A 115343-nucleotide genomic window follows, 5' to 3' on the forward strand; every position below is an offset into this window, starting at 1 on the left:
AATCTGCCCAGACCCACCAATTTTGTGTGGGAAACGCCTGTAGAAATACGGGGCCATAGCTCAGCTGGGAGAGCGCCTGCCTTGCACGCAGGAGGTCAACGGTTCGATCCCGTTTGGCTCCACCACTACTGCTTCTGAAAGTTTTGAAAGCTTAGAAATGAGCATTCCATCGAGGTGATGGTGAATGTTGATTTCTAGTCTTTGATTAGATCGTTCTTTAAAAATTTGGGTATGTGATAGAAAGATAGACTGAACGTTACTTTCACTGGTAACGGATCAGGCTAAGGTAAAATTTGTGAGTTACTCGTAATTGAGTATTATCGAATTTTCGGCGAATGTTGTCTTCACAGTATAACCAGATTGCTTGGGGTTATATGGTCAAGTGAAGAAGCGCATACGGTGGATGCCTTGGCAGTCAGAGGCGATGAAAGACGTGGTAGCCTGCGAAAAGCTTCGGGGAGTCGGCAAACAGACTTTGATCCGGAGATGTCTGAATGGGGGAACCCAGCCATCATAAGATGGTTACCTTACACTGAATACATAGGTGTAAGGGGCGAACCAGGGGAACTGAAACATCTAAGTACCCTGAGGAAAAGAAATCAACCGAGATTCCCTTAGTAGTGGCGAGCGAACGGGGACTAGCCCTTAAGTGGCTTTGAGATTAGCGGAACGCTCTGGAAAGTGCGGCCATAGTGGGTGATAGCCCTGTACGCGAAAATCTCTTAGTCATGAAATCGAGTAGGACGGAGCACGAGAAACTTTGTCTGAATATGGGGGGACCATCCTCCAAGGCTAAATACTACTGACTGACCGATAGTGAACTAGTACCGTGAGGGAAAGGCGAAAAGAACCCCGGAGAGGGGAGTGAAATAGATCCTGAAACCGTATGCGTACAAGCAGTGGGAGCCCACTTTGTTGGGTGACTGCGTACCTTTTGTATAATGGGTCAGCGACTTATTTTCAGTGGCGAGCTTAACCGAATAGGGGAGGCGTAGCGAAAGCGAGTCTTAATAGGGCGTCTAGTCGCTGGGAATAGACCCGAAACCGGGCGATCTATCCATGGGCAGGTTGAAGGTTGGGTAACACTAACTGGAGGACCGAACCGACTACCGTTGAAAAGTTAGCGGATGACCTGTGGATCGGAGTGAAAGGCTAATCAAGCTCGGAGATAGCTGGTTCTCCTCGAAAGCTATTTAGGTAGCGCCTCATGTATCACTGTAGGGGGTAGAGCACTGTTTCGGCTAGGGGGTCATCCCGACTTACCAAACCGATGCAAACTCCGAATACCTACAAGTGCCGAGCATGGGAGACACACGGCGGGTGCTAACGTCCGTCGTGAAAAGGGAAACAACCCAGACCGTCAGCTAAGGTCCCAAAGTTATGGTTAAGTGGGAAACGATGTGGGAAGGCTTAGACAGCTAGGAGGTTGGCTTAGAAGCAGCCACCCTTTAAAGAAAGCGTAATAGCTCACTAGTCGAGTCGGCCTGCGCGGAAGATGTAACGGGGCTCAAACCATACACCGAAGCTACGGGTATCACTTAGGTGATGCGGTAGAGGAGCGTTCTGTAAGCCTGTGAAGGTGAGTTGAGAAGCTTGCTGGAGGTATCAGAAGTGCGAATGCTGACATGAGTAACGACAATGGGTGTGAAAAACACCCACGCCGAAAGACCAAGGTTTCCTGCGCAACGTTAATCGACGCAGGGTTAGTCGGTCCCTAAGGCGAGGCTGAAAAGCGTAGTCGATGGAAAACAGGTTAATATTCCTGTACTTCTGGTTATTGCGATGGAGGGACGGAGAAGGCTAGGCCAGCTTGGCGTTGGTTGTCCAAGTTTAAGGTGGTAGGCTGGAATCTTAGGTAAATCCGGGATTCTAAGGCCGAGAGCTGATGACGAGTTAACTTTTAGTTAACGAAGTGGTTGATGCCATGCTTCCAAGAAAAGCTTCTAAGCTTCAGGTAACCAGGAACCGTACCCCAAACCGACACAGGTGGTTGGGTAGAGAATACCAAGGCGCTTGAGAGAACTCGGGTGAAGGAACTAGGCAAAATGGCACCGTAACTTCGGGAGAAGGTGCGCCGGTGAGGGTGAAGGACTTGCTCCGTAAGCTCATGCCGGTCGAAGATACCAGGCCGCTGCGACTGTTTATTAAAAACACAGCACTCTGCAAACACGAAAGTGGACGTATAGGGTGTGACGCCTGCCCGGTGCCGGAAGGTTAATTGATGGGGTTAGCTAACGCGAAGCTCTTGATCGAAGCCCCGGTAAACGGCGGCCGTAACTATAACGGTCCTAAGGTAGCGAAATTCCTTGTCGGGTAAGTTCCGACCTGCACGAATGGCGTAACGATGGCGGCGCTGTCTCCACCCGAGACTCAGTGAAATTGAAATCGCTGTGAAGATGCAGTGTATCCGCGGCTAGACGGAAAGACCCCGTGAACCTTTACTATAGCTTTGCACTGGACTTTGAATTTGCTTGTGTAGGATAGGTGGGAGGCTTTGAAGCGTGGACGCCAGTTCGCGTGGAGCCAACCTTGAAATACCACCCTGGCAACTTTGAGGTTCTAACTCAGGTCCGTTATCCGGATCGAGGACAGTGTATGGTGGGTAGTTTGACTGGGGCGGTCTCCTCCTAAAGAGTAACGGAGGAGTACGAAGGTGCGCTCAGACCGGTCGGAAATCGGTCGTAGAGTATAAAGGCAAAAGCGCGCTTGACTGCGAGACAGACACGTCGAGCAGGTACGAAAGTAGGTCTTAGTGATCCGGTGGTTCTGTATGGAAGGGCCATCGCTCAACGGATAAAAGGTACTCCGGGGATAACAGGCTGATACCGCCCAAGAGTTCATATCGACGGCGGTGTTTGGCACCTCGATGTCGGCTCATCACATCCTGGGGCTGAAGCCGGTCCCAAGGGTATGGCTGTTCGCCATTTAAAGTGGTACGCGAGCTGGGTTTAGAACGTCGTGAGACAGTTCGGTCCCTATCTGCCGTGGACGTTTGAGATTTGAGAGGGGCTGCTCCTAGTACGAGAGGACCGGAGTGGACGAACCTCTGGTGTTCCGGTTGTCACGCCAGTGGCATTGCCGGGTAGCTATGTTCGGAATAGATAACCGCTGAAAGCATCTAAGCGGGAAACTAGCCTCAAGATGAGATCTCACTGGGACCTTGAGTCCCCTGAAGGGCCGTCGAAGACTACGACGTTGATAGGTTGGGTGTGTAAGCGCTGTGAGGCGTTGAGCTAACCAATACTAATTGCCCGTGAGGCTTGACCATATAACACCCAAGCAATTTGACTACTTCGGACTTGGAAACAAGTAGAGGCATCAGATTGCGGTGTGTGAAGACGATAGAACCGAAAGTTCGATCTCACAAAACACCGAAAGCTATCACATACCCAATTTGCTGAAGCGAGGCCATAAGGTCACGACTCAGTACCCGAATTTCTTGACGACCATAGAGCATTGGAACCACCTGATCCCATCCCGAACTCAGCAGTGAAACGATGCATCGCCGATGGTAGTGTGGGGTTTCCCCATGTGAGAGTAGGTCATCGTCAAGATTAAATTCCAGAACCCCTGTCTGCTAACGCAAACAGGGGTTTTGTTTATGTAGAAGTCCATGAATTTCACCAGCACGTTGCTCACGCAACGGTCTGGTACACAGAATTTCTTGACGACCATAGAGCATTGGAACCACCTGATCCCATCCCGAACTCAGCAGTGAAACGATGCATCGCCGATGGTAGTGTGGGGTTTCCCCATGTGAGAGTAGGTCATCGTCAAGATTGAATTCCGAAACCCCTGTCTGCTAACGCAGACAGGGGTTTTGTCGTTTAGAGGTTTAATAACTAGGAACCCTCGCGGCTGGAAACTTCCCGGCAAGTGAGCAGAATTGCACACTGCGCCGCTCGCTGGTGCCGGTCGCGAGGTCAGACGTCCAGCACTGCCAGCCGGTCAGGCGGGTGATGTCCTCCAGAAGCTCCAGTACCAACGCACGGGCTTCGGCGCTGTGTGCCAGCGCTTGCGGCAGATGGGCGATGGACTCGAGGTAAGCGCGCTCGATTTCTTCATGGCGCCAATGATCAACCACCAAGCCGCGAGCGATCGTGCGCAAAAAAGCCCGAGGCGCCTTGAGTTCAAAGCGTTCAGTCTTTTGCAGTAGCTGCACACAGGTGTCTTGCGCCAGGTCCGCCGCATCGGCGGCACTGCCCAGTGCGACTGTACCGCCTGTCGGTTTCCTACTCAAAATAAGGATGTATCTCACAAATTTCTAAGATTTTTCCTGAATTGGCCGAAAGACTGATGAGCCATGCGTGCACCGAAATAGAGCGGTCGCAGAGTTCGCCTATCCCGTTAGATGAAATGTTCCACTCGGCACGCTCATCCCCCTTTGGCAAAAAGAAGTCGATGAAATGAATCTCAAGTTCAGTCATAAAATTCTGTTGGCCGCGTCAGGCGTCGTGGTTCTCGCTTTCGCGTTATTCACGTTCTACAACGACTACCTGCAGCGCAGCACCATCAAGCAAAACCTGGAGTCGTCTATCCAGCAATCGGGTGAACTCACCGCCAGCAGTGTGCAGAACTGGCTGAGTGGCCGGATTCTGGTCCTCGAAAACCTGGCGCAAAACGTTGCGCATCAGGGCAGTGCTGCCGACCTTCCAGGCCTGGTCGACCAGCCTGCATTCACCTCGAATTTCCAGTTCACTTATGTCGGTCAAACCAACGGCGTGTTCACCCAACGCCCTGACGCCAAGATGTCCGACGATTACGACCCTCGTCAGCGTCCCTGGTACAAACAAGCGGTGGCCGCCGATAAAACCATGCTCACCCCGCCCTACATGGCAGCTGTGGGCGGGCAGATCGTGACCATCGCTCTGCCGGTCAAAAAGAACGGCGAACTGCTGGGTGTGGTCGGCGGCGACCTGAGCTTGCAAACCCTGGTGAAGATCATCAATTCGGTAGACTTCGGCGGCATGGGCCATGCGTTTCTGGTCAGCGCCGATGGCCAGGTCATCGTCAGTCCTGACCAGGCCCAGGTGATGAAAAACCTCAAGGACATCTACCCTGGCGCTAATCTGCGCATCGAGAAGGTCAGCCAGGACGTTGTCCTCAATGGCAAGGACCGTATCCTTTCGTTCACCCCGATCAGTGGTTTGCCCGGTGCAGACTGGTACATCGGTCTGTCGATCGATAAAGACAAAGCCTACGCACCACTGGGCAAGTTCCGTACTTCTGCGCTGATCGCCATGTTAATCGCGGTCGTCGCCATTGCGGTGCTCTTGAGCCTGTTGATTCAAGTGCTGCTACGCCCCCTGACCACCATGGGTGTTGCCATGCAGGACATCGCCCAGGGTGAGGGCGATTTGACTCGCCGCCTGGACGTGACCACTAAGGACGAGTTTGGCGAGGTTGGCAGTGCTTTCAACCAGTTCGTCGAGCGTATTCACGCGTCCATCTCGGAAGTGTCTTCGGCAACGCGTCAGGTACACGACCTGTCCCAGCGCGTGATGGCTTCGTCCAACGCTTCGATCATCGGTTCGGACGAGCAAAGTGCGCGGACCAATAGCGTGGCCGCGGCGATCAACGAATTGGGCGCCGCCACCCAGGAAATCGCGCGTAACGCCGCCGATGCTTCGCAGCACGCCAGTGGTGCCAGTGAACAGGCAGACGACGGTCGCAAGGTGGTAGAGAAAACCATCCTGGCGATGTCGGAGCTGTCGCAAAAAATTAGCCTGTCCTGCACCCAGATCGAAACCCTGAACGCCAGCACCGACAACATCGGCCACATCCTTGATGTGATCAAAGGCATCTCCCAGCAAACCAACCTGTTGGCGCTCAATGCCGCGATCGAGGCCGCGCGTGCCGGGGAAGCCGGGCGCGGGTTTGCCGTGGTTGCCGATGAAGTGCGTAACTTGGCGCACCGTACCCAGGAATCCGCCGAAGAGATCCATAAGATGATCACTTCGCTGCAAGTGGGTTCGCGTGAAGCGGTGACCACCATGAACGCCAGCCAGACCTCCAGCGAAGAAAGCGTGGAAGTGGCCAACCAGGCCGGTGAGCGCCTGGTCAGCGTGACTCAGCGAATCGTCGAGATCGATGGCATGAACCAATCGGTTGCTGCCGCCACCGAAGAGCAGACCGCTGTGGTTGAAACCCTCAACGTCGACATCAACCAGATCAACCTGCTGAACCAGCAGGGCGTGGCTAACCTCAACGAAACGCTCAAGGACTGCGATGCACTGTCCCAGCAGGCCAGCCGTCTGAAGCAATTGGTCGACAGCTTCAAAATCTGACCCTGTTTATGCAGGAGCGAGGCCTCTCGCTCCTGCTGATCAGCCGAGCATCTGGCGCACGTTCTGCAGTGCGCTGTCGGCGAACGCCTGCACAAACTGTTCAAACTCTGCCTGCGCAGTTTCCAGTGGCTCGCCCACCAGGGTCCAGGTCGCCCTGGAGCACCCCTCGCCAAGCCCTTCCACGCGCATTGCAGCCCACAACCGCGCGACGCCCAACGTGTTGTAGATTGTGGTCCATGTCATGCACATGGCCTCGTCGTCCCTGCTGTTGAGTTGCTCTACAACGCAATGGCCATCGTGGAAAAATTTCGTGCGCAATGCGCCTACACCTGTCCCCGTCATGTCGATGTGCGAAAGGGCGGGAATGAAGGCATCAAAGCCTGCAAAGTTGCCTACCACGTTCCACAGGCGAGCGGCTTCGCACGGGACTTCGACAGACGCCACCAACGGTGCGGCATTCGGGTTGCGGATCAATGTATCCGGTTGCAGCGGTTTCATAAGCGTGTCCTTTAGCGGTCAGAGAAAGCCAATGGCCCTGAGGTGGTCGCAGCCCTTACGCAACAGCGCCGGGTCCTTTTGTGGGTAGTGCTCGCCCATGGCTTCAACACCCTGGCGTGCGTTGTCGTGACAGATCATCGAGATGTCGCTGATGTCTTCTGAAAGGTCATCCAGGTAGAAACCCAGCACGCCAAACAGCGCGTTCTCGCAGCCCACCGTACGCAACGCTCTTTGCCAATGCGCAACACTCACCCGTTCGAAAGGGTGGCCCGCCTGGCTGAATGCATCAAGGTAGTGATCCCAGCTCAAGGGCTGTGGGTTGTGCAGGTTGAAGACGTTGCGCCTGGCAGAAAATTGGCTGCAATGGAACGCAACGAAACGGGCAAAGAAGTCCACCGGCATCAGGTCGAAATTCACCTCAAGGCGGGGCGCCAGGCCCAGCTGCAACGACCCCTTGAGCATCAGCATCAAGCGGTTGTTTTGCGGCTGGCAAACACCGCTGCGGCTGTTGAAGGCGATATTGCCCGGGCGATAGATATTGACCCAGGCACCTTGCTCGGCCGCTCGTCCCAACAGCCGTTCGGCCACCCACTTGGAGAGGTTGTAGCCGTTCTTCAGATAGAGCGGCAACGTCGCCACTGCAAGTGTTTCAAGGATGTTCCCCTGAGCGTCGACGCTGCTGCAGGCCGACAGTGTGGAGATGAAATTGAAGACCTTCTTGCACTGGGTTTCACACAGGCGCAGGCACTCCAGCACCGGTTCGACGTTGTCCCTGGCGAGTGAGGCGTAGTCCATCACATGATTGACCCTTGCTGCGTTGTGCACCAACACGCCATAAGTACTGGCGAGGTGTTCATACACGTCGCTGGCCAGGCCCAGCCGGGGCAGGCTGATATCGGCGGCATGGACCTGCACGCGGCTCAGGTCCAGATGGTCCAGGCGATACTCGCGCAATGCCTCGGCAAACCGCGCCGCCGCCGAGCGCCCCGGCTGTTCTCGCACCAGGCAGGCCACCTCTTGCGCACCGCCCGCCAACAACGCTTCGACTAGGTGCACCCCGACAAAACTGTTGGCGCCTGTGACGATCACCTTGCGCGGATCACCGGCGCGGTCCTCATGCAGCATGTGTAGATTCAGCGCTTGCGATGCGTCTTTGTGCACTTGGCCTGACGGTGCATTGGGCAGTTCACCGTCCTCCATCAGCACGGCGAGCGTACGAATCGTCGGCGCCTCAAAGAAACGGCTCAATGACAGGCTGCGGCCAAACTCATCGCGCAGACGCAGCAACAACGTCGACAGCAGGATGGAATGGCCGCCCAAGTTGAAAAAGCTGTCATCGATGCCAAGAGCATCGCCAGGTACCGACAGCAACTCGCTCCACAGCGCCGTCAGACGCGTTTGCAGAGGCGTTTGTGCTGCGTGACGGGCAGTGTGGGGCGTGGGGTGCATTGGCATCGCCAGCAGTGCCTGGCGGTCGATCTTGTCGTGGCAGGTGCGCGGCATTATTGGCACCTCAGTCCACACTTCGGGGTGCATATAAGCCGGTAGCCATTGCTGCGCATGTCGCTTCAAGCCTGCGAGCGTGGCGCCGGGCTCGGGCTGGGCGGCAAAACTGAAAATCCGGCGATCACCATCAATCACCACGGCCACTTGGCGAAACAACCGGCTGCTGCGCAGGCACTCTTCGATTTCTTGAGGCTCGACCCGAAAACCACGGATCTTCACTTGGTCATCCCGTCGACCGCCCAGCTCTATACCGTCTTGCGTCCATTTCGCCAGGTCGCCGCTGCGGTAAGCCTGCAGCATCTGGCCATCCGGCAGTGTCAGCTCAACGAACGGGTTGTCCACCCGTTGCGGTGCGCTCACATACCCCAGGCTCACTCCAGGGCCGACGATGTATAGGTCGCCCATCACCTGCTCATCCACCGGTTGCAGGTGGTCGTCGAGGATCAGCACCCGGCTGTTGGCAATCGGATGGCCTACGTTGCGATGGCTGTCGCCGGCCTGAAACATGCGGTGGGTGGCTAACACCGTCGTCTCGGTAGGGCCGTAGAGGTTGTGCAATCGGCACTGGCCCGCCAACCTTTCGATCACGTGCGGCTCGCAGGTATCACCGCCGGTCAACAGGTGGGTCAGGCCCAACGGCTGATCCAGTGGCAGGATGCTCAAAAGTGCCGGTGGCAAAAACGCGTGGCTGATGTTCTTTTGGCGAATCAGCTCGACCAACTGCTGAGGGTCGTGCCTCTGGCCCTCGCTGGGCACGATCAACTCGGCACCGGCGATCAGGGCAGGGAAGATATCGATCAGCGATGAGTCGAAACTGAGCGGCGAAAATTGCAGCACACGGCTCTGCTCATTCAGCGCCACACAGGCCCCAAGCCAGGCGGTGAAATGCGCAAGGTTGCCTTGGCTGAGCAGCACGCCTTTAGGCTGGCCGGTGGTGCCGGAGGTGAAAAGCACGATGCAGGGTGCTTCGCCGCTGGCGCGATGGTGCGCCAAAGGCTGCGTGGTGTCAGTGTGCGTCGGGTCGAGTTGGCACACATTCAGGCTAACGAACTGGTCGCGCAAAGGGTGCTGGCCATCATCCAACAGCACGCTCGCCCGAGTACTTTGCAGCATCGTTTGCTGGCGCTGTGGCGGATGCTCCGGTGCCAGTGGCAGGTACACCGCGCCGCAACCCAACACCGCGAGAATGCTGGCGTACAACTCGGTGGACTTGCCCAGGCAAACGCCGACCACTGCTGGCGCCTCAATGCCTTCCAGCAGGGGGCGCAGGCGTTGCTGGATCGATAGGGCCCGTATCCGTAATTGCTGGTAGGTCACCACACTGCCGGCGATGTTCAGCGCCGGGCGTTCGGCGAATGTGTGCAGGCTTGCCTGTAGCCGTTCGATGATGGGCGCCTGGGCTGCTTGCAATAATGCCGGCTGCGCTGTGCGATTGAATCGATGCACAAACGCCAGCGCGTCCAGCGTTTGCAGGCCTTGCTCGGGCCAGGCGTTAACGGTGGTGGTTGCGGCGAAGAAGCCCACGTCCCTCGAGAAACCGCTGACCAGCGAGGCCACCCATTCCACCAGCGCGTTCGTCGCGTGCCGGCGTAGTTGCTGGCCGTTGCCGCTGGGTTCGTCGGCAAGGTCCTGTACCGCCAATACGCGTTGGTCATGGTCATAGCAGCGCAACTGCAGCGCGGGAAGCCCATGTTCGAACACCGGGCCGACACCCAGGCGCAGGCTTATCCATTGGGCGTTGTCGGAATGAGTCAGCGGTGGTTGGCTGCCATCTTCAATAACGATGTCGAGGGATTCTGTTGCGCTGACGTGCCCGTATTGCTCCAGCGTCTGCCTGAGCGCTTGCAAGGCATTGCTGCTGCCGTTCCAACCAATCTTCAAGCGCCTCATGCCGGCCTCCCCGGTTCGGGCAGGTAGTCGCTCAGGGCCAGGGCGACGCTCGGTGTGTGCAGCACGCCGCTCTGATGCAGGAACCCCATGATGTTGCCGAGCAGTGGGTGCTGGCGGGTGATGGGAAAGTCCAGCGCTGCGACTTCGCCCTGTAGCGCGTGGCGAACATCGGCGCTGACGTCCAGGTGTTCGATCAGGTGTAAATCAAAGCCTTTTTGCAGATCGTTGGTCAGGTAATGCGCCAAAAAGGTCGGCAGGGTAACAGCGATACTGTCGCGGTCGGCCGTGCTTGCCGCTTGCCAGTAGAGACGCACCAGTTGCGTCCAGAATTGCGCATGGCGCCCTTCATCAAACAAGTGATCGGCCATCAAGCCACGGATGGAAGGCTTGACGCTGTCGTCCTTGGAAAACGCCGCTACGTCATGGGTGACGGTGTTTTCGGCGATGGCCACGCCAATCAATTCCACGGCATCGCGCAGGTGTGCCGGTGCCATCGCCTGCGCTGCCGGCAGGGCATGGCTCAGTTCGATTTGCCCAGGCAGGTCGAGGGGCTGTATGCCGGTCATTTCCACGGTCTGTTGCAGGAAGTCCAGCGCGACCAGCGCGTGGTAGTCCTCATCCACCACGACGGTCATCGCGTCCACGCGACAGGCGAGGGGGAAGGGCAGCGAAAAGTGGCTCTTGGCAATGTTGCGGGCGGTCTTGCCGACGATCTCGGTTTCGAAGATCACCACATCGTTGATGAATTTGTAGAAGCTTTGCGCCAACACAAAGTCGCGGTACTGCGGGCAGTGCTCCAGAAAGGTTGCACTCAGCACCAGTGGTTGGCGGCACAGCGGATAGATCAACCTGTCATCGTTTTCCAGCAGGCGCCGAGGGCGTGTGCGGATCGTTGCACGGCGTTCCCAGTCTTCGGCAAAGGAGCGGTAGTCGACGGCGGTCATGGTTGCACCTCTTGAAGCGAGGCGCGCACGGCGTCCCAGAAGCTGAGGCGGTTTTGCACGGCGGCGAGGGCGGTGTCATCGGCCTGGCGTTGTCGGGCAGTGTCTGTCCCGATCAGGCGTTGGAGTAATTGCTGCGCCGCTGGCCCATGGTCTTGAGCGTCCAGCTCGATGTGGCGGCTGAGGTAATAGTTCAGGGTGGGTGCTTGACGAACAATGCATGGATTACTGTGCAGAATACGTTCGAACATCAACGGGATGACACTCTCGCGGCCGTGCAGGAAGGCCGCCGCCACGCAGTGGGTAGGTGCGTTTAACGCGATGTCCAGCGTGCTGTCGACAAAGCCGGCCACGCCGGGAAGCACCTCAAGCATGTGTAAGGCTGCACTTGCTTCCACGCCCTGGCGCTGCAATTCAATGAAGCGCTGGATGCTAGTGGTGTCGGCCCCTACCTCCACCATGGCTTCCAGATACAGTTCGAAGTGGCTGCAATGGCCATGTGTTGGGTGTTCGTCCGACTCCTCTCCAAGCACGATTTCATTGATCAGGCGGGCGGCTTTCGGGTCGGCGGGCGGAAGCCAGGGTAAATGCGTGCAGGTCAAGTCCTGCTGCAGGCGTTTGGTCAAGGTCATGAAGTCCCAAACGGCAAATACATGGTGCTCCATAAAAACGTGTAACTTGTTGACTGAAGTTATTTCTATAAATAACGGATGGCTGCATAACTGCAGTTTTTTTTGTTTAAGTAAGTGTTGGTGCATGGTTGACGCCTAATAAGTTGTTGCGACTGCTCTGAAAACAGTAATGGGTTTTTAATTAACAACGTAAAGATGGCATTTAGCCGTGCCACGCGCGCAGCGCTAACCGCACATAGGGTTGTGCTGCCGAGCGAAATGTTTGTTTTATTGGCGAGAGATAATAGTCTGGTTAAACGTTTTGAGGATCTTATGAATGTGTTAGATGTTTTTTCGAGAAATATCTTGTTGTGGGTAAGTTGCCTGGATAGTTGTTTGAAGTTTCCTCGAAGTGAGCCGTCTTATTTAAATCGAATCGTTCTGGCGCTGGCGTATCAGTGCGGGCCCCTCGCCGAGAGGTAGGGAGCCCCACACCGTAGAGGCGTCAAGGAACAGAGCCGTAAACCTTACTGCGCGCCTTTCTTTGCGCAGGCTTCAAGACCATTGAGGTAGGTGGTGATTACCTCCATCCCTCGCATCAAGTGGTTGCGTAGCGTCAGGATGCTCTCGTCGACTTTCTTCTGCGCCACCAGGCTCAGCAGTTCTCGGTGATCTTCCTGGGACGTCTCGCCCAGGCCCATCGCCTCAAGGTTGAAGCGCAGAAAGCGTTCCTCCTCATTCAAACCGTGTTCAACCAGTTTGAGCAGCCGCTGGTTAGGTGCCTTGCCATACAACACCATGTGGAACAGGCGGTTGAGACGGCCAATCTCGGTGTAGTCTTTCTCCTGCTCCAACGCATTGATGTAGGCATCGGCTTCAGCGATGTCGGCGTCGGTGAGAAACGGAGTCGAGAGGCGCAACGCTTCGGATTCAAGCAGCATGCGCAGTTCATAGGTCTCAGCCGAATTGTCTTCGATCAACGGTGCAACCACGGCGCCCTTATGGGTCACCACATGCAGCAAGGATTGAGCTTCCAGTTGGCGTAAAGCCTCGCGCACGGGCATACGGCTAACGCCGAACAGGCTAGCCAGCTCTTGCTGACGCATCGCGGTGCCACACGGCAATCGACCATCGAGAATGGCATTACGCAGTGTTTCTTCAATAACGGCGCGAGCAAGATGGGCGGGAATAGGCCCGCTGATTTTGATGCTGCTTAAAGGGTTCGGCTTCTGCGTCACGGTTACGCTATCCTCCTTTCTTGAGTGGAGTGTGTTTAATTGGATCCAATGCACACTAGAGACGGGCCGCGCGCTTGTCAAACAACCAAAGTTTCCGTTTGTAAGGGCTTACGGGGCGTACTTTGTGCATCCCACAGGGGGCGGTTATAAACTCGCCCGACCGATGGATGATTGCACTGTGCCATTGTTTTTTGCCAGTCGAAGCATCACCATCCTTTGAAATTCCGTCTCTCTTCATGGACTGAACGCCTTGGCGGTAAGTTTTATTCCCTCTCGAATCTTTAGCTGGCTGTTTTCAGCGATTGTGTTGGCCGGCCTTATGCTCGGCGGGCTGCATGCTGATTGGGATTTTTCCCAGATCAGCCGCAAGGCCACGGCCTTGTACGGGCCGCTGGGGGAGGGCCAGCAGCGTATCGACGCCTGGCAGCGGTTGCTGGCGACCCAAAAGCAGGTCGACGAGCAGGAGCAGCTCAAGGTGGTCAACCTGTTCTTCAACAAGCAAATGTCTTACGTGGAAGACACCGACCTCTGGCACGTGGTCGACTACTGGGAGACGTCCATCGAAGCACTCTGGAAGGGGGCTGGCGACTGCGAGGACTACGCGATCGCCAAGTATTTCAGTTTGCGTCATTTGGGCGTCTCCAGCGACAAATTGCGCATTACCTACGTCAAGGCCTTGCGTCAGAATCGCGCTCACATGGTCCTGACGTATTATTCGACCCCAGACGCGATCCCGCTGGTGCTCGACAGCCTGATGGACGAAATCTTGCCGGCCACCCGCCGTACCGACCTGATTCCGGTGTACTCATTCAACGCCGAAGGTTTGTACTTGCCCGGCGCCAAGGGCAACAAGAAAGTCGGTGACACTAAACGCTTGTCGCGCTGGCAGGATGTGTTGAAAAAAATGCGTGCGGAAGGCTTCCCAGCCGAGCCTGCCAACTAGGAGTAACTGATCGGATGTCTCTGTTCAAACAACTATTGATCGCAATCTGTCTGTTCCTGGTGATCGCCTTCAGCGGCAGCTTCATGGTCAGCCTGGAAAGCTCGCGCACGCAATACGTCAACCAGCTGCGCTCGCATGCACAGGACGCGGCGACGGCGCTGGCATTGTCGCTGACGCCCAATATCGACGACCCGGCGATGGTCGAGTTACTGGTCAGCTCGATCTTCGACAGCGGCTATTACGCCAGCATTCGCGTGGTGGATCTGGCCACTGACAAAACCATCGTCGAGCGCAGCGGTATCCCCGACAACAACGGTGTGCCCAACTGGTTCGTGAAATTGATCGGCCTGGAGCCGGCCGGTGGTGATGCGCTGGTCAACCGCGGCTGGGAACAGGCGGCACGTGTAGAAGTGGTCAGCCACCCGATGTTCGCCCTGGCCAAGCTTTGGCAAAGCGCCTTGGGCAGCCTCGGCTGGCTGTTGCTGTGCGGTGCGGTGAGTGCGGTGCTGGGCGCGTTGCTGCTGCGTCGGCAACTGAAACCGTTGGACTACATGGTCAAGCAATCCCACGCCATTGCGCGCCGCGAGTTCCTCAGCGTGCCCGACCTGCCACGTACGCCGGAGCTGCGCCGTGTGGTGCAGGCCATGAACCAGATGGTAGAGAAGCTCAAGGCGCTGTTCCAGGAGCAGGCCGAGCGCAGTGAAAAACTGCGCAACGAATCCTATCAGGACAACCTCACGGGCCTCGCCAACCGCCGTTATTTCGAGATGCAGCTCAACGCCCGGGTGAGTAACCCGGAAGACACCAACTCCGGCTACCTGCTGCTATTGCGGGTCAAGGACCTGGCCGGTCTTAACCAGCGCCTGGGTGGTCAGCGCACCGACCAGTTGCTGCAAGCGGTCGGTGAACAACTGCTGCGCGAGTGCGAGCCGTACCCCGAAACCCACAACCTCGTCACCCGTATCCGCGGCGGTGAATTCGCGGTGCTGGCGCCCGGGCTGGTGCGCGATGAAGCGCTGCAATTGGCGCAGAACCTTGAAAGCACCTTACTCAGCCTGCAAGCCACCGGTGCCAGTGATGTGACGCCGGTCGCCTATATCGGCCTGGCGCCGTTCAGCCATGGCGATTCCCCCCAGGCGCTGTTGACCTTGGCTGACCAAGCCCTGGCCCAGGCCGAAGGGCAGGGCGACACCAGTTGGGTGTGCCTCGACCACAGTGCCGCCGCCAGCGTCGGTGATGATCACCATGCCTGGCACACCCTGCTTGACCAGGCCCTGACTCAGCAACGTTTCAAGCTGTACTTCCAGCCGGTCGTCGCCAGCCAGGACCCGCAGCTGGTCCTGCACTACAAAGTGCTGTCGCGTTTGCAGGATGAAGACGGCCAGACCATACCCGCCGGGCGTTTCCTGCCGTGGCTTGAGCGCTTCGGCTGGACCGCGCGCCTGGACCGCCTGATGCTGGAGCAAGTGCTCAAGCAGATGGCCGGCCACAGCCATAGCCTGGCGCTGAACCTCTCGGCGGCGACCTTGCAGGACGCCCAGGCGTTGAATCGGATTTTTGAGCTGCTACGCCAGCACAGCAACCTGGGCTCGCGCCTGACCCTGGAAATTGGCGAAGAACAATTGCCTGAGCAGGCGCTGCTGGAACAGTTAACCAAGCGCCTACGCGAGCTGGGCTTCTCCCTAAGCCTGCAGCGTTTTGGTGGGCGCTTCAGCATGATCGGCAACCTGGCGCGCCTGGGCCTGGCTTACTTGAAGATCGACGGCAGCTACATCCGCGCCATCGACCAGGAAAGCGACAAGCGCCTGTTTATCGAAGCGATCCAACGCGCGGCCCACAGTATCGACTTGCCATTGATTGCCGAGCGCGTGGAAACCGAGGGTGAGCTGAAGGTGATTCGCGAGATGGGGATTTTCGGCGTGCAGGGCCAGTTGTTTGGTGAACCCGCGCCCTGGAAATAATGCCAATCCAATGTGGGAGCGGGCTTATGTGGGCGCTGGCTTGCCTGCGATAGCATCACCTCGGGCTGCCTGATACACCGAGGTGCCTGCATCGCAGGCAAGCCAGCTCCCACAAAAGCCTGCCCACATTTAGATTCGGTTTGCCTGCCGAAATCAGATCAGCCCGGTCTCTTCATCATTGATCAAATGGCTCAACCCGCCCAACGCTTCCCGCGCGTGGTTACGGTCCATCAGCTTGGCCTGCGCCGCCGGCGGCAGGTCCGTCACGTTGATCACGCCCTTTTGGGTCAGTACCTGAATCAAGTCGTCCAGCACCCGGATCATCTCCAGGTCACTTTGCTTGAGCTGTGCCAGGCTGGTTTCCACCGCTTCGTTGGCGTACCAAGCCTGAATCTCAAGGTGATCGGCCGGCAGGGTTTCGGTTGACTCGGCAAAGGCGGCGGCCTCCACGCGACTCAGTGCACCCTGTGCATCACGTTGCACGTAAAACATAAGAAACCCTCGAAAATGAGCCACACGTTTTCACCCGCATAGGCCAGCGGTGTGTTTATTGAACCGAGTATGCGATGCAACCGCCCGCCAGGGCCAGCAACGTATCACCTAAGCAAATCGGCCGCCCCTGGGGGCGGCCGATAAACTGAAGCTTAGGCGGTGTGGTCGATCTTGATGGTTGGGTCGGCACCACTGATCAGCGAGTTGATGCTGGTGTGGGACCAATCGTTGCCTTCCAGCTTGATCGTCACATCGGCATTGGCCAGGCCGCCAGCGGCGTTGAGCTTGCCTTCAGTGCTGACTTGCAAGGTCGACACGCCGTCTACCGTGGTGATCTTGAGGTAGTTGTCGATGGTGCTGTCGGTCTCACCTCTCAACAGATCCTTCAGATCGATCCGGTCACCTTCCGATGCCTTGAAGTCCTTGATCACATCGTTGCCGATGTCACCCGCCTTCCACACGAAGGTGTCGGCACCCGAACCGCCGATCAGGATGTCGTTGCCCTGGCCACCGATCAAGGTGTCGTTGCCGGTGCCGCCCAGCAGGATGTCATTGCCTTTGCCGCCGTCCAGGGTGTCGTTACCGCCCTGGCCGAACAGGATGTCATCGCCTGCACCGCCCAACAGCGTGTCGTTACCGTCCTTGGCGCCGGACACGTCGAAGTCCGCGTAGTGCTCGGTGACGTACTGGTGCACGTTCGAGGCGGTCACGGCTGTGACGGCTACACCGGTTTTCTGTGCAACAAAGGCCTGCAGCGCGTTGTAACCCTCACCGGTAATCCCGCTGAAGCTCACCAGGTCGCCGAAGATGATGTCGTTGCCGTCGCCACCGCTGATGGTGTCGGCGCCGGGCAGCGTTGCTTCAGTGTGGCCGAGGATCGCGTTGGCCAGGTCCTTCGGATCGATGTTGCTTTGCGGCTTGCCATCGCTGTCGTACGGCTTGAGGTCGTTGAGGCTGACGTCGCCGTTGATACCGATGGCTTCCACTTGCGACAACCCACCCAGCAGTGCAAAGGCGCTTTTCGAGTTGCTCAGCGTCGACGAATCGGTGTCGCTGCCCAAGCCTGAACGGTCGGACAGCTCGTAGGTACCATCACCTTGGGCATGGAGGGTGCCCAGGTTGTTAATGACCCAGCGCGAGCCGTTCCAGGTTTGCAATTGAGCTGCGCCCGAGGCGTCGATGGTGAAGGCGTGGCTGTTATCTAGGTACTTGCTGAACGTTGTCCCCAGTGTGTAGTTGGCCGTCGTCACCAAGTCGTCGAGTTTTGTGTTGTAAATCGTCGGGTTGGTCTGCTCGCCGCTCTGGTAGTAGGTCGGCTTGCCGTCGGTGATGAAGTAAGTCAAGTTGGTGGCACCGGTGTTGCCGGTAGCCAGGCCGCTCTGGAAGAAGTTGGCCGTGGTCTTGAACACGTCTTCATAGTTGGTACCGCCGCCCGACGCCATCGAGTCCAGCACGGCCTTGAGCAAGGTCAATGCGTTTGGATCGTTGAGGTTGATCGCGACTGACTTGTTCACCTGGGTATCGAAGTCCGCCAGGAAGATGTTCACGGTGCCCGACGTGTTGGCGCCCAGGCTGTCTTTCAGCGAATTGAACACCGAAGTCAGCGAAGCCTTCGCCGCGTTGACAGAGTCGGTGCTCATGCTGCCGGAACTGTCCACCATGAACGCGATGTTGTAGTTCTTGCCCTGCACCACGTTCAGGCCGCCGATATCGGCCACGACGATGTCGTTGCCGTCGCTGCCGGTGATCGTGTCGCTGCCCGAGGTGCCCGTTATCGAGCTGTAGGTGGCCGGGTAGACCGTGACTGGCAATTGCGCGGTAGTAGTCGCCGAACCGCCGATGCTTTCGGTGGAGGTCGAGGTAACCGTCAGGTTGAACTGGCCGCTGTAGTAGGTCGGCGGCTTAATGGTGAGGGTGCTCAGGTCCCAGCCGTTCACGTTGACTTCGCCTACGGTTTTGGTCGCGGTGAAGGTGTGCCCGGAAGCGTCCGTGAGTACCGAGCCCGCTGGTATGCCGCTGATCTTCACGCTCAGGGTTTCCGAGCCGTCGGTATCGGTCAGCGCAGTGGTGACCTTGGACAGCTTCACGGTGCCGTTTTCCTGGCCTTCGTTGAGCTTGTAGCCCACGTAGTAACCGTCACCGTTGCTGCCATGCAGGTCGGACACGGTTACGCCGGCGTTGGTCAGGTCGGTGATGCCGGTGTACAGCGGCACGCCGCTGGTGCTCAAGTCTGTGGCCGTGGCGCCGTTGACCGACAGGTTGACGTCATAGCTGCCTGGGCCGGCCTGGTTGGCGTGGTAGATTTCAAGGCTGTAGTAACCGCTCACCGTCGGGGTGATCGAGCCGCTGAACTTGCCGCTGTTGGTGCCCCACTGCGCGCTGGCCACGTCTTTGCCGCCGACGTTGATCACCAGGCTGTCATCGCCGGTACCGCTGAAGGTGTAGGTCTTGCCGGCTTCCATATACATCAGCCCGGAGATCTTCGAACCCGCGCCTGCGGCGACGTTTTCGGTGGACTCGACGTTGGTGACGACGCCGCTGCTGTTCGGCGTGCCGGCCTTATCAATAGCGTTTTTCAGGTCGGTCGCTGACGCGCCGTTACCGTTAGAGCCAATGCCTGCAATGCTGTTCCAGCTTTGCTTGAGCAAGCCGATCGAGTTGACGTTGTTGTCGGCCACATTCAGGGTCGGTGCGTCGGCCACTGGGGTGATATCGACTTTCACCGTGGCGCTGGTGCCAAAGTCCTTGCCATCTGTTGGCTGGAACTTGAACTGTGCGTAATCGGCTTGCTTGTTGCCGATACCGTTGCCGCCATAACCATCGGCGCCGGACTCGTTGGCGTTTGGCATGAAGCGCAACTGGCCGCCGTCGATCTGGGCTTTGGTGAAGGTCTGGCCGGCAGTCACGTTAGTCCAGGTGGTGCCGTCTGTCGCCAGGTATTGCAGCTTGCCGGCAATGGGCAGGTCGGTGATTTTCACCGCCAGGCTGGCTGGTGGTGAGTCCACGTCGGTCACGCCGAAGTTAGCCCAGGTCAGGGCCAGCGGGGTGTCTTCGGTGCCGGTCACAGCACTGCCGGTCGCCACAGGCGCATCGTTGACCGCCACTACGTTGACCGTGGTGGTGGCGACGTTGGAGTAGTTGCCGCCGTCAGTCACGGTCACGGTGATGGTCCGCGGCGTGGTGCTCGGGTCGTGGCTGCTGTTGGTGAACGTGATGTTCTTGATCTGCTGCATGTAGTCAGCCAGCGACGCCGTGCCAGTCAGGGTCAGAGTGATCTTGCCGGTGGCAGGGTCTGTCGCCGAGGCCACGGTGATGCCGGTGACGCTGCTGAAATTCAGCGCGTCGCCCTGCTGGGTGTTGGTCAAGACCACGGTGGCGCCGGTCAGTTGAGTGCTGTCCGGGTCAGTAATCTTGATGTCGGTGTCAGCAATCGACACGCCCGTGCCGCCTTCGGTGAATGAGGTCTTGTAGTCGGCACCGGTGGCGCCACTGGAGTTGTTGGCATCCAGGTCGATGACCGGTGGTGCATCGTTGTCGATGATATCGGTGCTGACGCTGCCATTGCCGACCACCAGGTTCTCGAAGTTGCCCCCGGTGGTCTTGTCGATGGTGATGACGATTTTTTCCGTCGGCTCGGTAATCTTGTCGTCGAGGGTGCGGATATCAAACGGCACGCTGCTGGAGCCGGCCGGGATCTTCACGGTGTACACGCCATTGAAGTCCGAACCGTCGGTAGCGGTGCCGCTGTACTTGAGCGTTACGGTCACGTCGGTTTGCGCCGGGTTGCTCAGCGTCAGGGTGTAGTGCGCCGTGCCGCCTTCCGTCACCGACGCGTCGCCGGTGATGCTGATGGTGGTGTTGGTGACCACATCGGTGACCTTGGTGGTCACGGTGCTGCCGTCGACAATCAAGTGCTCGTACTTGTCGCCGCCGCTGACCACGTTGGTGATCTTGGTGCTGACATCGTTGGCACCGACATACACGTCGTTAGGCGCGGTGGCAGTGGTGGTGCTGCTGGACTTGCCGTTGCCGATGGTGATGGTCGAGCCGTTATCCAGCTTCACCACCAGGTCGGAACCGACGTTGTTCACCGCTGCACCGTTCTTGTCGACCAGGGACGCGGTGTAGACGATCTGACCGCCTTCACTCACCGAACCGGTGGCCTTGAGCACCACGGTCACATCATCGATGGTGTCGTTGATGGTGGTGGTCGCGCCGCCTGGAGTGACAGTCACACCCTCGAAGTTACCGCCGGTAGTGCCGGTGATCTTGACGGTCTGGGTGCTCTTGTCGATGAACACGTCATCGCTAGGCGCTGGGACAGTCACTGTACCCACGGTCGCGCCTTGCTTGATGGTGATGCTCGAACCGTTATCGAGTTGGACCACCATGTCGCTGCCGGCCTTGTTGCTCAAGGTGGCGGTATAGGTGATCTGGCCACCTTCGTTGACGGCCGTTGGGGCAGTCAGCGTGACACTGGTGAGATCGGTGGTGCCCGGGGTGTCCGTGACCGTGGTGTTAACCGGCGTGGTACCTGGCACCAGGTTTTCGAAATGCGCGCCGCCCGTCACGTTAGTGATCGCGGTGGTGACGGTCTGGTCGCCTTTGTAGACGTCGTTCGGTGCTACGACGGTGACGGTACCGCTGTACTGGTTCACACCGATGGTGATGGTTTTGCCGTTATCCAGGGTGACGGTCAGCGGGCTGGTGATGTTGGTCACTAGGGCGCCGTTTTTATCCACAAGGCTGGCGGTGTAAACGATGTTGCCGCCTTCGCCGATAGTGGTGGTCGCGGTCAGTACGACATCGACCTTGTCGATGGTGTCATTGATCGTCGTGGTTGCGCCGTTGCCTGCAACTTCCAGTTTCTCGAAGTTGCCGCCAGCGGTGTCGGTGATCTTGACGGTCTGAGTGCTCTTATCGATGAACACGTCATCGCTTGGCGCCGGAACAGTCACGGTGCCGACGGTATCGCCTGCCTTGATGGTGATGGTCGAGCCATTATCCAATTTCAGGGTGACGTCGGTGCCGGCCTTGTTGCTCAAGGTCGCGGTGTAGGTGATCTGGCCACCCTCGTTCACTGCGCTCGGCGCGGTCAGCGTGACGGTAGTGGTATCAGCAGTACTCGGTGTATCGGTAACGGTAGTGTTAACCGGGGTAGTGCCTGGCACCAGGTTTTCAAAGTGCTCGCCGCCGGTCACGCCTTTGATGGCGGTAGTGACGGTTTGATCGCCTTTGTAGACATCGTTTGGCGCTACAGCTGTGACGGTACCGCTGGACTGGTTCACACCGATGGTGATGGTTTTGCCGTTATCCAGGGTGACGGTCAGCGGGTTGGTGATGTTAGTCACCAAGGCGCCGTTTTTATCCACAAGGCTGGCGGTGTAAACGATGTTGCCGCCTTCGCCGATAGTGGTGGTCGCGGTCAGTACGACATCGACCTTGTCGATGGTGTCATTGATCGTCGTGGTTGCGCCGTTGCCTGCAACTTCCAGTTTCTCGAAGTTGCCGCCAGCGGTGTCGGTGATCTTGACGGTCTGAGTGCTCTTATCGATGAACACGTCATCGCTTGGCGCCGGAACAGTCACGGTGCCGACGGTATCGCCTGCCTTGATGGTGATGGTCGAGCCATTATCCAATTTCAGGGTGACGTCGGTGCCGGCCTTGTTGCTCAAGGTCGCGGTGTAGGTGATCTGGCCACCCTCGTTCACTGCGCTCGGCGCGGTCAGCGTGACGGTAGTGGTATCAGCAGTACTCGGTGTATCGGTAACGGTAGTGTTAACCGGGGTAGTGCCTGGCACCAGGTTTTCAAAGTGCTCGCCGCCGGTCACGCCTTTGATGGCGGTAGTGACGGTTTGATCGCCTTTGTAGACATCGTTTGGCGCTACAGCTGTGACGGTACCGCTGGACTGGTTCACACCGATGGTGATGGTTTTGCCGTTATCCAGGGTGACGGTCAGCGGGTTGGTGATGTTAGTCACCAAGGCGCCGTTTTTATCCACAAGGCTGGCGGTGTAAACGATGTTGCCGCCTTCGCCGATAGTGGTGGTCGCGGTCAGTACGACATCGACCTTGTCGATGGTGTCATTGATCGTCGTGGTTGCGCCGTTGCCTGCAACTTCCAGTTTCTCGAAGTTGCCGCCAGCGGTGTCGGTGATCTTGACGGTCTGAGTGCTCTTATCGATGAACACGTCATCGCTTGGCGCCGGAACAGTCACGGTGCCGACGGTATCGCCTGCCTTGATGGTGATGGTCGAGCCATTATCCAATTTCAGGGTGACGTCGGTGCCGGCCTTGTTGCTCAAGGTCGCGGTGTAGGTGATCTGGCCACCCTCGTTCACTGCGCTCGGCGCGGTCAGCGTGACGGTAGTGGTATCAGCAGTACTCGGTGTATCGGTAACGGTAGTGTTAACCGGGGTAGTGCCTGGCACCAGGTTTTCAAAGTGATCGCCGCCAGTCACGCCTTTGATGGCCGTGGTAACGGTTTGATCACCTTTGTACACATCATCTGGAGCTACAACCGTGACGTTGCCGCTGGACTGGTTCACACCGATGGTGATGGTTTTACCGTTATCCAGAGTGACGGTCAGCGGGTTGGTGATGTTAGTCACCGGCGTGCCGTTTTTATCCACAAGGCTGGCGGTGTAAACGATGTTGCCGCCTTCGCCAACGGTGGTGGTCGCGGTCAGTACTACATCGACCTTGTCGATGGTGTCATTGATCGTGGTAGTTGCGCCGTTGCCTGCAACTTCCAGTTTCTCGAAGTTGCCGCCAGTAGTGTCAGTGATCTTGACCGTCTGAGTGCTCTTGTCGATGAACACGTCATCGCTAGGTGCTGGGATAGTCACAGTGCCGACGGTGTCGCCCGCCTTAATGGTGATGCTCGAGCCATTATCCAACTTGAGGGTGACGTCAGTGCCGGCCTTGTTGCTCAAGGTCGCGGTGTAGGTGATCTGGCCACCTTCGTTCACTGCGCTCGGCGCGGTCAGCGTGACGGTAGTGGTATCAGCAGTACTCGGTGTATCGGTAACGGTAGTGTTAACCGGGGTAGTGCCTGGCACCAGGTTTTCAAAGTGATCGCCGCCAGTCACGCCTTTGATGGCCGTGGTAACGGTTTGATCACCTTTGTACACATCATCTGGAGCTACAACCGTGACGTTGCCGCTGGACTGGTTCACACCGATGGTGATGGTTTTACCGTTATCCAGAGTGACGGTCAGCGGGTTGGTGATGTTAGTCACCGGCGTGCCGTTTTTATCCACAAGGCTGGCGGTGTAAACGATGTTGCCGCCTTCGCCGATAGTGGTGGTGGCGGTCAGAACCACATCAACTTTGTCGATGGTGTCGTTAATCGTCGTGGTTGCGCCGTTGCCTGCAACTTCCAGTTTCTCGAAGTTGCCGCCAGTAGTGTCAGTGATCTTGACCGTCTGAGTGCTCTTATCGATGAACACGTCATCGCTTGGCGCCGGAACAGTCACGGTGCCGACGGTATCGCCTGCCTTGATGGTGATGGTCGAGCCATTATCCAATTTCAGGGTGACGTCGGTGCCGGCCTTGTTGCTCAAGGTCGCGGTGTAGGTGATCTGGCCACCCTCGTTCACTGCGCTCGGCGCGGTCAGCGTGACGGTAGTGGTATCAGCAGTACTCGGTGTATCGGTAACGGTAGTGTTAACCGGGGTAGTGCCTGGCACCAGGTTTTCAAAGTGCTCGCCGCCAGTCACGCCTTTGATGGCCGTGGTAACGGTTTGATCACCTTTGTAGACATCATCTGGAGCTACAACCGTGACGTTGCCGCTGGACTGGTTCACACCGATGGTGATGGTTTTACCGTTATCCAGAGTGACGGTCAGCGGGTTGGTGATGTTAGTCACCGGCGTGCCGTTTTTATCCACAAGGCTGGCGGTGTAGACGATGTTGCCGCCTTCGCCAACGGTGGTGGTGGCGGTCAGGACGACATCGACCTTGTCGATAGTGTCGTTGATCGTCGTGGTGGCGCCGTTGCCTGCAACTTCCAGCTTCTCGAAGTTACCGCCAGCGGTGTCGGTGATCTTGACCGTCTGAGTGCTCTTATCGATGAACACGTCATCGCTAGGTGCTGGGACAGTCACAGTGCCGACGGTGTCGCCCGCCTTGATGGTGATGGTCGAGCCGTTGTCGAGTTTCAGCGTTACGTCAGTGCCCGCTTTGTTAGAAAGCGTAGCGGTATACGTAATCTCACCGCCCTCGTTGACTGCGCTTGGCGCGGTCAGCGTAACGGTGGTGGTGTTATCGGTGCCCGGAGTATCCGTGACGGTGGTGTTAACCGGCGTGGTGCCAGGTACTAAGTTTTCAAAGTGCTCGCCGCCGGTTACACCTTTGATGGCGGTAGTGACGGTTTGATCGCCTTTGTACACATCATCTGGAGCTACAACCGTGACGTTGCCGCTGGACTGGTTCACACCGATGGTGATGGTTTTACCGTTATCCAGAGTGACGGTCAGCGGGTTGGTGATGTTAGTCACCGGCGCGCCGTTTTTATCCACAAGGCTGGCGGTGTAGACGATGTTGCCGCCCTCACCAACAGTGGTGGTCGCGGTCAGTACGACATCGACCTTGTCGATGGTGTCATTGATCGTGGTAGTTGCGCCGTTGCCTGCAACTTCCAGTTTCTCGAAGTTACCGCCAGCGGTGTCGGTGATCTTGACCGTCTGAGTGCTCTTGTCGATGAACACGTCATCGCTAGGCGCCGGAACAGTCACAGTGCCGACGGTGTCGCCCGCCTTAATGGTGATGCTCGAGCCATTATCCAACTTGAGGGTGACGTCGGTGCCGGCCTTGTTGCTCAAGGTCGCGGTGTAGGTGATCTGGCCACCTTCGCTAACCTCAGTCGGAGCAGTCAGGGTAACGGTCGTGGTGTTATCAGTACCTGGTGTGTCAGTCACAGTCGTGGTGACTTTATCGGTCCCAGGAACCAGATTTTCGAAATGCTCGCCGCCGGTTACGCCTTTGATAGCGGTGGTAACGGTTTGATCTCCTTTGTACACATCATCTGGAGCTACAACCGTGACGTTGCCGCTGGACTGGTTCACACCGATGGTGATGGTTTTACCGTTATCCAGAGTGACGGTCAGCGGGTTGGTGATGTTAGTCACCGGCGTGCCGTTTTTATCCACAAGGCTGGCGGTGTAAACGATGTTGCCGCCTTCGTCGATAGTGGTGGTCGCGGTCAGTACGACATCGACCTTGTCGATGGTGTCATTGATCGTCGTGGTTGCGCCGTTGCCTGCAACTTCCAGTTTTTCGAAGTTGCCGCCAGTAGTGTCGGTGATCTTGACCGTCTGAGTGCTCTTGTCGATGAACACGTCATCGCTAGGCGCTGGGACAGTCACAGTGCCGACGGTGTCGCCCGCCTTGATGGTGATGGTCGAGCCGTTGTCGAGTTTCAGCGTTACGTCAGTGCCCGCCTTGTTGCTCAAGGTCGCGGTGTAGGTGATTTGACCACCCTCGCTAACTTCAGTCGGAGCGGTCAGGGTTACCGTCGTGGTGTTGTCAGTGCCTGGTGTGTCAGTCACAGTCGTGGTGACTTTATCGGTCCCAGGAACCAGATTTTCGAAATGCTCGCCGCCAGTCACGCCTTTGATGGTCGTGGTAACGGTTTGATCACCTTTGTAGACATCATCTGGAGCTACAACCGTGACGTTGCCGCTGGACTGGTTCACACCGATGGTGATGGTTTTACCGTTATCCAGAGTGACGGTCAGCGGGTTGGTGATGTTAGTCACCGGCGTGCCGTTTTTATCCACAAGGCTGGCGGTGTAGACGATGTTGCCGCCTTCGCCGACGGTGGTGGTGGCGGTCAGTACGACATCGACCTTGTCGATGGTGTCATTGATTGTGGTAGTGGCGCCGTTGCCTGCAACTTCCAACTTCTCGAAGTTGCCGCCAGCGGTGTCGGTGATCTTGACGGTCTGAGTGCTCTTATCGATGAACACGTCATCGCTTGGCGCTGGGACAGTCACAGTGCCGACGGTGTCGCCTGCCTTAATGGTGATGCTCGAGCCATTATCCAACTTGAGGGTGACGTCAGTGCCCGCCTTGTTGCTCAAGGTCGCGGTGTAGGTGATCTGGCCACCTTCGCTGACCTCAGTCGGAGCAGTCAGGGTAACGGTCGTGGTGTTATCAGTACCTGGTGTGTCAGTCACAGTCGTGGTGACTTTATCGGTCCCAGGAACCAGATTTTCGAAATGCTCGCCGCCGGTTACGCCTTTGATAGCGGTGGTAACGGTTTGATCTCCTTTGTACACATCATCTGGAGCTACAACCGTGACGTTGCCGCTGGACTGGTTCACACCGATGGTGATGGTTTTACCGTTATCCAGAGTGACGGTCAGCGGGTTGGTGATGTTAGTCACCGGCGCGCCGTTTTTATCCACAAGGCTGGCGGTGTAGACGATGTTGCCGCCCTCACCAACAGTGGTGGTCGCGGTCAGTACGACATCGACCTTGTCGATGGTGTCATTGATCGTGGTAGTTGCGCCGTTGCCTGCAACTTCCAGTTTCTCGAAGTTACCGCCAGCGGTGTCGGTGATCTTGACCGTCTGAGTGCTCTTGTCGATGAACACGTCATCGCTAGGCGCCGGAACAGTCACAGTGCCGACGGTGTCGCCCGCCTTAATGGTGATGCTCGAGCCATTATCCAACTTGAGGGTGACGTCGGTGCCGGCCTTGTTGCTCAAGGTCGCGGTGTAGGTGATCTGGCCACCTTCGCTAACCTCAGTCGGAGCAGTCAGGGTAACGGTCGTGGTGTTATCAGTACCTGGTGTGTCAGTCACAGTCGTGGTGACTTTATCGGTCCCAGGAACCAGATTTTCGAAATGCTCGCCGCCGGTTACGCCTTTGATAGCGGTGGTAACGGTTTGATCTCCTTTGTACACATCATCTGGAGCTACAACCGTGACGTTGCCGCTGGACTGGTTCACACCGATGGTGATGGTTTTACCGTTATCCAGAGTGACGGTCAGCGGGTTGGTGATGTTAGTCACCGGCGCGCCGTTTTTATCCACAAGGCTTGCGGTGTAAACGATGTTGCCGCCTTCACCAATAGTGGTGGTCGCGGTCAGGACGACATCGACTTTGTCGATGGTGTCGTTGATCGTGGTAGTCGCGCCATCGCCTGCAACTTCCAATTTCTCGAAGTTACCGCCAGCGGTGTCGGTGATCTTGACGGTCTGAGTGCTCTTATCGATGAACACGTCATCGCTAGGTGCTGGGACAGTCACAGTGCCGACGGTGTCACCGGCCTTGATGGTGATGGTCGAGCCATTATCCAATTTCAGGGTGACGTCGGTGCCGGCCTTGTTACTCAAGGTCGCGGTGTAGGTGATCTGGCCACCTTCGCTGACCTCAGTCGGAGCAGTCAGAGTTACCGTCGTGGTGTTGTCGGTGCCCGGAGTATCCGTGACGGTGGTGTTAACCGGCGTGGTGCCTGGCACCAGGTTTTCAAAGTGCTCGCCGCCAGTCACACCTTTGATGGCCGTAGTAACGGTTTGATCACCTTTGTACACATCATCTGGAGCTACAACCGTGACGTTGCCGCTGGACTGGTTCACACCGATGGTGATGGTTTTACCGTTATCCAGAGTGACGGTCAGCGGGTTGGTGATGTTAGTCACCGGCGCGCCGTTTTTATCCACAAGGCTTGCGGTGTAAACGATGTTGCCGCCTTCACCAATAGTGGTGGTCGCGGTCAGGACGACATCGACTTTGTCGATGGTGTCGTTGATCGTGGTAGTCGCGCCATCGCCTGCAACTTCCAATTTCTCGAAGTTGCCGCCAGTAGTGTCGGTGATCTTGACCGTCTGAGTGCTCTTATCGATGAACACGTCATCGCTAGGCGCCGGGACAGTCACAGTGCCGACGGTGTCGCCCGCCTTGATGGTGATGGTCGAGCCGTTGTCGAGTTTCAGAGTAACGTCAGTGCCCGCTTTGTTAGAAAGCGTAGCGGTGTACGTAATCTCACCGCCCTCGTTAACTGCGCCAGGGGCGGTCAGCGTAACGGTGGTGGTGTTATCGGTGCTCGGAGTATCAGTCACAGTTGTGGTGACTTTATCGGTCCCTGGAACCAGATTTTCAAAGTGCTCGCCGCCGGTTACACCTTTGATAGCGGTGGTAACGGTTTGATCGCCTTTATAGACATCATCAGGAGCTACGACCGTGACGTTGCCGCTCGACTGATTAACGCCGATGGTGATTGTTTGGCCGTTATCCAGTGTCACGGTCAACGGGTTGGTGATGTTGGTCACCGCGTTACCCGACTTGTCGACCAGCGAAGCGGTGTAAACGATGTTGCCGCCTTCGCCGATAGTGTTGGTCGCGGTCAGAACCACATCAACTTTGTCGATGGTGTCGTTAATCGTCGTGGTCGCACCATTGCCCGCAACTTCCAACTTCTCGAAGTTGCCGCCAGCGGTGTCGGTGATCTTGACCGTCTGAGTGCTCTTATCGATGAACACGTCATCGCTAGGCGCCGGGACAGTCACAGTGCCGACGGTGTCGCCCGCCTTGATGGTGATGGTCGAGCCGTTGTCGAGTTTCAGAGTAACGTCAGTGCCCGCTTTGTTAGAAAGCGTAGCGGTGTACGTAATCTCACCGCCCTCGTTAACTGCGCCAGGGGCGGTCAGCGTAACGGTGGTGGTGTTATCGGTGCTCGGAGTATCAGTCACAGTTGTGGTGACTTTATCGGTCCCTGGAACCAGATTTTCAAAGTGCTCGCCGCCGGTTACACCTTTGATAGCGGTGGTAACGGTTTGATCGCCTTTATAGACATCATCAGGAGCTACGACCGTGACGTTGCCGCTCGACTGATTAACGCCGATGGTGATTGTTTGGCCGTTATCCAGTGTCACGGTCAACGGGTTGGTGATGTTGGTCACCGCGTTACCCGACTTGTCGACCAGCGAAGCGGTGTAAACGATGTTGCCGCCTTCGCCGATAGTGTTGGTCGCGGTCAGAACCACATCAACTTTGTCGATGGTGTCGTTAATCGTCGTGGTCGCACCATTGCCCGCAACTTCCAACTTCTCGAAGTTGCCGCCAGCGGTGTCGGTGATCTTGACGGTCTGAGTGCTCTTATCGATGAACACGTCATCGCTTGGCGCTGGGACAGTCACGGTGCCGACGGTGTCGCCCGCCTTAATGGTGATGCTCGAGCCGTTGTCGAGTTTCAGCGTTACGTCAGTGCCCGCTTTGTTAGAAAGCGTAGCGGTGTACGTAATCTGACCACCTTCGTTCGCCTCGGTCGGCGCGGTCAGCGTCACGGTTGTGGTGTCGATCGAATCTGTGATGGTGGTGACCGCTGGTGTCGTGCTCGGCACCAGGTTTTCGAAGTTGCCGCCCGTCGCGCCCGTAATAGTGGTGCTGACAGTGCTGCCGTTGACGTATACATCGTTCGGCGGGGTGTCGACGACTACGGTGCCGACCGACTCACCCGCTTTGATCGTGATCACCGAGCCATTGCTCAAGGTGACAGTCACCGGCGTCTGCGCCGGGTTGGTCAACGTGGCGGTGTAGGTGATCTGGCCACCTTCGGTCACGGTCTCACCGGCCGTCAACGTGACGGTAGTGGTGTCGATCGAATCAACAATGGCGGTGACCGCAGGCGTGGTGCTCGGCACCAAGTTCTCAAAGTTACCGCCGGTTGCACCGGTAATTGTGGTGCTGACGGTAGAACCGTTGTTGTAAACATCGTTAGCCGGCGTCTCCACGACTACAGTGCCAACCGACTCGCCTGCCTTGATGGTGATCACCGAGCCATTGCTCAAAGTGACAGTCACTGGCGTCTGCGCCGGGTTGGTCAAGGTGGCGGTGTAGGTGATCTGGCCGCCTTCGGTCACGGTCTCGCCTGCGGTCAGCGTGACCGTGGTGGTGTCGATCGAGTCCGTAATCGTGGTGACCGCAGGCGTAGTGCTCGGTACCAGATTTTCAAAGTTACCGCCGGTCGCACCGGTAATGGTGGTCGTGACGGTCGAACCGTTGTTGTAGACGTCGTTAGCCGGCGTATCCACGACTACGGTGCCAACCGACTCACCGGCCTTGATGGTGATCACCGAGCCATTGCTCAAAGTGACAGTCACCGGGGTCTGCGCGGGGTTGGTTAAGGTCGCGGTGTAAGTAATCTGCCCGCCTTCAGTCACGGTCTGGCCAGCAGTCAGCGTGACAGTCGTGGTGTCGATCGAGTCCGTAATCGTAGTAACCGCAGGCGTAGTGCTCGGTACCAGATTTTCAAAGTTGCCGCCGGTCGCGCCAGTAATGGTGGTCGAGACGGTCGAACCATTGTTGTAAACGTCGTTAGCCGGGGTATCCACGACCACCGTGCCGACGGACTCGCCGGCCTTGATGGTAATCACCGAGCCATTGCTCAAGGTGACAGTCACCGGCGTTTGCGCCGGGTTGGTCAAGGTGGCGGTGTAGGTGATCTGGCCGCCTTCAGTCACCGTCTCACCCGCCGTCAGCGTGACGGTGGTGGTGTCGATGGTGTCGGTAATCTGCGTCACGGCCGGGTTAGGGTCGATGGTCAGCACCAGGTTGTTGCCGCCGGTGGTGCCGGTGACGGTGACGCTGATCTGGCTTGGGTCGATGTACGGGCTGTCATTTGGCGCCAGCGGTACATTGACGGTGCCGGTCGTCTGGCCGGCAGGGATAGTGATCACCGCACCGTTGGACAGGGTGATGCTCAGGTTGCTGGACGGCGCCTGGGTCACAGTGGCGGTGTAGGTCAGTACGCCGCCCGCCTCGGTGATGGTCGGGGTCGCGCTCAGGGTCAGGGTCGAGGGCTGCAACACCAGGTTGCCTGTTTCGCTGGAGCCTTGGGCGCCCGTGAGTTGAGTTTGCGTCGAGGTGCCCTGGCCAAGCGGGCCGGTCGGGAAGCCGATGGTTGGGTCGACGCGGCCGGCGGTCGCGTCCAGCACTACGACGCTGTGGCCGCCGCCCGCCGCGCCGGTACCCGTAGCGTTGGCGCCTGCGGCAGTGGCTTCCAGGTCGGTGGTCGGGTCGGCGCCGGCGGCGATGGCTTGCTGCAGCTCGGCAACCGAAGGCGCGGCTTGCTCGGTGGCGGCGGCCAAGTCGAGGCTGGAGTCCGGCAGATCGGCGCTCCACTGAGTATCCCGACCCAAGTCCAGCGTGCGGCCATCGGCCAGTTCAAGGCTGACCGCGCCGGACATGCCAGTGTCTATCTGGTCACCCGCAAACAGGCGGTCGCCTTCAACCAGAACGCGGCGCGCCCCCTCCGGAGAAATAACGAAAACTTGACCAACAATGCTTTTGACGATGGCAACAACACTGCTCATTAAAATTTTCTCCGGTGTTCCGTTCTGATGAAATCCATGTGGCAGCCCAAGTTAGGACGCCAGATAGGAGGGGCGTAGTCTATGATGTTAATGACGTCAAATAATTGGCTAGATTTTTTAGCAATCTAGTTTATGCCAAACTATTGACCTTCTGGTCGCCATCCTAAACAATCGCTTCCGTAATGTCACATTGATATTTATGCGGCGAACCGTCCTACATGTGTGAAGCAGTTCCGCTCTTTGAACTTTCCGACGTACGGTCATTACGGTAGCCATTATCCGACGCAGCGGTGCCAATCGCTGTGATTTAAGACAAGAAGTCCTGGGGAATTTTTTAAATGCGTCGTCACCTGTTCAAGGCAATACCGTTCGTTCTCGCCGCCAGTTTTGTACAAGCCCAAACATTGCCCCAGGCCATGCAACAGGCCCTGGATGTGCACCCGGAAATCCAAGCCGGGGTTAACAGCCGTATCGCTGCCGATTACCAATTGCGCGCCGCACAAGGTGGTTACCTGCCTCGCGTTGACCTGAACGCCGGTTACGGCCGTGAAGGCACCGACAACTCCACCACTCGCGCCGTCAACGGCCCAAACGGCAACCACTGGGACACGCTCAACCGCGGCGAGTCCAGCCTGCGCCTGCAGCAAATGATTTTTGACGGCTTCGCCACGTCCAGCGAAGTCGGCCGTCAACAAGCCAACGTCAATTCCCGTGCCTACTCATTACTCGGCACCTCCGAGCGCACCGGGTTGACCGTCGCCCAGGTGTACCTGGATGTACTGACCCGTCGTGAGTTCGTGCGCCTGGCTGAAGAAAACCTGCGCAACCACGAACGCATTTACGACCAGATCAAGTTGCGCACCCAGCGCGGCGTCGGCAACGGTGCCGACCAGGACCAGGCCGAAGCGCGTCTGGCCCAGGCCCGCAACAACCTGATCACCGAGCAGACCAACCTCTCCGACTCGCAGGTCAACTACCTCAGCGCCGTCGGCCAGATGCCCGACCAGCTCGAGCGCCCGGCGCCGTTCATGGCCATGCTGCCGGCTGACCTGAATGAAGCGCGTCGCCAGATGCTCGACAACAGCCCGATCCTGCGTTCGGCCGAGTCGGATATCTCCGCCGCCGAAAGCCAGTACGAAGCCGCCAAATCCAGCTTCTACCCGCGCTTTGATGCCGAGCTTGGTACCAACGCCGACAACAACGTTTCCGGCGATGCCAGCCACAACAACGGCTGGGAAGCCATGGTGCGCATGCGCTTCAACCTGTTTGCCGGTGGCAGCAACAAGGCTGACCTGCAATCCAAGTCGTACCAGGCAAGCCAGGCACTGGACATCCGCAACAACGCTTTGCGCCAGCTCAACGAAGAACTGGGCTTGGCCTGGAACGCCTTGAACAACGCGAATTCGCAGTTGCCGGTGGCCCAGCAGTACGTGGATCACAGCACCCGTGTGCGTACCTCCTATCAGCAGCAGTTTAGTCTGGGTCAGCGAACCCTGCTGGATTTGCTCGACAGCGAGAACGAATTGTTCACCGCTTCGCGTCGTTTGGAAGAGATCAAGAACATTCAGTTATTTACTCAATATCGAATCAAGGCGACCATGGGTGAATTGCTCAAGAGCCAGGGAGTGGTCGCACCGATGGCCTCCGTCGTGCAGAACGACGTGAAGCCTAAAGTCCAACTGCCCGGGATGAATTGAGCTACACCTATAGCCCAATTGTTAGTCGAGAGTGCAGCGCGTGGAATCCGAAGTCGGTCGAGTTCATCTCAGTCATGATCCACGCACGCTGCACGACGACCCGTTATTAGACGGGTTGTTGGCGCTCTGTGCCCTGCATCAAAAACCGGCCAGCGCGGCCATGCTCACCACGGGCCTGCCGTTGCCCTCGCAGCGCCTGAGTGCCGAGCTGCTGCCGCGTGCAGCCGCGCGCGCCGGGCTGCAAGGCCGTGTGCTGCAACGCAAGCTGGAACAGATCCCGACGATTGCACTGCCGGCGCTGCTGTTGCTCAAAGACGGTCGCAGTGCCGTATTGGTGGGTTGGCAAGGCGAAGATGAAGCACGGATCCTGCTCAGCGAAAGCGACGGCGGTGAAGTGCTGATCAAGCGCGAGGCGTTGGCCGATGACTACATCGGCAAAGTCTTCTTTGCCCAGCCGCAGCACAAATTCGACGTCAACCACGGCACCCTGATCCCTCGGGCGCGTTCGTGGTTCCGTGACACCCTCAAGCGTTCGCGCTGGCTCTACACCGACGCCATTGCCGCCAGCTTCCTGATCAACATCATCGCGATGGCCGCGCCGTTGTTCGTGATGAACGTGTACGACCGTGTGGTGCCCAACCAGGCTACGGCGACCTTGTGGGTGCTGGCCGTGGGTATCTGCGGCGCGTACCTGTTTGACCTGATCCTCAAAAGCCTGCGCAGCCTGTGCCTGGACCTGGCCGGTAAAAAGACCGACCTGATCATTTCGGCCACGCTGTTCGAGCGCATTGTCGGCATGTCCATGAAGTACCGGCCGGCACGGGTCGGCAGCTTCGCGCAGAACATCCATGAGTTTCAGAGCCTGCGCGATTTTCTCGCCTCGCTGACCCTCACCAGCCTGATCGACCTGCCGTTTACCCTGCTGATCTTCTTGGTGATCGCCATCCTCGGCGGCCACTTGGTATGGGTGCCGGTGCTGGCGTTCCCCATTGCCCTGGGCATCGGCTACGCCCTGCAAAAACCGCTGGTGGCGACTATGGAACGAACCATGGCCCTGGCCGCCGAGCGCCAGTCGAGCCTGATCGAAACCCTCGCCGGGTTGGACGCGGTCAAGGTCAACAACGCCGAGAGCGAACGTCAGTACGGTTGGGAACAGACCATCGGCACCTTGAGCCGCCTTGAGCTGCGCGTGAAATTGCTGTCGGGCCTGTCGATGAACATGACCCTGCTGATCCAGCAACTGGCCGGCGTGATCATGATCGTGTTCGGCGTGTACCAGATCATCGACGGCAACCTCAGCATGGGCGGCCTGATTGCCTGCTACATGCTCAGTGGCCGCGCCTTGAGCCCACTGGCCTCACTGTCGGGCCTGCTGACCCGTTACCAGCAAGCCAAGGTCACCATGACCTCGGTGGACCAGATGATGGAGCTGCCCCAAGAGCGCAATTTCGAAGAGCGCCCGATGAGCCGTCGCACCCTGCAAGGTGCCATCGAGTGCCGGGGCCTGAACTTCACTTACCCGAACCAACAGAACGCCGCGTTGAAAAACATCAACCTGATGATCAAACCGGGCGAAAAAATCGGCATTATCGGCCGCAGTGGCTCGGGTAAAAGCTCCCTCGCCAAACTGATCGTCGGCCTTTACCAGCCCGACTCCGGCGCCTTGCTGGTGGACGGCGTGGACGTACGCCAGATCGACGTGAGCGAACTGCGCCACAACATCGGCTACGTCGCCCAAGACATCCAATTGCTGGCCGGCACCCTGCGCGACAACCTGGTCTCGGGTGCGCGTTATGTAGAAGACGAAATGGTCCTGCAAGCTGCCGAACTGGCCGGTGTGCACGAATTCGCGCGCCTGCACCCCCAAGGTTATGAGCTGCAAGTTGGCGAGCGTGGGCAGAACCTGTCCGGCGGCCAGCGGCAAAACGTCGCACTGGCGCGCGCGCTATTGCTCAACCCGCCCATCCTGCTGTTGGACGAACCCACCAGCGCCATGGACAACACCGGTGAAGAACGCTTGAAACAACGCCTGCAAGCCGTGGTGCAAAACAAGACCGTGGTGCTGGTCACCCACCGTGCCTCACTGCTCTCCCTGGTGGACCGCCTGCTGGTGGTCGACCGTGGGCAGATCCTCGCGGACGGCCCGAAAGCCGTGGTTATGGAAGCGTTGAAAAAGGGGCAGATCAGTGTTGCTTAACTCCATCAAAAGCGCGGTTGGCCGCTACTTCAAAGGCACCGACTCGTTGCAGGGCCAGCCCCTGCCTGAGGTCAACAAAGCGCTGATCGAAGATGCACCGCGGGTAATCCGCCTGACCATCTGGGCGATCATCGCGTTCTTCGTATTCCTGGTGGTGTGGGCGGGTTTCTCCAGCATCGACGAAGTCACCCGAGGCGACGGCAAGGCGATTCCGTCGTCCAAGCTGCAGAAAATCCAGAACCTGGAAGGCGGTATCGTCTCCGAGTTGTACGTCAAGGAAGGCCAGATCGTAGAGGCTGGCGCGCCGTTGATTCGCCTCGACGACACGCGGTTTGTCTCCAACGCTGGTGAAACCGAAGCCTTGCGCCTGGCCATGCAACTGCGCGTTGAGCGCTTGAGTGCGCAGGTGGATGACCGCCCGCTGAACATCCCCGACGACGTGCTCAAGGCCGCGCCGAGCCAGGCCGCCAACGAGCGCTCCTTGTATGAAAGCCGCCGCCAGCAGTTGAAAGACGAAGTCGGTGGTTTGCAGGAGCAACTGGTGCAGCGCCAACAGGAACTGCGCGAGTTCAGCTCCAAGCAAGGCCAGTACCGCAGCCAGTTGTCCCTGCAACGCCAGGAAATCAACATGTCCGAGCCGCTGGTGGCCCAGGGCGCGGTATCGCCGGTGGAAGTGCTGCGCCTCAAGCGTGCCGAAATGGAAACCCGTGGCCAGTTGGACGCCACCACCCTGGCGATTCCCCGCGCCGAATCGGCGATCAAGGAAGTGCAGCGCAAGATCGACGAAACCCGTGGCAAATTCCGCAGCGAAGCGCTGACCCAGCTCAACGAAGCCCGCACCGAACTGAACAAGGCCGAATCCACCGGTCGCGCCCTGGAAGATCGCGTCAGCCGTACGCTGGTCACCTCGCCGGTACGCGGTATCGTCAAGCAATTGCTGGTCAACACCGTCGGCGGCGTGATCCAGCCGGGCAGCGACATGGTCGAAATCGTGCCGCTCAACGACACCCTGCTGGTGGAAGCCAAGATTCGCCCGCAAGACATCGCCTTCCTGCACCCGGGGCAAGAAGCGATCGTCAAATTCACGGCCTATGACTACACCATCTATGGAGGCCTCAAGGCCAAGCTCGAACGCATCGGCGCTGACACCATCACCGATGAAGACAAGAAAACCACCTACTACATGATCACCCTGCGCACCGACCGCAGCCACTTGGGCACCGATGAGAAGCCACTGCTGATCATCCCCGGCATGGTCGCCTCGGTGGATATCATTACCGGCAAGAAAAGCATCCTGAGCTACCTGCTCAAGCCGATCATCAAGGCGCGGGCCGAGGCGTTGCACGAGCGGTAATCTCTATCGCCTGCCAGGGCCTCATCGCAGGCAAGCCAGCTCCCACATTTGAATGTGTTCACAAATCAAAATGTGGGAGCTGGCTTGCCTGCGATTGCGCCATCAGCATCACCGCAGATCCCAACCCTAATGCATATCGATATTCACTAACGGTATTTAATCGCCCGTTCTTATATCTATAAAGTCACTCCCCTGTCCGACCGGGAGTGCCTTCATGTCCGCCACCTCTACTGTTCCAACAGCGACCTCTACCGCTCAGTCCTTCGACATCCGCCCATTTCCCGGCAGCGTCGGCGCCGAGATCATCGGCCTGGATTTATCCCACCCGGTCAACGACCAGGACTTCGCACGCATCCACCGCGCGCACCTGGACCACCACGTCGTGGTATTTCGCGACCAACGCATCACCCCCGAACAACAGATCGCCTTCAGCCGCCGCTTCGGCGTGTTGCAGATCCATGTGCTCAAACAGTTCCTGCTGGCCAACCACCCGGAAATCCTGATCGTCTCCAACATCATCGAAAACGGCCAATCCATCGGCCTGGGCGATGCGGGCAAGTTCTGGCATTCGGACCTGTCCTATAAGGAACTGCCAAGCTTGGGCTCGATGCTGCACGCCCAGGAACTGCCCTCTGAAGGCGGCGACACGCTGTTCGCTGACATGCACAAAGCCTGGGACCAACTGCCCAAGCACCTGCGCAACGCCGTGGAAGGCCGCAGCGCCGCGCATTCATATACCGCGCGCTACAGCGAAACTAAATTCGAAGGCAACTGGCGCCCAACGCTGACCCCCGAACAGCTCGCCCAAGTGGCCGAAGTGGTGCACCCAATTGTGCGCACCCACCCGGAAAACGGCCGCAAAGCGCTATTCGTCAGCGAAGGCTTTACCACCCGCATCGTCGACCTGCCGGAGGATGAAAGCCGCGACCTGCTGGCCCAGCTCTACGCCCACAGCGTGCTGGCGCACAACATCTACCGCCACCAGTGGCAGCCCCATGACCTGGTGTTCTGGGACAACCGCTCGCTGATCCACCTGGCGGCCGGTTGCCCGAGCCATCTGCGCCGCAAGCTGTTTCGCACCACCATCCAGGGCGATGCGCCTTTCTAACCCCCTGCAAGAGAGTTGAAATGAACGCGCCCCTGCAAGGCCACGCGGCCAGCAACCTGAACACCGCCGAACCGTTGCTGGCGGTGGACCATGTCAGCCTCGAATACCGCACGCCCGAGCGCGTGGTGCGGGCCACCCACCAGGTCAGTTTCGAAATCGACCCGGCCGATCGCTACGTGTTGCTCGGCCCTTCGGGCTGCGGCAAATCCACCTTGCTCAAGTCGATCGCCGGGTTTATCAAACCCTGCGAAGGCGAGATCCGCCTGCTCGGGCAAAAGGTCGAAGAGCCTGGCCCGGATCGCATCGTGGTGTTCCAGGAGTTCGACCAGCTGCCGCCGTGGAAAACCGTCAAACAGAACGTGATGTTCCCGCTGTTGGCGTCGAAAACCTTGAAGCGCCGCGAAGCCGAAGAACGCGCGCTGCACTACCTCGAAAAAGTCGGCCTCACGGCCTTCGCCGATGCCTACCCACACACCCTGTCCGGCGGCATGAAAGCCCGTGTAGCCATCGCGCGCGCGCTGGCCATGCAGCCGAAAATCCTGCTGATGGACGAACCCTTCGCCGCCCTCGACGCCCTGACCCGGCGCAAGATGCAGGAGGAATTGTTGCTGCTCTGGGAGGAGGTGCGCTTCACGCTGTTGTTCGTCACCCACTCCATCGAAGAAGCCCTGGTGGTGGGCAATCGCATCCTGTTGCTGTCGCCACACCCTGGGCGCGTGCGGGCGCAAATCCACAGCCATCAATACGACCTGCACAGCCTCGGCGGTGTGGAATTCCAGGCGTCGGCGCGGCGTATTCATCGCCTGTTGTTCGATGAAGCGCCCGAGGCCGAACGTGAGTTGGGTTTCGCCGATATCCGCATCGCTTACTGAAGGGGCCGCCCATGCGCCAGGAATTTGAAGTTAACCTCCAACCGCTGCTCAGCGTCCCCGTGGAGCGCGAACTGCCCTTGCGTCAACGTCTGTGGCAACAAGGCTGGCTGCGCAAGGGCCTGATCCTGATCGTGCTGGCGATCCTGTGGGAAGCGGTTGCCCGTTACCAGAACAACGATTTGCTGCTGCCGAGCTTTTTGCAGACGGCCCAGGCGCTGTTTGATGGCCTGCTCAGTGGCGAGCTGCTGAGCAAAGTGAGCATCTCGCTGGCGGTGCTGATCAAGGGCTACCTGATCGGCATTGTGCTGGCGTTTGCCCTGACCACGTTGGCGGTGTCGACCCAGTTGGGCCGTGACTTGCTCAGCACCCTGACCTCGATGTTCAACCCGTTGCCGGCGATTGCATTACTGCCACTGGCGCTGCTGTGGTTCGGCTTGGGGCAGAACAGCCTGATTTTCGTGCTGGTGCATTCGGTGCTGTGGGCCTTGGCGCTGAACACCTATTCCGGGTTTCTCGGCGTGTCCGAAACCCTGCGCATGGCCGGGCGCAACTACGGCCTCAAGGGTATGCGTTTTGTGCTGTTCATCCTGATCCCGGCGGCGCTGCCGTCGATCCTCGCCGGCCTCAAGATCGGCTGGGCTTTCGCCTGGCGTACGTTGATCGCCGCCGAGCTGGTGTTCGGCGCCACCAGCGGCAAGGGCGGGTTGGGTTGGTACATCTTCCAGAACCGCAACGAGCTGTACACCGACAAGGTGTTTGCCGGGTTGGCGGTGGTGATTCTGATCGGCTTGCTGGTGGAGAACCTGGTGTTCGACACCTTCGAACGGCTGACGGTGAAACGCTGGGGCATGCAGCGCTAAATAGGAATAATTGCCCTGCGGTGCTTATGAACCCGATAATGCCGACTGAGTTCGGCGCCTTGAGGGCGTCGCAATGGTCTGGTAAAGGGATTTACGAACATGCGATTTCTGGTGTTGGCGGCGGCATTATTCTGCTCATTTCAGGTGCTGGCGACCACCAGCCCTGAGGCGTTATACATGCCCAAGCCGGTGTACCCGGAGGGCATGAGCAACATTCGCGGCCACGCGCGAATCAGCCTCAACCTGCACAACGACGGCTCGGTCAGCGACGTGAAGGTGCTCAACGCCACCCATCCGGCTTTTGCCGATGCCGCTATCAACGCCGCCAAGTTGTGGCGCTTCAAACCGTGGACGCCCTCTGCCGATATGCCTGCGATCATCGACGCCAACAACGACATGATCTTTGCACCGCAGAACGACATCACCATCCCGTTTCAAAAACCGGTCACCGCCGTGGTATCGCAAACCTGCAATGCACTCAACGATGAGGTCGCGCAATGGCGCCGCGATCAGCCCAGCCGCCCGCTCAGTGCAATGCGCAGTTTCGCGCTGGTGCATGCCTACATGGTATTGCCGGTACTGAGCGGCAGCATTGAATACCCCGCCAGCTTGTCGGCCACGGACGATTTCGATAACGCTTTGCCGGAGATCGTGCGCAAGTGCCGCAGCCAACCTAAGGGGCGCTTCATCGATCACCTTCCCGAAACCGTGCGCGTACGCCTGTAACCCCGACGCTCAAGCCTGCTACGATTGCACGCAATACACTCCCCACTGACCACGAGTGCTTGGCATGCAACTTCCGGACATGAACCTGTTGGTCGCCCTCGACGCCTTGCTCGACGAGGGCAGCGTGGTCGGCGCCGCGCGGCGCATGAACCTCAGCCCGGCGGCCATGAGCCGCACCCTCACACGCATTCGCGAGGCGGTGGGCGATCCGATCCTGGTGCGCGCCGGTCGCGGCCTGGTGCCGACGCCCAAGGCCCTGCAGCTGCAAGGCCAGGTGCGCAGTGTGGTGGAGCAGGCGGCGTTGTTGTTTCGCTCGGCGGATCAGGTTGACCTGAGCACCTTGCGCCGGCGTTTCAGCGTGCGTGCCAATGACTTCTTTATCGGTGTGTATGGCGGTCGCCTGTTCGACACCATGGAACGCGTGGCACCGCTGTGCGAGCTGTGCTTCGTGCCCGAAGGCGACACCGACGACGAGGCGCTGCGCGAAGGGCGGCTGGACCTGCGAGTAAGCAACACCATGCCCTCCAGCCCCGAAGTGAAGGTGCAGAACCTGTTCTCCACCACCTTTGTCGGCCTGGCGCGGCAAGATCACCCGTTGTTCGACGAAGAAATCACCGCCGCACGTTTTGCCAGCTATTCCCACATCAGCATTTCGCGGCGCGGCATCGCTCGCGGGCCGATCGACACCGCGTTGAATGCCCAGGGCCTGGAGCGCCGCGTGGCGATGATCGCCCCAGGCTTCCATGGCGCGATGTTCATGCTGACCGACTCCGACCTGCTGCTGCCGGTGCCCAAGGAAGCCCTCTTGAGCGCCACCCGCCTGAACCTGCCACTGCGCTCATTCCCGCTGCCGATTTCCCTGCCGACCCTGGTGCTCGCGCAATCCTGGCACCCACGTTTCGACAAAGACCCGGCCCACAAATGGCTGCGCGAAACCATGCGCGAGAGCTGCCATGCCACCTGGCTGGAAGCCCAGCCCACCTGAATCTCAGGTGCACTCGATCAAAATGTGGGAGCTGGCTTGCCTGCGATAGCATCACCGCACTTTTGCAGGCAGACCGAATTGTTTGCATCGCTGGCAAGCCCGGCGCCCACAGGGTCAAGCTACGGCCAACAGTTGCGTCTGACGCACTTATAACCTGCCGACAAGTAACTTTTTTGTCATGTGTGTGCCTGATTAAACTGCTCGGGTATTTCTAATCCCGAGTTACTTGTTCATGACATCCCTCGCTGCCCCCGCTCTCCAGGCTGCAGCCAAACCCACTGCGCTCAACCCGCCCGTGTTCGGCCCACGCATCATCATCGGCCTGGTCGGCGTGCTGTTGGCGGTGCTGGTGTCCGGCCTCAATGAGATGGTCACCAAGGTGGCCCTCGCGGATATCCGTGGTGCGCTGTACATCGGCTTTGACGAAGGCACCTGGCTGGTCGCCGCCTACACCGCGACCTCGGTGGCGGCCATGGCGTTTGCGCCGTGGTGCTCGGTGACGTTTTCCCTGCGCCGCTTCACGCTGTGCGCCATCGGCCTGTTCACGGTGCTGGGCATCCTGTGCCCGTTTGCGCCGAACTACGAGACCCTGCTGCTGCTGCGCACCGTGCAAGGCCTGGCCGGTGGCGCGTTGCCGCCGATGTTGATGACCGTGGCGCTGCGCTTCCTGCCGGCCAACGTCAAACTGTACGGCCTGGCCGGCTACGCGCTCACCGCCACCTTCGGCCCAAGCCTGGGCACGCCGTTGGCTGCGCTGTGGACCGAATACGTCGGCTGGCAGTGGGCGTTCTGGCAAATCGTTGCGCCGTGCCTGCTGGCGATGGCTGCCGTGGCCTACGGCTTACCGCAGGATCCGCTGCGCCTGGAGCGCTTCAAGCAGTTCAACTGGCGCGGCCTGCTGCTGGGCTTCCCGGCGATCTGCATGCTGGTGATCGGCCTGTTGCAGGGCAATCGCCTGGACTGGTTCGAGTCCGGCCTGATCACCTTCCTGTTGAGCGCGGGCACGCTGTTGCTGGTGCTGTTTCTGGTGAATGAATGGTCGCAGCCGATTCCGTTCTTCAAGTTGCAGATGCTCGGCCTGCGCAACCTGGCCTTTGCCTTGATCGTGCTGGCGGGCGTGCTGATGGTGCTGACCTCAGTGATCATCATCCCCTCGAGCTTCCTCGCCCAGGTCCAGGGTTACCGGCCGCTGCAAACCGCGCCAGTGATGCTGCTGATGGCGTTGCCGCAGTTGATCGCGCTGCCGCTGGTGGCGGCGCTGTGCAACCTGCGCTGGGTCGATTGCCGGTGGGTACTGGGGATCGGGTTGAGCATGCTGGTGCTGTGTTGCATTGGCAGCGCGCACCTGACCTCGGAGTGGATTCGCGACGACTTCTATGGCCTGTACCTGCTGCAAATCTTCGGGCAACCCATGGCGGTGTTGCCGCTGCTGATGCTGTCCACCGGCAGCATCCAACCGATAGATGGGCCGTTCGCCTCGGCTTGGTTCAACACCGTCAAAGGCCTTGCGGCGGTGGTCGCCACCGCCGTGATTGATGTGCTGACCACCCAGCGCCTGCACTTTCACTCAACCATGCTGGTGGACCGACTGGGCAACTCGCCCCTGGCCGACGGCGACGCGCCGGGCCTGGCGCACCGGCTGCATGAGCAGGCCGTGGTGCTGACCTCTTCGGACCTTTATTACGTCATGGCGGGTGTCGCAGTGGCGTTGATCCTGCTGATTTTCTGGATGCCCACGCGGATTTTTCCGCCGCGCGCACCGACCTAGCACAAGGAATTTTCATGAAACGCAAAGACAAAATTGCCGTCTCCGTTATCGCCGTGTTTGCCGTCGGCGTGCTGGTGTACCTGGTCGCGCCCGGCCTGTTGGGCAGCAAGCGCCAGACCACCAACGACGCCTTCGTCGCCGCCGACTTCACCCTGGTGGCGCCGCGCGTAGCCGGTTTTATCAAGGAAGTGCTGGTAGAAGACAACCAGCGGGTCAAGGCTGGCCAACTGTTGGCGCTGATCGACGACCGCGACTTTCGCGCCGCCGCGCAGGCTGCCGACGCCGACACGCTTGTCGCCCAAGCCCAACTGAAAAACGCCACCGCGACCCTTGAGCGCCAGAGCTCAGTGATCGCCCAGGCCCAGGCCACCGTGGCGGCAGACCGCGCCGAAGTGGCCTTCGCCGAGCACGAACTGAACCGCTACAACCACCTCGCCGGTGTTGGCGCGGGCACCGTACAGAACGCCCAGCAGGCCAAGACCCGCATCGACCAGGCCACCGCACGCCTGGCCAATGCCACGGCGGTGCTGGCGGCCGAGCGCAAGCAGGTGGAGATCCTCACCGCCCAGCGCGATGCCGCCGAAGGTGGGCTCAAGCGCGCCCAGGCGGCGTTGGAAATGGCCAGCTATCAGCTGTCCTACACGCGCATTGTGGCGCCGGTGGATGGCATGGTCGGTGAACGCGCGGTGCGCGTCGGTGCGTATGTGACGCCGGGCAGCAAGATCCTCGCCGTGGTGCCGTTGGCCGAGGCTTATGTGGTGGCCAACTTTCAGGAAACCCAACTGTGGCATATGCACGCCGGCCAAGCCGTGCAGGTGCGCGTCGACAGCCTCGACGGCGAACTGCTCAAGGGCCACCTGGAAAGCCTCGCGCCGGCTACCGGGGTGACCTTTGCGTCGGTCAAACCCGACAACGCCACCGGTAACTTCACCAAGGTGGTGCAACGCATCCCAGTGAAAATCGTGCTCGAACCCAATCAGCCACTGACCGAGCGCCTGCGTGTCGGCATGTCGGTGGAAGCCAGCGTCGACACCCAATCAGTCGCGCAGCCGCGTGAGGTGGCCCAGCAATGAAGCCGTTTGCCTGGCTCACCTTGAGCCTGATCAGCCTGAGCGCCTGCACCGTCGGTCCGGATTTCCAGCGGCCACAAAGCCCGCAAGTCACCCAATGGAGCGAGCCCCAGGGCCGGCAGGCTGCCAGCCGCGCCGTCACCGATCCTTTGCAAGAGCGTTGGTGGGACGTGTTTCACGACGAACAGCTCTCGGCCCTCACACGCCGCGCCCTTACCGACAACCTTGACCTGAAACTGGCCAGCAGCCGCTTGCAACAAAGCCGTGCCGTGCGCCAGGTGACCACCGCCGAGCGCTATCCCAATGTCGATGCCACGGGGGCTTACCAGCGCAAACGCAATAGCGGCAAAGGCTTGAGCGACCCCTCCGGCGAGAACGGCCGTTCGGCGTTCAACCAGTGGGACATGGGCTTCTCCGCCGCCTGGGAGCTGGACCTCTGGGGCCGGGTCAAACGCGAAACCGAAGCCGCTGACGCCACCCTGCAAGTCGCCGAAAACGACCGCCGCGCCGTGCTGCTGTCGGTGCTTGCCGAGACCGCCCAGGACTACATCCAACTGCGCGGTGTGCAGAACACCCGCGCCGTCACCGAGCAAAACCTCGATGTTGCGCGCCACAGCCTCAAGCTCTCGCAACTGCGCCTGGCCGACGGCGTAGCGACTGACCTGGACGTGGCCGAAGCCGCCGCCCAAGTAGCCGCCATCGAAGCACGGCTGCCGGATTTGCAGCAGCGCCAGGACCAACTGATCAACGCCCTGAGCCTGTTGATGGGCGAGCCGCCGCAAGCGCTGCATGCGCAATTGTCCAAGGATGCTGCCGTGCCGCAAACCCAACGCCAGGTCGCCATTGGCCTGCCGTCGGAGCTTGCCGAACGCCGCCCAGACATCCGCCAGGCCGAGGCGCGCCTGCACGCCGCAACCGCCACTATCGGCGTGGCCAAGGGGGATTTCTACCCGCGTATCACCTTGTCCGGCAGCCTCGGTTCACAGGCCATGCAACTGTCGGATTTCGGCTCGTGGGGCTCGCGCGCGTTTGCCTTCGGCCCGCAATTCAGCTTGCCGCTGTTCAATGGCGGCCGGCTGCAAGGCGTGTTGAACCTGCGTGAAGCGCAGCAACAGGAAGCCGCGCTCGCCTACCAGCAAACCGTGCTGCGCGCCTGGCATGAGATCGACGACCAACTGACCCGCTACAACGCCAGCCAACTGCGCCGCGACAGCCTTGCCGAAGCGGTGCGCCAAAACCAGATCGCCTTGAGCACCGCGCAACAGCAGTACGTCGAAGGCGTGGTGGATTTTGTCAACGTGCTGACCGTGCAAAGTGCGCTATTGGCAACGCAGGAGCAGTGGGTGGAAAGCTCCACCGGTGTGTCGTTGGCCATGGTCGGGTTGTACAAGGCGTTGGGTGGCGGTTGGCAATCCGTCTACCCTGAAACAGCCTCCCTTCCTGCAGGCTGAATACAACGCCATGTGGGAGCGGGCTTGCCCGCGATGAGCATAGGTATCTACACATCTTTTTGTGGGTTGAGTTCTTTGGTTGCCGCGGGGGCGCTGGGTACATATCCGTTATTTGGGTAACGGCTGCTATGGGTTCCGCCCTTACGGCGGGTCACTTTTGGAAAAGAGCCCCAAAAGTAACCAAAAGGGCTCTTGCCCCACCACTCGGCACCTCGCCTAGGCTCGGTGTGCCCTCACTCCGGCTTTGGAGCGTGGGCCGCCGCCATGGGCCATCCTTGGCCCATCGCGGCTAAACCGGCGTCCTGCCGGTTTACCCACGCTCCAAAGCCTGCGTTCGGCCAGCGTGGTTTAACGGGGCGCCTAAGATCAAGATCAAAAGCAGATCAAGATCAAAAGCAAGAGCACGGCGGCCTAGTAGCCGACCTGAGTGGTTGAAGCAAATCAAAAGCACGGCCGAGGCGGCCTGACAGCCGACCTGATCTCTGAAACTGAACTCAATCTAATGTGGGAGCTGGCTTGCCTGCGATGGTATCAACTCGGTGTACTTGATGGACCGAGGTGTCTGCATCGCAGCGGTGCGGCGATCCGACAAGCCCGCTCCCACATTGGGATCTCGGTATATCAGGCAAAAGGTGTGCTGCTGTGCTTCTGCCCTGCTTTTGCTTCTACCACTCAGGTCGGCTACTAGGCCGCCGTGCTCTTGCTTTTGATCTTGATCTTAGGCGCCCCGTTAACCACGATGGCCGAACGCAGGCTTGAATCCGTGGGTAACCCGGCAGGACGCCGGGTTAGCCGCGATGGGCCAAGGATGGCCCATGGCGGCGGCCCACGGATTCAAGCCGGAGTGAGGGCATGCCGAGCCTAGGCGAGGCACCGAGTGGTGGGGCAAAGACCTTTTGCTTACTTTTGGGTCTTTCCAAAAGTGAGCCGCTGTAAGAGCGGAACCCTACGAAGCCGTTACCGCAGCAACGGATATGTACTCACATCTACCTAAAAACCCCGCCAAAAACTTAGCGCAACACAAAAAGTTGCGTAGATGCCCATGCCGCGATGAGGACGTATCATTCAACACCACGTTGACTGAACTGACGCTATCGCGGGCAAGCCCGCTCCCACAGGGGATATTGCGTGATTACGGGTTCTGCAAAAACACCACATACCCCCGAAACCACTCACTCCCCTTCAAATACCCCGGTTCCTCCCACACGCCACCCTGAATCAACCCGACCTTGAACGGCAGCCCCAGCCGGTTCATCCGTGGCAGATACGCCGCGTAATCTGGGATGCTGTGGCGCCCTTGGTACGTCTGCACCACCACTTCATCCACCACGCCTTTGAGCTGGGCGATGGCGGTTGGGTCGGCGTTGCTGCTCCAGTCCATCAGGCCGGTGATGCTCAGGCGCAGGTCAGTGGGCAAGCGTTGGCGCAGGTCGCGCAGGAAGTCGGCGTATTCGTGCAGGTACTGGGTGCGAGCGTCGAAGTCGATCTGGATGCCGACCACTGGGTTGCCGGCGTCGCGCCAGCGTTGTACTTGGCCGAGCAATTGGCTGTAGACCTGCTCCGGCCAGTGCAGGGTGTGGGCGCGGTAGACCACCCAAACTTCACCCTGGGTAATGCGCGGTACGCTGATGCCTTGGGCGATGAACTGCACGCCGCGCTGAGGGGCGCGGCGGGTGGAGTTGATCTGGCCCTGGAGGATGTACAGGGTTTTCGCCTGCTTGAGCACCGGCTGCGGTGTGACGCCACTCCACAGCCAGAAGGCGTCGTAGTCGCGGGCGTCAACCGCAGCAAAGGCCGGGCTTGCCAGCAACAGCAAGCCTAGCCACAGGTGTTTCACCAGTAGTACTTCAGTGACTCGGCCCACTCGGTGTCGGCAAACCCGGTTTTCAGCTGGCGGAACCAGCCTTTGCGTACGGATTTATCCACATCCTCACCGCCGCAGTTGTTATAGCCGGACCGCGCATAGCAGTTGATCGCGCGAAACAGTGCGTAGGCCTTGTCGTTATGCGCAGCCTTGGGGTTGGCGATGACCTGGCGGTAACCGTCGAGCCGCGAAAAGGCTTCGCCTTTGAACAGCGAGGCAGTGCTGCCCAGGCTGCCGGCGGCGCGCGCCTGGTCCAGCGGCATGCCGTCCAGATGGTTGCTGAGGATGAACTCACCCAGGCAGTTCAGGCCCTTGGGGTTTTTCGGATCGGCCTGCAGAGTGCTGGCGATTTGCGCAATGCTCGGGCAGGCGTAGCCGGATTCGGCTTTGTCGCCGTTCCATTGGAACAGCTTCAGCGAGTAGCCATCGCTGTAGACGTAACCCAGGCTGGTGCCGAGTTTGTCCTCTGGCGCCGAGGCTGGCAGTTGCTTGAGGTCTTCGGCGAAGGTGGCGTATTGGCCGCGCAGCAGGTCTTTGTAGAGCAGCACAAATTGGGCGGTTTCGCGTTCGGCCGGGTCGCTGGCCTGGGTGATCTGCTGACGCAGCAATTCCTGGCCTGCGATGTTGCGCAGCAAGATATAGCGCACCTGTTTAGCGCTGATCGGCGAGTCGCTCGCGAACACTTTGGCCAGTTGGCCGCTGCGCTCGTAATTCATCGCCAGGGCCAGCTCCAACTGGTCGCGCTGCAAGGGTTGCTTGGCCAGTGGCAAGAGTTTCAACCACAACGCTTCGGCGCTGTTCCAGTCTTGCTTGGCTTCCAGGGCGAGGCCGCGCAGGGTCTGCTGGCTGAAGGCGAAGTAGTTCAGGCTCGCAGGCACGTCCTGAGGTAGCAGTTTCAAGGCGTGGTCGGGTTGATGCTCGACGTACAGGGCAAAGGCGGCTTGCACGTAGTCGTACAGCGCCGGTTCCTGGGCGAACACCGCCTTCTGCTCGGTCAAGGCCTTGCGGGTCAGTTTGGGCGGGTTGCCGGCGCGCATCCACATCAAGTCATTGAGCGCCAGCATCAGTGGGTTGGCCGCAGGTGTTTGGGGAGCGCTCAGCAGTTTGTTGTCGGTTTCCTGCACCAGGTCATCCAACGACACGTTGCGCGGCTCAGCGCTCAATTGCGCAGCCAGCGCGTTCGCCAGCTTGTCGGTATCGCCCGCCAGCCAATGCACGCGGCGCAACAGGCCTTGGGCGGAGGCGGCGTATTCGCCCTGTGGGTAAGTTTTCAGGTACAGGTTGAAGCTGGTTTCGCTATTGGCCAACACCGACTTATCCACACGCTCCAGCTGCGGCATGCCGTATTCATCGAAGGCGTTTTCCTGGGCTTGGTTCAGCTCGGTACGGGCGATCATGTACAGCGCCGTTTCCTTGACCCACGGCAGGCTGCCGGCGGCGGCCGCGACAAAGCCGCGTTGCGCGTCGCCGAACCGGCCGCTGTAGAAGTCGCCGGCGGCTTGAAGGTAGGTGCGCAGCTCGCGGCCTGGGGCTGACTGGATTTGCTCCGGGTCGCCCAGGCTTGCGCCTTCCCAGGTACAGGCGCCAAGCAGGTGCAGGCGGCCCGCGATCAGTAAGCGCCGCTCCGGCTCGGGCAGGTCGGCCTTGATTACCTGGCTGACGAACGCCGTGGCGCTGCTGTCGTCGTTGCTGCGGCAGCGGCTGCCTTCGCCGCTCAGGAAGGTATCACCCGCAGCTTTGTCGCTTTCACGCGCGATACCCTGCGAGGCCAACAGCTCATCGAGCTTGTTGGGCGCAGGCGTCGCGTCGGGTTTTTCGGCGCTGGCATCGGTCATCGGTGTGAGGCGATACACCGGGAACGGCACCGGGCCGAAGCCTTCTTCCAGATCCGTTTCACCCAGCGCATTCGGCGTCAGGGGCGCCACCTGCTTGTCGGCCAGCAACAGGCGCAGGTTGACCCGGCTGTCATTGCCCGGGCTCAGAAAGGGCAGGTTGCTGCACCCTTCGAGGCTGTCGCGCGATACCCGCCAGTCGGGGTAGCACGAGTCATCGCCACTGGCTTGGGCCTGGAAGGAAAGGCCGGCGAGCAGCGCCAGGGCCAGGGGAGACAGAAAACCGATACGCATGACGTGTCCTTGATCCTTAGTCCTTTGAGGGGCCAATCATAGCGTGATCCGACAAGTGCATCGGTGAAGGCCTACACAAATCGCTGATTTGTCCGATTCCAGCAGCGAATAATGGGCTTTTGTCCTAGAGTGGCGGTCATTCACGCATGGGGCTTGTTTGCCGGCCTTAAAAGGCAAGGGTAGGGGAATTGAGGTGCGACGGTCTGTGGTAGAGCAAGATGAAAAGATTGCGGCAATGCCCGCATTCAATCGCCTCACCGGTGCCTGGGAAGGCACCGGTTGGGTCAGTCGCCTGTGGTGGGTGCCGATCCTGGCACTGGCCATGGCCCTGCGTTTTTACAGCCTGACGGCGGCGGCGATCTGGGGCGACGAAGGCTCCAGCCTGTTGCTCAGTGAATACGCCGTGGACGACCTGTGGTTTCACGCCGCCCATGATGTGCACCCACCGTTGTACTTTTTCATGCTGCGCGGCTGGATCGAGCTGTTCGGCGACAGCATCTGGTCGATTCGTGGCATGAGCGCGATCCCCGGTGTGGTCGCCGTGGGCCTGGGCACCTGGCTGACGCGCGCGCTGTCCACCCGGCGTGCGGCCGTGCTGGCGGGTGTGTTGCTGGCGCTGCTGCCGACAGCGGTGCGCTATAGCCAGGAAGTACGCATGTACTCACTGCTGGGTGTGTGGCTGCTGGCCGCCACGTTGGCGCTGGTGTACTGGGTGCGTCAGCCCGAGCGCACGCGTTATCTGGTGGCGTATGCCGTGCTGATGAGTGCCGGGTTTTACACCCATTACTTCACCGCCCTGTGTGTGCTGGTGCATTGGGCTTACCTGGGTGTGCTGTACCGCGCGCAACCACGAGGCCAGCGCCTGCTCGGGCGGCCTGCGTGGTGGGCGGCCAACGCCGCGATTGTGTTGGTGTACCTGCCTTGGTTGCCGAACTTGTGGGGCCTGGTGCAACACGTCGAACAGCTCAAGGTGGGCGGTGATATTGGCTGGGAGGAACCGGTTAATCTGCTCTCCATGCCGTCGATGATCTGGCAATTTGTGGCGCAGGACGAGGGTATTGGCTTCTGGCCGCCGCTGTTTTGGCTGTTCCCGCTGCTGCTCGTTGCGATCGTGCTGGTGACTGCCTGGCGAGACCGCGAGGGTTATCGGCCGGCCACCTTGCTGGCGCTGTTTTTCCTGCTGCCGTTGCTGTTGGTGTACGGGGTGTCCTTTATTTCCCCGGTGTTTATCGAACGTTACCTCACTGTCTACGCGTTGGGTTTGCCTATCCTTGTGGCACTCGCCATCGACCGCTTACCGGCGCGCCTGTCTTGGTTGGGCGCGGCCTTTCTTGTGTTGTTCGTGGGGGTGGAACTGGTGGGGTTGAAGAGCAATTTCACTGTCGATGAACATGACCAGTTCAACGTCCCCGTGGAGTTCGTCAATCGCAACTACCAGGAGGACGACCGCATCGTTCTGAGTGACATGCTGTGGTACCTCAGCTATGTGTATTACGACCAGACCGACGCCCAATTGCAGCTCTACACACCGCCCAAACCCGACGGCACGCCGACCCGGCCGAACGCCTACGGCTTCGGTACGCTGGTGGACCAGGATGGTGGGCGCATCTACCTCGACCGTTTGTCGGCATTGCCCGCCGATACCCGCCGCGTGTGGCTGATCAGCAGCAACGAAGCGCCGGATGATTTCGCACCACTGCCCGATGGCTGGCGCGAGCTGAGCCGTCAGGACGGCGGCGGTGCCAGGGCGCGGCTGTTCGTACTGTGCAACGTACCGCAGCCGCAACCCGAAGGTTGCCGCTAGACTCAGTTAACACTTCTTTATCTGGAGCTTGCCATGGAATCGCCTGTGCACAGCTTACCTTCACTGTTCAAACAGCTTGGGCTGCCGCATGACCCGGTGAGTATCGAGAAGTTTGTGACGGTTCATTCACCGCTAAAGCCTGAACTGCATTTGGCGGATGCGTTTTTCTGGACGCCCAGTCAGAGAGCGTTTTTGCGCGATGGGATTCGGGAAGATGCGGATTGGGCGGAAGTCGTGGATCAGTTGAGTGTGTTGTTGCGGGCAGGGCGAGAGGCGTAAAAAATCTTTTCAAAAAGGCATTGATCGTTCCTACGCTCCGCGTGGGAATGCCGCCTGTGACGCTCTGCGTCACGACTTTAAGAGCGGACGCGGATGCACTCCCACGCAGAGCGTGGGAACGATCAATACCGCTGAACATCCAACATCCCTTCCGAAACCCGCTTTACTTACCCCAACCCCGCACCACCCATCACAAATTTGTTTCAAAACTTGACTGCTTTGGATCCATCCACCATATTGATAGTTAGCAAACTAACTGTATGCGAACACTCCAGTGCCTCAAACCCTCGAACAACTCCACATGAACCTCAGCAGCAGCATGGTGGTGGGCGCCCGTCATTGGCGCAAAATCTGCCAGACCACGCTGGTGAGTTACGGTATTTCCGAAGCCTGCGCCGTGCCATTGTTGATGATCGGCCGCTTGGGCGACGGTGTGCATCAGGTAAAAGTCGCCCAGGCGTCCGGGATGGAAAGCCCGTCGCTGGTGCGTCTGCTCGACCAGCTGTGCAGCGGCGGCTACGTGTGCCGTACCGAAGACGTCCATGATCGCCGCGCCAAGGCCTTGAGCCTCACCGAGCGCGGCCGTGAGCTGGTGCAAGCGGTGGAAGTGCAACTGGTGCGCCTGCGCCGGGAAGTGTTGGCGGATATCGCCAACAGCGACCTTGAGGCCGCCCTGCGTGTGCTGCGGGCGTTTGAAGCGGCTGGGGTTGCATCGCCTTGAACGGATTTTTTGCCGGCTTCCCGCCCGCCCGCGACTGGTTCTATGGGGTGCGTACGTTCGCGGCGTCGATGATCGCGTTGTACATCGCCATGCTCATGCAAATGCCACGTCCTTACTGGGCGATGGCCACGGTGTACATCGTCTCCAGCCCGTTCGTCGGCCCTACCAGCTCCAAGGCTTTGTACCGCGCCATCGGCACCTTTATGGGCGCGGCGGCGGCGGTGATTTTTGTGCCCATGTTTGTGCAGGCGCCGTATGTGCTGGTGGTGGTGATTGCGTTGTGGACGGGCATTTTGCTGTTCCTGTCCATGCACCTGCGTACCGCCAATAACTACGCGCTGATGCTCGCCGGCTACACCTTGCCGTTGATCGCGCTGCCGGTGGTGGATAACCCGCTGGCGGTGTGGGACGTGGCCGAGGCACGTACGGAAGAAATCTTCCTCGGCATCGCGGTCGCCGCGGTGGTGGGCGCGATGTTCTGGCCACGGCGCCTGATGCCGGTGTTCGATGGCTCGGTGGCCAAGTGGTTTGCCGACGCCCAGGTCTACAGCCTGCGCTTTTTGACGCGCAACGTGGCGCCTGAAGAGGTCAGCACCTTGCGCGGCGGCATGGTCGCCACTTTCAACACCCTGGAATTGATGATCGGCCAGTTGCCCCACGAAGGCGCGCGGCCGCAGACGGTGCGCAACACCAAGGAGTTGCGTGGGCGCATGATTCACCTGCTGCCGGTGATCGACGCCTTGGACGACGCGGTCTACGCAATCGAACACCGAGCCCCGGAATTTCTCGATCAGCTCACGCCATTGCTGGAAGAGGCCAATGTTTGGCTGCAAAGCACCACCGAAGAGGCACCCCTCGAACGTTGGCGCGTGCTGCGCGACAAGGTCGACGCCCTGCAACCTCAAGGCGAAGCGCTGGACGACCGCCACACGTTGCTGTTCTCCAACGCCTTGTATCGCCTGGCCGAGTGGATCGACCTGTGGCAAGACTGCCGCAGCCTGCAGGCCGCCATCCAGTGCGAAAGCCAGGACACCTGGCGCGCCGTGTACCGCCACTGGCGCCTGGGCCGGCTGACGCCGTTCCTCGACCGTGGCCTGATGTTCTACTCGGCATTTTCCACCGTCACCGCGATCATCGTCGCCTCGGTGCTGTGGATCCTTCTGGGCTGGACCGACGGCGGCAGCGCGGTGATTCTCGCCGCCGTGGCCTGCAGCTTTTTCGCGTCGATGGACGACCCGGCGCCGCAGATCTATCGGTTTTTCTTCTGGACCGCGATGTCGGTGCTGTTCGCCAGCCTCTATCTGTTTTTGGTGCTACCCAACCTGCACGATTTCCCGATGCTGGTGCTGGCGTTCGCGGTGCCGTTTATCTGCATCGGCACGCTCACGGTGCAGCCGCGTTTCTACCTCGGCATGCTGCTGACGCTGGTCAACACCTCGTCGTTTATCAGCATCCAGGGCGCCTACGACGCGGACTTCCTGAACTTCGCTAACGTCAACCTGGCCGGGCCGGTGGGCTTACTGTTCGCCTTTGTATGGACCTTGATTGCACGGCCGTTCGGCGCCGAACTGGCGGCCAAGCGCCTGACCCGTTTCAGCTGGCGCGACATCGTCACCTTGACCGAGCCTGCGACCCTGGCCGAACACCGGCACATGGCCGCGCAAATGCTTGACCGCCTGATGCAGCACCTGCCGCGCCTGGGCCTCATCGGCCAGGACACCGGCACCGCCCTGCGCGATTTGCGCGTGGCGCTGAACCTGCTTGACCTGTTGGCCTACTCGCCGCGCATCTACGGCGTGCCCCGGGTGCTGCTCAACCAGGTGGTGGAAGGCGTCGGCGGTTACTTCAAAGCCTGCCTCAAGGCGGGTGAACGCTTGCCCGCGCCGAGCGGTCTGCTGATGACCCTCGACCGCACGCGCCGCGCCCTCAACGGGCAAGGCCTGCAAGACGAAGATGACACCCGCCTGCATCTGCTGCACGCGTTGGCCGGCTTGCGCCTGTCGTTGCTGCCCGGCGTGGAATTTATTGGCGGCACCGAAATGGAAGCGCCGCTGCCTGATGGAGCGCCTTTATGATCGGTGATCTGGATATCAGCGGGGTGTTCCTGCCCACGCTGCTGGTGCTGATGGGCATTACGTACGTGTTGTTTCTGGTGGTGCACGGGTTGTTGACGCGCATTCACTTCTATCGCCTGGTCTGGCACCGGGCATTGTTCAATGTGGGGCTCTACGCGCTGTTGCTGGGCGCGGTGGACTCACTCAGTCGATATCTGATGACATGAAAAAACCTTTTTTGACCATCGGCCGTGTTGTCCTGACGTTATTGATAGTGACCTTTGCTGTCGTCGTTGTGTGGCGCATGGTCATGTACTACATGTTTGCACCCTGGACGCGTGACGGGCATATCCGTGCCGACATCGTGCAGATCGCCCCGGACGTGTCTGGGTTGATCCAGCAAGTCGACGTGCGCGACAACCAGCTTGTGACCAAAGGTCAGGTGCTGTTTGCCGTGGACCAGGACCGCTTCAAGCTGGCCCTGCGCCAAGCCCAGGCTGCCGTGGCCGACCGCCAGGAAACCCTGGCCCAGGCCCAGCGCGAAAACAAACGTAACCGTGGCCTGGGCAACCTGGTGCCGAGCGAGCAACTGGAAGAAAGCCAGTCCCGCGTGGCCCGTGCCCAATCGGCCTTGGCCGAGGCGCAGGTGACGGTGGACGCCGCCCAGCTCAACCTCGACCGCTCGGTGATCCGCAGCCCCGTGGACGGCTACGTCAACGACCGTGCGCCGCGTAATCAGGAGTTCGTCACCGCCGGGCGCCCGGTGTTGTCGGTGGTGGACAGCAACTCGTTCCACATCGACGGTTACTTCGAAGAGACCAAACTCGACGGCATTCACGTCGGTATGGCCGTGGATATCCGCGTGATCGGCGACAACGCGCGTCTGCGTGGCCATGTGCAGAGCATCGTCGCCGGTATCGAAGACCGTGACCGCACCAGTGGCTCTAACTTGTTGCCCAACGTCAACCCGGCATTCAGCTGGGTGCGCCTGGCCCAGCGGATTCCGGTGCGCATTGCCTTTGATGACGTGCCGGCGGACTTTCGCATGATCGCCGGGCGTACGGCCACGGTGTCGATCATTGACGACAAGACCGCCGCCAAAGAAAAAGCGCAGCAGGGAGAAAAACCATGAAACCGGCGGCGTTGCTGGCCACGGCCGGCTTGGGTTTGCTGCTGTCGGCCTGCCAAGTGGTGGGGCCCGATTACAAACTGCCGGATAAGGCCGCCATCAATCGTGGCGACCTGCAAGGGCAGATCGCAGGCGAGGGTGGCAACGTGGTCTCGGCGCCGGTGCCAGCCGACTGGTGGAAGCTGTACAAAGACCCGCGCCTGGATGAGTTGGTACGCCAGGCCATGGCGTCCAACACCGACCTGCGTGTGGCCGCCGCCAACCTGCAACGTGCGCGTTTCCAGACCCAAGAGGCGCAATCCGCAGGCGGTTGGAACGCGGGCGCGAAGGCTGAGGCCCAGCGCCTGCAGGAATCGGGCGAAGCGTTTTTGCTGACAGAAAAAGTCCCGGTCGGCAACATCGGCAGCGCCAGCATTAGCACCTCCTACCAGTTCGACTTGTTCGGTACCTTGCAGCGCGGCATCGAAAGCGCCCAGGCCACCACCGACGCCGCCCAGGCTGCGGCTGACACTGCGCGCATTACGCTGGTAGCGGATGTGGTGCGCTCCTACACCCAGGTGTGCGCGGCCAACGAAGAACTGGCGATTGCCAACGAGTCCCTCGACCTGCAAGCCCAGAGCACCAAGCTGACCCAGCGCCTGCGCGACGCCGGGCGTGGTGACGAAACCCAGGTGACGCGTTCGCAAACCCAATACAAATCCTTGCGCGCCGACATGCCGCGCTACGAAGCGTTGCGCCAAGCGGGCTTGTTCCGTTTGTCGATGCTGCTGGCCAAGCCTGTAGACCAATTACCCTCGGGCACCGGCACCTGCGCCGAGTTGCCGCACATCGCCCAGTTGCTGCCTGTGGGCGACGGCGCGACCCTGCTCAAACGCCGCCCCGACGTACGCCAGGCTGAGCGCCAACTGGCCGCCGCCACCGCGCGTATCGGCGTGGCCACCGGCGCGCTGTACCCGGACATCAGTATCGGCGCCACCGTGGGCACGGTCGGTCTGCTCGATGACCTGGGTACGCCTGCGACCAACCGCTGGGGCTTTGGCCCGCTGATCAGTTGGTCGGTGCCGACCAACGGCGCCCGCGCACGCATCCACGAAGCCGAAGCCGCGACCCAGGGCGCCCTGGCCCACTTCGACGGCGTGGTGCTCAACGCCATCCGCGAGACCCAGACCGGCCTTGCGCAGTACACCGCGCAGTTGCAACGCCGTGACGCGCTGGCCGATGCCGGCGAGTCGGCCAAGGAAGCCTCGCAGCAGACGCACCGCTTCTTCCAGGCCGGCCGCGCCTCGTTCCTCGCCGACCTGCAAGCTACGCGCACCTACACCGATGTGCGTGCGCAGCTGGCAGCGGCAAACACCCAGGTTGCCATGAGCCAGATCGATCTGTTCCTGGCTTTGGGCGGCGGTTGGGAAAGCGGACGAACGCAAGCGTCACAGCCCGGCAAACCCTGAGCGAATAGCTATGCTTTGACCTGTGAGCCGCTGTGACGGCTCGCTCGTCACTGCTCGCGTTTGCTCATGGGGATTCCAATAATGAAAAACCCTTATGCTCCCGCTTTCTGGTGCGTGTGTTTCGCACTGGTGTTGTTATCGGCTGCCTATTTCTACGGCGTCATGCTTGCCCATCAAATCGACACGGCCATGGTCTTTCTCGACAGCGCGTGCCTGGTGATAGGCACCTTGTCTATCGGCGTGGTGGCGTGGGCGTCTTATCAAAACCAACGGGTGAAGAAAAAGCTCCTCGAACAAGGCAAGACCCGTGTGGCGATCTGGGACACCAAGGTCGCCCTGCGCCGTGTCGAAACCGTGTTCGACCGCTATTTCTGGGGCAGCTACTGGCAGCCCGGGCGCACGTTCCAGGAAGTCATGGGTGAACTCACCGGCACGCCCCTGGAAAAAAGCCTCGAAGCCCTGAAAAAGCAATGTGTGCTGCTCGACCAGCAGGTCGCCGAAGGTAGGCATTGGCTGAATAACGCTCGGGAATTGTCCGACGTGGCCAACGCCATGGCGCGCGAGCGCTACCAGCTGGACTTCTGCAACCCCAAGGCCGACACCCCCGGAAACGCCGTGATACACCGTGAATTTGAGGTGTTGGTGTACACCTGGACGGCACGTTTGAAGAGTTTTGATCACCAGCTCGACGAGATTGAATTGGAGTACACCTGAACCAACTGCAGACCTGACCCCTCTGAAAAGCTGGGCCGTTCTCGGCCGCCAGTGCTAATCTTCCCCCGTTTTCGGCGGGCTTGAGCCAACCCTTTCGGGGTTCAAGGAAGACAGCCCACTTCTCACAGGATTTGATCAGGTCACTTCATGAATAAGCCAGCAGTTGTTCTTTTGGGTTTCGTTGTCGCCGTTGGCGTCGTCAGTGCAGGCGGCGCCTGGTACACCGGTAAGCAACTGGAGCCGGTGCTGCAAACCGCGATCCAGAACGCCAACAAAGAACTACAGAGCTCCATGGCCGGCGTCGACGGCAGCGTGAACCTGGAGCTGGTGTCCCTGGACCGTGGCCTGTTCAGCAGCACCGCGCACTACCGTCTGAAGGGCCAAGGCAGCGTATTCGGTGAAGACAACCCGAACCCAGAGCTGCTGTTTGTCGACCACATCGAACACGGCCCGCTGCCGTTCTCGCGTCTGGTCTCGCTGAAATGGCTGCCGGTCATGGCCACCAGTCACTACGCGCTGGAAAAGAACGCCACCACTGAAAAATGGTTCGCCGCCAGCAAAGACGTGTCGCCTCTCAAAGGCGTGGTCAACATCGGCTACACCCGCTCGGTCAGCGGCAACGTTGAACTGCTGCCTCTGGAGCTCAAGGACGACAAGTCTTCGGTCAGCTTCTCGGGCGCTAACCTGGACTTCGACGGCACCGCCGAAGGTCAGAAGGTCAAGGCTGAAGGCTATATGAACAGCCTGAAAGTCGCGGTGATCGATGCCAACGGCGCACCGTTCGAAGCTGAACTGTCCGGCCTGACCGTGGCCAGCAACCTGGAGAAAACCTCGTTCGGTTTCTACACCGGGCAAAACACCGTTGAGCTGACCGACACCAAGGTCACCTTCGGCCCGCAGAAAGCCGTGCTGACCCTCAAAGGCTTCGAGCAAAAAGACACCAGCGAGGCCAAAGACAACAACCTGGCCGGCCGCGTCGACTACAAGATCGACGAGATTGGTTACCAGGGTAAGCCTGTCGGCTCGGCCGCCATGGCCCTGAGCATGAAGAACGTCGACATTCCGGCGATGCTGGTGCTGACCAAGCTCTACCAAGACAAGATGCAGCCGGTGCAAGCCGCCGCCGCTGCCGGCCAGCCGGTGCCTGAGCTGCAACTGACCGAAGCCGAGCAGACCCTGGCCGAGGCCAACGTCAACCAAGTGCTGGCTGCCAAGCCGCAAGTGGCGGTGGAAAACCTGTCGCTGAAAACCACCCATGGCGAAAGCAAATTCAACCTGGTGTTGGACCTGGCCAAACCTTCGACTATGGAGCTGCCGCCGGTTGAGCTGGGCAAGCAGGTCATCGCGCTGTTGGATGCCAACCTGACCCTGTCCAAGCCAATGATCGGCGACGTGGCTGCCCTGCAAGCGCAGGTAGGCGGCGTGACCGACCCTAAAGCCATCGAGCAGCAATCGCAGATGGCCGCCGAGATGGTCAGCGGCATGGCCGTCGGCACTCAACTGGCAACCCTGGTGGGCACTGACGTGGTCTCCAAGCTGCATTACGCCAACAATGAAGTGACCTTCAACGGCCAGAAGATGACCGTCGAGCAATTCATTGGTTTTGTGATGGCTAAAGCGGGTGCGGTCAGCGGCGCGCAGTAAGATTTCTTACACCAGTAAGAAATAAATAGTGGGGGAGCAGCGTTGCCTGAGGCAGCGGTCAAACAGTCGGCGTATAGGCCGACGCTGACCGATCAGCTCAGGCAAGTCTGCTCCCCCATTGGCTTTTCTGTTGCGCGCACAATTCTGAACAATTGTTCTGAATTAGGCATTTCCCTACGTCACTAGGGGATAGTTCCTACAGGAAAGCTTGGTCGGGTCATTAGACGCCGGCGCCCTGATGCAAACAGCTCAGGACCACCTATCGTTATAGCTTTCCGTGTGTAAGGAAGCTCACGATATGTTGCAAACCCTACCCATCAGTGCTTCAGGCCGGTTGCGACTGCTCATCGGGGCCGCCTTATGCAGTCAATTGTTGATGCCCGCCCTTGCCGTGGCCGATCCCGCCTACGATGTCCTGATCATTCAGGCGCGCAACGGCAACTTCACGCCGGCCCTCACTCAATTACGTCAACTGCCTGCCGAGCGCCAGACACCGGGCCAGATCAGCGATCACCTTGTGATTGCCGGGTGGGCCGGGCAAGACGCCGAAGTGCTGAAGGTGTATGAGGCCCAAGGCAAAAACCGCAACCTGACCACCCAGGCACTGGCCACCGTGGCCCGTACCTACCGCAATCAAAAGCAGTGGCCGCAGGCCTTGGCAGTGTATCAGCAGGCGCTGGTGCGTGAGCCGAACAATGTCGACCTGCAACTGGGCCAGGCCCTGACCCAGGCCGACGGCGGCCAAACCAATGAAGCGGTGCAACGCACCCGCGCACTGGTGGCGGCGCAACCGAATGACCCCAACCGCCGCATGGCCCTGGGCTATGCGCTGACCCGAGCGGGCCTGAACTACGACGCGCTGTTTGAGTTCGACCAGGCCTTTATTCGCGCTGGCGACAAACCTGACGTGATCCGCGAATACATCATCGCCCTGCAACGGGCCCGCCTGCCGGAACCGGCCTTGCGCCTGTCGGCCAAGCACCCGGGCGTGCTCGACGCCGTGACCCAGCGCCGGCTTGAAGGTGACCTCGCCGCCGAGCGTGTGCGCATGGCCGAGTTCGCGACGCGCACCGAGAAAGAACGTTACGTCATTGCCGATCGCGCGCTGCAGGACTACGACAAACTGCTCGCCCGCTGGACCCCGGATGCCAGCGCCCATGACGATGTGGTGCGCTGGCGCATCGACCGCCTGGGCGCCCTCAAGGCACGCACGCGCACGGCTGATGTGGTCCGTGATTACGAAACCCTCAAGGGCGAAGGCGTGCAATTGCCCACTTACGCCGTGCGTTGGGTGGCGGCGTCTTACCTCGACCAGCGCCAACCGGAAAAGGCTGAGCCGCTGTATCGCCAGGCGCTGAGTGCCGCCGATGCCGAGCCCGATGACCGGGTTGAAGACACCACGGCGTTGTTCTACGCCTTGCAGGAAAGCGATAAAGGCGCCGATGCGCGCGAAGTCGCCAATGGCCTCGCCAATAGCCAGAAGCCTCGGGTCGAACTCAAGGGCTTGCCCATCGGTAACCCCAACGATGCCTGGATGGATGCGCAACAACTGTCGGCCCAGGCCGGCGTCTATGGCGGCGACCTGCCTGGCAGCGAAGCCGGCCTGGAAGCGTTGGTGGCAAAAGCCCCAGGTAACGTCGGCCTACGCCTGGCCCAGGCTGATATGTACCGCGCCCGTGATTTGCCCCGGCGCGCCGAGGGCATACTCAAGGAAACCGAAGCCCAGACCCCGCGTGACATCGGCCTGGAAGTGAGCCAAGCCTACACCGCCATGGACCTGCAGGAGTGGCGGCAAATGGACGGGCTGACCGATGACGTGCTGGCCCGCAACCCGGACAGCCGGCAGGTGCAGCGCCTGAGCCGCCTGCGGGATGTGCACGACATGGCCGAACTGCGTGTCGAGGCCTACACCGGTAAAAGCTACGGCGGCGGCAATAACGGCGACGTCGGTGCGGTAGCGGGCAGCCGGGATTGGGGCATTGAAAGTCGGATCTACACCCCGCCCATCGACGAAGACTGGCGGGTGTTCGCCGGTGCCGGGTATGCCACGGCCGACTTCAGCGAAGGCAGCGGCCAGCATCGCTGGCAAGTCGTGGGCGTGGAGCGGCGTACCCGTGACATGACCCTCGAAGCCGCAGTCTCCAACCACTCCTATGGTTATGGCTCCAAACAAGGCGCGAGCGTTTCGATTGCCCGCGACATCAACGACAACTGGCAGTACGGCGGCAGCCTCGGCTACCTGCTGACCACCACACCGTTACGGGCACTGAACGCCGATGTCACGGCCAACGGTGGCAGTGGTTTTATCCGCTGGCGCGCGAATGAAAGCCGCGAGTGGAAGCTGTCCTTGAGCCCGTCGCACTTCAGCGACGGCAACAACCGGCTTGAAGCCTTGCTCACCGGCCGCGAGGGCATCTACAGCTCGCCGGGCGTGCAAGTGGACCTGGGCCTGGAAGTCGGCGCCAGCCGCAACACCAAGGAAGACACGGTGTACTTCAACCCCAAGTCTGACCTCAGCGTGTTGCCCACCGTCACGGTCAACCATGTGCTCTATCACCGCTACGAGACCCAGTGGAGTCAGCAGTTCCAACTCGGAGCGGGTACCTACAGCCAGCGGGATTACTCCACCGGTGGCGTCGGTTTGATCGGGTATGGCCAGCGCTTTCGCTGGAACGATGTGCTGGACGTGGGCGCCAACCTGAGCCTGATCAGCCGACCTTATGACGGTAATCGCGAACGCGATCTGCGCTTGCTCGTCGACCTCACTTACCGTTTCTAAAAGAGCCTGACCATGACCGTCCTTAGCCGTTGCTTGTTGGTCCTGGGTTTAGTGCTGGCCAGTGCCTGCGCCCAACAACCCGCGCCATTTACCCCACCTGCCGAGCGGCCGACACTGGCCAATGAAGCGCCGTGGCCGAAAAACCATTTCCTGGGCATTGCCTACCATGACGTCGAGGATCGCGACCCCGACCAGGCGGTGGTGGCAGTGCGTACCGAACGTTTGATCGAGCAGATGGCCTGGCTGCGCGAGAATGGCTACCAGGCCGTTAGCGTCGACCAGATACTGGCCGCGCGTCGTGGCGGCCCCGAGTTGCCGCCCAAAGCCATCATGCTCAGCTTCGATGACGGCTACTCCAGCTTCTACACCCGCGTCATGCCGATTCTGCGCGCCTATCACTGGCCGGCCTTGCTGGCGCCGGTGGGGTATTGGATCGATACGCCGCTCAATCAACCAGTGGACTTCGCCGGCTCGCCGCGCCCACGTGGGGAATTCCTCACCTGGCAACAGATTCGCGAGGTGTCCCAGTCCGGCCTGGTGGAAATCGCCGCGCATACCGACAACAACCACAAAGGGATCCTCGCCAACCCCCAGGGCAACCTAGAGCCTGCGGCGACCAGCCTGCGCTTTGACCCGGCCACCGGGCGTTATGAAGATCAGGCGAAATTCGATGCGCGCATGCGGGCTGATGTCGCGGCGATCTCCAACAAGATCCGCACCGTGACCGGTAAAGCACCACGCGTATGGGTGTGGCCATACGGCGCAGCCAAGGGCACGTCGCTGGCGATCGTCGGTGAGCAGGGCTACCAGATGGCCCTGACCCTGGAAGACGGCCTCGACAGCCTTGGCAACCTGATGAACAGCCCACGCTTCCTGGTGGCTTCCGACCCGGACGGCGAGCACTTCGCTAACAGCATGGTGGCGGTGCAAGCCCAGGCTCCGCTGCGCGTGCTGCACGTGGACCTGGACAACGTCTACGACCCGGACCCAGCCCAAGAAGCGCGTAACCTCGACCAACTGGTGCAACGGGTGGTGGACATGGGCGCAGGCACCGTGTTCCTGCAAGCGTTCGCCGACCCCAAGGGTGACGGCCTGGTGCATTCGCTGTACTTCCCCAACCGTCACTTGCCGGTGCGCGCCGACCTGTTCAACCGCGTTTCCTGGCAGTTGCACACTCGTGCCCATGCCAGTGTGTATGCGTGGATGCCCGTGCTCAGTTTCGCCCTCGATCCCAAGCTGCCACGTGTGACCCGCTGGGACCCGGAAACCGGCAAGGTTGGCATCGACCCGGATCAATACAAGCGCTTGTCGCCGTTTGATCCGCAGGTACGCAAGATCATTGGCGAGATCTACGAAGACCTGGTGCGCAACAGTGCCATCGACGGTGTGCTGTACCACGACGATGCGGTGCTCTCCGACTTCGAAGACGCCAGCCCCGCCGCGCTCAAGGCCTATGCCGCCAACGGCTTGCCGGACAGCATCGCTGCGCTGCGCGCTGACCCGGCGGTGATGCAACGCTGGACGCGCTTCAAGAGCCGCTACTTGATCGACTTCACCCATGAGCTGACCGCCAAGGTCCGCGCCATCGGTGGCCCGCAGATATTGACCGCGCGCAATATCTTCGCCGAGCCAATGCTCAACCCGGCCAGCGAAGCCTGGTTCGCACAGAACCTCGATGATTTCCTTCAGGCCTACGACTGGACCGCGCCGATGGCGATGCCGCTGATGGAAGGGCAGGAACTGAAAACGTCCAACGCCTGGTTGGAAAAGTTGGTCGCCACGGTCAAGGCGCGCCCCGGCGCATTGGACAAAACCGTTTTCGAGTTGCAAGCCAAGGACTGGCGTACCCCCGCCGCCCCGGACCTCAGCGGTGCGCAAATGGCCGAATGGATGGGTGTGCTCAAGCGCCAGGGAGTCAAGAGTTTTGGCTACTACCCGGACAACTTCCTGGAAAACTCGCCGGACTTGAAGACAGTCCGTCCGGCCCTGTCCAACCAATGGAACCCTTGACCATGTTCGACAGACTCCTGGCTTTATTCGTGCTGGCATTGGTGTTGGGTGTGCCCCTTGGCCTGATCTTTTTGGTCACCGGGCAGTTCCTGATGGACTTCGTGTTTTTCTACCCGCTCTTCATGTCGGCGCTGTGGATCGCCGGCGGGCTGTACTTCTGGTTGCACTGGGAGCGTCACTGGCCCTGGAAAGAAGACACCCCCGCGCCGACCCTGGCCGGTAACCCGCTGATCTCGATCATCATTCCTTGCTACAACGAGGGCGATAACGCCGCCGAAACGATTCACGCGGCGCTGGGCCAGTTGTACCCGAACATCGAAGTGATCGCCGTCAACGATGGCTCCAAAGACAACACCGCGGCGGTCCTCGATGCCCTGGCATTGGAACACCCACGCCTGCGCGTGCTGCACCTGGCGCAGAACCAGGGCAAAGCCGTGGCCTTGCGCATGGGCGCCGTGGCCGCGCGCAGTGAATACCTGGTGTGCATTGACGGCGATGCTTTGCTCGATAAAAACGCGGCGGCCTACTTGGTGGCGCCGATGCTGGATAACCCGCGCCTGGGCGCCGTGACCGGCAACCCACGCATTCGCACGCGTTCGACGCTGATCGGTCGGGTGCAGGTGGGCGAGTTCTCCTCGATCATCGGCTTGATCAAGCGGACCCAGCGGGTGTTCGGTCGGATCTTCACGGTGTCGGGTGTGGTGGTGGCGTTTCGCAAGAAGGCGCTGGACCGCATCGACTACTGGAGCACCGACATGATCACCGAGGACATCGATGTCAGTTGGAAGCTGCAACTCGATCACTGGGCGATCTTCTACGAACCCCGCGCCTTGTGTTGGATCCTCATGCCCGAAACCGTCGGCGGCCTGTGGAAACAACGCCTGCGCTGGGCCCAGGGCGGCGCCGAGGTGCTGTTCAAAAACATTCGTGGCATCTGGCAATGGCGCCACCGCTACCTGTGGCCGCTGCTGTTCGAATACTGCCTGTCCACCGGTTGGGCCTTCACCTTCCTGCTGTCGGTGATCTTCTGGGGCGTGGGTAAATTCGTGGTGCTGCCACAGGCGATTGCTGTGGATTCGCTGATGCCACCGGCGTTTACCGGGCTGGTGTTGGCGATGGTGTGCCTGCTGCAGTTTGCGGTGAGCATCCTGATCGACCGGCGCTACGAGAAAGGCCTGTGGAAAACCCTGTTCTGGACCGTGTGGTACCCAATGGTGTTCTGGCTGGTCAGCTTGTTCACCACCTTGGTCAGCTTTCCTAAGGTGCTCTTCAACCAGCACCAGAAACGCGCGCGCTGGGTCAGCCCGGACCGTGGTATTAAACCTAGTGAAGAGGAGGCGTGACCATGAAACTGGTCAGAACTCGCCAAAACTCAGTGATGTGGGTCATCGATGTGCTGCTGACCCTGCTGGCCTGGGCTGGGCTGATTTGGCTGTTGGCGCGTGGGATGACCGCGATGCTGGAAACCCACGGCGGCCCACGCATTGAAGCGCCAATTTTTGCGGCGCTCAACACCTTGCAGATCTACCTGTGGATTGCCCTGTTCAATGCGGTGATCCTCATCAGCTGGGCGCGTTATCAGCAACGCCGGGGCCGCAAGTTCGCCCAACGCCGCGCCGAGGCCAATGCCCTCAGCGACAAGCAAATGAGTGAGAGTTTCAACCTCGGCGACGGCCACCTGGAGCAGTTCCGCAAGCCGGGTGTACTGGTGATCCACAACGACGAAGACGGCGGTGTGGAAGACGTGAAGTCGCACGTGTCCCGAGACGTCGAGCGCCCGGCGCTGACGTTGGTGCCGGGGATGGAAAAAGACAAAGGCGCCGGCTGAGGGGGTGTTGTGGCGAGCGGGCTTGCCCCGCGTTGGGCTGCGCAGCAGCCCCAAACCTTATGACACGTTCTTGCCTGACACACCGCAGAGGTTCTGATAGGGGCGGCTTCGCCACCCAACGCGGGGCAAGCCCGCTCGCCACAACAAGCCCTGCGCCAGACTAATCCGATAAATGGGATCCAATTCACAAAACCACCGCGAACTTTTCTGTATTCCTCGGTACTAATCTATCTCGACAAGAACTTGATGGCTAACTAATGGCATTTCATCAGTACTTGTTCGAAACGCTATCAAAACAGTAGCCGCTTGTCGGAATAAAACTTCCAGCAACAGGCTGTAACTCTTTTTTGATAATTATTTATTGTTATCTATCAATGGTTTGCAGGTGTAACTAGTACGAATGTGCAACTAATCCAGTTTCTTGGATAAGCGCAAGTTCGATGTTAGTTTGCCGCCCCTTGATTTTCGATGGATCGAACATGTCTTCGTTATTGCCACGGACTCGGTACTTGCTGTGCACTTTTCTGCTCGCTTACTTGAGCCTGAACACTGCCATGGCCGCCCCCACACCTGGGGATCAAGACCTGATCCGTGACCGGCAAAACCGCTTGCTCGAAGAGCAACAACGGCGCCTGCAAGAACTGCAGGACCTGCCCGGCAAAGAAGCCAAGCCCCAGGCCCCGGCCTTGCCGGCGGACACGCGCTGCTTCCCGATCAAAGACATCGAACTCAAGGGCGCCGACAGCCTGGCAGCCGCAGACCGCGAGCGCCTGCTCAAGCCCTACATCGGCGAGTGCCTGGGCGTCTCGCAGCTCAATGAGTTGCTTAAGGTCATCACCGACTACTACATCACCAAAGGCCGCGTCACCAGCCGCGCCTACCTGCCGCAACAAGACCTCTCCAGCGGCCATCTGCAAGTGCTGGTGGTCGAAGGCAAACTCGAAGCCTTGAAAAGCGCCGAAGGCAGCACGGTGACCGACCGCGAACTGGCCATGGCCTTTCCCGGCAAGGTCGGCGAGGCGCTGAACCTGCGCGAAGTCGAGCAACTGGTGGACCAACTGAATCGCTTGCCCTCCAAGCAGGCGCAAATGGAACTGACCCCCGGCCGCCAGATCGGCGGCAGCGACGTGGTGGTCAAGAACACCGCGCAAAAGCCCTGGCGCGCCAGCCTGTCGCGTAACAACGACGGCCAGAAAAGCACCGGCGAGCAGCAGTGGGGCGCAGGCCTTGAGTGGGACAGCCCGCTCGGCCTGGCTGACCAACTGGTACTGCGCGGCGGCCACGATGCCGTCAGCGACCACCAGAAAACCTCGAAAAACACCATGCTCTACTACAACGTGCCGTGGGGCTGGTGGAACTTCAGTTACACCTACAGCGAGAGCGATTACCGCGCGCTGGGTTACACCGACACCTTCAAGTTCAAACAGTCGGGCGACAACCAGAACCACCAGTTTCGCGCCGAGCGGGTGATCCATCGTGACGACGTGAGCAAGACCTCGCTCAACGTTGGCCTGGCGCACCTGCGCACCAACAACTACATCAATGAGGCTCACCTCGAGACCAGCAGCAACCGCCTCAGCGAACTGCAACTGGGCATCAACCATGGCCGGCGTATCGGCAATGCGTTCGTCAACCTCGACTTGGGCATGCAAAACGGCATCGGTGCCTTCGATGCTCAAGCCAACGACGAGCGCGACGCGTACGGCAATCGCCAGCCCAGTGCGCGCTATCGCAAATACACGGCCACCGTCAGCTACCTGCAGCCGTTCACGTTGTGGGGCGAGTCGTTCAGCTTTTCCAGCCTGGCCACCGGCCAGCACAGCGAAGACATCTTGTTCAGCCCCCAGCGCATGAGCCTGGGTGGCTCAGCCTCGGTGCGCGGTTTCAAAGACCAGCAACTCAACGGCGACAGCGGCGGTTACTGGCGCAACGACGTGCGCTGGGCCCGCCCGGTGACCTGGGATTGGATGCGCCCAGCCTTTGCCGAGTACGGCGCCAGCGTCGGCTACGACCAAGGCGTGATCAGCAACGGCCGCTACAACGGCGAAGTGCACGGCCGGGTCTCCAGCAACTCGTTGGAGCTGTTCGCCCGTGGCAAATACGTCAGCACCAGCGTGACCTTTGCGCACTCTTTGGAACGCCCGGCAGTGATGAGCGAGCGCGAAGCGCCGATCTACTTCCGCATGGATTTCTTCCTGTAATTCAACGCCCCGTTACATCGAGACTATGACAATGGATGTTCGCCACTTTGCCTTCCTGGCCCGCCAACCTTCTGCTGCGCTGAAGCCGCGAGATTCGTTCTTCGGCTTGCCCAAGCGCGGCTTGGTGCTGATCCTGGCCAACGCGCTGTTCTGGCAGCCGCTGCTGGCCCAGGCCGAAGGCATTGTGGTCAGCGCGCCGGGCACCACTGTTGGCCAAGCCGGCAATGGCGTGCCCGTTGTGAACATCGCCACGCCCAATGGCAGTGGCTTGTCGCATAACCAATTCAAGGACTACAACGTCGGCCCCAACGGCGTGATCCTCAACAATGCCACGGGCGCGGTCACCAACACCCAGCTGGGCGGCTACATCGTCGGCAACCCGAACCTCAAGGGGGGCGCGGCCAGCGTTATCCTCAACGAAGTCAACGGCGGCAGCCCAAGCCAGTTGCGCGGTTACACCGAAGTGGCGGGGCAGTCGGCCAAGGTCATCGTCGCCAACCCTTACGGCATCACGTGCAGCGGTTGCGGTTTTATCAACACCCCCAACGTGACCCTGACCACCGGCAAGCCGGTGCTCGACGCGAGCGGCCAGTTGCAGCGTTATCAGGTCGACGGCGGCGCCGTGACCATCGACGGCCAGGGCCTCAACGCCAGTAACGTCGACCGTTTCGAAATCATCACCCGCTCGGCCAAGATCAATGCGCAGATCAACGCGCGTGAATTGACCGTGATCGCCGGGCGTAACGACGTCGATGCCCAAAGCCTGAAAACCACCGCGCGCGCTGACGACGGCAGCGCCAAACCAGAATTGGCCATCGATTCCTCGGCGCTGGGCGGCATGTACGCCGGTGCGATCAAACTGGTCGGCACCGAAGCCGGTGTGGGCGTGAAACTCGACGGCACACTGGCCGCCAGCGGCGGCGATATCCAGCTGGATGCCAACGGCCACTTGAGCATGGCGCAGACGTCGGCCACCGGTAACGTCAAAGTCACCGCGCAGAACGTCAACCTTACCGACAAGGTCTACGCCACCGGCAACGTGCAGATCACCAGCGCCCAAGGCTTGGTCAACCAGCAGAGCGTGGCTGCCGGCCAACGCATCGAACTCAACGCGACCACCGTCACCAACCCCGGTATCATCGAAGCCGGTGTGGCAGCGGACAACAGCCGCAACGCCACTGGCGACCTGGTGGTGAACGCGCAGACCGTCAACACCAGCGGCAATCTGCTGGCCAGCCGCGCCTTGGCGATCAGCGCCGCGCAAACGCTGACCAACCAGGGCGCGATCATCCAGGCCAAAACCGTCAGCGTCAGCACCGCCAAGCTGACCAACCAAGGCGCCACCGCGCGCGTGTACGGCGAGCAAAACCTGGCGCTCAGCGCGCCGGCCATCGCCAACCTTGGCGGGCTGATTCGCTTCGGTGAAGGCCAGGCCGCGACCCTCGACAGCGCCGCCCTGGACAACCGCCAAGGCCGCATCGAAATGGCTGGCGGCAGCCTGGTGCTGACCAGTGCCGCGCTCAATAACAGCGGCGGGCAAGTCATCGCCAACAACCTGACCGTCAACGCGGGCAGCCTGAACAACCAGAACGGTGTGCTGGTGGCCAGTGCCCTCACCGTGAATGCCGGCGACCTCGACAACAGCCTCAAGGGCTTGATCCAGGCTGACAACGGCGCGCTGAACCTCACCGTCGCCAATGCCTTCAACAACAGCCAGGGGTTCGCCCAGGCCAGCACCGATCTGAACCTCAACACCGGCAGCCTCAGCAGCAACGCCAACGGCGTGCTGAGCGCCAACACCGGCAAGTTGACCCTCGCCACCGCGCAACAGCTCAACAACGCCCAGGGCCGCTTGCAGGCGGGGCAGGGCGATGTCGAGCTGCATGCGGCGAACCTGGATAACCAGAGCGGCGTGATCGTCGGCAAGCAACTGCTGCTCGACGTAAGCGGCGGCGACATCGACAACCGCGCCGGGCGCGTGGTGGGTGACCACCTCGACGTGCGCGCCTCGGGCCTGGACAACCGCAACGCCGGCCTGCTGGCCGGTGGCGCGCCGGGTGTGAGCCTGCTGCTCAAAGGCCCGGGCCAATTGCTCAACGCCCAAGGCCGCATTCAAAGCGAAGGCCTGTTGCAGCTGCAAGGCGAGCGCCTGGACAACAGCGCCGGCATCCTGATCGGCACGTCGGTTGACGTCACCGCGCAGCACCTCAACAACAGCAGTAAAGGCTCGCTGGTCAGCAACGGCGGCGACGTAACCCTCAACATCAGCAACCTGCTGACCAATGCTGGCGGCGTGATCGACGCGGGCGAGCGCAGCGTGCTGGTCAAGGCCCTCACTACGCTGAACAACAGCGGCGGCACCTTGCGCGGCAAGCGCCTCGACATCGCCGCGCAGCACCTGAACAACGACGCCGGCCAACTGCTTGCCGGCAACCAAGGCCTGAGCTACAGCGGCCAGGACGTGAGCAACCGCAAAGGCTTGATCCTCAGCGGCGGCGCCCACACTCAGCTCGACACCGCCAGCCTGGATAACCTCGGCGGCACCGTGCAAGGCGACACCCTGACCGTCACTGCCAACACGGTCGATAACAGCAGCGGCGGCTTGATGGCCAGCCTGCTCGGCAACCTGCAATTGACCGTCGAAGCCTTGGCCAACCGTGGCGGCAAATTGTTCGGTAAAGAACAGGTGACGATCAGCGGTGCCACGCTCGACAACAGCGCCCAAGGCCAGATCAGCGGCAACCAGCTCAACCTGGCCTCACGCGACACGCTCACCAACCGAGGCGGCCTGATCGAAGCCAACCAGGGCCTGACCCTCAACGGCGGCAACCTCGACAACAGCGCAGGCGGGCAACTGCGCGCGCTGGGCGGCGCCAGCAGCAGCCTTAACCTCAGTAACAGCCTCAACAACCAGAACGGCACCCTCGAATTCGGCAGCGCGGCGTTCAGCCTCGACGCCACGCAACTGAACAACCAAGGCGGCCAGTTGCAACACGCGGGCACCGGCCTGTTCCTCATCAACACCGCCAGCCTCACCGGCAGCCAGGGCAGCATCAATGGCCTGGGCACGGCTGACTGGGCGTTTGGCAACGTCGATGGCCTGGGCCGCGTGCAACTCAACGAAGCCCTCACCTACAAAAGCAGCCAAGGCCTGAACCTTAAGGCCGGCGACCGCATGGCCAGCAGCAAGGGCTTGACCCTCGACGTGGCCAGCCTGAACAACGGCGGCGAACTGCTCAGCGACGGCAACGTGAGCATCACGCTCAGCGGCGACCTGAACAACAGCGGCCGCATTGCGACCCAGCAAAACCTCAGCGTGACGGCTAACAACCTCAGCCAGAATGGCGGGCGCTTGGCGGGCAACAACACCCAGCTCAAACTGAGCGGCACCCTCGACAACCTCGGTTTCCTTACTGCGCGTCAGCAGCTGGACATCGCGGCGGCACAAATCGGCAACCGTGGCACGATGGGCGCCCAAGGCGCGGTGAACCTCACTGCCGTCAACGGCATCACCAACGGCGCCGATTCGCTGCTGTTCAGCGGTGGCGACCTGACGCTGCGCGCTAATGGCTTCAGCAACACCTATGGCGATGTTTACAGCAAAGGCAACCTCACGTTTGCGGGCGTGGATGGCGGGCGGGCGGTGGTATTCAGCAACCTGTCGGGCACTGTCGAAAGTGAGGGCAACATCGGCATCAGCGCCGCGTTCGTCGAAAACGCCAAGGCTGAATTCGAACTGGGTAAAACCCTGACCAGCGGCAGCGTGGTGTGGCAGTGCATCCAGCATTGCAAGGGGCATGATTGGTTCAAGCGCGGCCAGACTTTTATCGACCAAACCTACGTTGAATCGGCGATCAAAGACTCGGCCGCCGCACGCCTTGTAGCCGGGGCCGACCTGTTGATCCAGGGCGATAACGTACAGAACCGCTACAGCCTGATGGCCGCCAACCGCAACCTGAGCATTATCGCCAACGACCTGCTCAACCAAGGCGCAGGCACCCGTACCGGGCAGAACCATATCGTCATCGGCAACCGCATGAAGATCGACAAGGATTACTGGGACCTGGTGCAGTTCACCGAGATTCCGGCCTACAACGCTGCCGTCGCAGCGGGCGGTTTTGACCTGGCGAAGTTCGAAGCGCTCAAGGCACGCTCCAGCGATGAGCGATTTGTGGAGATGAGCAACGTCACCACCTGGACCGCCAACGACGGCAATGCCTACAACGCCACATTGCAGGCAGGTGGCACCGTCGACCTGTCCAAAGTCGCCAACAACGTGCAGAACGGCACGCTGCTTGAAAACCAAAAAGCACAACTGACCGGCACCCTCGGCGACGACCAGACCGGCATCCCCGTCGGTGGCATCAATATCAGCCTCAGCAAGCACGCCAACGATGCCAGCGCCCAAGCGCCAGGCTCCGTGCTGCCCGTGGTGACCCTCGCGCCGGGCGGCGGCTTCGTACCCGTGGACTACACCGGCACGCCGTTCGCCCCGGTCGACCCCACCACCTCGCCGTATTTCCAACTGCCCAAGGGTGACTACGGCCTGTTCGTCAAAAGCGCCGACCCCACCAGCCATTACCTGATCGAAACCAACCCCGAGTTCACCACCGCATCGGGCTTCTTTAGCTCCGACTACATGCTCGGCAAACTCGGCTACACCGCCGACAACGCCTGGCGCCGCCTCGGCGATGGCCAATACGAGACCCGCCTGATTCGCGACGCGGTACTCGCACAAACCGGCCAGCGCTTCCTGGCGGGCGGCCTGCTCAGCGACGCCGACCAGTTCCGCTACCTGATGGACAACGCCTTAGCCAGCAAAGACGCGCTGCGCCTGAGCGTCGGCGTGACACTCACCGGCCAGCAAGTCGGCGCCCTGACCCACGACATCGTGTGGATGGAAAACCGCGTGGTCGACGGCCAAACCGTGCTCGTGCCGGTGCTCTACCTGGCACAGGCCGAATCGCGCAACGTGCGTGGCAACAGCCTGATCCAGGGTCGCGACCTCAACCTCGTCACCGGTGGCGACCTGGTTAACGTCGGCACCCTGCGCGCCAGCAACAACCTCTCCGCCGTCAGCAGTGGCAGCATCTACAACGGCGGCCTGATCGAAGCCGGCAACAACCTGAGTCTGCTGGCCCAAGACAGCATCCGCAACGCCATGGGCGGCGAAATTCGTGGCAGCCAAGTCAGCCTTGCTGCCATCAAAGGCGACATCACCAACGACAACACCGCGATTCAAGTACGTGACGGCGCCGGCATGCGCACCCTCACCGATGCCAGCGCGAGCACTATCACCGCGCGTGGCAACCTGGCCATCGATGCCGGGCGCGACCTCACCAACCGCGGCGCACTGGTCGCCGGTAACGACGCCACCCTCGCTGCTGGCCGCGACCTCAACCTCGTCGCCGCCAGCGATACCAGCGTGAAACATGAATTCAGCAACGGCGGGCACAAATCCAGCATCACCACCGACGTCAAAAACCTCGCCGCTACCGTCACGGCAGGCGGCAACCTCAACATGCAAGCCGGGCAAGACGTCAACATCATCGGCAGCGATGCCACTGCCGGCAAAGACCTGAATATCCAGGCTGGGCGCGACTTCAACGTCGCCTCCGTCAGCGACATGCACAACGTCGAGGGCAAAGAAAAACACGGCAAAAAACGCATCAAGACGGCGGACGAGCAGACCACGCAAGTGGCCAGCGTGTTGACGGCGGGCGGCGACTTTACCAGCCAGGCCGGGCGCGATACGACGCTGGTGGCGAGCAAGATCAGTGCGGGCAATGAAGCGTATCTGTACAGCGGCGATAAGTTGAACCTGCTGGCGGCGCAGAACAGCACGCATACGTTGTATGACATGAAGGAGAACGGTGGGTGGGGCGCGAAGAAAACCAAGCGCGATGAAGTCACCCGCGTCACCAACGTCGGCACTGAGATCAAGACCGGCGGTGACCTGACATTGGTCAGTGGCGGCGACCAGCTGTATCAGCGCGCCAAGCTCAGCAGTGGCAACGATCTGACGATTGCCAGCGGCGGCGCGGTGACGTTTGAAGCGGTCAAGGACCTGCATCAAGAGAGCCACGAGAAGAGTAAGAGCGACCTGGCGTGGACCAGCGCCAAGGGTAAGGGCAATACCGACGAGACGCTGCGCCAGAGTGAGTTGATGGCGCAGGGGCAACTGGCGATCAAAGCAGTTGATGGCCTGAAGATTGATATCAAGCAGATCGATCAGAACACAGTCAGCCAGACGATTGATGTGATGGTGAAAGCAGATCCTCAGTTGGCTTGGTTGAAAGAAGCCGAGAAGCGTGGGGATGTTGATTGGCGGCATGTGAAGGAACTGCACGATTCCTTCAAATACAGTCATTCCAGCCTCGGCCAGGGTGCAATGCTGGCGATCATCATTGTTGTCACCGTACTGACCGCAGGCGCTGCGAGTGCACTTGCCGCATCAGCTGGCAGTGCTGTGGGTGCCGGCTCGACCATGGCTGCGGCGACAGCCGGAACTGTTTCGGCATCGGGTGCCGTAGTCGGCGCAACGTCCGCCGGCCTCGGCAACATCATTGCGACTGCCTCCTTGACCTCTTTGGCGAGCACGGGCGCGGTCAGCACGATCAATAACAAGGGCAACCTCGGGGCGGCGTTCAAGGAAACCTTTAGCAGCGACAGCATGAAACAGGCGCTGATCGCTGGCGCCTCAGCAGGCTTCGTGAATTACGCCAGTGGCAATTGGTTCGGCGCGCAAAGCGACCCTGTTACCAACAAAGTGAGCGGTCCCAGCGTAGTGCCTCACTGGAACGACCCGGCCGCTATTGGGCGTTTCGGAACGATCCAATTGGCGGGCGGAGCCGTGCGCGGCACGCTTTCTGAAGCGCTTGGGCAAGGCAGCTTCAAGGACGCCATGAAAGGCAGCCTTTTCGATGTACTGCAGGCGACCGCGTTCACAGGCGTTGGTGATTTTGGCAACGCTTTCAAACTGCAAGACAGTGGCCTGAGTAAAACAGCACTGCACGCCGTTGTGGGTGGGTTGCTTTCGGAAGCAATGGGCGGCGACTTCAAAACGGGGGCGATGGCCGCGGGTGCTAATGAGGCGCTTATTGTGGCGCTGGATAAGTCGCCTCTGCTCAGTAGCAGTGATCCAGCTGAGCACGATCGACTGGTCAATGCGGCGTCCAAGCTGGTGGGTCTACTCGCTGCGGCCAGTGTTAATGGCGATGTAGCCATGGGCTCTGAGATCGCTGGGAATGCACAATCGTACAACCGGAAGCTTCACGCTCTTGAGCGAAAACGTCTTGATGAAGAGGCTAAAAAACTTAACGGTTCTGGGGAAAGTCAGTCCGGACTCGCCTGGGGGGATTTGCTCACCTATGTGGCCGCAGGCGAAGTTGACAAGCAATCGTCTGGGCAGCTGAGTGATGCGTTGGACAAATATAATCCAAACAGCCCGACCGGTCAGCGTCTGCTAGAGGACCTGAGTACCGCTCAAAAAGTGATTACTCAAATACAGAACGAAAAGGTTTTACTCACGTGGACAGATGGTTCACCCATCGTGGCCAATGGAGAGAAAGTCTATGCATTTGGCGCGACGCCAAAGCAATACGCAGATTCGCTTCTGTTTAACTCTTCCAGCGAAACGACCTATAAAAATGCTGAGGGCGGGGCGAGTATCGTTCCTGATAAATGGGTCGAGCAATATGGTGAAGTAGTTGCTACCAAAAAATTGCGAGAAATTAGCGCCGCCAACAGTGATGCGGATCTTTCTTCGGAGCAGTGGGCGACGTTGCGAGACCACCTCCATTCTGGCGATAAGGCTAACGGAAATATAGATTTAGAAATTCTGTCAGCGTTATTGTTCAAAGGTCGACCGGTAGAAGCCAGCTTCCCAGTTGCAGTGAAAGAGCTGGCAGCGCGAGAAATACTGGCGAGTGCCGAAAAGATAACGTTGAAGGAACGTCTACTTGAGTTTAAAGCTAGCCGTGAAGTGGCTGAAGCCTCCACGCCAGACTATGGAGTGCTTTCTGCTGGACATCGCGATGCAAAAGAAGCGGAAGCATTGGTTAACACCGAAAAGGCTGCTTTGGAACGCATTGGGAGCAATCCTAAGGGACCTGATTTAACAGATAAAGCTCCTAATACGGTACTTGACCAGCAAGATGCAAAAAAAGCAGAGGCATTAGTCAACGCCGAGAAGGAAGCTCTGAAACGCATTGCAGACAATCCGAAAGGCGCTGATTTAACGGATAAGGTTCCAAACACGGTACTTGATCAGCAGCTCGCAAAAAGCACGGAAACGGCTAAGTTTAAAAACATGTTTCCTGATGATCCGATAGTTCCTGGTCCGCGCTATGAATTGATCAAAACCGATTCGGGAGGTTTTAAGTATCGCCTGCCTAGCGGAGAACTCAGAACGCCCAAAGGGCAATATGATTTTATTCAGTCGGATGGAAAAATCTATGTGGCGGTACAAAAAAATGATAGTAATGTGTCGGGTCACGTCGCCTTGTCGAGAGGTGCAGATGTCGATTTCGCTGGGCAGGTTCAATTTTCTCAGAAGGGCGGATTGAAGAGTTGGGATAACATGTCAGGCCATTATCAGCCGCCCGAAACGGCCGCCAAGAGAGTTGACTTGCCTCAAGATAAGTTCGTACCCGTTGAGTGAGAGTTGTATATGAGGTCCGAGGCTGAAAGAAAGAGAGTCGATGAGCTTGTCCGTAGTTTGCTAGTGTGGCGAGTTTCGTCAGTTGAAAATGAACTGTGCCATTTAGTGCGTCAGGTGTCAGAAAGTGACAAATTAAAAGTCGTCGAGGTATTGGGGGCGGCAAATGTTCGGCTAGCGGCCGCGGTAGCGCGCCGAACGCATTTAGCTCCTGTGCAGCAGGCGGCGTTGTTGTCTCGGCTGCTGGTCAATGGAGGCAGTAATGAGATTAAATACTATGTGTTAGGACTGTTTGTTTACCGTCTGCGGGCTAAAGTTATTTTAGGTATTCTCCATAAAAATAAAGAGAGTGCTCGCAGTCGAGTAAGTTTGGCTGCTTATTATGTGTTGTCTTCAAGGCGTTTTAATGTTGAGTATAAGAACGCACTTTCTGGATTGGCTCGTGATAAAGAAGGAGGCGTGGAGAACTCACGTTAGACGAAAGCGGAAGTAAGGTTAACAGCCGGGAGGTGCATTTTTATAGGCGTTGAAATGAGCGAGCGTAGGTTAACTTTTTAGCCCTCTGTCGCTAAAATGAAGAGGCCTGATTTTTTCCTATTATCTGCTCGTTCAACGTGCGCACCACTCCACTATTAAAACAAGGAAGTTCAATGGGCATCTCACTCCCCTTCTGGCTCATTATCACCGCCGTCACGGCTTACGTTGCAAGCACACGCGGGCGCTCAGGGCCCCGGTGGTTTGCAATCTCACTCTTCCTTCCCGGCGTCGCCTTGGTAGCCGTGTTGTTAATGCCCCGGTTGGCAAAGACCGGTGTTGACGCCTTGGTGCACCCGGACCTGCGCCCTTGCCCCGCCTGCAACCAACCGATCCAAGCGGCGGCATCTCGCTGTAAGCACTGCGGCGCCGACGTGGAGCCGATTGCCCTGAGAGATCGCAGCGGTTGGGTCGCACGCATGACCGCCGATACGGATGAGGCATTTGAACGCATGGCGGCACAGATGGCGCTCATCGATATACCGACCGTGCTTGATGAGCCGCCACACCTTTACGCAGGGCCGTTTGAGGAAAAGGCCGAGGCGCAAAACGTACTCAAATTCCTGAAGTCTGAACACGGTTTGGATGGGTTGGTGACGTGGCGGTCGGTGACCCGAGAACATGAGGTGCAGCCGTAAAAAATAGTAGCTGTGGGGAAATAAGTAGGCCTACGCATAAAGCGGGCGACGCTAAGGCCGCCCGGCTTTTACTCAGGATGGATCGGCATGGAGCCTGCGAACGATGACATCAAGCAAATCACACCCATCGCGCAGCGGAATAGCCAGCAATTGGGCGAAGTCTTGAAGCACCACAGCATCGCTGCTGAGCTGTTCTCGGAAGGCCAGGTTTTCCAGCAGTTGGGTGACGGCTCGAATCCGGTACACGGCGGCGTCGTGGAGGACGTCGAGGGGCGCACAGGTGTCGATGAGCAGAGCGGGGACGGTGCTGTCGTGGCCCGTAAGGGGCATGTATTGGTTCATTTTCAGTTCTCTGTTAGTGGATTAAGCCACCACTCATTCGTCGCCAAACGAAAGGGTGGCAGCTGTACGCAGGTTGGCGAACCGGCAACAGAGAAAACCGGCAGACCCGAAGGTCTCCCGCGCACAGCCGCCATAACATGCACAGCTTTGCGGGTGCAAAAACACCTGCATAGAAGCGGGTTGCTTTTGCACTCTGTTGTCAGGTCGCCAAACCTGATCGCCATTTGGGCGACGGGCCGGACTATAAGCCCCACGCCCAAACCCACGCAAGGCATCAAAGTACTGGCCCACGTTCATTGCCTCATGTCTTCAGCCCCATGGCCGACACACTGGCGATGATTAAACGCATCAAAGCACCCGCGTCGGTCAATCGCCGTCGCATCAACCCGCTCTACCGTTACACCACAAGGAAGAAGTACATGATCAAGCTGTTCTGCAAAGCTGCTGTTGTAATGTCCCTGGCCACGCTGTTTGGCTGCTCCTCGACACCGTCGGTAGAGAAAATGCAGGCGGACGTGGCGAACTACTCGCTGCCCAAGGCTGCTGTCGCCGACAAAGGCCTGGTGTACGTGGTACGCCCAAGCAACGTGGGGATGATGGTGCGGTTCAACGTGTTCCTGGATGACAAGGAAGCCGACTCGGAGATGGGTTACAACCGCGGCAACCAGTACATTTATTTCTTCGTGACGCCGGGCCAGCACGTGATCAGCTCCAAAGCTGAAAACTGGGCCGACATGCCGATCAACGTCAAGGCCGGTGAGGTGGTTTACCTCAAGCAGGAAGTCGAAATGGGCTTCGCCGTGGCGCGCAACAGCCTCAAAGTGCTGAGCGATGTGGAAGGCCGTTATCTGGTCAAGGATGCGTCCTTGGGCACCGTGGCAAAAGAAAGCAAGTGAGTTAAAAACGCTTGAGGCGGTCGGGCTCCAGGCTCGGCCGCTCACGTATTGCACCGACCCTGAGGCATTGCGCCGCGCGCTCAGGGGTATCACGCAGATCTCCAGTGGGTATCTGGTGAAAGAACTCAAATAAGCCCACACGTCAGTAACCTGCCGCGTAAAAAGCTCACGGAATGAATCCTGTCATCAAGGATGATCAATGAAATCCAGCAAGTTCTCCCTTCTCGCCTTCCTGATGTCCTGCCTGGTCGTCGGCTGGGGGTTGGTGTATGTCGGCCGCATCAAATGGGGCATTCGGGTTGCGGCGTTGCTGTATGTCGGCGTGGTGTTGCTGGGGGTCACCGGGTTGGCCGCCACGCCTGTCGGGCTCTACGTGCTCTTGGCGTTCATCATCCTCGTTAAGCTGGCCTCCGCGATTGCCTCCGCGGTGCTGGCCCGCCGTTACGACGGCCCACCGGGCGTGCCACGCAAGCGTTTCCATGTACTGTACGTCGGCGTGCTGATCGCGATCACCTTGCTGATATTTGACGCGTTTCGCGCGCCGCTACTGGGTTTCAAAAACTATTACATACCCTCGGGCTCGATGATTCCTACGCTGTCGATCGGTGATTACATCGTGTCCGACTTGCGCCCCGGCGCACCCAAGGCCGGCGATATCGTGGTGTATCGCTGGAACGGCACCGAGGCGGTCAAGCGTGTGGCTGGTGTCGGCGGCGACACGCTGGCGATCGTCAACGGCGAGCTGATCCGCAATGGCGAAAACCTGGGGTTGTTCCACGCCCCGGCCGAGCGGGTGAAGAAGGACTACTCCTTGACACTGGCGCCGTTTTTGGTCGAGCCGGGGCACGTGTACCTGCTGGGCGACAACCGCGATGTGAGCAATGACAGCCGCTTCATGGGCCAGGTGGCTGTTGAGGATGTGGTCGGCAAAGTCACCGGCATCTGGTTCTCGAATGAACCGGTGCGCATTGGTACGAGGTTCCCATGACGCGTGAGGTTTCAATGGCAGGTTTAGCGGTAATAGGGTGGCGGTTGGCGCAGGGAATTTGCCTGCTGCTGATGTTCGGCAGTGCCAGCGTCTCTATGGTGGCATGGGCCTACTTCGACAGCTCTACCTCCGGCGCTTTCGGCTCGGCGCTGGGTGTTTTCCTGATGGGCGCCATTGGGCTGCTGTTCGCGTTTGTATTTGAGCGCACGCGCACGCCTCGGGCCACGGCGCGCTACATGGTGACGCGTTTGGCGGTGGTGCTCATGCTGGCAGCGGGCGCGGCGTACCTGGTCGACTCGGTGTGGTTTGCACCTGAGCGCGACGCGCTCGACGAGAGCCTGGAGGGGGCGAGCTGTGGCGAGTACACCGGCACTATCGTGAAAGGTTGGGAGCAATTTTGCGCGGAGCAGCGCGAGCGTGAAGCGCGTTGAGCGCTGCTTTTACCGGCGGCTTCAACTTCATCATCAAGGACTGAACAATGACCGAAAACGTTTTCGCCACCCCTACTGCCAATCTTGACGTTGCCCCACAGGCCTCGCCTGAGTTTTATGTCATCGCCGAGCGAAAGCTGTTTATTTTGTCGGTCTTGAGCTTGGGCCTCTACATGTATTTCTGGTCGTTCAAGCACTGGAGCAATTACAAGAAGGCCACCCAGGCCGATATCTGGCCCTGGGCGCGCGGGCTGCTGTGTATTTTCTTTGTGCATAAGTTGTACCGGCGTGCCGACCATCAGATTCGCATCACGGGCCGCTCGTATATTTTTGATTTTGAGCAGTGGGCGACGATGCTGGTGGTGATCACGGTGGCGGCGCATATCGCCGACAGGCTGTCTGATCACATCGAAAGCACGGCAGCGGTTGCGGCCTGGCTGTTTATCTCGATCCCGCTGCGCGCTTACCTGATGCAAAAGGGCCAGGCGATGCTCAACTTTGCGGCCGGCGATGCCGACGGCTCGAGCAATGCCCGCTTCAATGTCTGGAACTACCTGATCATGGTGCCGGGTGCGGCGCTGTGGGCGTTGATGCTTTACGTCACGTTACGCTCGTTCTTTTGAAGGGAAATAAACACGGTATGGATACGAATAGCCCCGCCAAACGACCGACCATTTTGGCCAGCATCCGCCGTCGCCTGTTGGCGAGGGTCATCGACGGCGCAATCACGCTGCTGATCTTTTTCATCGTCAAGTTCAGCGCCGAGGCGCTGTCGGCGTTCGTGCCTGCCGTGACGGCCAAGGGCGGGTTCCTCGCAGCATTCTTCGCAGGCGCGGCTTACCTCTTGCTCGCAGACGCGCTGCCCAAGGGTCAGAGCCTGGGCAAGCGCTTGCTGAGCATCGCCGTGGTGGACCGTAAAACCCGCAAGGGCTGCAGCCTTTCACAGTCATTTACCCGCAATGCCGGGGTGCTGGTGATCATCGACTGGGTGTGGATTTTTCTCGAGTCCAGAACCCGTCTGGGGGACATGTTCGCCAAGACCATCGTGGTTCAAACCGGCAACCTGACCCAGGTTCGCAGCCTTGCCGATATTTATGACGACGGCAAAAGCGCCGGTGGCAATGCTCACTGACCCGGGTGCCAGCGCTGATGAAGCAACGGCGCCACGCGCTCTAACCGAGGAGATAAATAAAATTGCAGCCCTATAACCTCACCGAAGGCCAGTTGAACGCCCGCGCCGACTCAGCGTTGGTAGACAGCCTGAGCGTCGCGCTCCCGCCGAGCTACCTCGATTTCCTCAATACCCACAATGGCGGTGAAGGCTTTATCGGCGAGCACTACATTGTTTTCTGGCAAGCGCAGGAGCTGGCTGACTTCAATCGCGAGTACGAGGTCGAAACCTATGCCCCGGGCATTTTTCTATTTGGCTCCGATGGCGGTGTTGAAGGTTATGGCTTCGACACCGATGATGCGTTGATGCCGATTGTGCGCATCCCCTTGGTCGGCATGGAGCGCCAGTACGCCGAGCCGGTCGCGCGGGATGTGCCCGACCTGTTTATGCGGTTAGCCCGTTGAACCTGCCCGATACGCTACTGGCCTGCGCGCAAGGCACTATCAGCGTGCCTATCTGCACGCTGGAAGCCCCGGCGCTCTGGTACGTCTACCCACCTGCGCTCACGCCCATCTGGAGCGACGGCTCCGGCCCCACTTACATCGGCTACTGGCAACACTGGTTCGTGGACCGCGAGCCGTGCTTCGTAAAGCTGTATGTCGACTCCGGGTGCATGACCTATGAAATCGCCAGAACCCCCGCGCAGTTGTTTGCGGTGATCGCGATGATGGCGATGAGTGTGGATGACGGCATCACCCCGCAGCTTGAGCAGTTCGCCGACGCGGTGGGGCTCGATTGCCTGGCTGAGCTGGATGCGTTGTCGTTGAAAAGCGGCGACGATCCAAAAGGGTTTGCTGAGCTCGAGCTGTTCAGAACACTGACGCCACTCGACAGTGTGCCCGGCAGCGGTGTGGCTTATACCGGGGGTTTTCCTGACCCGTCGAATGCGTCCAGGGCTTGGTGGAACAGCAGTTGCTCCTTCGAAATCGTGCATCGGGACATGCTCACGCCACCCGGTGTGGAACTGCCCGCCTGGTTTGATCCGCAGCAGGATAAAAAGGCTCTGTTCGAAGGGTTCCTTGCCGCCGGGCGTCTTGATTGCGCCTGGTTGACGTTGAACTCCACGGGCTGGTCGATTGCGGATGCCAGGCGCGCGATTGTTCAGTTGCAGGTGAAGGCAGGTGATGAAGCGTTTGATCGCGTGGTCGCCGCGTGGCTGGCAATCGCCAGCATCGACGCTGGCGGCTATTGAGGGGTTTGAGCTGCCCGTCGATGAGGTTAGCAACCCTTGCTCATGTGTTTGCCTGGGTTGCCGATACATTGGTGGCTCGGAGCTATCACTTTAAAAGCCTAGGATTTATGGACAGCGCAGCTGCGTTAAAAAACCAGCTGCCATAGGGAGTACTCAATGCGTTTTGCTGCATGGATTTTGCTGGGTGTTGCGCTGTTACTTGCCGGCTGCAACACCACACCCTACGACCGGGCGACGGTGTATTACGACCGCGCGCAGTACCCTGCCGACCTGGTGAAAGACTTCCCAGGCATCACGGACCCCATTGTTCAACATGGCCGTTGTGCCGTGGTGATGACCACGCCCAACTCCAATACCGGCACCTATTATTTCTGCACCTTTGCGCTGACAGCCAATGACCTGTACGTGATGGGTTGGAACGGCAAGACCATGAAGTATGAGTCGCTGGCGAACGTGGAGTTGTCGGCCCTGAAGAAGATCTCGATCTGGTCGTTCTTCCGCGCGCGGCAGGTGCAGCTCACCGAAAGCCAGCGTCTGTTGGGCTTTAGCGTCACCATCGATGACGGTGGCTATGACGACGGAGCGGCGACCGAGCGGTTGTTTGAAACCCTGAAAGGCAAAGGCATCACCGTGGTGGAAAGCGAAGGCCAGATCAAGCCGCCGCCTGCGCCTGCGCCGATGTTTATTCCGATCATAATTCCCAAGTAGGCGTTAAACCGCCGCGTCAATCGGGGCATACACCTTCCTTTCTCACCGTAGGGATCAACAGCGTTATGAACGACTCAGTTTCGGCCTCCGCCGGCTACGACCTTGCCAGCCCAGGCAAGCGCCTTTTGGGCTACGTCATCGATATGGCCGTGGTGTTTTTCCTGCTGTTCTTGAAGGGTTTGCTGGACTACGTCGCGGTGTATTTTTCTTCAGCAGGCAGCGCCGTGGTATTTCACTACCTGCACTTCCTGCTGTTTTGGCTGGCGGTAGGTTACATGCTGTTCTGCGATGCCTTGCCCAATGGGCAAAGCCTGGGCAAACGCCTGTGCCGCACCTCTGTGGTGGGTTACCCGTACCCCACCAACTGCACCGTGTTCCAATCGTTTTTGCGCAATGTGCCCAAACTGCTGTTCAGCCTGTTGGATGGCCTTTTTGTGTTGTTCGGCATGCGCCGCCGCTTGGGTGACATGCTGGCGAAGACGATTGTTATCAACAGCCCGCCTGCTCGACGCACCGAAACCGCTTGAGTACGTTGGGCAACCCCGTAAAATGCCGCGGCACGAGCAACATGCCACCTTTCAGGGACGAATAAAGCAATGCGCGTTTTTGCCTTTCTCCTGGCCATCTGCCTGATGGCCGGCTGCGCCTCCAAGCCGGATTACTACATCTCCCCGGCGCCGGTCACCATTCCCAAGACCGCCACCTACTGGCTCGACACCTTCGACGTTGAGGTGGTGGGCAAGAACGAGCGCTTTATGCCGGATGCCAAGGTTCGCCAGCAATTGGGCGTTGACCTGGTCAATCGCCTGCTCCAGGCCAAGCGCTACGCCACCAGTAAAGACAAGGCCGACTACCTGCTCGACATTGACGTTATCTATACGCGGCGCATCCAAGACACCCAAGGTGGCTTCATGACCGCCATCGTCGACGACAACACGATCCTCGCCAGTGTCGACTTTAACTATTCGGTCAAGATCAAGAAGGCCGACGCCGAGATACTGCATTTCTCACAAGCTCGCCAGGGGCTGATGCCCGCAGGTTACAGGGGCGACTGGCAAAACATGAAAACCATGGCCGGTGTGCTGACCAACTCCGGCAACTCGAGCGTGGAGTCCTATTACACCGGATTGTTGAGCCGCTTCATCGTTGATGACTTACGCAACATCCCGTCTCGCTAGCGTTACCTGCTGCACCCGATTTCTCACTCTAGGAGCACCCTGTGAAAACACTGTCCAAAATCCTGCTGTCGGGCCTTACCGCCGCAGCGCTGCTGACCGTGGCCGGTTGTGCCACGGAGAGCAACCGCGCGATGCCGGTTGAGCAAGTCGCCAGCGCCAACATCGGCTATTCCGGCGTGCGCGTACCCATTGCCGTGGGCAAGTTCGATAACCGTTCGAGCTACATGCGCGGCATCTTCTCCGACGGCGTTGACCGCCTCGGTGGCCAAGCCAAGACCATCCTGATCACCCACCTGCAGCAGACCAACCGCTTCAGCGTGCTGGACCGCGACAACATGGGCGAAATATCCCAGGAAGCCGCGATCAAAGGCACCGTGCAAAAGCTTAAAGGTGCTGACTACGTGGTGACGGGTGACGTGACCGAGTTCGGCCGCAAAGAAACCGGCGACCGCCAGTTGTTCGGCATTCTCGGCCGTGGCAAAACCCAAGTGGCTTACGCCAAAGTCGCGTTGAACATCGTCAACATCAGCACCTCCGAAGTGGTGTATTCCACCCAGGGCGCTGGTGAATACGCCCTGTCTAACCGTGAAGTCATCGGCTTTGGCGGCACTGCAAGCTACGACTCCACCCTCAATGGCAAGGTCCTGGACCTGGCCATGCGCGAAGCTATCAACCGCCTCGTCGACGGCATCAATGCCGGCGCCTGGAACCCGCGCAACTGATCAGCAGCACCTCAAGGAGCAGTACACGGATGAGCAAGGCAGTTAAGTTGGCGCTGATGCTGACAGCAATCGCGACGGTCGCCGGGTGCCACACGGCGCCCCAACCCCTGTATCAATGGGAAAGCTACCAGCCGCAGGTTTACGAGTACTTCAAGGGCGAGCCCAAGGAAGCACAGGTAGAGGCGCTGGAACGCGACCTGCAAAAGATCAACGCCAGTGGCCGCAAGGCTCCGCCGGGTTACCACGCGCATCTGGGCATGCTGTACATGACCATGGGCAAGGATGACCAGATGGTGCAGGAGTTCCGCACCGAGAAGGCGCTGTTCCCCGAGTCTGCTTCCTACATGGACTTTCTGCTGAAAAACGCCAAGACCGGAGTCGCCACTAAATGAGCCTGTTAAAACTCACCGGCGCCTTGCTGGCCCTGGCTTTGCTCGGCGGTTGCGCAGCCCCCAAGACCATTGATTACACGGCATACAAACAGGCGCGGCCGAAGTCGATCCTGGTACTGCCGCCGATCAATGAGTCACCGGAAGTGCAGGCGTCCTACAGCATGGTGTCGCAGGTCACCTACCCGTTGGCCGAAGCTGGCTATTACGTGTTGCCGATTGCCCTGGTGGACGAAACCTTCCGCCAGAACGGCCTGACCACCGCCAACGATATCCAGGGCGTGCCACCGGCCAAACTGCATGACATTTTTGGTGCGGACGCGGCGCTGTACATCACCGTGAGTGAGTACGGCACCAAGTACATGCTGATCTCCAGCGACACCAGCGTGACGGCCTCGGCCAAACTGGTGGACCTGCGCACCGGCACCACCTTGTGGACCGGTTCGGCGCGGGCCTCCAGTGAGGAAGGCAACAACAACAGCGGCGGCCTGGTGGGCATGCTGATCACGGCGGCGGTCAAGCAAGTGATCAACAGCTCCACTGATGCGGCGCACCCGATTGCCGGTATCACCAGTGCGCGCCTGCTGTCGGCGGGGCAGCGCACCGGGATTCTGTACGGCCCACGTAACCCGAAGTACGGCACCGACTGATTTGCCTGTGCCTGCGTGAAAAGCGTTTGCTGGCCCTCACAGGCCAGCATCACGCATCGCCGTCAGTGCACAATGATGTCTTTGGGCCTGATCAGTTGCGTACTTTTCATCAGGAAGTCCGTGGTGCGGTTGCCGGTCAGGTCGATGGCGATGAAGTAGCGGCCGCTTTGCGGGTTGTAGGTCACTCGGGTATCGCCAATGCGCCCGGTAAACTCTTCGACGAGCGTGAGGCGCGTGTTGGCCTCCTTCTCCACCCCGCGAAGGTCAATACTGTCAGTGCCGGTGGTGAAATCCGTCAGTAACTGAGCATTGAAAAAGGTCGAATCGCGGGCGCTGTTGAAGACGAAACGCGGTTCTGACACTGGGTTACTCACGGGTGGCCGAGCGCGCGTCGTAGGCGCTGGGGGCAGGCTACGTGTTGTTACCCTGCCAGCTCTGTGGGGCACGAGGTCACTTGGCCTGACTTGCCCATGGGTCTTGATAAACAGGTCAGCTCTGCCATTGCCGTTGAGGTCGATGGACACGGAGCCCATGCCGCTTCTTTCATCGTAGGTGAGCAGCGCCTCACCCGCTTTGCCGCTCCAGGCATTCACAACGGACAGTGAGGACAGGCCCGCATTCCTCAGCGCCTGCGTCACGTCGATCTTGTCGCTGCCGCTGGTGAAATCCATGATCTCATCCGGGTTTTGCGGCGTGGAATCGCTGGCGTGGTTATACACAAAACTATCGGCACCGCCGCCGCCGCGTAATCGATCGGCGCCGCCGCCACCGGTGAGTCGGTTAATCTGGTCGTTACCGATCAGCGCATCATGGCCTGAACCCCCTATCGCATTTTCGATGCTGACGCCCCGGGCGATAGAGACATTGCCCCGGCCGTGGCCCACATCAGAGAACGAACCGGCCTTGAGGTTGATGACTTGGTTAGTGCCATAGCCCGAGACGTCCAGCGTGTCGTTGCCGGCGCCGTCCCAGATGCAAAAAGCAGCAGCGTCACGGTTGCTCCGCAGCGAGTAGTAGTCCCTTCCGGTGTTGGAGTTGAAACCGTAGGTGTTGTTTTCTCTGCGGGTTTGATAGTTGGCGCCATAGTTTTGTTGGATGGCACTGATGTCATCCATCATGGGGGCATTGGGTATGACGCCCATACGTTTGCCACTGTCTTCAGCAAGGAAGTAGCTCATGACGGTGTGGGCTTTAGAGTCCTGTGCATAAACACGGTCTGAATGGCTCCATTTGCCGCTGGCATCGTATTTCCCCGGGTGAGTCAGGCCGAGGGTGTGACCGATTTCGTGAGTCATCACATGGCGAGCCAGAAAGCCCGGATTGTAAGTGGTATCGCCGCTGTCGTGATAAGGGCCGGGATAAGCGCCCCGTGCGCCGGGTTCGTCAGAAAGTCGGAAGGTCAAGCGTCCTTCGGCTTGCCCGCCGTTTTCCGTGAAGGCCAGATTCGCCACATCGCCCCAGGATTGGATGGAGCGCCGGGCGTCTTGTTTTTGGTATTCGTCGAATCCGCCGGCCAAGAAGGAATAGGAAATTTCGGTCTTATTATTTTGGTTCCAATCCCTCCATTTATACGCGCCCCGTGTGAGCTGCTCTACAGCCCGCTGTTTATCAAAGGACTGCCTGTTGGCTCTGCTGATGTATGGGTCGTTTTCGCGCAGGGTGGCGTCATAATTACCCCCATTAGTATTACTGCTTGCGCCTGGTGCGTCCCAACGGCGATTCGCTTGAGCGTTTTGCTGTTGAGGCGCACGCACAAAACGGTGGGCGCGCGCAGGTTGAGTCAATGGCCGGTAGATCGTCCGAAAAGAGGCCGGGCGAGAAGTTCCTTGGGCCTGTTGGGCGGCATCCGGTTGGGGGGGAAAGAAAGGCGCTCTGAAATCTATTCTCAACGTGATAATTCCCAGTGTTTATTTGTTGTTCTCCCTACATAAAAAGTTCGCAAACTCCGTTGCGCTAAGCTCAAAGCTGGCAGCGTTAGAAGAAATTTCCAAAGACCAATATGTGACTGAGTAAATCTTTAGCGTCTGGTTTATAACGGCATGAAGTGACTAGATTTTTATACCCGTGCTGCTTGTTCTCAACGTTTAGGCTCGTCACAGCTAGGGGCGCAATAGGAGGCTGATTTGTCTTACGTGTTTGTGGCGATTTCCCAAAAAGGTGCAGGTCATTAACCCGAACCTATGAGGCCTCGCGTCTTACCTTGTGATCGCATTATTCATTCACGAGGTTAAGCCAATGTCCCGCCCTCTTTTGCACGTGCGTCCTGTCGCCCAGGGCTTCACCGTTACCTTGCTGGTTGCACTGGCCGGTTGTGGGTTGTCTTCTTCCCGTGATGTCGCCAAGCCTGAGCACGCTGCACCTGTCGCAGAACTGCAAAGCGAACCTGTGCAGGGTGCGCTGAGCAAACGTATGCCGATGCCTGCGCCGATGGCCATGCGCCTGATGAGTCAGGATTCGGCCGCGATGGCCTACCGCAGCGAGCCCCGCGAGCAATACGCAAACCTGCCGGACAACCCGGTGCATCGTGTTGCCGAAACCCCCGTCTCGACGTTCAGTGTCGATGTCGACACCGGCAGTTATGCCAACGTAAGACGCTTCCTCAACCAGGGCCGCCTACCGCCTGAAGGCGCTGTGCGACTGGAGGAAATGGTCAATTACTTCCCCTACGACTACGCCCGACCCACCGACGGCTCGCCCTTTGGCGTGACCACCGAAGTCGCCACCACGCCGTGGAACCCGCACACCCAACTGCTGCGCATCGGCATCAAGGCATCCGACCGCGCGGTGGCTGACCTGGCGCCGGCCAACTTGGTGTTCTTGGTGGATGTGTCCGGCTCCATGGACCGCCGCGAAGGTTTGCCGCTGGTCAAAAGCACGCTGAAATTGCTGGTGGACCAGCTCCGCGACCAAGACCGTGTGTCGCTGGTGGTCTATGCCGGTGAGTCTCGCGTAGTGCTCGAACCTACGTCCGGCCGCGACAAAACCAAGATCCGTAACGCCATCGACCAACTCACGGCGGGCGGCTCCACAGCGGGCGCGTCCGGCATCGAGCTGGCCTACCAGATGGCCCGCACAGGCTTTATCGACAAAGGCATCAACCGCATCCTGCTGGCCACCGACGGTGACTTCAATGTGGGCGTCAGCGACTTCGACAGCCTCAAGCAAATGGCCGCCGACCAGCGTAAAAGCGGCGTGTCCCTGACCACCCTGGGCTTCGGTGTGGATAACTACAACGAACACCTGATGGAACAACTGGCCGACGCAGGCGATGGCAATTACGCCTACATCGACAACCTGCGTGAAGCGCGAAAAGTGCTCGTGGATCAGCTCAGCTCAACCCTGGCCGTTGTTGCGCGGGATGTGAAATTGCAGGTGGAATTCAACCCCGCCAAGGTCAGCGAATACCGGCTGCTGGGCTATGAAAACCGCGCCTTGAAACGTGAGGAATTCAACAACGACAAAGTCGATGCCGGCGAGATCGGCGCAGGGCATACCGTGACCGCGCTGTACGAAATTGTGCCGAAGGGCCAGAAGGGCTGGCTGGAGCCTTTGCGCTACGCCGCTGCACCTGCGGCGCAAAACACCTCCACTGAGTTGGCGATGCTGCGCGTGCGCTACAAACCGGCGGCGGGCGGTGACAGCCAGCTGATTGAGCGGCCTATCAGCACCGAGTCGACCAAAGCCAGCGATGATCTGCGCTTCTCGGCGGCCGTTGCAGCCTTCGCCCAACAGCTCAAGGGCGATGGCCGCTACACTGGCAGCATGAGCCTGCAGGACACCGCCGCACTGGCCCGCTCAGCCCGAGGCGATGACCCGTTCGGCCTGCGCAACGAGTTCGTGCAATTGGTGGAGTTGGCGCAGAGCCTCAAACACTAATCATTGGGTCCAATGAAGATCTAATGTGGGAGCCGGGCTTGCCCGCGATAGCGGTGGGCCAGGCGACATCTGCGGTACTGACCGACCGCTATCGCGGGCAAGCCCGGCTCCCACAATTCAAGGGTTTCAACGTCTAGAAGGAGTTCGCCACCTACATGGCCGTTCCAGATGATTCACCCAGCGACGAAGCGCTGCTGGCCCGCTACCGAGCCGGTGACGGTGCCGCGTTCGAGCTTTTGTACGCGCGGCACCGCCAAGGCCTGTACCGGTTCCTGGTGTCCCTGAGCAACAAAGCCGAACTGGCCGAAGAGGTTTATCAGGAGACCTGGCTCAGCCTGATCCGCAGCAGCACCCAGCCCCAAGGCCGGGCGAGTTTTCGTACGTGGCTGTTCCAGATTGCCCGCAACCGCCTGATCGACCACTGGCGCAAGCACGGCGTGCACAACCCATTGCACGACAGCTACGATGAGCAACTGCACGCCCAGCCCGACGACAGCGCCGGCCCCGAGCAGCAACTGAGCCTGAGCCGCGACCAGGCGCGCCTCGACGCCGCGCTGCAAGACTTGCCCGAAGACCAGCGCGAAGTCTTCCTGCTGCGCCTGCACGGCGACCTTGAGGTGCCGCAAATCGCCGCCCTCACCCAAGCGCCGCTGGAAACCGTAAAAAGCCGCCTGCGTTACGCCCAGCAGAAACTGCGCCGCCTGCTGGCCGAGGAGATACCCGCATGACCGACTCCCGACACACCCAGGACCCGGACGACGTGTTACTCCAACACTTTCGTCAACACAGCACAGGCGAACCGCCTGCGTCCCTCGACGCCTTCATCCTCAACACCGCCCGCCGCGAAGCCCCGGCGCCACAGCCAAGCCTGTGGCAACGCTGGCTGCACGCCTGCCGCCAACCACGCTGGCAGATGGCATTCGCCACCGTCGCAGGCGTGGCACTGATGATCGGCGTGGTAATGCGCTCGCCAGTGCCACAACCCGAGTTATCCACCGCGACGTTCTCTGCGCCTCAGCAGGAAGCCGCACGCCCGGTGGTCCAAGCGTATTCGGCGCCTGCACCTGCGCCCATGGCCCGGATGGCCGCCGCACCGCCAGTTCAGGCTGAGGTCGCCGGCGCGTTGGCGGATGAGCCGGCGGCGAAACTCAGCAAGCGTGCGGCGGTTGCGCTGCCATCGTTGGAGCAGGGGCTGCAGGAGATTGTGAATCTGCGTCTGGCTGGGGAGAGCAGAGCGGCGGATGAGAAGCTGCTGGCGTTGCATAAGCGCTTTCCCAAGGAAGACTTGCCGGCGCGGTTGGAGGTGTTGCAGAGGCGTTAAATCGATGCCCACAAAAAAGCCCCAGGCCTTTCGACCTGGGGCTTTTTCATCTGTATCTGGTGCCCCGGCGTCGTTTGAACTGGGTTGGAAAGTGCCAGTATTTGCTGGGTTTTTTAGGTTTGGTATCGGTTAGGCATACACGTGGGCATACACAAGGCTAACTGCTAGAGCCAGAAAGTGCGGCTTCTGTGAGAATTCATTGGTCGCCTACAACGGTGCGGCAGGACAGAAGTGGCATTCTGCTGCTATACATCACGTCAGCATATTCCATGCCTCGGCAAATAAAAGGAGTTAACGATGAAGGTTCTTGCAGGGCTGGTTGGCGGCTTAATATTAGCCATTCTTCTTTCGATGGTCGTAGCCATCGCCGGAGCGGCTTCGCCAGGGGCTGGCGGTGCGACAGGCGCTATTGTGTTCTTCGTCGCATGGATCATTGCACTAGTTGTAGCGATTTATGCTCCCACTCCTGGCAAAGCATGGCGTCGACTTCTAGTGACCTCGGGCATCGCTGCATTCATGCTTCCCTTGTCCGGTATTATTTTCACCGGTAGCCATATCGCTACCAATGTCAGTGGCGCTCACTCAGGTGCAGAAACGGCGGGAGCAGCTATCGGTGGCACCTTGGTGAGTGGGTTTCTAGGGTTTGTTGGCTTCTTCCTCGGAGTGATCCTGCTCGTCATCGGCTTGTTGGTCGGTCGAGATAAGCAGATCGTCTACATTCAATCTCCACCAAATTCCTAAGCGCATTCACCTGGATAGCGACCCAAAGACTTTTCCCTCTACCTGGTATCGATCTTTCTTAGCGATACCCGTCGGAGTTTCGTGGCCGATAAGCGCTGGGGACCCTGGTGATTTACTAGCAGTACGGGGCATGAAACCCGCGAGATCGAGTTAGTGGGAGGTGGTGGAAGTTACTGAAATTTCAATCGTTAAAATTGAAAGGATCTTGAAGAAAAAGGACCATCGTTACAGCTTCGGTAAAGGTGGCTTTGTCCGTTGCTGATAGTGAACACCTGCATGGCGTCAACCAGGGTGATGGCTGTCAACCACGTCAACCTGTCAACCGACTTAAAAAATCCAGCCGCTAACACGGACGCGCGGGTTCTATGCCCCGTGTCTATCCGGAATGCCCAGGGTCCCCAGCGGCTTTCCGACTCATAGGGCAAATGCACTGGTGAACAGCAGTTCACCCGGTTCACCTGTTCACTAAGCTGGGCACCTTTCCGCTGACACGATCACGCGGGTTTCCTACCCCGTGCCAAACCAACCTGCTTAGGGTCCCTGTTGTTAACCAAAGCCAAGAGTATGTTCGATCTCTTTTCGCTGGAGGAGCAATACGAATGGGGCTTGGGGGATACCCTAATAAAACCGTGTTACGAGTGTTACGCGTGTTACAAAAATATATAAGTATATGATTTTAAATGATTTATATGGTGTTACACAGCTGTGTTTGGTTTGCCGATAGACGTGTTACATGGCGAATAGGTGTTACGTCAATTATGTTCTGCGAGGAGCCGTTTGCGATGATGGAGGCGACTGTCATCGGACTAGAGCCTTTCGCTCAGAAGGGCCGCTACCTAACATTAGCCGCCGGTCGAGAAGGGCTGAAATCGACCCATAGCTGCTAGCGGGGAACGCGAGGAAGGTCAACGCGGCGCATTCGGTGAAGCTCGCTGGTAAGGACTTTGCCACCAACCACGACGTGCGAAGGAGACAATTTAGCCTGCGTACTTTCGCTGGGCGCTTGAGGGCAGAGAGTGATGATGATCACAGGTAAAGTCGAGATCGGGGCTCAACCAACCTGCCTTGACTACCGGCGAGGCGGTCATCGGCGCCTCTACCTCCCAGTCTCTACCTGCGATCGGACTTTATCCTAGCAACTTGTGACCAATATTGGCCTTGGGACCGCGATCGTGTGGAGTTCAAGGCCAGTTTCGACGAATCCGGCCGTTGTGAATACAGGCAGGTTTAGCGGAAATTGAAGAACTCTGGGTATGCTAGGTTGAGGTACGACTTGCAAAAGCCGGTAATGAAGGCATGCCCTTCCTCGAGCGTCATCTGCTCTACGGTATTGTCTTTGCCTTTCGGCATCAACCCATGGCGAGCGTCGTAGCCGACAACGTCGAAGTTGTTAGCATTGTTTGTGAAGCGTGACTTGGCTGTCTTCGCTACGGGAACACTGAAGCCCTTCTGCCTGGCTAGGGTCTCCATGGTTTCCATGATCTTGTAGTAGGTCGACCAGCTCCCCGTCCCGGAGAAGTACTTGAGCATCATGTAGATGTCTTCCTTTTCGGTCGCGAGGATCACGAGAACAAGGCGCGGCGAAACCAATGAGGCATCTGCAAGATGCTTCCGCCACTTACGGTGTGACATCCGTGGGGGGCGTCCGATGGGCCTCAACACGTTAGCCTTCGGCCGGAGAGAAATCGGGCTGTCCCGGTAGCGGATTGTCCGAACAGATTGTTTCCACGCGTCGAGGCTGAAAAACTCGGTTGTGCTGTTAAATATCCCCAAGAGCTCGTACGTCAACTGCCAGATAACTTCCTCATCCCGCAGGCCCTCGAAATACAGCGTGTTGAAGTAGTAACGGTCGTTCGGGCAGTCATGCCAGTCATCGACCCCGCCCCAGATGCGGAAATAGTCTGACGTGCTTCCTGCATGAGCGAATGCCTCGAGATCCTTGTGATCGCCTGTCAGTTCCACTGACCAGTCCGCCTGATTGTAGGGGGCCTCAAAGCCTGCCTTGTAATCGCTATAGCCTGCAGTTCCTTCCTCAAACGAGCGTTGATCGCTAAAGGTCTCTCCAAGAGATGCCTGGTACTGGCCGCCCCGAAAAATGCGATCGGCCAACTCCAGGGCTTCAGATACAGGCATGCGGACCCCGTCACGCTCGACCCACTGTTCTTGGTCGCTGACTGTAGGAGTGTCGGTTTGGGGTTGAGTAATCATGTCACCACATACGGCTACGCACTTGATAGGTCGTGCCGCTGGCACCCTCAAGTCCCCGATTTTGAGAGACCGGGCCGCCAGGGCCATTGACTGCCGAGTATATCCAGTATCCGCTAGCACGACACGACCTGTTGATCCAATGAGCGCGTGGTCTTCAACCTCGCCGGCCGATCTTGCAGCAGCCTTGTCGTAGAAATTCCCGGCCCCAGTGCAAGCAGATAGCCGACTCATTTTCCAACGCGCCTCAGTCCACGTCATTTGCAGAAGAATGCTTTACGGGTTTTCGGATAGGAAAATCTATATCGAGATATAGCTCAGCCAACCCCCCCCCATAAGCGTCATAGTTATGGTGACATATTTTCACTATAGCTATGACAGGCCAAAAAAATGATTGATGAAGACTAGGTGATTATCCCCTACAACCGCAGTGCTGAAGATCTGGCAAAGGATCTGCAGGCCGCCTTAGCTGAGCTGCGCTGGACACCGGCAGGCCTAATGGATCGCATGCGTTCTCTAAGTGACTACCGCACTCCTGCGACTATTTTACGCGGAATTAACCGGGCACTCGAAGGGCACATCAAGCCCTCTGGCGAGTTAATAGCACTGATGCGGCAGGCTGTGCGTTTTCAGCGGCGTTTGCTCCGCACGTACGCAGACGCTGACTGGAAGCAGTTGGGGAACGGTTCTTACACCACTCAGCTTGAAGACTTCACCATCACCCTTGCTCCACAAACTCAGGGCCGGTGGAGGGTTAACCTGGTACATAAAGAAGGCTATAGCCCACCGTTTCCTCGGTGACAAGAAAGCCTGGATGCCGCGAAACGCATGGCTTCTATTACGCTAGACGATGGTCAGAACTGGCTGCAAGAGTACGATGAAGAGCAAGCCCGCAAAGCAGCAGAGCGGTTGTAAGTATGCGTCGTTAAGAGATTTGATTCTGGCTGTCGCTATTGGACTCGGAGGGTATTATTTCGTAGACAAAAAATCACGCAAGCCAATGATTATCCGTGGTTTTTTTGCCAAAAACCATACCTCCTGACCTTCTTCTGGAAAGGTATGAGCTAGCATTTTAGTAGTTTGGCGGTGAAGGGAAAGTTCAAGCTCACCGTCCGTTAATCTTTCAGAGTGCAAATCCTGGGAAGACGACAGCGCTTTTGGCTTTTCTAAAACCTCATGACATACAAACACCTGCTGGTGTGCAGGCGACTGTACTATGCTAAATAAGCCCATCCTCCATTTGCGCTTAAATTTTAAAGCGTAGGATCATTTTGGAGTAGTAAGCGCGTTAAATTATCTAAAGAGAAGTATGGCTGAACAGTTGTTCAATAAAAATAACGAGAAAAGGAGGCGGCACATGAAGGTGGTTATCCAGAACTGCAATAATATCGAACTGGGTGAGATAGAGATAAAAGAGAATTCACTTAATATTAAGCATGCAATCAATGGAACAGGGAAGAGTACTATTGCAAAGGCTATTGTGGCTGCAGTAAATGATTCTAAGAATAAAACAAAGGAGCTAGTTCAGCTTCGGCCCTACAAGTTAAAAGAAGATAAGAAGGTCGAGTCGAGTCGAGTGTAGAGGGTGTGGAGGATATTCACAATATTTTAGTTTTCGATGAAAAATATATTAATGAGGTCGCTTTTCAGGCTGATGAGCTGATTAAAGGTAGTTTCGATATTTTCATTCGTGGTGATGATTACGAAAAAGGAATACACGAAATTGAGGGCTTAACCTCACAAATGAAAAATGCCTTGAACGGAGATGAGGAGATCTCGGGGTTGTTAAGAGATTTTGACGAGATTATTTCTGCGTTCGGAAAAGAAGTAAAGCAAGGAATTCACGCATCAAGTGCCATGTCTCAAGCTTTTAAAGGGGGCAATAATGTTGCTAATATTCCGGAAGGTTTAGAACCCTTCAAAAGCTTTATCCAAGATGAAAATAATTATAAATGGGTTAGTTGGCAACACCAGGGGGCACCATTCATGGATCTAAGTAGTGACTGCCCATATTGCTCTACAGATGCTACCGCGAAAAAAGAAATCATTAAGAAGGTTTCTGACGTCTATAAACCCAAAGCAATCGAGAGCCTTAATAAAATTGTTATGGCCTTTCAGCACCTCGAACAATACTTTTCCGAAGATGCGAGGAAAAGAATCTCAGGATTTATTTCAAAGATTGAGGGTTATACCGAAGACGAGTCCAATTATTTACTCGACATAAAAGAGCAGATTGGTCGTTTGAGAGACCGTTTTAATGCTGCCCGATCACTTGGTTTTTCGTCCTTCAGAGAAGTCGATAAAGTCCTCAATGAAATAAAGAATCAGTTCATTGATCTGAATAACTACCCTTTCTTGAACTCGGATTCGACCCAGGCTAAGGCAGATATTGTTAATAAGGAATTAGAAAAGCTGGAGAAGGTCGCTGGTAATTTGCAAGGGAAAGTTGCCAAGCAAAAGCAGTTGATAAAAAAGTTGATTGAGGAGCATGGTGAAAAAATCAATCAGTTCCTGAGAAATGCCGGATATAATTATCACGTATTTTTGAAGGAGGAAAATAATGGAGAGTATCGCTTGAAACTCGAGCCGAATGACGTCCAAGGAGAGGTGACGGAAGTTAAAAGTCGATTGAGTTTCGGTGAGCGTAATGCATTTGCGTTAGTTCTTTTTATGTTTCAGGCTCTGAAGCATAAGGCAGACTTAATTATCCTCGATGACCCGATCTCTTCATTTGATAAAAATAAGAAATATGCAATTATGGAAATGCTTTTCTCCAAGGGTAATTCTTCGCTGAGTGGGAAAACTGTTCTAATGCTAACTCACGACTTCGAACCAATCGTTGATCTGATTCATCATCACCGAAATAGATTTGAGTCGCTCAATGCCTGGTTCTTAGAAAACAAACAGGGGCAGTTGATTGAAAAGGCGATTGAGAGGAGGGATATTCAGACTTTTGTTGAAATCAATACTTCCAATCTTGCAGACCAAATTCACCCACTTCATAAAGTAATTTACTTACGAAGATATTTTGAGGTGATCAATAGGAAGGATCGGGCATTCGACGTATTGTCTAGTGTTCTCCATAAGCGAAAACGACCACAACTTTATGAAAAGCATGAGTTGCAAGAAGGATTGGTGGAGCTTGTACTGCGCGACCTTACTGATGAGGAGTTTGCTTCGGGAACGGCTGTAATAGTGGAACATATAATTGATTTTGATTATGACGAGTTGTATGCGTTGAGCAGCGTAGATGCAGAGATGAAGAAGCTTTACTTAAATACGAATAGTAACTATGAGAAGCTGCATATATATCGTATGATATTTGATGAGAAAGTGATAGCTGCTTCGAATGTCATTGCAAAGTTTATTAATCAATCATTTCATATAGAAAATGATTACATTTATCAGCTAAATCCAAGATCCTACCAAATGGTGCCGCAATACGTCATTGATGAATGCGACAAAGCAATCCACGAAATTCAGTGATTTTTTGCGGTCCTTGCATCGAGATGATAGGAAGTGAGCCTATGCATTAGCAAATAGAATGTAAGTTGCGCTTTTCTATCACGTGAATTTCATTTGTCTGTCGCTGTCGGCCAGCAGCGGCAGGTTTCCACCCCAAATCAACACGGATTCACTCGCTAAGATATCTTTACTTATAGTGGGGTGGAGTACTGGAGGCAGGAGTAGATTGAGCAAATGAGCGCGCGCGTACCTCTGGGCAACAAAGTTAGATTTTTGACTAAAGCGGCTCAAGAAATACACGTCGCGCAGCCGGTATACTCACGATCAATGGTTATCATTGTTTTATCCTTATGCGAATTGCGGAGCTTCCTGTGAACGAGTACGACTTCTCAAGGCTGAACGACAAGGAATTTGAAGTTTTCTGCTCCGATTTACTAAGCGCGCGGGAAGGCGTGCATTTTGAGCGGTTTAAATCGGGACGGGATGGTGGGGTTGATGGCCGCTACTTTAAGCCAGACGGTAGTGAGTGGATACTGCAGTGTAAGCACTGGGTATCAACCCCGGTCGAAAGGCTTGTGAAGCACGTCGAAGAAAACGAAACTCCCAAAGTCCGTAAACTTGCGCCAGAGCGTTATTTTCTTGCAGTTTCACATGCTCTTTCGCGAAATGATAAGAAGAATCTAATGGAGATGCTTTCTCCGTTTGTTCTTAGTCCAAATGACATTCTTGGTCGTGAAGACTTGAACGACTTGCTGGCTAAACACCCGGAAGTTGAAGGAAGACATTATAAGCTTTGGATGTCGAGTGCAAATGTCCTCCGCTATCTTTTTGATAAGCCGATGTTGGATAGGAGCGTTTTTGCATTTGAGGAGATATTAGCGGATTCGAAAATATATGTACCTACGGTCAATCATGGGGCGGCCATTACAAAACTCGAATCAATGGGTGTTGTAATTATTACCGGTCCTGCGAGTATCGGGAAAACTACACTTGCTGAGCAATTAATTTTACATTACGTGTGTGAAGGTTTTTCTCTTGCTTGTATCTCAAATGATGTAAGAGAGGCTGAAAGTATATTCGATCCAGATTCCAAACAGATTTTTTACTTTGATGATTTTCTTGGTCGAAATTACTTAGAGGCGCTTTCTGGTCATGAGGGTGCTCAGATAGTACAATTCATGAAGCGTATTGGCAAAAATAAATCGAAGCGTTTTATTTTGACCTCAAGAACCACTATTTTGAATCAGGGTAAGATTCTTAATGATGTGTTTGAAAACGCTAATATAGATCGAACAGAGTTCGAAATAACTCTTCAGTCGCTGTTAGGTATCGATAAGGCTCGCATACTTTATAATCATATTTGGCACTCTGGCTTGGGTCAGGAGTTCATAGAGGAACTATACGAGCATAAGCGTTATCGAAAGATAATAGACCACGCCAATTTCAATCCTCGACTGATTCGCTTTATTACTGATGAGCAGCGCTTAGATGGTGTGACCCCGGATGGATATTGGAGTCATACTCAAGGCCTTTTAAATAATCCAACTAAAGTGTGGGAGCATCCATTTGAAGCTCAGTTAGATGATTGTGGCCGTGCGCTAGTATTTTTGGTAGCACTCAACGGACGCTTTATCTCTCAAGAAGATCTTGCTGAAGCATTTGCGAGATACATATGTGCTCCAGGGATTGGCAGCCTAACCGGAAAGAAGGATTTTTTGCTGAATATTCGCCATCTGACTGGTTCAATGCTTACGCGATTCTTAATTGGTGGCACAAAACCTTATCTTCGCTTATTCAATCCATCATTGGGTGATTTTATTCTTCACCGGTATTCCGGTAATACTCCCGCTTTGCGCGCGTGCTTTGATAGTCTTTTGACTATACCATCACTAAATGCTCTAAAGGATATGAAAAACAACAAATTTATTACCCTGGAGATTGCCACCGAGGTGGTGGGATATATATTTAATAGACTTCAAGGGATGAGGTTTCTCGGAGTCGAAGCTGAATATGTTGCTCAATTGTGTGCTGCACGGGCTGAATTTGGATTGGATTTTAGTGTTTTAGATCATGAACTAATAAAAGCTGTTGAGTTTGTTTCAAGCTCTGAGTGTGGGTCTTCCTTTCTCGCTTCTGCCACGCTAATTTTATGGGCAACAGAAAACGATGTTTCTGATCTAAGGAAAGTAGAGGTTTTTGTTGCAGAAGCTTGTGCCTCTAGTCCTTCGAATGATGAGCTAATTCAGTTAGGGCAAATCGTTCAGTGCTTGCGGTTAGCTGGAAATAACGCACTGACCGAGAGCTATGATGAGGTTGTGTCAGATCATTTGATTTCAGAGATAAATGACGAATTTCCTGATGACCAAGTTTTTGATGAGTGTGATAGTGCCGGCCAGGCTTATGCTAATTTCAAAGAGTTGATTGGTGAGCGAGCTGATGAGTTAGGCGCAAGTGCCGTCTCTACTGTGGTGGAAACTGTTTTCGGGTCGTTTAACCTTGATAAAAAGGTAGATGATTTTTTCTATGGGGGCGACTATGAGTATGAAAACTATTCTCGTGGCGATCGGGTCACCTCATGGCCAGAACGATCAAATGACGAAATTGACGATTTGTTTTCCCGAAACTGACTAAAGTTGGAAGATTTTTATTGATGACTACTGGTTCACAGTTCATGTAGGTCGTGATTGATGGGGCGAGATCCGCCCCCAGCCTCGGCTGTCGCAAAAAATATTTACGATATGTACAGCGACAGATGTGTGTTTAATAAGGGGGCATGGTTTCGTCCAGTGCCTTGGTCAGTTCTAGGACTTTAGTCAAAGCGGTCTATGCTTGAGCGCACATCAGTCTACCTTGAGCTTTTACTCACTTTTCCTCTTGATAATTTTCGATGCTTACTCAAAATGGATCGAATAGCGAACACCTGAAGCAACCTGTCCTTGCAGGTTGCTTCGGGGAAGGTTTGGGTTAAGCGGCTAACAGGTCAATCAGGCTGTGTTGGTGTGAGCGATCCACAAGTTCTCGATAGGTCCAGCTTCCGAAGCGCTCGCCCTGTTCTGGGATTTCCAGCTTCAGCAGCGCAACCGGATCTCGATTAATTAGTCTTCGTGCAGCGCACAACTTACCGCCGGCTTCCAGCAACGCTTTCGCGGCCTCGTTCCACTTTTCTTCCTGCACGGTGTTCGCGAGATGCGCTGCATTGTTCTCGATCTTGGCGTGTTCTTTTTGTGCCTCCGTGATGTGCAGGTCAATCGTCACGAGCTCCTGCTCCAGCGCCGTGATGAGCAGTTGTTGGCGGCGGTGGTGCTCAACCGCAGCAGTAAGGTTTTTTGCTGCCTTTTGAGCTTCCGCGTTAGCGGCTTTCTCTCCCTCTACATCGCCCCAAGCCACGGCCTGTGCATAAGCGGTAGCTGCGTCCGTTTCAGCTTGTCGAGCCTTTGCCATGTCTTCCTGATCGCTTTGGCGGACCTGCTGCAACCGAGTCTCGATACTGTTGCGCTTTTCGTTGAGTTCCATCTCGTCGGCTTTCCAAGTCGCCATCGCGCTGATGTAGCCCGCAGCCAAGCTCTCACGGTTCGCCAGTGCCTCAAGGCGATCAACCTTTTGGTTCAGGGTTCGGATCTCAAGATCTCGCGAGTCGATGCGTCTTTTGTGATCGTTGATTTCATCCTGCACAGCCCGTTGACGGCCCTGCTGGATAACCTCTGGACTTTCCAGTGCCGCTTCAAAGGGCGCCAGGTTGAGCCGAATGCTCTCCATTTCGAGGGTCAGTTTGTCGCGGCGGTCTTTCAGTTCTTGGATAGTGTTCATCTGTATTGTCTCTGGGTGCTGCGGTTGATAAGGGATGGTTGTCGAAGGGCTGGCGAGGCCGGGAATGAGCCGGCGCTGCCTCTATTAGCAGGCATGCCGTCAAGCGGCCTTGGCCTCGCTTTCATCCGTTCCAGGAACCGTCTTCACCACATAGCAGCGTTGAGGGCCTAACCCAGGCAGACGAATCAAGCTGTACGCCTTGCCGTCACTTCCCGGCTCAAGCACGCCCCGTTGCAGCAGCTCCTTGTTGACCGCGCTGATGTTCATGCCTTTGAAGATTTCCGCCCTCCAGGCTTCCGGCAGCACGTAGTAGGTGTTGGTGGTGTGCAGGGCGTCGCCCATGCCGTGTTCCAGGGTCTTGCGAAAGCCCAACCGATCAATCGTGCGTGGGCCGTGCTCATCGATCTTGGCGGCGGCAGATTCCCAACGGGTAAAGCGGCTTTCTCCAAATCGCTCGATGACCTGGCGTAAACGCGCCAAAATTGCATCGCCCTCGAAGTTACCGGCGCCGCCACGCTCGGCTAGCCACGCATGCAGGCACACCCGCGCAGCGATCGTGGCTGTGCCGTCCGGCCAGCCGGTGACGCCGAATGCGGTGGCCAACTCGCCAGCGGCGGCGGCTAAGCCGAAGCGAAGGGCGGCACGTTGCGCCTGACCACTGGCCGACGCGGGCAGGTTTTGGGTGATGAACTGCTCCACCGTGCGACGAACGATCACCGACCACCTGAGCATTTCCCCAGGCGCACACAGTGCGTGCAGAAAGGCGGTGAGGGGCGTGCCGTAGTATTTGGCTACACGGGCCTTGAGCGCATCGGAGAGGGCGGCAGCGTCCTCAAAACCGTTCAGCACATCGAACATGCCTAGGCCCTTGCTGGCATCTGCTGGTACCGCAAGCATGCGCACCTCCATGGCCGCTTTCAGCTCCTTGTTTGCATCCGCCATGTGCTGCGCCAACGTCTTCTCGCCCGTCGAGAGAAACAGCAAGCGCCACTCCTGCACCTGTCGGCCCGCTTGTCCTCGATCATTCGCCCGGGCCTTGCCGGTGCCGTTGCCGAGCATGTACACCGTCTCGCCAATAATGCGCGGGTCGCACATGCCGATTTCATCCAGTACCAGGAGACCGTCTGAGTGTGCGGCGGCGATGGACTCCAGGGCGTTATCCGTGGAGCGCCACGAGCGCACCAGACGGGGCCCACCATAAACCGAGGCTGCGACTTGCAAGTGAGTGGTCTTGCCGCCGGAGCTGTCGCCGTAGAGGTGGAAGCCGCTTAACTCATGTTCAAGCAGGTTGAACAGAGGCGCTGCAAAGGTCACAGAGACCACAAACGCTAAACGGTGGTGTGCCAACGCACAGGGCGCCGATTTTCTGCTGCCATTGCTGCAGAGAGCCCGCTTCGCTGATTGGTGTGAGCTGAGCACAGTCTTGCCAGCCCAGGCGCATTACCAAACGTGCGCGCTGGGCACTGACGAACCTGCTGAGATAGCTCTGCAAGTCGGTACGGGGCTTGCGTCCTGATTGGCTTTCGGCAAAGCGCAGAGCTCATGTCTCCAACGGACTGAGTACGTCCTTGCCGAAATCACCGGTCATGATTCGATTCGGAATGTTCCAGCGATTTTTGGCGCCTTACGTATCATCGAACTCGACCAATAACGCCAGTTGTGGCCCTTGTCGTCGCGAGCACGCAGTAGTGAGCGAGATAGTTAGCTTGGATCCGAAGCGGCTGTCGCCTTGGAGCCCAAGATCTCCAGAGAAAGACGGCCATCCGCAAATCCGGACACTTCAAACCGAACGCCCACAAAAAAGCCCCAGGCCTTTCGACCTGGGGCTTTTTCATCTGTATCTGGTGCACCCGGCGGGATTCGAACCCACGACCCCTGCCTTCGGAGTCCTAAAAGTCGACGTTTAGAATCAACACGTTAGCGGGGATTAGCTAGGAAATCAACGGGTTGTGTTAGCTGGGGTTAGCGGGTTTTCGCCCCGGTTAGCGGGGCGAGTGTGGCAAATTTGTGGCATTGGGAGGTTGCCACTGTCATGCGGTAGCAAGGGAGGTATGGGACTTGAACTCGACGATGATTATCACATACTGATATATTCGACCAAAATACATCTAGGGACTGAACATGAAGCGGTGCATCGTTGGTATTCATCGACCAGATGGCGCAGACCATCATCGACCGGGGAACGAGACGCCGCAGATTTGGTTCAGTTCGTTGGCGTCGCTTGCTGCTGTGCTTTCAGACGACAACCGACGTTTGTTGCGCTTAATCCATGAGAAGCATCCGAAGTCACTAACGGAGCTGGCTGAACTCAGCGGCCGTAAGGTCCCGAATCTGTCACGCACCTTGCGTCTGATGGCGGGTTACGGTCTGGTCTCGCTGCAACGCCATGTCCGGGATGTCCAACCGACTGTACTGGCGATCGAGTTCTTGGTCGTGTTGGAATGATGGCATGAACATGAGAGGGAACACGATGGCCAGGTTATCTCGGGCGCATCTCAAGTCTGGGGGTTCGTCAATGATATGCAGGATGGCGATTGGGTCGTCACCTATTCGCCCACTAATCGTCTGTACTCAATTGGCAAGGTCTCCGGTCCGGTCGAGCACCATCCCGAGTGGGGCGAGCAAGGCATGTCGCTAGTGCGCAAGGTGCAGTGGCAAGGGCAGGAACTGACGCGCGACAACTTGGGCACTAGCACCAAAAACAGCCTGGGTTCGACCTTGACCCTGTTCGAGGTGCCGTCCAATGCTGCAGCCGAAGTGCTGGCCGCGCTGAAGGGTAAACCAGCGCGAGCAGTGGAAGATGAAGCCGAGAAAGTCATCGCCGAGCCACTCGCCGATATTGAATCGCAGGCACTGGAACGTATCAAGGACCGGGTCAACGAACTGGACTGGGACGACATGCAGCAACTGGTCGCTGGCATCCTTCGCGCCATGGGCTACAAGACTCAAGTCTCTCCACCTGGCTCAGACCGTGGCAAGGACATCGTTGTCTCGCCCGACGGCTTTGGTTTCGAGCATCCGCGGATCGTGGTGGAGGTCAAGCACCGTAAGGGGCAGATGGGCAACCAAGAAGTACGCAGCTTTCTTGGTGGCCGCCACAAGGATGATCGCGGGCTGTACGTCAGTGCTGGTGGTTTCACCAAGGACGCCTCAATACGAAGCCGACCGCGACTCCATACCGCTGGCGATGTGGACAATGGACCATGTGGTCCGCGCACTGATCGAACACTACGACGCAACCGACGCTGAGACCAAACGAGTCGTTCCGTTGAAGCGTCTGTATTGGCCTGCTTGACGCTATACACATAAATTCTTCTGGCGCGTACACCCATCTGAGCCAGACCCTTTGAACTAGGAAAACCGTATGACCAGTGCCCAACAACGTGCCGCCCTCCAACGTCAAATTTGGGCCATCGCCAATGACGTGCGTGGCGCAGTCGACGGCTGGGATTTCAAGCAATATGTGCTCGGCACCTTGTTCTATCGTTTCATCAGCGAGAACTTCGTTGACTACATCACAGGTGGAGATGGCTCGGTCGATTATGCGGCCATGGAAGATGACAACCCGCTGATTGCCGCCGCCAAGGAGGACGCAATCAAGACCAAGGGCTATTTCATCGCGCCTAGTCAGTTGTTTAGTAACGTCGCCGCCAAGGCCAGCACCAACGATAGTCTGAACACCGATTTGGCACGCATCTTTGCCGCCATCGAGAGTTCCGCCAATGGTTACGCCTCCGAGCAGGACATCAAAGGCCTGTTCGCTGACTTCGACACCACTAGCAACCGCTTGGGCAATACCGTCGCCGACAAGAACAAGCGCTTGGCGGACGTGCTCAAGGGAGTGAGTAAGCTGGAGTTTGGCAGCTTCGATGCCAGTCATATTGATCTGTTCGGCGACGCCTACGAGTTTCTCATTTCCAACTACGCGGCCAATGCTGGCAAATCCGGCGGCGAATTCTTCACCCCGCAGCATGTGTCCAGGCTGATCGCCCAACTGGCCATGCATAAGCAGACCAGCGTCAACAAGATCTACGACCCGGCGTGCGGCTCCGGCTCGCTGCTGCTGCAAGCCAAAAAGCACTTCGATGCTCATGTCATTGAGGATGGATTCTTCGGTCAGGAGGTGAATCACACCACCTACAACCTGGCGCGGATGAACATGTTTCTGCACAACATCAACTACGACAAGTTCAACATCCAGTTGGGCGACACGCTGCGTAATCCGCACTTTGCGGATGACAAGCCCTTTGATGCCATCGTGTCCAACCCTCCATATTCGGTGAAATGGATCGGCAATGATGATCCCACGCTGATCAATGACGACCGCTTTGCTCCGGCCGGCGTGCTGGCGCCAAAATCTAAGGCGGATTTCGCCTTTGTGCTGCATGCACTTAGCTACCTCTCTGCCAAGGGGCGCGCCGCTATTGTCTGCTTCCCCGGCATCTTCTACCGTAGCGGCGCCGAGCAGAGGATCCGCCAATACCTGGTGGACAACAACTATGTGGAAACGGTGATCTCGCTGGCACCCAATCTGTTTTTCGGCACCACGATCGCCGTCAACATACTGGTATTATCCAAACACAAGCTGGATACCACCACCCAGTTTATCGATTCCAGCGCGTTGTTTAAGAAAGGCACCAACAACAACCTACTGGAGGACGTGCATATCGAGCGGATCATGCGGGTGTTCGACAGCAAGGAGAATCTGGATCACTTTGCCCGATCGGTGCCGTTAGAAAAGGTGGCCGCCAATGATTACAACCTGTCGGTCAGCAGTTATGTGGAAGCCAAGGATACCCGTGAAGTGGTGGACATCGCTCAGCTCAACACAGCTCTAAACAAAACCGTGGCCCGCATCGACCAACTGCGTAAGGATATTGATGCGATTGTGGCCGAGATTGAAGGTGAGGAGTTTGGGGCATGAGTGACGTGAACTTCTTGGAGAAGCTGCTCAATGGGGTCGGTGTGGAGTGGACGGTGTTGGAGTCATGCGCGACTATCGAAAGGGGTCGTCGTGTGACAAAAATTGAATTGAGTCCAGAAAAGAAGTACCCCGTTTTTAGCGGGGGCGTTACCCCCATGGGGTTTTACGATGACTTCAATCAAATAAAGAACACGATCACTATCGTTAAGTATGGCACCGCTGGGTTTGTTAATCTCATTGAGACAGACTTTTGGGCAAATGATGTCTGCTATTGCATAAAGCCAGGCGTAGCACTTAACAACCGTTACCTTTTTTATTACTTAAAAAGAAATCAGTACGACATCCAGTCACTGGCCACGGCTGCTATTCCAGCACATTTGCCAACAGAGGCGATCTCGGCCTACAAAATACCTATCCCCTGCCCAGAAAACACCAAAAGGTCACTTGAAATCCAAGCTGAAATTGTTCGCATACTAGACACCTTCACTGAGCTGACCTCCGAGCTGACCTCCGAGCTGACCGCCCGAAGAGAACAATACGATTACTATCGCGAGCAGTTGTTGAGTTTTGAAGATATGGACGGGTATGTTGAGTGGAAGGCGCTGGGGGATATTGGCGAATTCATTCGTGGGAAGCGATTTACTAAGGCTGATTACGCCGAGGAAGGCATCAGCGTTATCCACTACGGTGAAATTTACACCCTATATGGTGTGTGGGCCGATCACGCGTTTTCAAAGGTTCGAGGTGACATGGCTGGTTCGCTGCGCTATGCCGAGCCGGGTGATGTTGTTATGGCCGGTGTTGGTGAAACCGTGGTAGATGTAGGCAAGGCTGTTGCGTGGCTAGGAACTCAGAGGGTAGCCATCCACGACGATAGCTATGCTTTTCGCCACTCAATGAATCCAAAGTACATTTCCTACGCGATGCAAACAGCTTCATTCAATTCTCAGAAAACGAAGCATGTGTCTAGCGGAAAAGTTAAACGCCTAATCATCGAGGGTATAAAAAAAGAAGTACTGATCCCTATTCCATACCCCGATGATCCTGAAAGGTCACTGGCGGAACAGGCTCGCATCGTTGCCGTTCTGGACAAGTTTGACACCCTTACCAACTCAATTAGCGAAGGCTTGCCCCGCGAAATCGAGCTGCGCAGGAAGCAATACGAGTACTACCGCGACTTGTTGCTGGGCTTCCCCAAGCCGGAAGAGGTGGCGGCCTAATATGAGCAAGACGCTGACCGAGATCGCCCAACAGCTGAAAGACGCCGACAAGAAGGTGCAACTGATCTACGCCTTCAACGGCACTGGCAAGACGCGTCTTTCGCGTGAATTCAAGCAGCTGATTGCACCCAAAACCAATGGCGGAGAGGGCGATGAGGCAGTCGACGCGCCCGAGCTATCGCGCAACAAGATTCTCTATTACAACGCCTTCACTGAAGACCTGTTCTATTGGGATAACGACCTAGCGAGTGATGCCGAGTACAAACTGAAGATTCAGCCCAATTCATATACCAACTGGCTTCTGACGCTACTCAAGGATCTTGGGCAAGATGGAAATATCATTCGTTATTTCCAGCGTTATGCGAACGACAAGCTAACGCCGCATTTCAGCGCCGATTTTGACGAAGTCACCTTCTCCTTGGAGCGCGGTAACGAGGAGCATTCCCCTCATATCAAGCTTTCCAAAGGCGAAGAGAGCAATTTCATTTGGAGTGTTTTCTACACCCTGCTGGATCAGGCGGTGACTATTCTCAATGTCGCCGAGTTGGGCGAACGCGAGACCGGCGCTTTTGATCAGCTGGAGTATGTGTTCATTGACGACCCCGTTAGCTCTCTCGATGAAAACCATTTGATTGAGCTTGCAGTAAATCTAGCCAGCCTGATCAAATCAAGCCCGCCCAATCTAAAGTTCATCGTTTCGACGCACAGCCCACTGTTCTACAATGTGCTTTTTAATGAACTGAATGGCAAGACCTGTTACATGCTCGAGCGGGTTGAAGACGGCAGCTTTGTGCTCACTGAAAAACACGGCGACTCTAACAAGAGCTTTTCCTATCACCTGCACCTGAAGCAAACCATTGAGCAGGCGATTGCTGAAAACAAGGTTGAACGGTTTCATTTCACCTTGCTGCGTAACCTCTACGAGAAAACAGCCAGCTTTCTTGGCCACCCAAAGTGGTCCGAGCTTTTGCCTGATGACAAGCAGCTTTATCTGAGCAGAGTTCTCAATTTCACCAGCCACAGCACGCTATCGAATGAAGCGATCGCCGAGCCAACGCCCGCAGAGAAAGCGATGGTCAAACTGTTGCTCGACCACCTGAAGAGCAGCCACCGCTACTGGCAACAGGAACAACATAATGCTTGAGCACAGCAAGGTCATCGCCGAATCTAACAACTTTATCGTCCTGGATAAATACGCCAAGGAATGGAAAGTTGCCGAGAGCTACCAGAGCGAAGGCGATCTGGAACGCGAGTTCATCCAGGATCTGGTCAATCAGGGCTATGAGCATTCCACGGGCCTTAAGACGATACCGGCGCTGCTGGCCAATGTGCGCACGCAGTTGCAGGCGCTGAACGGCGTCGAATTTTCCGACGCCGAGTGGGAACGCTTCGTGGAAAGTTGGCTGGACAAGCCCAGCGACGGCATCCTCGACAAGACACGCAAGGTTCACGACGATCATGTACATGACTTCGTATTCGATGACGGGCGCATCCAGAATATTTACCTCATGGACAAGAAGAACCTGGCCCGCAACAAGATGCAGGTCATCAAACAGTTCGAGCAAGCGGGCAGCCACGCCAACCGCTACGACGTGACTATTCTGGTCAATGGCCTGCCACTGGTTCAGGTGGAGTTGAAGAAGCGTGGCGTGGCAATCCGTGAAGCCTTTAACCAGGTGCACCGCTACAGCAAGGAGAGCTTCAACACCGAGCATTCGTTGTTCAGGTATCTGCAGCTGTTCGTGATCTCCAATGGCACTGATACACGCTACTTCGCCAACACCACGCGGCGCAACAAGCACAGTTTCGACTTCACTATGAACTGGGCGCAGGCTGACAACAGTCCGATCAAGGATCTGAAGGATTTCACCGCGACCTTCTTCCAGAAGCGCACTCTGCTCGATGTACTGCTTACCTATTCGGTGTTCGACGTCAGCAACACCCTGCTGGTGATGCGTCCGTACCAGATTGCCGCCACCGAGCGCATCCTGTGGAAGATTCGCAGTGCCAGGCAGGCCAAGCGCTGGAACAGCACCGAGGGCGGCGGTTATATCTGGCACACTACCGGCTCGGGCAAGACGCTGACCAGCTTCAAGGCTGCGCGCCTGGCCACTGAGCTGGAGTTCATCGACAAGGTGTTCTTCGTGGTGGATCGCAAAGATCTGGATTATCAGACCATGAAGGAGTATCAGCGTTTTTCACCCGACAGCGTCAATGGCTCGGAGAGCACCGCAGGCCTTAAGCGCAACCTGGACAAGGACGACAACAAGATTATCGTCACCACTATCCAGAAGCTCAATAACCTGATGAAGACTGAAGGCGACCTGCCGGTGTACCACCAGCAGGTGGTGTTCATCTTCGACGAGTGCCACCGCAGCCAGTTTGGCGAGGCGCAGAATAATCTGAAGAAGAAGTTCAAGCGCTTCTATCAGTTCGGCTTCACCGGCACGCCGATCTTCCCTAAAAATGCGCTGGGCGCCGATACAACCGCCAGCGTGTTTGGCCGCGAGCTGCATTCCTATGTAATCACCGATGCCATCCGTGACGAGAAGGTGCTCAAGTTCAAGGTGGACTACAACGATGTCCGTCCACAGTTCAAGGCCCTGGAAGCCGAGCAGGACGAGAAGAAGCTCAGCGCCGCAGAGAACCGCCAGGCTTTGCTCCACCCCACGCGTATCCGAGAAATCTCGCAGTATCTGCTCACGCATTTTCGCCAGAAGACCCATCGTTTACAGGGAGCAAACAAGGGCTTCAATGCCATGTTCGCGGTGAGCAGCGTCGATGCCGCCAAGGCGTACTACGAGACGCTGCAGACGCTGCAGGAAGGCAGCGATAAGCCGCTGCGCATCGCCACCATCTTCTCCTTCGCCCCCAATGAAGAACAGGACGCCATTGGCGACATCGTCGATGAGAGCTTCGAAGTGTCTGCGATGGACAGCACTGCTAAAGAGTTCTTGAGCGCGGCGATTGCCGACTATAACGCACTGTTCAAAAGCAATTTCGGCGTTGACAGCAAGGGCTTCCAGAATTACTACCGCGACCTTGCCAGGCGTGTGAAGGATCAGGGAATTGATCTGTTGATCGTGGTCGGTATGTTCCTGACCGGCTTCGATGCGCCAACGCTCAACACGCTGTTCGTCGACAAAAACTTGCGCTATCACGGCCTGATCCAGGCCTACTCACGCACCAATCGCATCTTCGATGCCACTAAGACTTTCGGCAATATCGTCACCTTCCGCGATCTGGAGCAGGCTACGGTCGACGCCATCACTCTGTTCGGCGACAAGAATACGCGTAACGTGGTATTGGAAAAAAGTTATAAGGAGTACATGGAGGGCTTCACCGACACGATGACCGGTGAGGCGCGGCGTGGCTTTATGGATGTGGTGACGGAGCTGGAGCAGCGTTTTCCCGACCCGGCCAACATCATTAAAGAAACGGAGAAGAAAGCCTTCGCCAAGTTGTTCGGCGATTACCTGCGCGTGGAAAATGTGCTGCAGAACTACGACGAATTTGCCGCGCTGAAGGCGCTGCAAACATTCGACATCAGTGACCCGCAGGCCGTGGAAGCATTCAAGCTCGAGCATCACCTGGATGACGAGAAGCTAGCCGAGCTGCAGACCATCCGCCTGCCTGTCGAGCGCAAGGTCCAGGACTATCGCTCCACCTACAATGACATCCGAGATTGGCTGAGGCGCGAGAAAGCGGGTAACGAAGTAGATAAGTCCACCATTGACTGGGACGATGTGGTGTTCGAGGTGGACCTGCTCAAGTCCCAGGAAATCAACCTGGATTACATTCTCGAGCTGATCTTCGAGAGGAACAAGAAGGTCAAGGGCAAGGCGGCACTGGTCGAGGAGATGCGCCGGGTGATTCGCGGCAGCCTAGGCAATCGCGCTAAAGAAAGCCTGGTGGTGGACTTCATCAACCAGACCGAGCTGGATCGGATTGGTGACAAGGTTAGTGTTATAGAGGCTTTTTACACTTTCGCCCAATCAGAACAGCGGCGCGAGGCGCAAGAGCTGATCAGCGATGAGGAACTGAATGAAGGGGCGGCTAAACGCTACATCGCGACTTCACTAAAACGGGAGTTTGCTAGCGACAATGGCACTGAGCTTAATTCCATCTTGCCAAAAATGAGTCCGCTTAATCCGAAATATCTCCATAAGAAGCAAGATGTCTTCCACAAGATTGCCGTTTTTGTTGAAAAATTCAAAGGCGTAGGTGGCGATCTATGATGTAGCAGCAGGGCTAGTATATGGATCGGACCAAGTGCTCTCCGACAGTGTGCCCTGCGCTAAGATGCAGCTTGATTGACAATTCGCCCGAGGTGTTGCTCCCTCGGGATCGACATTGCGTTTATGCCTGCGCTTTTTTAATAGTTGAGTGCGGCCTCGAAAGATTTGGTGAACCCGACAAGGTCACTACCCAAAACCTGACACAGATCACGAAGCTGAACCATATCCAGCCGCCTCACCCCCCTCTCCACATCACTCATGAACGATTGCGGCCTCCCCAGCGCGGCAGAACACTGGGCCTGGGTCATGCCTGATTCAACCCTCATGCGCTTCAACACCTGCAAAAAGATCACGTGCTCGCGTCGATAAATAGCCTTGGTCATAGCCGTGTCCTGGCAAGATTCGGCTGATCACGCTATATCTGCTTTTGGGATATCTGATTTTCAGTTATTTTGTTTGTGCACGTTTGGTTTAGGAGGATGCATGAGACTTATCTGGGAGTTTTTTCGCGTGGCATGGGCCGTCGGGTGTTTGCCGGTGGGTGCGCTTTTGCTAGTTGTTGTGGTTTTTTCTAGCTTCAACCTGCCATTCTTTCTGGGCTTAGCCAGTAGCGAAGACCCAGCGATTCGATGGCTGTTCTGGATCTTGGTTCTCTACTTCGTCGGGGGCGGATGGCTGTTCTCGCGAGTCAACCAGAGCTATGCCGATAAGCTGAGAAAAATGGTTGCCGGCTATCAGGCTGAAGGGTTCCATCCGCAGGTAGAGGTGTTCGCGAAGATCAATGACGCCTACGTTGGTGTCGACCTGCAATCGAAAAGGTTGCTGGCCTATCCCGTTGGTCAGGCCGGTCATCTCTTCCGTTTGGATGAGATTCGCTCCTGGCGCATCCTTCCAGTCGGCAAGAGCAACCATCGATTGGAACTGTTGACCAGCGATTTGGCTATTCCGACGTTCAGCCTCGCCCTTAAAACGGCGGACGTGACCAATACGGAGGCACGGCTGCATGCAATCTTCAGCACTTAACAGGTTGATGGAGCCTTCACTTACCCATTCGGAGTAGCCCGATGACGGACGTAACTGCAGGCAATGTTTGGCAGGTAGATATCACTCAACTGAAGCAAGCCAACGCCACCATGCGTTTGGCCAGTCAAGCGCTGGCTCCTGACGATGTTGCCGTCCTATCCGCTCTAGGTTTTTCGCGCGCTCACATTCGAGAGCTGAGGCGCAAAGGTGGCTTCAGACCATCTTCCATTACGCAGAACACACGTATGATCAATTACCTACAAAAAAGGGAGCCTACACATGCTCACTGACCACATGCCATTGAAAATCGCGTCTGGTGTCCTGGCGACTACGACCATCGAGTCTGTCCGCCGATCGACTTCGTATCATGCCTGCGGCTGGCAGATTCTTGACCGCTGGGCGTTTAATTCTCCCGAGCGGCTTCGCGCACTCGAAGCGCAGGGAGAGCTGCTGCTTTTAGGGCGATTGCTTGAACAGCAAGTCGTTGAGCATGAGGCGCTTATTTCGCCCCTCGGATTGGCGCAACGGACGCAAGGGCTTGCAGAGCATGAGGTTCTTGCGCTGTCAGGCGTCTCTACCGAGTTGTGAGCCATCGACGGCAGCGCGTTCTACCAAAACTTTCCGGCCATTGGCTGCAGTGGGGTCTCGGGGCTTGCCCTGAGCAGGGACGGTAGGCAAAGCAAAGAAGTGAAACGACTGCCGCATTGCCGGTTGTACGTACGCCATTCATGGCGGGAGTACAAACCCTACCCTGTCCCGGTCGTTATCCTCCAAACGGTTGCAGCCTTGGTGGACGTTGTTGGTGACTAAAAGTTGTCGTTACGTTGGTCCTGGATTTCTTAGCCCTCGATGAATAAAAGCATCGTTGGGGAGGGTGCAGAGGGAATCGTCCAATGACTCTTTAGACACAAGAATCAGACGCCATCGGCCTAACAAAATTGATCATCAAAATATTATGCGAAGTGAGCGCGGTAATTTTCAGAAAACACTGCAACACGACGCTTTACGAAGCAGGGTGTTGCTTGTGATGGTGTCAGTATTTTGAAGTGCGCGCGTTTGCCGTTGGTGACTGTGCGTGCATTGCTCGGGTAAGAAGAGAAAAACATCTGGCAGCACAGGGAAAGGTAACTCTGGGGATGCTGAGGGAGGCATGCGGTAGGCAAGTCTGGGCACGTCATCCACAACTGGAGTAAACGCTATGAGTGAAAGCTGGCTGAAAAAAATGTGGTCGCTTGCACTGGGACGGGAATCTGTAGATGCGATGAACGGCGGTAAGCCGTTTACTAGGTGCGGAACCCTCATGGTCTACGCGGGAGAGCTCAAGCTGATACATGAGCTCATTCCCGAGTCAAAACCTGCAAAACGCGGCACGCTGCCGGATTCAGATTGAGTGCAGCATCTAGGTTGGCTGAACGCATGTGAGTCAAAGTGGAACGTGTGACTGATACGTACCTTGCGTAGCCGGAGCGCAGGGCTAGCTGCTCAGACTACTTTCCTGAATCAAACAGAGCTCTGGCATAGGGGCCATAGGTCGCGATGACATTTTCGATGGTATCCCGATCGTTACAGCTCAAACTACGGATCAGATCGAAGAAGCTGTTTCGCTCGGCCTTCCACAAGCTGATGATTTCAGCATTCGGCTCGGC

At 57.9% G+C, this 115343-nt stretch carries 77 protein-coding genes, 2 tRNA genes, 3 rRNA genes and 1 pseudogene (2 of these 83 running past the window's edge); 66 read left to right on the forward strand and 17 right to left on the reverse strand.

The window, feature by feature from the left end; translation table 11 throughout:
* From KZH41_RS01780 to rrf (KZH41_RS01800), 5 genes are all read left to right on the forward strand, one after another.
* Positions 1-19 (forward strand) — tRNA-Ile (locus KZH41_RS01780); it begins 58 nt to the left of the window's first position.
* Between the two features lie 30 nt (positions 20-49).
* A tRNA-Ala gene (locus KZH41_RS01785) sits at positions 50-125 on the forward strand.
* A 251-nt stretch (positions 126-376) separates the two neighbouring features.
* Positions 377-3268, forward strand: a 23S ribosomal RNA gene (locus tag KZH41_RS01790).
* Between the two features lie 170 nt (positions 3269-3438).
* A 5S ribosomal RNA gene (rrf, locus tag KZH41_RS01795) occupies positions 3439-3554 on the forward strand.
* A gap of 109 nt (positions 3555-3663) precedes the next feature.
* Positions 3664-3779, forward strand: a 5S ribosomal RNA gene (gene rrf, locus KZH41_RS01800).
* Between the two features lie 56 nt (positions 3780-3835).
* Here the strand turns inward: rrf (KZH41_RS01800) and KZH41_RS01805 are convergent.
* Positions 3836-4240 carry a sigma factor gene (locus KZH41_RS01805; protein ID WP_317988389.1) on the reverse strand — a complete coding sequence of 135 codons (405 nt, stop codon included), beginning with the start codon at positions 4238-4240 and terminating at the stop codon, positions 3836-3838.
* Positions 4241-4406: 166 nt separating this feature from the next.
* On the opposite strand from KZH41_RS01805, the gene KZH41_RS01810 reads away from it, so the two are divergent.
* Positions 4407-6287, forward strand: a complete 1881-nt coding sequence (locus KZH41_RS01810) for a methyl-accepting chemotaxis protein (protein ID WP_094953160.1) — start codon at positions 4407-4409, stop codon at positions 6285-6287.
* Positions 6288-6326: 39 nt separating this feature from the next.
* On the opposite strand, the gene KZH41_RS01815 is transcribed toward KZH41_RS01810, so the two are convergent.
* From KZH41_RS01815 to KZH41_RS01835, 5 genes are all read right to left on the reverse strand, one after another.
* Positions 6327-6785, reverse strand: a complete 459-nt coding sequence (locus tag KZH41_RS01815; RefSeq protein WP_094953158.1) for an SRPBCC family protein — start codon at positions 6783-6785, stop codon at positions 6327-6329.
* 18 nt (positions 6786-6803) lie between these two features.
* The gene (locus KZH41_RS01820) at positions 6804-10181 is read right to left on the reverse strand and encodes an amino acid adenylation domain-containing protein (protein WP_263274266.1); all 3378 of its coding nucleotides are present in this window, start codon (positions 10179-10181) and stop codon (positions 6804-6806) included.
* Positions 10178-11125 (reverse strand): diiron oxygenase, encoded by a 948-nt coding sequence (locus KZH41_RS01825; protein WP_263274267.1) that lies wholly within the window; start codon positions 11123-11125, stop codon positions 10178-10180. Before KZH41_RS01825 ends, KZH41_RS01820 begins: the two co-directional genes overlap by 4 nt.
* A complete protein-coding gene (locus KZH41_RS01830) occupies positions 11122-11880 on the reverse strand; it encodes a DUF3050 domain-containing protein (protein WP_094953154.1) in 759 nt (252 codons plus the stop codon). Before KZH41_RS01830 ends, KZH41_RS01825 begins: the two co-directional genes overlap by 4 nt.
* A gap of 380 nt (positions 11881-12260) precedes the next feature.
* The gene (locus KZH41_RS01835) at positions 12261-12971 is read right to left on the reverse strand and encodes a GntR family transcriptional regulator (protein ID WP_094953152.1); all 711 of its coding nucleotides are present in this window, start codon (positions 12969-12971) and stop codon (positions 12261-12263) included.
* Positions 12972-13221: 250 nt separating this feature from the next.
* On the opposite strand from KZH41_RS01835, the gene lapG reads away from it, so the two are divergent.
* Both lapG and lapD read left to right on the forward strand, forming a co-directional pair.
* Positions 13222-13914: a cysteine protease LapG gene (gene lapG, locus KZH41_RS01840; RefSeq protein WP_412548778.1), complete on the forward strand. Its 693-nt coding sequence runs from the start codon at positions 13222-13224 to the stop codon at positions 13912-13914.
* A gap of 14 nt (positions 13915-13928) precedes the next feature.
* Positions 13929-15875 carry a cyclic di-GMP receptor LapD gene (gene lapD / locus KZH41_RS01845; RefSeq protein ID WP_263274268.1) on the forward strand — a complete coding sequence of 649 codons (1947 nt, stop codon included), beginning with the start codon at positions 13929-13931 and terminating at the stop codon, positions 15873-15875.
* Between the two features lie 153 nt (positions 15876-16028).
* Here the strand turns inward: lapD and KZH41_RS01850 are convergent, their stop codons facing one another.
* On the reverse strand, positions 16029-16367 hold the full coding sequence (locus tag KZH41_RS01850; protein WP_094953149.1) for a tryptophan synthase subunit beta: 339 nt from the start codon (positions 16365-16367) through the stop codon (positions 16029-16031).
* Positions 16368-16519: 152 nt separating this feature from the next.
* The gene (locus KZH41_RS01855; RefSeq protein WP_263274269.1) at positions 16520-31690 is read right to left on the reverse strand and encodes a retention module-containing protein; all 15171 of its coding nucleotides are present in this window, start codon (positions 31688-31690) and stop codon (positions 16520-16522) included.
* A gap of 338 nt (positions 31691-32028) precedes the next feature.
* Here KZH41_RS01855 and KZH41_RS01860 point away from each other — a divergent pair, with 338 nt between their 5' ends.
* The 11 genes from KZH41_RS01860 (at position 32029) to KZH41_RS01910 (ending at position 45778) form a co-directional block, all read left to right on the forward strand.
* A complete protein-coding gene (locus KZH41_RS01860; protein WP_094953072.1) occupies positions 32029-33387 on the forward strand; it encodes a TolC family outer membrane protein in 1359 nt (452 codons plus the stop codon).
* A 40-nt stretch (positions 33388-33427) separates the two neighbouring features.
* Entirely contained in the window at positions 33428-35584 is a 2157-nt protein-coding gene (locus KZH41_RS01865; RefSeq protein ID WP_094953073.1) for a type I secretion system permease/ATPase, read from the forward strand.
* Entirely contained in the window at positions 35574-36938 is a 1365-nt protein-coding gene (locus tag KZH41_RS01870) for an HlyD family type I secretion periplasmic adaptor subunit (RefSeq protein WP_094953071.1), read from the forward strand. Before KZH41_RS01865 ends, KZH41_RS01870 begins: the two co-directional genes overlap by 11 nt.
* A gap of 214 nt (positions 36939-37152) precedes the next feature.
* Positions 37153-38046, forward strand: coding sequence for a TauD/TfdA dioxygenase family protein (locus KZH41_RS01875; protein WP_242153746.1), 894 nt, complete (start codon positions 37153-37155; stop codon positions 38044-38046).
* Between the two features lie 20 nt (positions 38047-38066).
* Positions 38067-38918 (forward strand): ABC transporter ATP-binding protein, encoded by an 852-nt coding sequence (locus tag KZH41_RS01880; RefSeq protein ID WP_094953069.1) that lies wholly within the window; start codon positions 38067-38069, stop codon positions 38916-38918.
* Between the two features lie 11 nt (positions 38919-38929).
* Entirely contained in the window at positions 38930-39778 is an 849-nt protein-coding gene (locus KZH41_RS01885) for an ABC transporter permease (RefSeq protein ID WP_094953068.1), read from the forward strand.
* Between the two features lie 99 nt (positions 39779-39877).
* On the forward strand, positions 39878-40504 hold the full coding sequence (locus KZH41_RS01890; RefSeq protein ID WP_242153750.1) for a TonB family protein: 627 nt from the start codon (positions 39878-39880) through the stop codon (positions 40502-40504).
* Between the two features lie 64 nt (positions 40505-40568).
* The gene (locus KZH41_RS01895; protein WP_094953066.1) at positions 40569-41489 is read left to right on the forward strand and encodes a LysR family transcriptional regulator; all 921 of its coding nucleotides are present in this window, start codon (positions 40569-40571) and stop codon (positions 41487-41489) included.
* A 232-nt stretch (positions 41490-41721) separates the two neighbouring features.
* A complete protein-coding gene (locus KZH41_RS01900) occupies positions 41722-43257 on the forward strand; it encodes an MFS transporter (RefSeq protein WP_242153752.1) in 1536 nt (511 codons plus the stop codon).
* A 14-nt stretch (positions 43258-43271) separates the two neighbouring features.
* A complete protein-coding gene (locus tag KZH41_RS01905) occupies positions 43272-44330 on the forward strand; it encodes an HlyD family secretion protein (RefSeq protein ID WP_242153755.1) in 1059 nt (352 codons plus the stop codon).
* On the forward strand, positions 44327-45778 hold the full coding sequence (locus KZH41_RS01910; RefSeq protein ID WP_242153756.1) for an efflux transporter outer membrane subunit: 1452 nt from the start codon (positions 44327-44329) through the stop codon (positions 45776-45778). The genes KZH41_RS01905 and KZH41_RS01910 overlap by 4 nt, the downstream gene beginning before the upstream one ends.
* Positions 45779-46910: 1132 nt before the next feature.
* Here the strand turns inward: KZH41_RS01910 and KZH41_RS01915 are convergent.
* Both KZH41_RS01915 and KZH41_RS01920 read right to left on the reverse strand, forming a co-directional pair.
* Positions 46911-47615, reverse strand: coding sequence for a DUF3142 domain-containing protein (locus KZH41_RS01915; RefSeq protein ID WP_263274270.1), 705 nt, complete (start codon positions 47613-47615; stop codon positions 46911-46913).
* A complete protein-coding gene (locus KZH41_RS01920; RefSeq protein WP_263274271.1) occupies positions 47612-49768 on the reverse strand; it encodes an outer membrane assembly lipoprotein YfiO in 2157 nt (718 codons plus the stop codon). The genes KZH41_RS01915 and KZH41_RS01920 overlap by 4 nt, the downstream gene beginning before the upstream one ends.
* A gap of 193 nt (positions 49769-49961) precedes the next feature.
* Between KZH41_RS01920 and KZH41_RS01925 the strand changes: the two genes are divergently transcribed.
* The 17 genes from KZH41_RS01925 (at position 49962) to KZH41_RS02005 (ending at position 78210) form a co-directional block, all read left to right on the forward strand.
* Positions 49962-51572, forward strand: a complete 1611-nt coding sequence (locus tag KZH41_RS01925; protein WP_263274272.1) for a glycosyltransferase family 39 protein — start codon at positions 49962-49964, stop codon at positions 51570-51572.
* 33 nt (positions 51573-51605) lie between these two features.
* Positions 51606-51851, forward strand: coding sequence for a DUF2789 domain-containing protein (locus KZH41_RS01930; protein ID WP_094952058.1), 246 nt, complete (start codon positions 51606-51608; stop codon positions 51849-51851).
* Between the two features lie 301 nt (positions 51852-52152).
* Complete coding sequence (locus KZH41_RS01935) at positions 52153-52572, forward strand: MarR family winged helix-turn-helix transcriptional regulator (protein ID WP_094952057.1); 420 nt, start codon at positions 52153-52155, stop codon at positions 52570-52572.
* Positions 52569-54647, forward strand: coding sequence for an FUSC family protein (locus KZH41_RS01940; protein WP_242153763.1), 2079 nt, complete (start codon positions 52569-52571; stop codon positions 54645-54647). Before KZH41_RS01935 ends, KZH41_RS01940 begins: the two co-directional genes overlap by 4 nt.
* Positions 54644-54853 (forward strand): DUF1656 domain-containing protein, encoded by a 210-nt coding sequence (locus KZH41_RS01945; RefSeq protein WP_016969155.1) that lies wholly within the window; start codon positions 54644-54646, stop codon positions 54851-54853. The genes KZH41_RS01940 and KZH41_RS01945 overlap by 4 nt, the downstream gene beginning before the upstream one ends.
* Positions 54850-55758: an efflux RND transporter periplasmic adaptor subunit gene (locus KZH41_RS01950; protein WP_094952055.1), complete on the forward strand. Its 909-nt coding sequence runs from the start codon at positions 54850-54852 to the stop codon at positions 55756-55758. The genes KZH41_RS01945 and KZH41_RS01950 overlap by 4 nt, the downstream gene beginning before the upstream one ends.
* Positions 55755-57203, forward strand: coding sequence for an efflux transporter outer membrane subunit (locus KZH41_RS01955; protein ID WP_263274273.1), 1449 nt, complete (start codon positions 55755-55757; stop codon positions 57201-57203). Before KZH41_RS01950 ends, KZH41_RS01955 begins: the two co-directional genes overlap by 4 nt.
* Before the next feature lie 81 nt (positions 57204-57284).
* Complete coding sequence (locus KZH41_RS01960) at positions 57285-57917, forward strand: NADH:ubiquinone oxidoreductase subunit N (RefSeq protein WP_094952053.1); 633 nt, start codon at positions 57285-57287, stop codon at positions 57915-57917.
* A gap of 147 nt (positions 57918-58064) precedes the next feature.
* The gene (locus KZH41_RS01965; RefSeq protein ID WP_263274274.1) at positions 58065-59561 is read left to right on the forward strand and encodes a YdgA family protein; all 1497 of its coding nucleotides are present in this window, start codon (positions 58065-58067) and stop codon (positions 59559-59561) included.
* 298 nt (positions 59562-59859) lie between these two features.
* Positions 59860-62340, forward strand: coding sequence for a poly-beta-1,6 N-acetyl-D-glucosamine export porin PgaA (gene pgaA, locus KZH41_RS01970; RefSeq protein ID WP_263274275.1), 2481 nt, complete (start codon positions 59860-59862; stop codon positions 62338-62340).
* A gap of 12 nt (positions 62341-62352) precedes the next feature.
* Positions 62353-64350 carry a poly-beta-1,6-N-acetyl-D-glucosamine N-deacetylase PgaB gene (pgaB, locus tag KZH41_RS01975; protein WP_263274276.1) on the forward strand — a complete coding sequence of 666 codons (1998 nt, stop codon included), beginning with the start codon at positions 62353-62355 and terminating at the stop codon, positions 64348-64350.
* A gap of 2 nt (positions 64351-64352) precedes the next feature.
* A complete protein-coding gene (pgaC, locus tag KZH41_RS01980; protein ID WP_094952049.1) occupies positions 64353-65693 on the forward strand; it encodes a poly-beta-1,6-N-acetyl-D-glucosamine synthase in 1341 nt (446 codons plus the stop codon).
* A 2-nt stretch (positions 65694-65695) separates the two neighbouring features.
* Positions 65696-66178 carry a poly-beta-1,6-N-acetyl-D-glucosamine biosynthesis protein PgaD gene (gene pgaD / locus KZH41_RS01985; RefSeq protein WP_094952048.1) on the forward strand — a complete coding sequence of 161 codons (483 nt, stop codon included), beginning with the start codon at positions 65696-65698 and terminating at the stop codon, positions 66176-66178.
* A gap of 479 nt (positions 66179-66657) precedes the next feature.
* Positions 66658-68379 carry a ShlB/FhaC/HecB family hemolysin secretion/activation protein gene (locus tag KZH41_RS01990; RefSeq protein WP_094952047.1) on the forward strand — a complete coding sequence of 574 codons (1722 nt, stop codon included), beginning with the start codon at positions 66658-66660 and terminating at the stop codon, positions 68377-68379.
* 31 nt (positions 68380-68410) lie between these two features.
* Positions 68411-77041 (forward strand): filamentous hemagglutinin N-terminal domain-containing protein, encoded by an 8631-nt coding sequence (locus KZH41_RS01995; protein ID WP_263274277.1) that lies wholly within the window; start codon positions 68411-68413, stop codon positions 77039-77041.
* A 9-nt stretch (positions 77042-77050) separates the two neighbouring features.
* Positions 77051-77515 carry a hypothetical protein gene (locus tag KZH41_RS02000; RefSeq protein ID WP_141240579.1) on the forward strand — a complete coding sequence of 155 codons (465 nt, stop codon included), beginning with the start codon at positions 77051-77053 and terminating at the stop codon, positions 77513-77515.
* 173 nt (positions 77516-77688) lie between these two features.
* On the forward strand, positions 77689-78210 hold the full coding sequence (locus KZH41_RS02005; protein ID WP_094952046.1) for a hypothetical protein: 522 nt from the start codon (positions 77689-77691) through the stop codon (positions 78208-78210).
* A gap of 72 nt (positions 78211-78282) precedes the next feature.
* Here the strand turns inward: KZH41_RS02005 and KZH41_RS02010 are convergent, their stop codons facing one another.
* Complete coding sequence (locus KZH41_RS02010; RefSeq protein ID WP_094952063.1) at positions 78283-78540, reverse strand: hypothetical protein; 258 nt, start codon at positions 78538-78540, stop codon at positions 78283-78285.
* A 515-nt stretch (positions 78541-79055) separates the two neighbouring features.
* Between KZH41_RS02010 and KZH41_RS02015 the strand changes: the two genes are divergently transcribed.
* From KZH41_RS02015 to KZH41_RS02075, 13 genes are all read left to right on the forward strand, one after another.
* On the forward strand, positions 79056-79448 hold the full coding sequence (locus tag KZH41_RS02015) for a DUF2846 domain-containing protein (protein WP_169876735.1): 393 nt from the start codon (positions 79056-79058) through the stop codon (positions 79446-79448).
* A 199-nt stretch (positions 79449-79647) separates the two neighbouring features.
* Positions 79648-80436 (forward strand): signal peptidase I, encoded by a 789-nt coding sequence (lepB, locus tag KZH41_RS02020; RefSeq protein ID WP_083355850.1) that lies wholly within the window; start codon positions 79648-79650, stop codon positions 80434-80436.
* The gene (locus KZH41_RS02025) at positions 80433-80867 is read left to right on the forward strand and encodes a hypothetical protein (protein ID WP_263274278.1); all 435 of its coding nucleotides are present in this window, start codon (positions 80433-80435) and stop codon (positions 80865-80867) included. The genes lepB and KZH41_RS02025 overlap by 4 nt, the downstream gene beginning before the upstream one ends.
* Positions 80868-80914: 47 nt before the next feature.
* A complete protein-coding gene (locus KZH41_RS02030) occupies positions 80915-81490 on the forward strand; it encodes a hypothetical protein (protein ID WP_242153783.1) in 576 nt (191 codons plus the stop codon).
* 17 nt (positions 81491-81507) lie between these two features.
* Positions 81508-81999, forward strand: a complete 492-nt coding sequence (locus tag KZH41_RS02035) for an RDD family protein (protein WP_242153785.1) — start codon at positions 81508-81510, stop codon at positions 81997-81999.
* 62 nt (positions 82000-82061) lie between these two features.
* On the forward strand, positions 82062-82442 hold the full coding sequence (locus KZH41_RS02040; RefSeq protein ID WP_242153787.1) for an SMI1/KNR4 family protein: 381 nt from the start codon (positions 82062-82064) through the stop codon (positions 82440-82442).
* Positions 82439-83230 carry a hypothetical protein gene (locus KZH41_RS02045; protein WP_242153789.1) on the forward strand — a complete coding sequence of 264 codons (792 nt, stop codon included), beginning with the start codon at positions 82439-82441 and terminating at the stop codon, positions 83228-83230. The genes KZH41_RS02040 and KZH41_RS02045 overlap by 4 nt, the downstream gene beginning before the upstream one ends.
* A 156-nt stretch (positions 83231-83386) precedes the next feature.
* On the forward strand, positions 83387-83938 hold the full coding sequence (locus KZH41_RS02050) for a hypothetical protein (RefSeq protein ID WP_242153790.1): 552 nt from the start codon (positions 83387-83389) through the stop codon (positions 83936-83938).
* Positions 83939-84003: 65 nt separating this feature from the next.
* Positions 84004-84465 carry an RDD family protein gene (locus KZH41_RS02055; protein ID WP_242153792.1) on the forward strand — a complete coding sequence of 154 codons (462 nt, stop codon included), beginning with the start codon at positions 84004-84006 and terminating at the stop codon, positions 84463-84465.
* Positions 84466-84534: 69 nt separating this feature from the next.
* Positions 84535-85116 (forward strand): hypothetical protein, encoded by a 582-nt coding sequence (locus KZH41_RS02060; protein WP_242153794.1) that lies wholly within the window; start codon positions 84535-84537, stop codon positions 85114-85116.
* A 41-nt stretch (positions 85117-85157) separates the two neighbouring features.
* Positions 85158-85838, forward strand: coding sequence for a CsgG/HfaB family protein (locus KZH41_RS02065; RefSeq protein WP_242153796.1), 681 nt, complete (start codon positions 85158-85160; stop codon positions 85836-85838).
* A gap of 29 nt (positions 85839-85867) precedes the next feature.
* Positions 85868-86230, forward strand: a complete 363-nt coding sequence (locus tag KZH41_RS02070; RefSeq protein ID WP_110622924.1) for a DUF4810 domain-containing protein — start codon at positions 85868-85870, stop codon at positions 86228-86230.
* Entirely contained in the window at positions 86227-86877 is a 651-nt protein-coding gene (locus KZH41_RS02075; RefSeq protein WP_242153798.1) for a DUF799 domain-containing protein, read from the forward strand. The genes KZH41_RS02070 and KZH41_RS02075 overlap by 4 nt, the downstream gene beginning before the upstream one ends.
* A gap of 62 nt (positions 86878-86939) precedes the next feature.
* On the opposite strand, the gene KZH41_RS02080 is transcribed toward KZH41_RS02075, so the two are convergent.
* Positions 86940-88661 carry a M10 family metallopeptidase C-terminal domain-containing protein gene (locus tag KZH41_RS02080; RefSeq protein WP_263274279.1) on the reverse strand — a complete coding sequence of 574 codons (1722 nt, stop codon included), beginning with the start codon at positions 88659-88661 and terminating at the stop codon, positions 86940-86942.
* 451 nt (positions 88662-89112) lie between these two features.
* On the opposite strand from KZH41_RS02080, the gene KZH41_RS02085 reads away from it, so the two are divergent.
* The 4 genes from KZH41_RS02085 (at position 89113) to KZH41_RS02100 (ending at position 92815) form a co-directional block, all read left to right on the forward strand.
* A complete protein-coding gene (locus KZH41_RS02085; RefSeq protein ID WP_263274280.1) occupies positions 89113-90753 on the forward strand; it encodes a vWA domain-containing protein in 1641 nt (546 codons plus the stop codon).
* 155 nt (positions 90754-90908) lie between these two features.
* Positions 90909-91481, forward strand: a complete 573-nt coding sequence (locus KZH41_RS02090) for an RNA polymerase sigma factor (RefSeq protein WP_263274281.1) — start codon at positions 90909-90911, stop codon at positions 91479-91481.
* Entirely contained in the window at positions 91478-92074 is a 597-nt protein-coding gene (locus KZH41_RS02095) for a hypothetical protein (protein WP_263274282.1), read from the forward strand. The genes KZH41_RS02090 and KZH41_RS02095 overlap by 4 nt, the downstream gene beginning before the upstream one ends.
* Positions 92075-92371: 297 nt before the next feature.
* Entirely contained in the window at positions 92372-92815 is a 444-nt protein-coding gene (locus tag KZH41_RS02100) for a hypothetical protein (RefSeq protein WP_065896187.1), read from the forward strand.
* Between the two features lie 1227 nt (positions 92816-94042).
* On the opposite strand, the gene KZH41_RS02105 is transcribed toward KZH41_RS02100, so the two are convergent.
* Positions 94043-95023, reverse strand: coding sequence for a hypothetical protein (locus KZH41_RS02105; protein WP_263274283.1), 981 nt, complete (start codon positions 95021-95023; stop codon positions 94043-94045).
* 405 nt (positions 95024-95428) lie between these two features.
* On the opposite strand from KZH41_RS02105, the gene KZH41_RS02110 reads away from it, so the two are divergent.
* The 4 genes from KZH41_RS02110 (at position 95429) to KZH41_RS02125 (ending at position 101112) form a co-directional block, all read left to right on the forward strand.
* Entirely contained in the window at positions 95429-95821 is a 393-nt protein-coding gene (locus KZH41_RS02110; RefSeq protein ID WP_263274284.1) for a hypothetical protein, read from the forward strand.
* A 556-nt stretch (positions 95822-96377) separates the two neighbouring features.
* A complete protein-coding gene (locus KZH41_RS02115) occupies positions 96378-96602 on the forward strand; it encodes a hypothetical protein (protein WP_263274285.1) in 225 nt (74 codons plus the stop codon).
* Between the two features lie 5 nt (positions 96603-96607).
* Entirely contained in the window at positions 96608-98506 is a 1899-nt protein-coding gene (locus tag KZH41_RS02120; protein WP_263274286.1) for an AAA family ATPase, read from the forward strand.
* 350 nt (positions 98507-98856) lie between these two features.
* Positions 98857-101112 carry a restriction endonuclease gene (locus tag KZH41_RS02125; protein ID WP_263274287.1) on the forward strand — a complete coding sequence of 752 codons (2256 nt, stop codon included), beginning with the start codon at positions 98857-98859 and terminating at the stop codon, positions 101110-101112.
* Positions 101113-101449: 337 nt separating this feature from the next.
* On the opposite strand, the gene KZH41_RS02130 is transcribed toward KZH41_RS02125, so the two are convergent.
* Both KZH41_RS02130 and KZH41_RS02135 read right to left on the reverse strand, forming a co-directional pair.
* Positions 101450-102292, reverse strand: coding sequence for a chromosome segregation protein SMC (locus KZH41_RS02130; RefSeq protein WP_263274288.1), 843 nt, complete (start codon positions 102290-102292; stop codon positions 101450-101452).
* A gap of 99 nt (positions 102293-102391) precedes the next feature.
* A pseudogene (locus tag KZH41_RS02135) lies at positions 102392-103981 on the reverse strand (DUF927 domain-containing protein); the annotation flags it as partial.
* A 432-nt stretch (positions 103982-104413) separates the two neighbouring features.
* On the opposite strand from KZH41_RS02135, the gene KZH41_RS02140 reads away from it, so the two are divergent.
* The 6 genes from KZH41_RS02140 to KZH41_RS02165 all read left to right on the forward strand — a co-directional run bounded on the left by KZH41_RS02140 (position 104414) and on the right by KZH41_RS02165 (position 112674).
* A complete protein-coding gene (locus KZH41_RS02140; protein WP_263274289.1) occupies positions 104414-104737 on the forward strand; it encodes a helix-turn-helix domain-containing protein in 324 nt (107 codons plus the stop codon).
* Positions 104738-104812: 75 nt separating this feature from the next.
* The gene (locus tag KZH41_RS02145; RefSeq protein WP_263274290.1) at positions 104813-105541 is read left to right on the forward strand and encodes a restriction endonuclease; all 729 of its coding nucleotides are present in this window, start codon (positions 104813-104815) and stop codon (positions 105539-105541) included.
* Positions 105542-105656: 115 nt separating this feature from the next.
* Positions 105657-107216: a type I restriction-modification system subunit M gene (locus KZH41_RS02150; protein ID WP_263274291.1), complete on the forward strand. Its 1560-nt coding sequence runs from the start codon at positions 105657-105659 to the stop codon at positions 107214-107216.
* Complete coding sequence (locus tag KZH41_RS02155; RefSeq protein ID WP_263274292.1) at positions 107213-108436, forward strand: restriction endonuclease subunit S; 1224 nt, start codon at positions 107213-107215, stop codon at positions 108434-108436. Before KZH41_RS02150 ends, KZH41_RS02155 begins: the two co-directional genes overlap by 4 nt.
* Before the next feature lies 1 nt (position 108437).
* Positions 108438-109580 carry an anticodon nuclease gene (locus KZH41_RS02160; protein ID WP_263274293.1) on the forward strand — a complete coding sequence of 381 codons (1143 nt, stop codon included), beginning with the start codon at positions 108438-108440 and terminating at the stop codon, positions 109578-109580.
* Complete coding sequence (locus KZH41_RS02165; protein ID WP_263274294.1) at positions 109573-112674, forward strand: type I restriction endonuclease subunit R; 3102 nt, start codon at positions 109573-109575, stop codon at positions 112672-112674. The genes KZH41_RS02160 and KZH41_RS02165 overlap by 8 nt, the downstream gene beginning before the upstream one ends.
* 137 nt (positions 112675-112811) lie before the next feature.
* Here the strand turns inward: KZH41_RS02165 and KZH41_RS02170 are convergent, their stop codons facing one another.
* Positions 112812-113057, reverse strand: coding sequence for a helix-turn-helix domain-containing protein (locus tag KZH41_RS02170; protein WP_263274295.1), 246 nt, complete (start codon positions 113055-113057; stop codon positions 112812-112814).
* Between the two features lie 100 nt (positions 113058-113157).
* Here KZH41_RS02170 and KZH41_RS02175 point away from each other — a divergent pair, with 100 nt between their 5' ends.
* From KZH41_RS02175 to KZH41_RS02185, 3 genes are all read left to right on the forward strand, one after another.
* Positions 113158-113697 carry a hypothetical protein gene (locus KZH41_RS02175; protein WP_263274296.1) on the forward strand — a complete coding sequence of 180 codons (540 nt, stop codon included), beginning with the start codon at positions 113158-113160 and terminating at the stop codon, positions 113695-113697.
* A 279-nt stretch (positions 113698-113976) separates the two neighbouring features.
* On the forward strand, positions 113977-114285 hold the full coding sequence (locus KZH41_RS02180; RefSeq protein WP_263274297.1) for a hypothetical protein: 309 nt from the start codon (positions 113977-113979) through the stop codon (positions 114283-114285).
* A 610-nt stretch (positions 114286-114895) separates the two neighbouring features.
* Entirely contained in the window at positions 114896-115087 is a 192-nt protein-coding gene (locus KZH41_RS02185; protein ID WP_263274298.1) for a hypothetical protein, read from the forward strand.
* A gap of 97 nt (positions 115088-115184) precedes the next feature.
* Here KZH41_RS02185 and KZH41_RS02190 read toward each other — a convergent pair whose 3' ends face one another.
* Positions 115185-115343: the 3' portion of a hypothetical protein gene (locus KZH41_RS02190; RefSeq protein WP_263274299.1), read on the reverse strand. It continues 102 nt past the right edge of the window; only the last 159 of its 261 coding nucleotides appear in the window; its start codon lies beyond the right edge, outside the window — the gene reads right to left on this strand; it ends in the stop codon at positions 115185-115187.

Origin of the sequence: Pseudomonas sp. YeP6b (assembly GCF_025642995.1) — a bacterium.
Lineage (GTDB): Bacteria > Pseudomonadota > Gammaproteobacteria > Pseudomonadales > Pseudomonadaceae > Aquipseudomonas.

Coding starts and splice junctions, on each gene's coding strand:
- KZH41_RS01810 (WP_094953160.1), top strand. CDS start 4,407: ATGAATCTCAAGTTCAGTCATAAAATTCTGTTGGCCGCGTCAGGCGTC.
- KZH41_RS01815 (WP_094953158.1), bottom strand. CDS start 6,785: ATGAAACCGCTGCAACCGGATACATTGATCCGCAACCCGAATGCCGCA.
- KZH41_RS01820 (WP_263274266.1), bottom strand. CDS start 10,181: ATGAGGCGCTTGAAGATTGGTTGGAACGGCAGCAGCAATGCCTTGCAA.
- KZH41_RS01825 (WP_263274267.1), bottom strand. CDS start 11,125: ATGACCGCCGTCGACTACCGCTCCTTTGCCGAAGACTGGGAACGCCGT.
- KZH41_RS01830 (WP_094953154.1), bottom strand. CDS start 11,880: ATGCACCAACACTTACTTAAACAAAAAAAACTGCAGTTATGCAGCCAT.
- lapD (WP_263274268.1), top strand. CDS start 13,929: ATGTCTCTGTTCAAACAACTATTGATCGCAATCTGTCTGTTCCTGGTG.
- KZH41_RS01850 (WP_094953149.1), bottom strand. CDS start 16,367: ATGTTTTACGTGCAACGTGATGCACAGGGTGCACTGAGTCGCGTGGAG.
- KZH41_RS01855 (WP_263274269.1), bottom strand. CDS start 31,690: ATGAGCAGTGTTGTTGCCATCGTCAAAAGCATTGTTGGTCAAGTTTTC.
- KZH41_RS01860 (WP_094953072.1), top strand. CDS start 32,029: ATGCGTCGTCACCTGTTCAAGGCAATACCGTTCGTTCTCGCCGCCAGT.
- KZH41_RS01875 (WP_242153746.1), top strand. CDS start 37,153: ATGTCCGCCACCTCTACTGTTCCAACAGCGACCTCTACCGCTCAGTCC.
- KZH41_RS01880 (WP_094953069.1), top strand. CDS start 38,067: ATGAACGCGCCCCTGCAAGGCCACGCGGCCAGCAACCTGAACACCGCC.
- KZH41_RS01885 (WP_094953068.1), top strand. CDS start 38,930: ATGCGCCAGGAATTTGAAGTTAACCTCCAACCGCTGCTCAGCGTCCCC.
- KZH41_RS01890 (WP_242153750.1), top strand. CDS start 39,878: ATGCGATTTCTGGTGTTGGCGGCGGCATTATTCTGCTCATTTCAGGTG.
- KZH41_RS01895 (WP_094953066.1), top strand. CDS start 40,569: ATGCAACTTCCGGACATGAACCTGTTGGTCGCCCTCGACGCCTTGCTC.
- KZH41_RS01900 (WP_242153752.1), top strand. CDS start 41,722: ATGACATCCCTCGCTGCCCCCGCTCTCCAGGCTGCAGCCAAACCCACT.
- KZH41_RS01905 (WP_242153755.1), top strand. CDS start 43,272: ATGAAACGCAAAGACAAAATTGCCGTCTCCGTTATCGCCGTGTTTGCC.
- KZH41_RS01910 (WP_242153756.1), top strand. CDS start 44,327: ATGAAGCCGTTTGCCTGGCTCACCTTGAGCCTGATCAGCCTGAGCGCC.
- KZH41_RS01920 (WP_263274271.1), bottom strand. CDS start 49,768: ATGCGTATCGGTTTTCTGTCTCCCCTGGCCCTGGCGCTGCTCGCCGGC.
- KZH41_RS01930 (WP_094952058.1), top strand. CDS start 51,606: ATGGAATCGCCTGTGCACAGCTTACCTTCACTGTTCAAACAGCTTGGG.
- KZH41_RS01935 (WP_094952057.1), top strand. CDS start 52,153: ATGAACCTCAGCAGCAGCATGGTGGTGGGCGCCCGTCATTGGCGCAAA.
- KZH41_RS01945 (WP_016969155.1), top strand. CDS start 54,644: ATGATCGGTGATCTGGATATCAGCGGGGTGTTCCTGCCCACGCTGCTG.
- KZH41_RS01950 (WP_094952055.1), top strand. CDS start 54,850: ATGAAAAAACCTTTTTTGACCATCGGCCGTGTTGTCCTGACGTTATTG.
- KZH41_RS01955 (WP_263274273.1), top strand. CDS start 55,755: ATGAAACCGGCGGCGTTGCTGGCCACGGCCGGCTTGGGTTTGCTGCTG.
- KZH41_RS01960 (WP_094952053.1), top strand. CDS start 57,285: ATGAAAAACCCTTATGCTCCCGCTTTCTGGTGCGTGTGTTTCGCACTG.
- KZH41_RS01965 (WP_263274274.1), top strand. CDS start 58,065: ATGAATAAGCCAGCAGTTGTTCTTTTGGGTTTCGTTGTCGCCGTTGGC.
- pgaA (WP_263274275.1), top strand. CDS start 59,860: ATGTTGCAAACCCTACCCATCAGTGCTTCAGGCCGGTTGCGACTGCTC.
- pgaB (WP_263274276.1), top strand. CDS start 62,353: ATGACCGTCCTTAGCCGTTGCTTGTTGGTCCTGGGTTTAGTGCTGGCC.
- pgaC (WP_094952049.1), top strand. CDS start 64,353: ATGTTCGACAGACTCCTGGCTTTATTCGTGCTGGCATTGGTGTTGGGT.
- pgaD (WP_094952048.1), top strand. CDS start 65,696: ATGAAACTGGTCAGAACTCGCCAAAACTCAGTGATGTGGGTCATCGAT.
- KZH41_RS01990 (WP_094952047.1), top strand. CDS start 66,658: ATGTCTTCGTTATTGCCACGGACTCGGTACTTGCTGTGCACTTTTCTG.
- KZH41_RS01995 (WP_263274277.1), top strand. CDS start 68,411: ATGGATGTTCGCCACTTTGCCTTCCTGGCCCGCCAACCTTCTGCTGCG.
- KZH41_RS02000 (WP_141240579.1), top strand. CDS start 77,051: ATGAGGTCCGAGGCTGAAAGAAAGAGAGTCGATGAGCTTGTCCGTAGT.
- KZH41_RS02005 (WP_094952046.1), top strand. CDS start 77,689: ATGGGCATCTCACTCCCCTTCTGGCTCATTATCACCGCCGTCACGGCT.
- KZH41_RS02010 (WP_094952063.1), bottom strand. CDS start 78,540: ATGCCCCTTACGGGCCACGACAGCACCGTCCCCGCTCTGCTCATCGAC.
- KZH41_RS02015 (WP_169876735.1), top strand. CDS start 79,056: ATGCAGGCGGACGTGGCGAACTACTCGCTGCCCAAGGCTGCTGTCGCC.
- lepB (WP_083355850.1), top strand. CDS start 79,648: ATGAAATCCAGCAAGTTCTCCCTTCTCGCCTTCCTGATGTCCTGCCTG.
- KZH41_RS02025 (WP_263274278.1), top strand. CDS start 80,433: ATGACGCGTGAGGTTTCAATGGCAGGTTTAGCGGTAATAGGGTGGCGG.
- KZH41_RS02030 (WP_242153783.1), top strand. CDS start 80,915: ATGACCGAAAACGTTTTCGCCACCCCTACTGCCAATCTTGACGTTGCC.
- KZH41_RS02035 (WP_242153785.1), top strand. CDS start 81,508: ATGGATACGAATAGCCCCGCCAAACGACCGACCATTTTGGCCAGCATC.
- KZH41_RS02050 (WP_242153790.1), top strand. CDS start 83,387: ATGCGTTTTGCTGCATGGATTTTGCTGGGTGTTGCGCTGTTACTTGCC.
- KZH41_RS02055 (WP_242153792.1), top strand. CDS start 84,004: ATGAACGACTCAGTTTCGGCCTCCGCCGGCTACGACCTTGCCAGCCCA.
- KZH41_RS02060 (WP_242153794.1), top strand. CDS start 84,535: ATGCGCGTTTTTGCCTTTCTCCTGGCCATCTGCCTGATGGCCGGCTGC.
- KZH41_RS02070 (WP_110622924.1), top strand. CDS start 85,868: ATGAGCAAGGCAGTTAAGTTGGCGCTGATGCTGACAGCAATCGCGACG.
- KZH41_RS02075 (WP_242153798.1), top strand. CDS start 86,227: ATGAGCCTGTTAAAACTCACCGGCGCCTTGCTGGCCCTGGCTTTGCTC.
- KZH41_RS02085 (WP_263274280.1), top strand. CDS start 89,113: ATGTCCCGCCCTCTTTTGCACGTGCGTCCTGTCGCCCAGGGCTTCACC.
- KZH41_RS02090 (WP_263274281.1), top strand. CDS start 90,909: ATGGCCGTTCCAGATGATTCACCCAGCGACGAAGCGCTGCTGGCCCGC.
- KZH41_RS02095 (WP_263274282.1), top strand. CDS start 91,478: ATGACCGACTCCCGACACACCCAGGACCCGGACGACGTGTTACTCCAA.
- KZH41_RS02100 (WP_065896187.1), top strand. CDS start 92,372: ATGAAGGTTCTTGCAGGGCTGGTTGGCGGCTTAATATTAGCCATTCTT.
- KZH41_RS02105 (WP_263274283.1), bottom strand. CDS start 95,023: ATGATTACTCAACCCCAAACCGACACTCCTACAGTCAGCGACCAAGAA.
- KZH41_RS02115 (WP_263274285.1), top strand. CDS start 96,378: ATGAAGGTGGTTATCCAGAACTGCAATAATATCGAACTGGGTGAGATA.
- KZH41_RS02130 (WP_263274288.1), bottom strand. CDS start 102,292: ATGAACACTATCCAAGAACTGAAAGACCGCCGCGACAAACTGACCCTC.
- KZH41_RS02140 (WP_263274289.1), top strand. CDS start 104,414: ATGAAGCGGTGCATCGTTGGTATTCATCGACCAGATGGCGCAGACCAT.
- KZH41_RS02145 (WP_263274290.1), top strand. CDS start 104,813: ATGCAGGATGGCGATTGGGTCGTCACCTATTCGCCCACTAATCGTCTG.
- KZH41_RS02150 (WP_263274291.1), top strand. CDS start 105,657: ATGACCAGTGCCCAACAACGTGCCGCCCTCCAACGTCAAATTTGGGCC.
- KZH41_RS02155 (WP_263274292.1), top strand. CDS start 107,213: ATGAGTGACGTGAACTTCTTGGAGAAGCTGCTCAATGGGGTCGGTGTG.
- KZH41_RS02160 (WP_263274293.1), top strand. CDS start 108,438: ATGAGCAAGACGCTGACCGAGATCGCCCAACAGCTGAAAGACGCCGAC.
- KZH41_RS02165 (WP_263274294.1), top strand. CDS start 109,573: ATGCTTGAGCACAGCAAGGTCATCGCCGAATCTAACAACTTTATCGTC.
- KZH41_RS02170 (WP_263274295.1), bottom strand. CDS start 113,057: ATGACCAAGGCTATTTATCGACGCGAGCACGTGATCTTTTTGCAGGTG.
- KZH41_RS02175 (WP_263274296.1), top strand. CDS start 113,158: ATGAGACTTATCTGGGAGTTTTTTCGCGTGGCATGGGCCGTCGGGTGT.
- KZH41_RS02180 (WP_263274297.1), top strand. CDS start 113,977: ATGCTCACTGACCACATGCCATTGAAAATCGCGTCTGGTGTCCTGGCG.
- KZH41_RS02185 (WP_263274298.1), top strand. CDS start 114,896: ATGAGTGAAAGCTGGCTGAAAAAAATGTGGTCGCTTGCACTGGGACGG.